General features: G+C 42.1%; 100 protein-coding genes and 1 pseudogene (2 of these 101 cut by a window edge). 45 read left to right on the top strand and 56 right to left on the bottom strand.

What is annotated here, in order from left to right:
• Positions 1-496 carry the 3' end of a glycerol-3-phosphate 1-O-acyltransferase PlsB gene (gene plsB, locus CRO21_RS00765; RefSeq protein ID WP_097077455.1) on the top strand. Its footprint begins 2,090 nt before the window's first position, so only the last 496 of its 2,586 coding nucleotides appear in the window; the start codon falls outside the window, past its left edge; its stop codon occupies positions 494-496.
• A gap of 88 nt (positions 497-584) precedes the next feature.
• Here plsB and CRO21_RS00760 read toward each other — a convergent pair whose 3' ends face one another.
• Both CRO21_RS00760 and CRO21_RS00755 read right to left on the bottom strand, forming a co-directional pair.
• Positions 585-1,571, bottom strand: a complete 987-nt coding sequence (locus CRO21_RS00760) for a putative solute-binding protein (RefSeq protein ID WP_097077454.1) — start codon at positions 1,569-1,571, stop codon at positions 585-587.
• Between the two features lie 81 nt (positions 1,572-1,652).
• A complete protein-coding gene (locus tag CRO21_RS00755; RefSeq protein ID WP_097077453.1) occupies positions 1,653-2,597 on the bottom strand; it encodes a putative solute-binding protein in 945 nt (314 codons plus the stop codon).
• A gap of 336 nt (positions 2,598-2,933) precedes the next feature.
• On the opposite strand from CRO21_RS00755, the gene recG reads away from it, so the two are divergent.
• Both recG and CRO21_RS00745 read left to right on the top strand, forming a co-directional pair.
• Positions 2,934-4,982: an ATP-dependent DNA helicase RecG gene (recG, locus tag CRO21_RS00750; RefSeq protein ID WP_097077452.1), complete on the top strand. Its 2,049-nt coding sequence runs from the start codon at positions 2,934-2,936 to the stop codon at positions 4,980-4,982.
• Positions 4,975-5,592, top strand: coding sequence for a ComF family protein (locus CRO21_RS00745; protein WP_141398104.1), 618 nt, complete (start codon positions 4,975-4,977; stop codon positions 5,590-5,592). The genes recG and CRO21_RS00745 overlap by 8 nt, the downstream gene beginning before the upstream one ends.
• Here the strand turns inward: CRO21_RS00745 and CRO21_RS00740 are convergent.
• The gene (locus tag CRO21_RS00740) at positions 5,559-5,984 is read right to left on the bottom strand and encodes an NUDIX hydrolase (RefSeq protein WP_097077450.1); all 426 of its coding nucleotides are present in this window, start codon (positions 5,982-5,984) and stop codon (positions 5,559-5,561) included. The two genes, CRO21_RS00745 and CRO21_RS00740, sit on opposite strands and share 34 nt — an antisense overlap.
• The gene (locus tag CRO21_RS00735; protein ID WP_097077449.1) at positions 5,971-6,552 is read right to left on the bottom strand and encodes an LOG family protein; all 582 of its coding nucleotides are present in this window, start codon (positions 6,550-6,552) and stop codon (positions 5,971-5,973) included. Before CRO21_RS00735 ends, CRO21_RS00740 begins: the two co-directional genes overlap by 14 nt.
• A gap of 262 nt (positions 6,553-6,814) precedes the next feature.
• Here CRO21_RS00735 and CRO21_RS00730 point away from each other — a divergent pair, with 262 nt between their 5' ends.
• The gene (locus tag CRO21_RS00730) at positions 6,815-7,831 is read left to right on the top strand and encodes a CorA family divalent cation transporter (protein ID WP_097077448.1); all 1,017 of its coding nucleotides are present in this window, start codon (positions 6,815-6,817) and stop codon (positions 7,829-7,831) included.
• Positions 7,832-7,882: 51 nt separating this feature from the next.
• On the opposite strand, the gene CRO21_RS00725 is transcribed toward CRO21_RS00730, so the two are convergent.
• The 3 genes from CRO21_RS00725 to CRO21_RS00715 are packed head-to-tail and all read right to left on the bottom strand — an operon-like array spanning position 7,883 to position 9,627.
• Entirely contained in the window at positions 7,883-8,698 is an 816-nt protein-coding gene (locus tag CRO21_RS00725) for a putative RNA methyltransferase (RefSeq protein WP_097077447.1), read from the bottom strand.
• Positions 8,699-9,043 (bottom strand): DUF7709 family protein, encoded by a 345-nt coding sequence (locus tag CRO21_RS00720; protein ID WP_097077446.1) that lies wholly within the window; start codon positions 9,041-9,043, stop codon positions 8,699-8,701.
• Positions 9,044-9,045: 2 nt separating this feature from the next.
• Positions 9,046-9,627: a TetR/AcrR family transcriptional regulator gene (locus CRO21_RS00715; RefSeq protein ID WP_097077445.1), complete on the bottom strand. Its 582-nt coding sequence runs from the start codon at positions 9,625-9,627 to the stop codon at positions 9,046-9,048.
• 87 nt (positions 9,628-9,714) lie between these two features.
• Here CRO21_RS00715 and CRO21_RS00710 point away from each other — a divergent pair, with 87 nt between their 5' ends.
• Together CRO21_RS00710 and CRO21_RS00700 are read left to right on the top strand one after the other, a co-directional pair.
• The gene (locus tag CRO21_RS00710) at positions 9,715-10,242 is read left to right on the top strand and encodes an HPP family protein (protein ID WP_097078092.1); all 528 of its coding nucleotides are present in this window, start codon (positions 9,715-9,717) and stop codon (positions 10,240-10,242) included.
• 342 nt (positions 10,243-10,584) lie between these two features.
• The gene (locus CRO21_RS00700; protein WP_097077443.1) at positions 10,585-10,920 is read left to right on the top strand and encodes a hypothetical protein; all 336 of its coding nucleotides are present in this window, start codon (positions 10,585-10,587) and stop codon (positions 10,918-10,920) included.
• Positions 10,921-11,459: 539 nt separating this feature from the next.
• Here CRO21_RS00700 and mraY read toward each other — a convergent pair.
• The 7 genes from mraY to CRO21_RS00665 form a co-directional block, all read right to left on the bottom strand.
• A complete protein-coding gene (gene mraY, locus CRO21_RS00695; protein WP_097077442.1) occupies positions 11,460-12,578 on the bottom strand; it encodes a phospho-N-acetylmuramoyl-pentapeptide-transferase in 1,119 nt (372 codons plus the stop codon).
• A complete protein-coding gene (locus tag CRO21_RS00690) occupies positions 12,579-14,048 on the bottom strand; it encodes a UDP-N-acetylmuramoyl-tripeptide--D-alanyl-D-alanine ligase (protein ID WP_097077441.1) in 1,470 nt (489 codons plus the stop codon).
• An 8-nt stretch (positions 14,049-14,056) separates the two neighbouring features.
• Entirely contained in the window at positions 14,057-15,562 is a 1,506-nt protein-coding gene (locus CRO21_RS00685) for a UDP-N-acetylmuramoyl-L-alanyl-D-glutamate--2,6-diaminopimelate ligase (RefSeq protein WP_097077440.1), read from the bottom strand.
• Between the two features lie 7 nt (positions 15,563-15,569).
• Positions 15,570-17,390: a penicillin-binding protein PBP3 gene (gene ftsI, locus CRO21_RS00680; RefSeq protein ID WP_097077439.1), complete on the bottom strand. Its 1,821-nt coding sequence runs from the start codon at positions 17,388-17,390 to the stop codon at positions 15,570-15,572.
• A 24-nt stretch (positions 17,391-17,414) separates the two neighbouring features.
• Complete coding sequence (gene ftsL, locus CRO21_RS00675; RefSeq protein ID WP_097078091.1) at positions 17,415-17,720, bottom strand: cell division protein FtsL; 306 nt, start codon at positions 17,718-17,720, stop codon at positions 17,415-17,417.
• A gap of 6 nt (positions 17,721-17,726) precedes the next feature.
• Entirely contained in the window at positions 17,727-18,638 is a 912-nt protein-coding gene (gene rsmH, locus CRO21_RS00670; RefSeq protein ID WP_097077438.1) for a 16S rRNA (cytosine(1402)-N(4))-methyltransferase RsmH, read from the bottom strand.
• 132 nt (positions 18,639-18,770) lie between these two features.
• Positions 18,771-19,694, bottom strand: coding sequence for a LysR family transcriptional regulator (locus CRO21_RS00665; RefSeq protein ID WP_097077437.1), 924 nt, complete (start codon positions 19,692-19,694; stop codon positions 18,771-18,773).
• A gap of 154 nt (positions 19,695-19,848) precedes the next feature.
• Between CRO21_RS00665 and dkgB the strand changes: the two genes are divergently transcribed.
• Together dkgB and CRO21_RS00655 are read left to right on the top strand one after the other, a co-directional pair.
• A complete protein-coding gene (dkgB, locus tag CRO21_RS00660; RefSeq protein ID WP_097077436.1) occupies positions 19,849-20,652 on the top strand; it encodes a 2,5-didehydrogluconate reductase DkgB in 804 nt (267 codons plus the stop codon).
• A 10-nt stretch (positions 20,653-20,662) separates the two neighbouring features.
• Positions 20,663-21,823 (top strand): MFS transporter, encoded by a 1,161-nt coding sequence (locus CRO21_RS00655; protein WP_097077435.1) that lies wholly within the window; start codon positions 20,663-20,665, stop codon positions 21,821-21,823.
• 45 nt (positions 21,824-21,868) lie between these two features.
• On the opposite strand, the gene CRO21_RS00650 is transcribed toward CRO21_RS00655, so the two are convergent.
• Positions 21,869-22,774 (bottom strand): polysaccharide deacetylase family protein, encoded by a 906-nt coding sequence (locus tag CRO21_RS00650; protein ID WP_097077434.1) that lies wholly within the window; start codon positions 22,772-22,774, stop codon positions 21,869-21,871.
• A gap of 262 nt (positions 22,775-23,036) precedes the next feature.
• Between CRO21_RS00650 and CRO21_RS17860 the strand changes: the two genes are divergently transcribed.
• Together CRO21_RS17860 and CRO21_RS00640 are read left to right on the top strand one after the other, a co-directional pair.
• Positions 23,037-23,243, top strand: a complete 207-nt coding sequence (locus CRO21_RS17860) for a type II toxin-antitoxin system HicA family toxin (RefSeq protein WP_213064395.1) — start codon at positions 23,037-23,039, stop codon at positions 23,241-23,243.
• Between the two features lie 10 nt (positions 23,244-23,253).
• On the top strand, positions 23,254-23,601 hold the full coding sequence (locus CRO21_RS00640; RefSeq protein WP_097077433.1) for a type II toxin-antitoxin system HicB family antitoxin: 348 nt from the start codon (positions 23,254-23,256) through the stop codon (positions 23,599-23,601).
• Positions 23,602-23,668: 67 nt separating this feature from the next.
• On the opposite strand, the gene ettA is transcribed toward CRO21_RS00640, so the two are convergent.
• The gene (gene ettA / locus CRO21_RS00635; RefSeq protein ID WP_097077432.1) at positions 23,669-25,330 is read right to left on the bottom strand and encodes an energy-dependent translational throttle protein EttA; all 1,662 of its coding nucleotides are present in this window, start codon (positions 25,328-25,330) and stop codon (positions 23,669-23,671) included.
• Positions 25,331-25,610: 280 nt separating this feature from the next.
• Here ettA and CRO21_RS00630 point away from each other — a divergent pair, with 280 nt between their 5' ends.
• A complete protein-coding gene (locus CRO21_RS00630) occupies positions 25,611-26,690 on the top strand; it encodes an amidohydrolase family protein (RefSeq protein WP_228150328.1) in 1,080 nt (359 codons plus the stop codon).
• Between the two features lie 260 nt (positions 26,691-26,950).
• Positions 26,951-27,838 (top strand): SDR family NAD(P)-dependent oxidoreductase, encoded by an 888-nt coding sequence (locus CRO21_RS00625; protein ID WP_097077431.1) that lies wholly within the window; start codon positions 26,951-26,953, stop codon positions 27,836-27,838.
• 132 nt (positions 27,839-27,970) lie between these two features.
• On the opposite strand, the gene CRO21_RS00620 is transcribed toward CRO21_RS00625, so the two are convergent.
• Positions 27,971-29,692, bottom strand: a complete 1,722-nt coding sequence (locus CRO21_RS00620) for a cation acetate symporter (protein WP_097077430.1) — start codon at positions 29,690-29,692, stop codon at positions 27,971-27,973.
• Positions 29,693-30,028: a DUF485 domain-containing protein gene (locus tag CRO21_RS00615; protein ID WP_097077429.1), complete on the bottom strand. Its 336-nt coding sequence runs from the start codon at positions 30,026-30,028 to the stop codon at positions 29,693-29,695.
• 255 nt (positions 30,029-30,283) lie between these two features.
• Between CRO21_RS00615 and CRO21_RS00610 the strand changes: the two genes are divergently transcribed.
• Complete coding sequence (locus tag CRO21_RS00610; RefSeq protein ID WP_097077428.1) at positions 30,284-33,769, top strand: PAS domain-containing hybrid sensor histidine kinase/response regulator; 3,486 nt, start codon at positions 30,284-30,286, stop codon at positions 33,767-33,769.
• 262 nt (positions 33,770-34,031) lie between these two features.
• Positions 34,032-34,793, top strand: a complete 762-nt coding sequence (locus CRO21_RS00605) for a hypothetical protein (RefSeq protein WP_097077427.1) — start codon at positions 34,032-34,034, stop codon at positions 34,791-34,793.
• Between the two features lie 408 nt (positions 34,794-35,201).
• Here CRO21_RS00605 and CRO21_RS00600 read toward each other — a convergent pair whose 3' ends face one another.
• The 3 genes from CRO21_RS00600 to CRO21_RS00590 all read right to left on the bottom strand — a co-directional run bounded on the left by CRO21_RS00600 (position 35,202) and on the right by CRO21_RS00590 (position 37,381).
• The gene (locus CRO21_RS00600) at positions 35,202-35,714 is read right to left on the bottom strand and encodes a DinB family protein (protein ID WP_097077426.1); all 513 of its coding nucleotides are present in this window, start codon (positions 35,712-35,714) and stop codon (positions 35,202-35,204) included.
• A 179-nt stretch (positions 35,715-35,893) separates the two neighbouring features.
• On the bottom strand, positions 35,894-36,541 hold the full coding sequence (locus CRO21_RS00595) for a response regulator transcription factor (RefSeq protein ID WP_097077425.1): 648 nt from the start codon (positions 36,539-36,541) through the stop codon (positions 35,894-35,896).
• A 198-nt stretch (positions 36,542-36,739) separates the two neighbouring features.
• A complete protein-coding gene (locus tag CRO21_RS00590) occupies positions 36,740-37,381 on the bottom strand; it encodes a cation transporter (protein ID WP_097077424.1) in 642 nt (213 codons plus the stop codon).
• A 73-nt stretch (positions 37,382-37,454) separates the two neighbouring features.
• Here CRO21_RS00590 and CRO21_RS00585 point away from each other — a divergent pair, with 73 nt between their 5' ends.
• Positions 37,455-37,853, top strand: coding sequence for a MerR family transcriptional regulator (locus CRO21_RS00585; RefSeq protein ID WP_097077423.1), 399 nt, complete (start codon positions 37,455-37,457; stop codon positions 37,851-37,853).
• A 116-nt stretch (positions 37,854-37,969) separates the two neighbouring features.
• Here CRO21_RS00585 and CRO21_RS00580 read toward each other — a convergent pair whose 3' ends face one another.
• Genes CRO21_RS00580 through CRO21_RS00570 form a run of 3 tightly spaced genes read right to left on the bottom strand, consistent with a single transcriptional unit; the run spans position 37,970 to position 40,350 of the window.
• Complete coding sequence (locus tag CRO21_RS00580) at positions 37,970-38,224, bottom strand: DUF6587 family protein (protein WP_097077422.1); 255 nt, start codon at positions 38,222-38,224, stop codon at positions 37,970-37,972.
• Between the two features lie 22 nt (positions 38,225-38,246).
• Positions 38,247-40,091: a ferrous iron transport protein B gene (feoB, locus tag CRO21_RS00575; RefSeq protein WP_097077421.1), complete on the bottom strand. Its 1,845-nt coding sequence runs from the start codon at positions 40,089-40,091 to the stop codon at positions 38,247-38,249.
• A 10-nt stretch (positions 40,092-40,101) separates the two neighbouring features.
• Positions 40,102-40,350, bottom strand: coding sequence for a FeoA family protein (locus tag CRO21_RS00570; RefSeq protein ID WP_097077420.1), 249 nt, complete (start codon positions 40,348-40,350; stop codon positions 40,102-40,104).
• A 170-nt stretch (positions 40,351-40,520) separates the two neighbouring features.
• Here CRO21_RS00570 and xerD point away from each other — a divergent pair, with 170 nt between their 5' ends.
• Entirely contained in the window at positions 40,521-41,441 is a 921-nt protein-coding gene (gene xerD, locus CRO21_RS00565) for a site-specific tyrosine recombinase XerD (protein ID WP_097077419.1), read from the top strand.
• Between the two features lie 545 nt (positions 41,442-41,986).
• Here xerD and CRO21_RS00560 read toward each other — a convergent pair.
• The 5 genes from CRO21_RS00560 to CRO21_RS17495 form a co-directional block, all read right to left on the bottom strand.
• The gene (locus CRO21_RS00560) at positions 41,987-42,478 is read right to left on the bottom strand and encodes a hypothetical protein (RefSeq protein ID WP_228150327.1); all 492 of its coding nucleotides are present in this window, start codon (positions 42,476-42,478) and stop codon (positions 41,987-41,989) included.
• A complete protein-coding gene (locus tag CRO21_RS00555) occupies positions 42,475-44,340 on the bottom strand; it encodes an RHS repeat-associated core domain-containing protein (protein WP_097077418.1) in 1,866 nt (621 codons plus the stop codon). The genes CRO21_RS00560 and CRO21_RS00555 overlap by 4 nt, the downstream gene beginning before the upstream one ends.
• A 222-nt stretch (positions 44,341-44,562) precedes the next feature.
• A complete protein-coding gene (locus tag CRO21_RS00550; RefSeq protein ID WP_141398103.1) occupies positions 44,563-45,609 on the bottom strand; it encodes an RHS repeat domain-containing protein in 1,047 nt (348 codons plus the stop codon).
• A gap of 34 nt (positions 45,610-45,643) precedes the next feature.
• On the bottom strand, positions 45,644-47,056 hold the full coding sequence (locus CRO21_RS00545) for a hypothetical protein (RefSeq protein WP_097077416.1): 1,413 nt from the start codon (positions 47,054-47,056) through the stop codon (positions 45,644-45,646).
• 47 nt (positions 47,057-47,103) lie between these two features.
• Positions 47,104-47,271, bottom strand: coding sequence for a hypothetical protein (locus CRO21_RS17495; protein WP_171293952.1), 168 nt, complete (start codon positions 47,269-47,271; stop codon positions 47,104-47,106).
• A 246-nt stretch (positions 47,272-47,517) separates the two neighbouring features.
• Here CRO21_RS17495 and CRO21_RS00540 point away from each other — a divergent pair, with 246 nt between their 5' ends.
• The 3 genes from CRO21_RS00540 to thrC all read left to right on the top strand — a co-directional run bounded on the left by CRO21_RS00540 (position 47,518) and on the right by thrC (position 50,938).
• A complete protein-coding gene (locus CRO21_RS00540; protein ID WP_097077415.1) occupies positions 47,518-48,336 on the top strand; it encodes a DsbC family protein in 819 nt (272 codons plus the stop codon).
• An 88-nt stretch (positions 48,337-48,424) separates the two neighbouring features.
• Positions 48,425-49,726, top strand: a complete 1,302-nt coding sequence (locus CRO21_RS00535) for a homoserine dehydrogenase (RefSeq protein WP_097077414.1) — start codon at positions 48,425-48,427, stop codon at positions 49,724-49,726.
• Between the two features lie 63 nt (positions 49,727-49,789).
• Positions 49,790-50,938: a threonine synthase gene (thrC, locus tag CRO21_RS00530; RefSeq protein ID WP_097077413.1), complete on the top strand. Its 1,149-nt coding sequence runs from the start codon at positions 49,790-49,792 to the stop codon at positions 50,936-50,938.
• Positions 50,939-51,082: 144 nt separating this feature from the next.
• Here the strand turns inward: thrC and hisA are convergent, their stop codons facing one another.
• The 4 genes from hisA to CRO21_RS00510 form a co-directional block, all read right to left on the bottom strand.
• Positions 51,083-51,814, bottom strand: a complete 732-nt coding sequence (gene hisA, locus CRO21_RS00525) for a 1-(5-phosphoribosyl)-5-[(5-phosphoribosylamino)methylideneamino]imidazole-4-carboxamide isomerase (protein WP_097077412.1) — start codon at positions 51,812-51,814, stop codon at positions 51,083-51,085.
• A 411-nt stretch (positions 51,815-52,225) separates the two neighbouring features.
• Entirely contained in the window at positions 52,226-53,998 is a 1,773-nt protein-coding gene (gene recD, locus CRO21_RS00520) for an exodeoxyribonuclease V subunit alpha (protein ID WP_228150326.1), read from the bottom strand.
• Positions 53,999-54,052: 54 nt separating this feature from the next.
• Entirely contained in the window at positions 54,053-57,940 is a 3,888-nt protein-coding gene (locus tag CRO21_RS00515; protein WP_097077410.1) for a UvrD-helicase domain-containing protein, read from the bottom strand.
• A 3-nt stretch (positions 57,941-57,943) separates the two neighbouring features.
• Positions 57,944-61,555: an exodeoxyribonuclease V subunit gamma gene (locus CRO21_RS00510; protein ID WP_097077409.1), complete on the bottom strand. Its 3,612-nt coding sequence runs from the start codon at positions 61,553-61,555 to the stop codon at positions 57,944-57,946.
• 313 nt (positions 61,556-61,868) lie between these two features.
• Here CRO21_RS00510 and CRO21_RS00505 point away from each other — a divergent pair, with 313 nt between their 5' ends.
• Entirely contained in the window at positions 61,869-62,378 is a 510-nt protein-coding gene (locus CRO21_RS00505) for a hypothetical protein (RefSeq protein WP_097077408.1), read from the top strand.
• A 35-nt stretch (positions 62,379-62,413) separates the two neighbouring features.
• Here the strand turns inward: CRO21_RS00505 and pap are convergent, their stop codons facing one another.
• The gene (gene pap, locus CRO21_RS00500) at positions 62,414-63,844 is read right to left on the bottom strand and encodes a polyphosphate:AMP phosphotransferase (protein WP_097077407.1); all 1,431 of its coding nucleotides are present in this window, start codon (positions 63,842-63,844) and stop codon (positions 62,414-62,416) included.
• A gap of 352 nt (positions 63,845-64,196) precedes the next feature.
• On the opposite strand from pap, the gene CRO21_RS00495 reads away from it, so the two are divergent.
• From CRO21_RS00495 to CRO21_RS00470, 6 genes are all read left to right on the top strand, one after another.
• A complete protein-coding gene (locus CRO21_RS00495; protein WP_097077406.1) occupies positions 64,197-64,904 on the top strand; it encodes an FFLEELY motif protein in 708 nt (235 codons plus the stop codon).
• A 161-nt stretch (positions 64,905-65,065) separates the two neighbouring features.
• Positions 65,066-66,019, top strand: a complete 954-nt coding sequence (gene ubiE, locus CRO21_RS00490; RefSeq protein WP_097077405.1) for a bifunctional demethylmenaquinone methyltransferase/2-methoxy-6-polyprenyl-1,4-benzoquinol methylase UbiE — start codon at positions 65,066-65,068, stop codon at positions 66,017-66,019.
• A gap of 38 nt (positions 66,020-66,057) precedes the next feature.
• Positions 66,058-66,729: a ubiquinone biosynthesis accessory factor UbiJ gene (locus tag CRO21_RS00485; RefSeq protein ID WP_097077404.1), complete on the top strand. Its 672-nt coding sequence runs from the start codon at positions 66,058-66,060 to the stop codon at positions 66,727-66,729.
• A gap of 24 nt (positions 66,730-66,753) precedes the next feature.
• Positions 66,754-68,373 carry an ABC1 kinase family protein gene (locus tag CRO21_RS00480; RefSeq protein WP_097077403.1) on the top strand — a complete coding sequence of 540 codons (1,620 nt, stop codon included), beginning with the start codon at positions 66,754-66,756 and terminating at the stop codon, positions 68,371-68,373.
• A gap of 36 nt (positions 68,374-68,409) precedes the next feature.
• A complete protein-coding gene (locus CRO21_RS00475) occupies positions 68,410-69,663 on the top strand; it encodes an FAD-dependent oxidoreductase (RefSeq protein WP_097077402.1) in 1,254 nt (417 codons plus the stop codon).
• Positions 69,664-69,815: 152 nt separating this feature from the next.
• The gene (locus CRO21_RS00470) at positions 69,816-70,904 is read left to right on the top strand and encodes a hypothetical protein (protein ID WP_097077401.1); all 1,089 of its coding nucleotides are present in this window, start codon (positions 69,816-69,818) and stop codon (positions 70,902-70,904) included.
• A 94-nt stretch (positions 70,905-70,998) separates the two neighbouring features.
• Here CRO21_RS00470 and CRO21_RS00465 read toward each other — a convergent pair whose 3' ends face one another.
• Positions 70,999-72,246, bottom strand: a complete 1,248-nt coding sequence (locus tag CRO21_RS00465) for a D-amino acid dehydrogenase (RefSeq protein ID WP_097077400.1) — start codon at positions 72,244-72,246, stop codon at positions 70,999-71,001.
• Between the two features lie 135 nt (positions 72,247-72,381).
• Between CRO21_RS00465 and CRO21_RS00460 the strand changes: the two genes are divergently transcribed.
• The 5 genes from CRO21_RS00460 to dld all read left to right on the top strand — a co-directional run bounded on the left by CRO21_RS00460 (position 72,382) and on the right by dld (position 78,406).
• The gene (locus CRO21_RS00460; RefSeq protein ID WP_097077399.1) at positions 72,382-72,849 is read left to right on the top strand and encodes an Lrp/AsnC ligand binding domain-containing protein; all 468 of its coding nucleotides are present in this window, start codon (positions 72,382-72,384) and stop codon (positions 72,847-72,849) included.
• Positions 72,850-73,092: 243 nt separating this feature from the next.
• On the top strand, positions 73,093-74,760 hold the full coding sequence (lldP, locus tag CRO21_RS00455) for an L-lactate permease (RefSeq protein WP_171293951.1): 1,668 nt from the start codon (positions 73,093-73,095) through the stop codon (positions 74,758-74,760).
• A gap of 29 nt (positions 74,761-74,789) precedes the next feature.
• The gene (gene lldR / locus CRO21_RS00450) at positions 74,790-75,533 is read left to right on the top strand and encodes a transcriptional regulator LldR (protein WP_097078088.1); all 744 of its coding nucleotides are present in this window, start codon (positions 74,790-74,792) and stop codon (positions 75,531-75,533) included.
• Between the two features lie 6 nt (positions 75,534-75,539).
• Positions 75,540-76,694 (top strand): FMN-dependent L-lactate dehydrogenase LldD, encoded by a 1,155-nt coding sequence (gene lldD, locus CRO21_RS00445; protein WP_097077397.1) that lies wholly within the window; start codon positions 75,540-75,542, stop codon positions 76,692-76,694.
• 14 nt (positions 76,695-76,708) lie between these two features.
• A complete protein-coding gene (gene dld, locus CRO21_RS00440; protein ID WP_097077396.1) occupies positions 76,709-78,406 on the top strand; it encodes a D-lactate dehydrogenase in 1,698 nt (565 codons plus the stop codon).
• 94 nt (positions 78,407-78,500) lie between these two features.
• Here dld and CRO21_RS00435 read toward each other — a convergent pair whose 3' ends face one another.
• On the bottom strand, positions 78,501-79,103 hold the full coding sequence (locus CRO21_RS00435) for a LysE/ArgO family amino acid transporter (protein ID WP_097077395.1): 603 nt from the start codon (positions 79,101-79,103) through the stop codon (positions 78,501-78,503).
• A gap of 109 nt (positions 79,104-79,212) precedes the next feature.
• Between CRO21_RS00435 and CRO21_RS00430 the strand changes: the two genes are divergently transcribed.
• From CRO21_RS00430 to CRO21_RS00415, 4 genes are all read left to right on the top strand, one after another.
• Complete coding sequence (locus tag CRO21_RS00430) at positions 79,213-80,115, top strand: LysR family transcriptional regulator ArgP (RefSeq protein WP_097077394.1); 903 nt, start codon at positions 79,213-79,215, stop codon at positions 80,113-80,115.
• A gap of 146 nt (positions 80,116-80,261) precedes the next feature.
• Complete coding sequence (gene hisIE, locus CRO21_RS00425; protein ID WP_097077393.1) at positions 80,262-81,041, top strand: bifunctional phosphoribosyl-AMP cyclohydrolase/phosphoribosyl-ATP diphosphatase HisIE; 780 nt, start codon at positions 80,262-80,264, stop codon at positions 81,039-81,041.
• A 55-nt stretch (positions 81,042-81,096) separates the two neighbouring features.
• Positions 81,097-82,572, top strand: a complete 1,476-nt coding sequence (locus tag CRO21_RS00420) for a UvrD-helicase domain-containing protein (RefSeq protein WP_087619560.1) — start codon at positions 81,097-81,099, stop codon at positions 82,570-82,572.
• A gap of 27 nt (positions 82,573-82,599) precedes the next feature.
• Positions 82,600-83,970 (top strand): AAA family ATPase, encoded by a 1,371-nt coding sequence (locus tag CRO21_RS00415; protein WP_097077392.1) that lies wholly within the window; start codon positions 82,600-82,602, stop codon positions 83,968-83,970.
• 6 nt (positions 83,971-83,976) lie between these two features.
• Here the strand turns inward: CRO21_RS00415 and CRO21_RS00410 are convergent, their stop codons facing one another.
• The 4 genes from CRO21_RS00410 to mdtD all read right to left on the bottom strand — a co-directional run bounded on the left by CRO21_RS00410 (position 83,977) and on the right by mdtD (position 87,967).
• The gene (locus tag CRO21_RS00410) at positions 83,977-84,528 is read right to left on the bottom strand and encodes a cytochrome b (protein WP_097077391.1); all 552 of its coding nucleotides are present in this window, start codon (positions 84,526-84,528) and stop codon (positions 83,977-83,979) included.
• 137 nt (positions 84,529-84,665) lie between these two features.
• On the bottom strand, positions 84,666-85,727 hold the full coding sequence (gene dinB, locus CRO21_RS00405) for a DNA polymerase IV (protein ID WP_097077390.1): 1,062 nt from the start codon (positions 85,725-85,727) through the stop codon (positions 84,666-84,668).
• Positions 85,728-85,755: 28 nt separating this feature from the next.
• Positions 85,756-86,526, bottom strand: a complete 771-nt coding sequence (locus CRO21_RS00400; RefSeq protein WP_097077389.1) for a glycoside hydrolase family 25 protein — start codon at positions 86,524-86,526, stop codon at positions 85,756-85,758.
• A 25-nt stretch (positions 86,527-86,551) separates the two neighbouring features.
• Positions 86,552-87,967 (bottom strand): multidrug transporter subunit MdtD, encoded by a 1,416-nt coding sequence (gene mdtD, locus CRO21_RS00395; protein WP_097077388.1) that lies wholly within the window; start codon positions 87,965-87,967, stop codon positions 86,552-86,554.
• Between the two features lie 227 nt (positions 87,968-88,194).
• On the opposite strand from mdtD, the gene CRO21_RS00390 reads away from it, so the two are divergent.
• Complete coding sequence (locus CRO21_RS00390) at positions 88,195-89,985, top strand: choice-of-anchor I family protein (protein WP_097077387.1); 1,791 nt, start codon at positions 88,195-88,197, stop codon at positions 89,983-89,985.
• A 105-nt stretch (positions 89,986-90,090) separates the two neighbouring features.
• On the opposite strand, the gene CRO21_RS00385 is transcribed toward CRO21_RS00390, so the two are convergent.
• The gene (locus tag CRO21_RS00385) at positions 90,091-90,702 is read right to left on the bottom strand and encodes an LOG family protein (protein WP_097077386.1); all 612 of its coding nucleotides are present in this window, start codon (positions 90,700-90,702) and stop codon (positions 90,091-90,093) included.
• A 349-nt stretch (positions 90,703-91,051) separates the two neighbouring features.
• Between CRO21_RS00385 and CRO21_RS00380 the strand changes: the two genes are divergently transcribed.
• The gene (locus tag CRO21_RS00380; protein WP_097077385.1) at positions 91,052-92,632 is read left to right on the top strand and encodes a TerC family protein; all 1,581 of its coding nucleotides are present in this window, start codon (positions 91,052-91,054) and stop codon (positions 92,630-92,632) included.
• A gap of 88 nt (positions 92,633-92,720) precedes the next feature.
• Here CRO21_RS00380 and def (CRO21_RS00375) read toward each other — a convergent pair whose 3' ends face one another.
• The 4 genes from def (CRO21_RS00375) to def (CRO21_RS00365) form a co-directional block, all read right to left on the bottom strand.
• The gene (gene def, locus CRO21_RS00375; RefSeq protein ID WP_097077384.1) at positions 92,721-93,248 is read right to left on the bottom strand and encodes a peptide deformylase; all 528 of its coding nucleotides are present in this window, start codon (positions 93,246-93,248) and stop codon (positions 92,721-92,723) included.
• 121 nt (positions 93,249-93,369) lie between these two features.
• The gene (gene def, locus CRO21_RS00370) at positions 93,370-93,903 is read right to left on the bottom strand and encodes a peptide deformylase (RefSeq protein WP_097077383.1); all 534 of its coding nucleotides are present in this window, start codon (positions 93,901-93,903) and stop codon (positions 93,370-93,372) included.
• Positions 93,904-94,022: 119 nt separating this feature from the next.
• Complete coding sequence (locus CRO21_RS17775) at positions 94,023-94,148, bottom strand: hypothetical protein (RefSeq protein ID WP_265734851.1); 126 nt, start codon at positions 94,146-94,148, stop codon at positions 94,023-94,025.
• Positions 94,149-94,269: 121 nt separating this feature from the next.
• Positions 94,270-94,800 (bottom strand): peptide deformylase, encoded by a 531-nt coding sequence (def, locus tag CRO21_RS00365; protein WP_097077382.1) that lies wholly within the window; start codon positions 94,798-94,800, stop codon positions 94,270-94,272.
• 132 nt (positions 94,801-94,932) lie between these two features.
• Here def (CRO21_RS00365) and CRO21_RS00360 point away from each other — a divergent pair, with 132 nt between their 5' ends.
• The 3 genes from CRO21_RS00360 to CRO21_RS00350 are packed head-to-tail and all read left to right on the top strand — an operon-like array spanning position 94,933 to position 97,877.
• Entirely contained in the window at positions 94,933-96,084 is a 1,152-nt protein-coding gene (locus CRO21_RS00360; protein WP_378234913.1) for a LysM peptidoglycan-binding domain-containing protein, read from the top strand.
• A gap of 18 nt (positions 96,085-96,102) precedes the next feature.
• Positions 96,103-97,263 carry a DNA-processing protein DprA gene (gene dprA, locus CRO21_RS00355; RefSeq protein WP_097077380.1) on the top strand — a complete coding sequence of 387 codons (1,161 nt, stop codon included), beginning with the start codon at positions 96,103-96,105 and terminating at the stop codon, positions 97,261-97,263.
• Between the two features lie 44 nt (positions 97,264-97,307).
• Positions 97,308-97,877 (top strand): L-threonylcarbamoyladenylate synthase, encoded by a 570-nt coding sequence (locus tag CRO21_RS00350; RefSeq protein WP_097077379.1) that lies wholly within the window; start codon positions 97,308-97,310, stop codon positions 97,875-97,877.
• A gap of 2 nt (positions 97,878-97,879) precedes the next feature.
• On the opposite strand, the gene CRO21_RS00345 is transcribed toward CRO21_RS00350, so the two are convergent.
• Positions 97,880-98,494: a TetR/AcrR family transcriptional regulator gene (locus tag CRO21_RS00345; protein WP_097077378.1), complete on the bottom strand. Its 615-nt coding sequence runs from the start codon at positions 98,492-98,494 to the stop codon at positions 97,880-97,882.
• Between the two features lie 119 nt (positions 98,495-98,613).
• Between CRO21_RS00345 and CRO21_RS00340 the strand changes: the two are divergent.
• Positions 98,614-99,885, top strand: a pseudogene (locus CRO21_RS00340) (MFS transporter); the annotation flags it as partial.
• Positions 99,886-100,012: 127 nt separating this feature from the next.
• Here the strand turns inward: CRO21_RS00340 and CRO21_RS00335 are convergent.
• A complete protein-coding gene (locus tag CRO21_RS00335) occupies positions 100,013-100,903 on the bottom strand; it encodes a DMT family transporter (protein ID WP_097077376.1) in 891 nt (296 codons plus the stop codon).
• Positions 100,904-100,998: 95 nt separating this feature from the next.
• Here CRO21_RS00335 and CRO21_RS00330 point away from each other — a divergent pair, with 95 nt between their 5' ends.
• From CRO21_RS00330 to CRO21_RS00320, 3 genes are all read left to right on the top strand, one after another.
• Positions 100,999-101,808 carry an AraC family transcriptional regulator gene (locus tag CRO21_RS00330; protein WP_141398102.1) on the top strand — a complete coding sequence of 270 codons (810 nt, stop codon included), beginning with the start codon at positions 100,999-101,001 and terminating at the stop codon, positions 101,806-101,808.
• Between the two features lie 138 nt (positions 101,809-101,946).
• Positions 101,947-102,528 (top strand): hypothetical protein, encoded by a 582-nt coding sequence (locus tag CRO21_RS00325; RefSeq protein WP_097077374.1) that lies wholly within the window; start codon positions 101,947-101,949, stop codon positions 102,526-102,528.
• An 85-nt stretch (positions 102,529-102,613) separates the two neighbouring features.
• The gene (locus CRO21_RS00320; RefSeq protein WP_097077373.1) at positions 102,614-103,156 is read left to right on the top strand and encodes a glutathione peroxidase; all 543 of its coding nucleotides are present in this window, start codon (positions 102,614-102,616) and stop codon (positions 103,154-103,156) included.
• 76 nt (positions 103,157-103,232) lie between these two features.
• Here CRO21_RS00320 and CRO21_RS00315 read toward each other — a convergent pair whose 3' ends face one another.
• From CRO21_RS00315 to CRO21_RS00290, 6 genes are all read right to left on the bottom strand, one after another.
• Positions 103,233-104,078: a Cof-type HAD-IIB family hydrolase gene (locus CRO21_RS00315; protein WP_097077372.1), complete on the bottom strand. Its 846-nt coding sequence runs from the start codon at positions 104,076-104,078 to the stop codon at positions 103,233-103,235.
• A gap of 171 nt (positions 104,079-104,249) precedes the next feature.
• Positions 104,250-104,783, bottom strand: coding sequence for a lipocalin family protein (locus tag CRO21_RS00310; protein WP_378234924.1), 534 nt, complete (start codon positions 104,781-104,783; stop codon positions 104,250-104,252).
• A gap of 161 nt (positions 104,784-104,944) precedes the next feature.
• Positions 104,945-106,408 carry a sulfatase-like hydrolase/transferase gene (locus tag CRO21_RS00305; RefSeq protein ID WP_097077370.1) on the bottom strand — a complete coding sequence of 488 codons (1,464 nt, stop codon included), beginning with the start codon at positions 106,406-106,408 and terminating at the stop codon, positions 104,945-104,947.
• Between the two features lie 77 nt (positions 106,409-106,485).
• The gene (locus CRO21_RS00300; RefSeq protein WP_097077369.1) at positions 106,486-107,949 is read right to left on the bottom strand and encodes a sulfatase-like hydrolase/transferase; all 1,464 of its coding nucleotides are present in this window, start codon (positions 107,947-107,949) and stop codon (positions 106,486-106,488) included.
• A 91-nt stretch (positions 107,950-108,040) separates the two neighbouring features.
• Positions 108,041-110,344: a TonB-dependent receptor gene (locus tag CRO21_RS00295; protein ID WP_097077368.1), complete on the bottom strand. Its 2,304-nt coding sequence runs from the start codon at positions 110,342-110,344 to the stop codon at positions 108,041-108,043.
• A gap of 52 nt (positions 110,345-110,396) precedes the next feature.
• Positions 110,397-111,467, bottom strand: a complete 1,071-nt coding sequence (locus CRO21_RS00290; RefSeq protein WP_097077367.1) for an ABC transporter substrate-binding protein — start codon at positions 111,465-111,467, stop codon at positions 110,397-110,399.
• Positions 111,468-111,844: 377 nt separating this feature from the next.
• On the opposite strand from CRO21_RS00290, the gene CRO21_RS00285 reads away from it, so the two are divergent.
• Positions 111,845-112,636: a Crp/Fnr family transcriptional regulator gene (locus CRO21_RS00285; protein WP_097077366.1), complete on the top strand. Its 792-nt coding sequence runs from the start codon at positions 111,845-111,847 to the stop codon at positions 112,634-112,636.
• A 22-nt stretch (positions 112,637-112,658) separates the two neighbouring features.
• Here the strand turns inward: CRO21_RS00285 and CRO21_RS00280 are convergent, their stop codons facing one another.
• The 3 genes from CRO21_RS00280 to urtD all read right to left on the bottom strand — a co-directional run.
• Positions 112,659-113,810 carry an MFS transporter gene (locus CRO21_RS00280; protein ID WP_097077365.1) on the bottom strand — a complete coding sequence of 384 codons (1,152 nt, stop codon included), beginning with the start codon at positions 113,808-113,810 and terminating at the stop codon, positions 112,659-112,661.
• Between the two features lie 227 nt (positions 113,811-114,037).
• A complete protein-coding gene (urtE, locus tag CRO21_RS00275; RefSeq protein WP_087619584.1) occupies positions 114,038-114,736 on the bottom strand; it encodes an urea ABC transporter ATP-binding subunit UrtE in 699 nt (232 codons plus the stop codon).
• 10 nt (positions 114,737-114,746) lie between these two features.
• Positions 114,747-115,343: the 3' portion of an urea ABC transporter ATP-binding protein UrtD gene (urtD, locus tag CRO21_RS00270; RefSeq protein WP_228150325.1), read on the bottom strand. It continues 285 nt past the right edge of the window; the window shows 597 of its 882 coding nt (coding positions 286-882); the start codon falls outside the window, past its right edge; its stop codon occupies positions 114,747-114,749.

The raw sequence follows: 115,343 nt of genomic DNA, 5'->3' as shown, positions 1-115,343 counted from the left end.
GGCGAAACTCATTCTCGATGATGGCCATAATACCTTATATAGTCCAACCCCAAATAGCGAGCAACACAAACAACTGCTTGTGCTGGCCACACCCGTCAAACAAAGTCTTGAACGTTATTTTATGACGCTGGCATTAATTAACCAGCGTGGTAGTGGCAAAATTTCCGCCAGACAGGTCGAAGAATTAAGTCATTTATTGGGTCAACGTTTATCTGTACTTTATGAATTCAATTCACCTGAATTTTTTGATAAATCATTGTTCCAGAGCTTCCTCAAGGTACTGACCCAACAAGGCATTATCTGTACCAATCAGGAAGGTATGATCGAATTTGATGATCGTTTAAGTAATATCGCACAGGATGCACATCTGATTCTCGATGAGGACACCTTGCATATGCTGGAACACATTACCACATTTAATGATGACGAACTGAAGCAGGCACTTGACGCCCTTGCCCGGCAGAAATCGTCGCGCTTACGTAAAAAAGCCAAATAAGCATAAATTAAAAGCGGCAGTTAAAAAGCTTGCCGCTTTTTTAATGGTGATTTGCCATTTCAGCAATAAAATTTATCCTTGTTTAACATCATTTTTTACATTCAATAAATGCCGGATCCTGTGCACAACGCAAATGTCGGATCAAGACAATCATTGCTGGGTCATAGGTTTTATTGTCAACAAATTCTTTACGCATTTGTGATAGCAATAAATCATAACCCGAGCGATCAATCTCTGGAATTTCATAGAGCATGCGTTTGGGTACAGTATTGTCCCAGCGCAGTACGGTTTTCATATACTGTGTCGATTTTTCTGAAAACCATTGTCTACTTTTTTGTGCAAAATTTTCCGGATAATCATCTTGGGCAAGAATAAAATTCATCGACATAAACGCCAACGGATAATTGGCAATCCCACCAGCTGAACCCAGTACTTTTTCAACTTCAAATGGCTGATACACCACAAGCGGAGCCGGCACAATATCAAACTCACCTGCACGGAACTTTGATGCCGCATTATCAAAGGTCATGACAACAGGCTTCATTCCGACCTTTTGTGCCATCCGGCGTTGTGACGGATCAGATGCCAATATCCCCAGACGTTTGCCATTAAGTTTTTGCAGGGAATCAATACTGCGGTCTTTGCTAATAAAATATGCCAGACCAAATGGCATATAGCCTACCACCTCATACGCCTTATTTTTAAGTTTTGCTGCCAGTTTTGGACTTCCCAAAGCAGCAAGCACTTTCTGGGCAATGCTATAATTGGGTATTGCACCAATGGCCCCGACAGTGCCCATAAAGTTATTATATTTTTTAGTGGCGAAATTATCCGCCACCAACCCTCGACATTTTTTTTGCTCAAAATCGGACTGGGCTGCTTCAAGCTTGAGATAGACTTTTGGTCGAATCTCGACACCCCATTGTTTGGCTACCAGTGCATAATCTTTTGCTACTGCCATAGTATCGCCATTGGCCCCCATAATGTCATAAACGCATAAATCAATTGGCACAGCATATGCCGAGACACTCACCGTTGCCATCCAGCCGATGAGGATAGATTGATATCCTTTCATTCTTGTTACTCCCTATCTGTCTTTGTTTTTATGACACACCCTGTGTCAGCTTGCCTAAACTTAAAAATCTAAATAATTGATTTATTTTAATTTACATTCAAAATACTGTGGATTAACACGACAGTTAATTCTAAGTACCATACTGATCAATGCAGGATCATACACTCGAGTCTTAATAAATTCTTTTCGCAGTTGTGCCAGCAAACGTTGATAAGCACTACGATCTGCGGCAGGAATATCGTACCAGTACTTATTGGGTAATGTTCTTTCCCATTGCACAACATTTTGCATCATACGAGGGGTCCGTGCCTTAAACCAATCCCGACTTTTTTGTCCATAACCAGTTGGGAAAGCGTGTTGTCGAATTAAAAAATTTAAAGAGATAAAGGAAACCGGAAAATTGATGACACCACCCCGATGTCCCAAAGCCTGATTCAATTGTAAAGGCTGATAGGCATAGATGGGTGCAGCCAGAATATCAATTTCATCATTGATAAACTTCTGCCCTGCATTATCAAATGTAATCACCACAGGCTGTGCACCCACTCGTTTTGCCATACGTTGCTGTGAAAGATCGTATTTCAAAACACTCAAACGCCGTCCAGCAAGCTGAGTAATCGAGTTTAAGCGATTGTCCCTCACCATAAAATAAGCATTACCCAGTGGCATCCAGCCCACCACCTCATGGCCATTTTTAATCATGGAACCGGCAATGCTAGGACTGGCCAACGCCATAAATACACTTTTAGCCACCTGATTGTCAGGAATTAATCCCACTGCACCGATTGAACCGGTAAAATTATTCAATGATTTGGTAATAAAGGTTGATGCAACCAGACCATCACATTTTTTATTGTTATAATCCTGCACGGCCTGCTCTTCGTTTTGATAGACCTTGGTATTAATCGACATATTCCACGATTTTGCTGCAATAACATAGTCTTTCATCAATTGCATGATATCCCCACGATTCCCGGCAATATCATAGACACACCATGTCACTTCCTTTGCGTAAACACGCTGCATTGTTGCTATCATGATCAGCATTGCACAAAGCAGCCACTTTCGCTTCCTCATTGATCTTCCCTTTAAATTTAATATAATTCCGAGTCCCATCAACTTATGACTGTTATGGCGAAATACCGAATTCCCTTAAACAAAATACAGTAAATCTATGATCCGTTTTACGTCCGTATACTATTTAAACAATGATACCCTTAAAACTTGCAGCAACAATTGGCTTTTCCTACAGCATTTAATGTGACAATATTCAATACGCCTTGAAATCAATTGTGTATTATAGTAATAGATAAAATTTGCCTGAACTGTATCGATCTAAAACTGCATGGAATTGAAACGTTTATGAATATTCCGATTCGCCAAATCTCTGGCGTAAGCGAAGCAGCCGCACAACAATTAGAAAAATTAAATTTACTGACATCGCATGACTTACTTTTTCATTTGCCTCGTGACTATGAAGATCGCAGCACTATTATCAATATCCAGCAAGCGCATGTCGGACGCACTGTGTTATTACAGGGAGAAGTCAAATCAGTCGATTTTCCGGCAGGAAAACGCAAATCCATGGCAGTGCTATTACAGGATGGTACAGGCAAGATTACCTTACGGTTTTATCATTTCTATAAGGCATTGATAGAGCAACTCGCCATGGGTCAAATGGTCCGAGTCTTTGGAGAGGTACGTCTGGGATCGCGTGGACTGGAAATTTACCATCCTGAAATCCAGAACGTCAATGATCAGGTGCCGCAACCCAAGCAGCAACTCACTGCCATCTACCCCACTACCGACGGCTTAAAACAGCAAAAATTACGACAAATTATTGATTATTGCCTAAAACATTATGCCAATAATTTACCAGAACTCATCCCCGAAGGCTTGGCAAAAAAATATGATTTAAAACTGGCACTTGACTATATTCATCACCCTCCAGTCAACAGCAATGTACAACAATTGCGTGAAGCCCGCCATCCCGCCCAGCAACGTTTAATTTTTGAGGAACTGGTTACACATCAGCTTAGTCTATTACAACGACGGCATTTTATGCAGCAGATCCATGCTGCCAAAATACACCCCAGTAAAGCCATCTTAAAACAATTTCTGGCACAGTTAAGTTTTCAACCCACTGCCGCCCAAAGTCGGGTGACACAGGAAATTCTGACCGATTTACAAAAAGATAAACCCATGCTGCGTCTGGTACAGGGCGATGTCGGTGCCGGAAAAACCGCGGTTGCTGCCATGGCAGCGACACATGTATTGGAAGAAGGCTGGCAAGTGGCTATTATGGCACCTACCGAAATTCTGGCAGAACAGCATTTTATCAATTTTGCCAAATGGTTTGTGCCATTGGGGTTTGATGTGGTGTTTCTGGCCTCAAAACTTAAAACTCGAGAAAAAAATAAAGCGCTGGCACAGATCAATGACGGTACAGCGCAAATCGTGGTTGGAACACATGCCCTGTTTCAAGAACAGGTACAATTTCAAAAGCTCGGCTTGGTAATTATTGATGAGCAACACCGCTTTGGTGTGGATCAACGACTGGCTTTACGCGATAAAGGCAATCTGGGTCTGACACCACATCAACTGGTGATGACTGCCACACCAATTCCCCGCACGCTTGCCATGAGTGCGTATGGTGATCTGGATACTTCAATCATTGATGAATTGCCCCCTGGTCGAACACCGATTCAAACCGTTGCCATGCCAATTGATAAACGAGAACAAGTGTTACAACGTATTTATCAAAACTGCGTGGAAGGCAAACAGGCTTACTGGGTCTGTACACTGGTGGAACAATCGGAAAGTCTGGATGCACAGGCAGCCGCAGTGATTTTTAATGAAATGACAGAAAAATTTCCCGATTTAAAAATTGGCTTGGCGCATGGCAAACTGAAACCTGAAGAAAAACAAGCCGTCATGCAGCAGTTTAAAAACAATGAATTACAACTGTTAATTGCCACAACAGTGATCGAAGTCGGTGTAGATGTTCCCAATGCCTCAATTATGGTGATTGAAAATGCCGAGCGGCTGGGATTATCACAATTGCACCAATTGCGGGGACGGGTTGGTCGGGGTTCACAGCAAAGTTTCTGTGTATTGCTGTATAAATCACCGCTTTCACAAAACGGACAGGCGCGTCTGGATATTTTAAGACAAAGTAATGATGGTTTTGAAATTGCCGAACGTGATCTGGAGTTGCGGGGTCCGGGTGATATTCTCGGCACCAAGCAAACCGGTAACCTGAATTTTAAAGTTGCCGATCTGCAACGCGATGAATATTTATTGCTCAAAGCACATCAGATTGCTTCCGATATGATTCAGCAAACACCGGATAAAGCCGAAGCATTAATTCAACGCTGGTTACCGGAAGCACCACGTTATGCATTTGTCTAGCTTAAATTTTCTCGACTGGAACAAGCATGTACCATGTTGTTTATGCGGTGAATCGCGTGCAATACAGCATAGCGTATGTCAGCAGTGCTGGGACAGTTTGCCGTGGCAGAAACAGCACATCCGTCGGCATGACATCGAATGTTTTGTCAGTTGCCACTATGACTTTCCAATCAACCGTATCATTCATCAATTCAAACAACAGGGAAAATTTGAATTTATTGAACTTTTAACTGCATGTTATTTAGAACAGCCAAAACCCCGGATTCAGGCGATTGTACCGATGCCGATTGCCACCGAAAAACTCATCCAGCGTGGTTTTCATCCTAGCTATTTGCTGGCAAAAGCCTTATCGCAGCACTGGCAAATTCCGATCTGGCAACCTGTATCACGTCATGATGGTCATGCGCAGCGGGGCTTATCCCGTGCAGATCGCCTGAGCAATCTGCTTGATCAATTTTATCTGAATACCAAGCATTGCCGTTACAAACATGTATTAATGCTGGATGATGTGATTACCACCGGCGCCAGTCTGGCTGCATTACAACAACAACTTGAACAATTGGGCTGTAGCCAGATTCAGTCAATGTGCTTATGTGATGCAGCGCACTGAGCTTGCCACCATGGAATAATCAGTTCTCTGGTTAAAGGTGCCAATAGATAGTCATCTTTTTGTGCTATATCCAGCCATAACATTTCTGCCAGCTCTGCCTGAATTTGCGGTTCACCTTTGATCGTGACCCAAAAAGTATGGCTCACCAGTTGATGATCTGGCTCATTGGCCGCCTGCGTATGATAGGTCTGGATAAAGCGCAGTTGCGCAACCTCACACCCGATTTCTTCCTGAATTTCCCGCTTCAAGGCTTGCTCTGCTGCTTCATCTACTTCCAGTTTGCCACCAACCTGCATAAAAGCACGGGTATTCTTTTTCCGCACCAGCAATAATTGCCCCTGCTGATTGGCAATAATGGCGGAAGCGACAGTAATTGTATTAAGGTTCGACATTGCTATTTTGCCATTTTGCTTCAGGTGGCTGATAGTTGGCAAAAGCATTTAATATGTTTTCGATATCATCAGATTGCGTTAACATTTCGGCGTAGCGTGTCTTGGTAAACTGTTTGTCTACCATATGCTGAATCATCTGTAATAATGGATCGTAATAGCCATTGGTATTCAAAAAGGCACAAGGTTTTTGATGAATCCCTAATTGCGCCCAAGTCCATTGTTCAAAAATTTCTTCCAGTGTACCTGCACCGCCTGCCAATGCCACAAAACCATCAGACAACTCGGCCATTTTTTGTTTGCGCTCATGCATGTTATTAACAACATAGAGTTCGTCAATACCAGTATGTGCAATTTCCCGATCAACCAGATGCTTAGGCATCACACCCAGCACTTTACCACCATGCGCCAGTACACTATCGGCAACTGCACCCATGAGCCCGACTTTACCACCGCCATACACCAGCGTCAGACCTTTTTTTGCCAAAACTTCGCCTACGGATTGCGCAACTTGAATATAAATAGGATCATTACCTGCGGACGAACCACAAAAAATACAAATTGATTGCATATAATTTTAAACCTAGCATTCATCGATTGGTCATATCGCCATAGTATAAACCTAGGGCCGACTAGCCATTGTTAAATTGGTGCAGGAGTAGGACAAATTTTCATCAAATGAAGTATGGCCTTCATCAGATCATCAATTTTGCTGAATAAACAGCGTCAACTTTTTACGAAAAATATTTTTTAGCTAGTGATTTTTACCCTAGAGCTTGACTACAATAGGCAGGTTTATTTTTCCCATTGATCATCGCGCAAGGAAGACTGATATGTTAGAAGCCTTTTATGCCACTGAGCGCGGTAGTTTGGAAGACGTCACCATTAATGGTGGCTTCGATTTACATCAAGATTTGGCCTGGATCGATCTGATTGCGCCGACGCAGGAAGAGCAACAGTGGATTCTGGATGCCTATAAACAAAATCTTCCGACACTCAAATCATTAGAAGACATTTCCTCATCAGCGCGTTTTTATCGTGATGATGATGGCATTTTGCACATCAGCACCTACTTCCTCACCAAAAATAAAAATTTTCAGGTCGATGGGGAATTGGAAGATCTGGAAAATACGCTGGCGGCAACAGTCCATACCGTTGCTTTTTTGCTGGATAAAACCCGGCTGATTACCCTACGGGGAGAGAAACTGGTGGCTTTCCGGGCGTTTCGTGCCCGTGCTCGACGCAATGATTATGATATGGATTATAAAGATCCTGTCTGGATCTTACTGGGATTATTGGAAGCCAAACTGGATGAGCTGTCAGACATTCTCGAAGATACCCATAAATATCTGGAAGAATATTCGGCCGAAGTATTAAATAACCATCACCGAGAACAGATTCTTGATCTCGATGACATGATTACCCGACTTGCCCATCAGGAAGATATGCTGGGAAAAGCACAACTGTGTTTGACCGACCTACGCCGTGTGTTGACCTTTCTTTCTCGCCCCCGGGCGTTAGGCAGTCATATCTATGATGCCGATATTCGCGAGATGAACGAAGATGTGCGTTCATTGCTGGAACACAATACCTTTCTATTCCAGAAATTAAAATTCTTGCTCGACATCACCACAGGTTTTGCCAATACCGAAATGAATGAAACCTTTAAACGTTTCTCGATTTTACCAAGCATGCTGGCACCACCCATGCTGGTGGCAGGTGTTTATGGTATGAATACTGATATCCTGCCTTTTGCACAAGGCCCGATGAGTTTTGTCATGGTCTTTGGTATTGTATTATTCTTCCTGACTGCACCAATCATTATCTTTAAATGGAAAAAGTGGATTTAACTAATCCACTTTTAGCCAGTTACATTTTTGTGTCTTAGATTTTGCTATTTGTTATTGTACTTTGCCAAACAAATACAGACAAAACTGCGCCTGAATTTTAAATTGATCCCGAGCTTCCAGTACTGCCCGCTTATCTGCCTTGGCTTTCCATGCATAGGGTGTCATGGCAATTAAATCTTTGAGCTGTTGCTGATTCAAGCTTAAATCATCGGTAATAAGATGCTGTTCAATAAGCTCAAACTCTGGCTGTAACTGACTGATAAATTTTTCCGGTTCATGCACCTTAACCTGATCAAATAAGGCTTCACGCATGGCATATAAGTGCAGCGATGCAGGTGTAGCAACCAGCAAATAGCCCTTTGACTTCAATACACGCAACATTTCAACTTTTGGCAATGGGCTAAAAAAACTGCTACACAACTGTAACGACTGATCCTGTACTGGAAGTATCGCACCTGTACCGACCACCCAAACCACCTGCTTCTGCGTATCTTGTTTTGCCGCAATCTGTACCGCAGATTTGGCAATATCCACCGCAATTAAATCTGGAATCACCTCGGCCATTGCCTGTGTGTAATAGCCTTCACCACAGCCAATATCAATAGCCGACTGGATATTCAACTGCTGTAGTACTGCAACAATTTCTTGCTGTAAGCTTTGATAAAAGCCGGCGGTTAAAAAACGTCGACGGGCAGTTACCGCCTCGGGTGTATCTCCAGGTGATTTACTGTGTTTATGCTGGACTACATGCAAATTGACATAGCCCTGTTTGGCCTGATCATAACTATGACGATTACTACATCGCCATGTCTTATCCTGAAGTGTCAGGCTTTCCCGGCACACAGGACACATTAAATTCAGCGTCATTCAGGCTTTCTCGTGTAAATTTTTTAAATAAGCTTTGGCTTGCACACCCACAAAGGTCCGCCCGGCATTCTCACCCTGAATCCATTCGTCCACATCAAATAAATCAAATAAGCCAATTTTTACCAATGTCGGTACGGCAACTTTTAATTCTTGTTCTACTGCACTGCGTTGAGCTGCGTCATGTTCATAACGATTGTAAAGTGCAATATTATGCAACATGGTTGCCACCGTTCCGGTTTGAACACGGCTACCATCTTTTAACGTCACTTGGGGTAAAACTTCCCCATCTTCAACCACTTTATGATTAATTTGTGATAATTGATCTGATCCGGAAATTTTAGACATGTCTACACGCTTCCTGTTTTTGAAATTTCAAATATTTGATTAAACATTTGTCTGGTCTGCTGCGCGATCTGCTCATTATAGCCATCGACCAGAAAACGACTGATTAATCCTTCTAATAGGGTATAAAGCAAATCCGCAAGGTCTATTATGCCAGATTGCGGATTGCAATAGTGGCGAATCAGTTGATATAGCCATTGTTTATGCATCCTTGAAATTGCAATGATTTCGGTTTGTTCTACATTGGCTTCGGCCACTGCACGTACAAATAGACATCCCTTAAACGTATCGGTCTGGAACCAGTTCAGATGCCAGTCGAAAATTTTATTTAAAGCATCTAATCCTTCTGCCTGTCCAATATAATCCGTTAACGCTTGCCTAAAACGTTGATCTCTGCCTTGCAACACCGACTGTACCAACTGATTTTTATTTTTAAAATAGGTATACATGGTGGTTTTTGAACAGCCCGATTCATCCCGTATTAAATCCACGCCTACCGCAGTAAAACTCTGTTGATTAAATAAGCTTTCCGCTGTGCTTAAGATTTTATCTGCCGACTTTGACGCTTTGGATACATTAGACCCCATAAATTTCCTTTATAAAAAATAGTACAGATCTGTACTATTTAAAATAATAACGCTATGATCATCAAAAATCAATCCGAATACACCATCATGGCTTTTTACCTACAACATAAAAAACGGCTGGCGTCATTTTTCCAGCAATCTGAGATTTTACGTAGTTTAATCGGTGGGACAGCCAGTATTTTTGCATTACTCTGGTTAACTCAATTCAGCCAGCACGTCTGGATTATGGCACCTTTCGGTGCAAGTTGTGTCATCCTCTATGCTGTTTCTCAATCGCCTTTGGCACAGCCTAGAAATGTCATTCTAGGGCATTTTATCTCGGCATTGATTGGTTTACTGTTCCTAAAATTCTTTTCCACATCCATGCTCAGTATCGCCTTTGCTGTGGGTTGTGCCATTGCCGCCATGCAACTATTAAAATGCGTTCACCCGCCTGCTGGTGCAAATCCATTGGTCATTTTACTGACCGCCAATACTGTACAGTACGACTGGAGTTTCTTATTATTTCCAACTTTATCGGGCGCCCTACTTCTGGTGCTGATTGCATGTCTTGTCAATAATATCGGTAGTCAACAGAAATATCCGGTACAAGGATTTGCATGGTTTAAAAAATAAGTGAATTTAATAACTTATTTTAAATGCATTCAATAATATTCTTCTCTCATCATTTAAACTCTACCACACAAATAAATAATTTAATTTTTATATAAAAATTAAGAACTTATCATATTTTAGTGCTGATCCTATGTCCAAAATACTGTCTAGGATCACCTTTTTAAGAGATTTCAAACAATTATCAATAATTCTAAATTCCGCACCTCTCATTTCTAACGTCAGTTTTGGTTTATCTACTTTAGAAATATTTGAGTCATTTGAACTGCTACAACCTATAAGAAAATATGTTAAAATAATAAGCATAAAAAATTTTCATTTTTAATGTTCCACTTAGGTTTTTTTATGCAAAAATTATTAATTGCAATAAGTTGTATCATATTATCGTCTCTGGCTTTCGCTGATCAGCAAATTCCAAGAAGTGTATCAGGTGATAAGGGAAAATATTATTTGATTAAACAAACTAAATCTGGAGATATTGTTTCCACTCTACATAAAAGAGTAGGAGTAGATAGTATTGGTTATACCTCATTACAAATAAATTGTAAAACTGGTCAAATGAAAGAAATTGGTTATAGCGAAGTATCCCCTCAAGCCATTAAACCAAATCCAACAAAATGGTTTGACTTAGTAAGAGGATCAAGTAAATATGACTTGTATAAATTCGTGTGTAAAAATTGAGGTTACTTTAAATACTTAAGCTATCAATACCTATACTACTTATTAGTTTATTAACGGCTTGTGCAAATGCTCCGGTTAGTAATGATCTAGCGAAAACTGTACCTCAAGATAGAATTATAGATAAGTCATATACACTTCCTGATACACAAAAAATTGATGTAATTATTAAAAGAGATGGTGGACATGTAGGATCGGCGTGTACTACACAAGTTTTAATTGATAAACATGAGATTGTTAGATTAAAACGAGCTGAAAAAATTAGTATTCTTTTAACACCAGAGCAACATATTATCAGTGCTCAAAATCTAGGAATGTGTGGTGGTGGATTAGTAGAAACACAAATTGATTTATCATCAAAGAAACCACTAACTTTACGTATTGGATCAGACGGTAATGGAACACTACGAATTCAACCAACAGTATTTTAATTAATCTTATAAGTTATTTACTGTGATTAATGTTCTCATTTCAAATAACCTTTCAAACATAAAAACCTGCAATTTCTATAACAAAATTGCAGGTTAATATAGATTGCAAGCTTAACGTAATTTTAAAGTCATCAAGCCCACGACCACCAGAATGATGGTAATAATCCAGAAGCGGATCACCACCTGGGTTTCTTTCCAGCCCTGTTTTTCATAATGATGATGTAAAGGGGCCATTAAAAATACCCGTTTTTGCCGCATCCGTAACGAGCCAATTTGCAAGAATACAGAGATTGCTTCCATCACAAAGACACCGCCCATGATGGCAAAGACAATTTCCTGACGTACCATTACCGCAATCGTTCCCAGCATTGCACCAAGTGCCAATGCCCCAACATCACCCATAAAAATTTGTGCAGGATGTGCGTTATACCAAAGGAATGCTAGACCTGCACCAATCATGGCTGCACAAATCACCACCAGTTCAGAGGCATAACGAATATAAGGAATGTGCAAATAATTGGCAAAACGTACATCACCAGCCAAATAAGCAAATACGCCCAAACCCGCGGACACCAGAACAATTGGCATAATTGCCAGACCATCCAAACCATCGGTTAAGTTGACTGCATTGGACGCACCATTGATCACCAGATAGGTAAATGCAATAAATGCCAGACCAAACGGAATCACAGACAGTGGAATACTGATATTTTTAAAGAACGGGATCAGCAAATCCAGCATATTGGCTGTCACTACGGGATTGCCCTGCTGCATTGCTATCAGATATAAACCAATCCCTGCACCTAATGAACCAACTGAAGTCCAGAAGAATTTCTTGCGGGCAGGTAAACCAGCATTGTCTTTATAACGGATTTTAATCCAGTCATCCGCCCAGCCTACTGCACCGAAGATCACCATGACACCCAGCACGATCCAGACATAAGGATTGCGTAAATCTGCCCAAAGCAAGGTACTAATACCAATCGAAAGCAGGATTAACACCCCACCCATGGTCGGTGTTCCCATTTTTGCAGCATGATTTTCCGGCGCAAAGCTACTTACAGCTTGTCCGTATTTAAGCGCACGCAGCTTACGAATCATGACCGGACCCAAAAACAGTCCAATCCCCAAAGCAGTTAAAACGCTTAATAAAGAGCGTAAGGTGAGATAACGAACAACCTGAAAGGAACTATGGTAACCTGCCAGTTGCTCAAACAGCCATAACAGCATTTAAAATTTCTCCATCAATGCCACCAATAGATCTTCCATATGGGTATAACGTGACCCTTTAAACAGAAAGCTCATTGGCTGTGGTTGATGCTTATTAACAATCGTCAACAGGGCTGTCAAAGCATCATGTTGATTGCGATAAGCTGAACAATGCGCAGCTTTTGCGCCATCGACAACAGTTGCAGCGTATTCGCCAACTGCGACAATATAATCCAGTGATTTTTCTGCCAATGCCTGTCCTAAAGCAAAATGTTCGGCTTGGGCGTCTTCACCCAATTCACCAATATCACCGATCACCATGACCTTGATACCATTTTGCTGGGCAAGGACATCAGCAGCCGCACGCATGGAATTCGGATTGGCATTATACGTATCATCAATCAATAAGTATTGTTGATGTTGAATAAAATTCAGACGTCCTTTTGCACCTTTGGCTTGTGCCAGTCCTGCTACAATATCTTCCAGACTCACTTGCATGGCCAGTGCAAAAGCTGCTGCCGCTTCGGCATTGTGCACATTATGTTCACCAGCAAAAGGTAATTCGATGTGGACTTTACCCTGTGGCGTAATTAAATCAAAACTTGAAGACTGCGCATGAAGCTGGATATTGTCGGCATAAATATCGCCACCTTTGCCAAAGCTGAGTTGACTATAACCTTGTGCTGCTTGACGGATCGGTTGAACAAAATCATCTGCGGCCGGAATAATCGCAATTCCACCGGTTTTAATGTGTGGGTAAATTTCCGACTTTGCCTTACAAATGCCTTGTCGTCCACCAAATTCACCCAAATGCGCAGTACCAATATTAATAATACCAGCCACATCAGGCTGTACCAGATTCGAAGTATAGTCAATTTCCCGCTGATGACTGGCACCCAATTCCATCACTGCATAACGATGCTCATCAGGACGTAACTCCAGCAACATCATCGGTACACCCAGATCATTATTCAGATTACCGCGTGTGACCAGCGTAGCGCCCAAACGGGAAAAAATACTACCCAGCATTTCCTTGGTGGTGGTTTTACCACTACTACCGGTTAAGGCAACCACGTTTAAATGCTGACATTGCTGGCGGCGATAGGCACCCAGATGTCCCAATGCCAGACGGGTATCGGCAACAATTAACTGTGGAATAGATAAACCTGTGATTTCACGCTGTACAATCACACAGGTTGCACCCTGTTCGGCCACTTGTTGCACAAAGTCATGTGCATCAAAGCGTTCACCTTTTAACGCTAGAAAAGCATCACCTGCTTTTGCCTGACGAGAATCGGTGAGAATACGTTGAATCGAGAATCCTCCGAAATCTCCCCTAGCCCCTCTTTGAAAAAGAGGGGAACTCCTCCCTTTATTAAAGGGAGGTTGGGAGGGATTTAATGGAAAAAGCCACTGCCCTTGAGTTGCCTGTTGTAGCTGATCGCTAGACCACGGCACTAGAGGCGCAGTGCTAGTTGTAGAGGTATGCATAAACGTTCCTATTGCGCAGGATAAGCCGATAGCGATAAATGATGTGGTGTATCAATGGCAGACTGCACTTCAACCACATCATCAAACCAGTGTCGAACACCATCAATTTCCTGATAATTCTCGTGCCCTTTGCCTGCAATCACCACAATATCACCGGGCTGTGCATGTTTTATGGCAAACTTGATTGCCTCACGTCGATCATGAATTTCCTCGACCTGATGACCATTAAAATTAATCCCGGCTTTCATATCCGTAAAAATTTGTACAGGATCTTCACTGCGTGGATTATCTGTGGTCAAAATTACTTTATCCGCATGATTCAGAGCAGCTTGAGTCATTTCCGGACGTTTGCCGCGATCACGATCTCCACCACAACCAAATACCGCCCATAATTGGCCTTCAACATGATGTTGTAAGCTGCTCAATACTTGCTCCAATGCATCCGGCGTATGTGCATAATCAACAATAAATAAACGTCCCTGATCGCTGATGGTTTGCATACGGCCCGGAGCACCTTTAAGCTGTGGAATCAGGGCAATAATATCAGCCAAGGCAAAACCCAGTTTTTCCACACAAATGATCGCAGCCAATATATTTTCCACATTAAAATGGCCTAACAGTGGACTCGCAACCTGATATTGACCGGAAGGACTATCCAACACGAAAGTTGCACCGGATAGACTAAATTCTAATGCTGAAACACGATAATCTGAGCGTGCTTCAGACAAGGCATACAACCAGATATCTGGCTGGGCTGGATTGTTTTTTGCGTGTTCCATCATTAAAGCAGCATGATGATCATCATGATTGATCACCACATGTTTTAAGCTTGGAAAATCAAATAACCTGGCTTTAGCTTTGGCATAGTTTTCTAACGTTTTATGATAATCCAGATGATCACGGCTTAAATTGGTAAATGCAGCAACCTCAATCGGCGTACCGGCCAAACGGCCTTGTTCAATGCCATGTGAGCTGGCTTCCAGTGACAAAAACTTTGCCCCTTGCCGACTAAAATCATAATACATTTGCTGAAAATGCAAGGCGTCCAGTGTAGTATGACTAGATGCCTGCAAATTGGGTAAAATGCCATTACCGGTCGTTCCCATCACTGCGGTTGCTTGGCCGAGTAACGTTAATAATTCTGCAATTAGTCGTGAAACTGTGGTTTTGCCATTTGTCCCCGTCACAGCGACAGTACGCGCCAGTGTTTGCGGCTGCTCAGCCTGAAGAAATGCCTGTTGCAAGCCACCCAAAATTTGTCGCAGATTGGCAACAAATAAAATACTGTCATGCTCTTCAACCACAATTTCGGTTAATACCCCAATCGCCCCCTGTTGCAGGGCTTGCTGAATATAATGCTGCGTTGCAGTTACATCATTATTTAGACCCTGCAATGCAATAAAAATATTGCCTGCCTGCACTTTGCGACTATCCAGACAAAAGCCAGTAAAGGATTGCATTGCCCAGTCAGGAAGCTGCTCATCATGTCGGAAAATCTCAGATAATGTGGTCATGATGTGTTTAACTTCCTTTTGGTGTTTCCAATGGTCGATCAAGCGGTACATTCAGCAAGCGTAAAGATTCCTGCATGATTTTGGCAAAAACTGGTGCAGCCACCAAACCACCATAGTATTTACCTTGTGGATTCTCGACCACCACAATCATGGCAATACGCGGATTACTGATTGGTGCAACTCCGGCAAACAAGGCACGATATTCATTTTGAGAATAGCCTTTGCGGTCGGCACGTAATTTATGTGCTGTACCGGTTTTCCCGCCCACACGATAACCGGGAATAACCGCTTGTCGTGCCGTACCGCCAGGCTGAGTCACCGCTTCCAGCATATGCAATACAGTATCGGCAATTTCCGGCGCAACCACCTGTTCGCCTTTGGGTTGTTCAGAGACTTTATATAAGGTTAAAGGAACTTCTACACCATGATTGGCAACCATCGCATAAGCCTGTGCCAGTTGTAATACTGTGGCATTTAAACCATAACCATAGGACATGGTCGCCACTTCGGATACATTCCATTTACTGGGTGGCAAGATTAAACCTGCACTTTCACCCGGGAAACCCACCGCCGAGCGTTTACCAAAACCAATTTTCTTGTAGAAGGTCGGTAAAGTGGAATAAGGTAACGATAAAGCAATTTTTGAAGCCCCCACGTTGGAGGATTTAATTAATACCCCGCCCATGGTCAATGCACCATAATTATGGGTATCACGAATGGTATGATTACCGATCCGCATTGAACCGGGGCTGGTATTAATAATCGACGTCGGCTGGAATTTGCCACTTTCCAGTCCCATCAACACGGTAAATGGCTTCATGGTGGAACCGGGTTCAAACGAGTCAACAGCGCCACGATTCCGCATCGCATCCTGATTACTTAGCCCCTTTGGATCATTGGGGTTATACGATGGCCAGCTACTCATGGCCAGAATTTCACCGGTTTTGACATCGACTGCAATCGCAGTGGCAGAACGCGCATTATTGGCAACACCTGCCGCGGTCAATTCACGATACATAATGTATTGCAAGCGTGAGTCAATACTCAGGGTGATATTCTCGCCACCATTGCCCTGGGTAATCACTTCTTCAACCTTTAAGCGATTACCTTTACGATCCCGAAGTACCCGCTGCTCACCATCGATACCGGCCAGGCGTTTATTCAACTGCATTTCCAGTCCTTCAATCCCCATACCATTACTATTGGTTAAACCAATAATCTGTGCATTTGGCTGGGGCTGCGGATAATAGCGTTTATAATCTTTCTCGGTATAAACACCCTGAAATTTATGCGCCATGATGGCATCGGCCTGTGCAGGCGGCACTTGACGTTTTAAAGGCAGATAACGGGAACGTGCCCGACGTTGCATATCCTGCTGTAATTTGGCTGCATCAATCCCCATCACCTGAGCCAGTTCATTCAGGTCAAAATTTTTCTTGGGTAATGCTCTTTTTAATCTGGCATTCTCCGGATCTTTTTTAATTTCCTCGGAAATTTTTTCAAATTGTGCCTTGGCCTCGAAATAATCTTTAGGATCAATCACGACCGTCATTACTGGCGTACTGATCGCCAATGGCACACCGTGACGATCACTAATCACGCCACGCATTGCCCTGACCACTTCGGTATGTGAAATATTAGCATCGGCTTTTTCTTGCAGGAAATCGCTATCGAGGATCTGTACCCAAAATGCACGGCCAATCAATAAAATAAACGCAGCACATGCAGCAAACCACAATAAGCGAAAACGCCACATATCCTGCGCGAGTGTAGGCTTGGCACTGACAGCATTTTTCCGCTGTTTCGTTTTTTTTGTAGGAGCAACCATTGCTGTGTCTTTCGCCTCACATCATTATTTAGTTGAAATTACGACAGTTTGAGTCGCAGGGGGCGAATACATACGTAATTGTGTCACCGCACGGGAACCGATCTGGGCTGTCGCACCAAAGGTTTGCTGTTCGATCAGCAAACGTCCCCATTCTGCATTCAAATCATCTTTTTCTTTCATTAAATTATTATAGCCACGATAATCATGGCGATAATTAAACACCTGATTTACCACCATAAATGCACTGCCCATGATTGTCACAATGATCAGCAGAATGATCGCCACCTGTTGCAGGATACTTTTTTCAATCAATTTATGGTTTTTAATCATCATATTTTAATCTTCCAAACGCTCTGCGACACGTAACCATGCACTACGGGAACGAGGATTCTGTTTTATTTCCACAGCACTTGGTGCAATCCGTGCAATTTTTTTCAGGGTACGAGTGTCTTTTTGTGCCTGTGGCATACCCCACTCTTGTTCGGGCAGGGTGGATTCCTTTTGAATAAACTGTTTGATTAAACGATCTTCCAACGAATGAAAACTAATCACGGCAAGACGTCCATGGGACTTTAACATGGCAACGGCTTGCGGTAAAAATGTTTCAACATCGTCCAGTTCTTTATTAATGGCAATACGAATGGCCTGAAAAGTTCGGGTCGCAGCATGTTTATGTTTTTCCCATTTGGGATGGGCAACTTTTACAATCTCGGCCAGTTGCGCAGTGGTTTCAATCAAACCCGCCTGCTTAATCGCTCGAGCAATGCGGCGACTATAACGTTCTTCACCATATTTAAAAATAACATTGGCAAGATCAGTTTCATCCATGGCCACTAACCATTGCGCTGCGGTTTGTCCCTGTGAATTGTCCATTCGCATATCCAACGGTCCATCATGCATAAAACTAAAGCCGCGTTCGGCTTGATCCAGTTGCGGAGATGACACACCGAGATCCGCCATAATGCCATCAACAGATACGATCCCCAATTGCTGTAATTGTGCTGCAAGATCGGCAAAGCTGGCATGCACAATCTGAAACCGTGAATCCTCACTGGCAAGTTCAGCCCCTGTGGCCAACGCCTGCGGATCTTTATCAAAAGCAATCACTTTTGCATCTGCGTCCAGACGGGATAATAATTCACGGCTATGTCCACCCCGACCAAAAGTCGCATCGACAAAAATACCGGTTGTTTTTTGTCCCAAAACGGCATCAACAGTTTCATGGAGCAGGACGGAAATATGAGACATGTATAATCAACAATTTAAAGTAAGACGAACCCAAGTTTAAGTCGCTAATTATTCAATGATTAGCAAAAATGACCAAGCGGCTTTTTGTATATAATTTTAAAATTATGCAACTTTGGGATAAATTGTCGGTAATTATACGCTGATTTTAGCGCTTATTGCTTCATTCCCTTGGTATTTTTGCAATTTCTCTGCAAGAAAGGCTATTAATAGACTTACTCGTTTCGGTAAATGTTCCTGTTGATAATACACTGCATGGATATTCTGATCATACAAGGTATTGTATTCTTCCAGCAATGCCACCAGTTTGCCCTGTTTTAAATCTTTTGCCACTAAAAACTGTGACAAACACGTAATACCATTACCCAGTAAAGCCAGTTGCCGCACTGTTTCTCCATTAGAAGCTTTTAATTTAGGCTGGACCGTTAAAAACTGATCATTGATTTTTAATGGCCAAGTATTCAGACTGGGAACTTTACTAAAACCAATCAATTGATGATGTAATAAATCTTGCACTGTTTCTGGATAGCCTGCTCGCGCCAGATATTCCGGGCTTGCCACAATGTATAAGCGACTCCGACACAATAGTTTTGCATGTAGACTGGAATCATTGAGTTGGCCAAAACGAATCGCCACATCTGTTTTTTGTTCAAGTAAATCAATCACCTGATCATTACTATTTAATTCAATTTCAACACATGGATAACGCTGCATAAACTCCTGCATTAATGGCGCAATCACATGTAATACAAACGGTGTGGCCGAATCAACACGAATTAATCCTGAAACTTCATGATCAAAGCGTAATAAAGCATCTTCTGCTTCGCCAAGATCATTGAGAATTTTGCGGGCTTTATCCAGAAATAATTGCCCTTCCTGCGTCAGTTTTAATTTACGTGTGGTACGTTCCAGCAAAGTCACAGCCAATTTGGATTCCAGACGCTGTAAAGCCCGGCTTAGTCCCGATGTGGTTTGGTTCAACTGCTGTGCTGCATGCACAATCGAACCTGCATCAACAATGGTGACAAAGGCAAGTAATTCTTCAATCGAGGATTTCATTTGATCACGTCACTTTATTGTTGATTTTTAGTCAATAATATTTTGCAGATCATCTGGTTTTTTTGCAACAAAAATCCAAGCAAAATACCTATCAAGACAAGACTGCATATGCTATGCAGTCTAATATCAGAGATAAAACCTGAGGTAAAGAAAGATGACTATTCCAAAATTTGGCGTTGGTACATTTCGTTTAAAAGACCAAGTGGTGATTGATTCGGTCAAAACCGCCCTTGAGGTCGGTTATCGTGCCATTGATACTGCACAAATTTATGACAATGAAGCACAGGTGGGTCAGGCCATTGCCGAAAGTGGTATCGCCCGACAGGATTTATTTATTACCACCAAAATCTGGACAGACCATTATTCGCGTGAAAAATTAATCCCAAGTTTAAAAGAAAGTCTGCAAAAGTTAAGAACTGATGCGGTCAATCTAACCCTGATTCACTGGCCCGCACCCAAACAAGGTTTTTCGATTACCGAGATTGTAGAAAATCTTTATGAAGCACAACAACAAGGTTTAACGCAATATATTGGTGTGTCTAATTTTAATATTGCCGAAGTACAGCAAGCGATTGATGCGGTAGGCAAAGAAAATATTATCACCAATCAGATTGAACTTAGCCCGTATCTACAAAATGAAAAAGTGGCAAATTTCTTAAGCAGCCAGAATATTGATGTCACCTCCTATATGACCCTAGCCTATGGCAAAGTTCTAAATGACCCTGTATTACAAGAGATTGCCCAACAGCATCAAGCCAATAGCGCCCAAATTGCTTTGGCGTGGGCATTACAAAAAGGCTATGCGGTGATTCCATCTTCAACCAAACGGGAACATCTAATCAGTAATCTACAGGCACAGGATATCCGCTTAAATGCAGATGAAATGCAACTGATCGCTGCGCTTGAACGCAATGGCCGGGAAGTTGATCCGGAACAACTGGCACCACTCTGGGATTAAGGTTTTTGCGATGAAGCTCAATTTTCCCTTACTTGCACTGGCAATTGGTGCATTTGCCATCGGTACGACCGAATTTTCACCGATGGGTTTTCTCCCACAAATTGCACAAGGCATGGATATTTCCATTCCACAAGCCGGTATGCTCATTACTGCCTATGCGCTGGGTGTGATGATTGGTGCACCGCTGATGACCCTGTGGTTTAGCCGGTTTCCACAGCGTAAGGCCTTGATGTTACTTATGGTACTGTTTACCATTGGTAACTTACTGGCAGCCTTTGCACCCAATTATCTGGGTTTAATGGCGGCACGGATCATTACCAGCTTAAATCATGGTGCTTTTTTTGGGATTGGTTCGGTCGTTGCGGCCAGCCTCGTCCCCAAGGATAAACAGGCCAGTGCGGTGGCGACCATGTTTATGGGTTTAACCATTGCCAATATCGGTGGTGTACCTCTCGCGACATGGTTTGGACAAAATGTGGGTTGGCGTATGTCCTTTGCAGCGATTGCAATTTTAGGTGTACTCACCATCTTATCACTATGGAAAGCCTTACCCCAAGGTCAGGCCGGACATCCGCCCAACGTCAAACAGGAACTCAAAGTCCTGACGCGCGGACCTGTTATTCTGGCATTACTCACAACAGTCATGAGTGCAGGCGCTATGTTTACCCTGTACACCTATATTGCGCCGAGTTTAAAAAACTTTAACAATGCCACCCCCCTATTGATTACCATTATGCTGATTTTAATTGGCATTGGCTTTTCCATCGGTAATCATTTTGGTGGGAAATTTGCCGACCGCTCAATTGACAAGACTTTGATCGGCTTTTTAGTATTGCTGATGTTGATGATGGTACTTTTCCCATTTTTGGCCAAAACAACCATCGGTGCCGCTATTGCGTTGGTCATCTGGGGTGCAGCTGCCTTTGCTGTGGTGCCACCATTACAGATGCGTGTCATGTCTGTTGCCCACGATGCGCCGGGGCTGGCATCTTCCGTCAACATTGGAGCCTTTAATCTGGGTAATGCCATTGGCGCAGCAGCCGGTGCAGCAGTATTGAGTCTGGGCTGGAGTTATGCAGCTGTTTCCTTTGCGGGTGCAATGTTGGCTGGATTGGGTTTAATATTGGTGTTTTTCCAAATGAAGAATATTTCTCAAACACTTACCCAATAATATTGATCATTGCACAAGTTTATCCATAAGCTTGTGCATAACCATTTACTTATCCACAGTCAAACCAAAGCGACGTAAATTTTCCTGTTCATAAGGTGCATCTTCAGCCGGATAACGTAAGCCGTCTAGACCATATACTTTGGCGATCTGCCAGAGAATACTTTCACCGGCGGGCAAAACATTGAGTTGAATTTTATATACTGGATCCCTATAGGCAGCATCACTATCAATAAATTGCCAGCCCTGTTGCCGAAATGCGGTGATCACATCGCCGAGCCATGCAGCGTTAATCGCACGCACATGCAGTAACAATACATGCTTGGGTGAACGTCCCAACGTTTTTTCTGCCAAACCATCATAATAAGCAGCCCGATCTAGCAAATGCGCAATATAAGCCTGTTTTAATTTGCTTAAACTGTCTTGATCATTGGCAATTTGATATTGCATAAACAGCTGATTGTAATACCAGTCACTGGCATCAATACTCACCGCACCCGATTGATAATGATGCTGCGCCAGCCATTGTCTTACGCCATCTCTTTTTTGCTGAGTATTGCCTTCTTTTAAAAAAGGAAAACGATAACGTGACACAAATCCCTGCAACTGCTTAAAGTAACGATCTCCACGTTGCATACTGTCTAAATACGCCGCCAAGCTAACATCATCATGATTTAAATTCTGGTGAAGATCACTATGGTTACCGATTCGATGCCCTTGCTGTCCCCACTCAGCCACTAAAGCCAAGCCCTGCTTATCACCAATTTTACTGAGTGATGGAAATAGAATCACTTTGATCTGGTTTTTATGCAAGGTCGTTAAAATATCATGATTAATCCGTTTGGCCTGTACTTCAATTTTTGGATTTAAACCATCATCAAAACTTAAAGCCAGTTGTTTGGCAGAGGCAAAGCCACTGAATAATAAAAATAGTATTGCTAACCAATGCTGCATGTATATTTCCTAGAGGAAAATTATCGGTATAAGATACCCAAACCAACCCAATACATATCAAAAATATATGATTTCAATAAAATTGGCTGTAAAAAAACAATGATGTTTAACAAATTAAAGAAGAATATTCTCAATAATAGGTATATCATTAAATTTACTTTATCTTAGTACCAAATAATAGTACTATTTATAAAAAGAATTTGTGATCTGATCAATGAAAAAAACAGCATCAAAAAACTTTAGAAGCCATTTTTAAAAACCAATATCTGGGAACATTGCATGGAAAGACATTGAGTCGTTATTTAAGGGCTTAGGTGACGAAATTGAAGAACGTGAAGGATCACGTATTGCTGTTATTTTATTTGGTCAGGTAAAGGTATTTCATCGACCTCATCCACAACCAACCACGGATAAAGGTGCTATAGCATCTATAAGAGCGTGGCTTAGTTTAAATGATGTTACATCATAAGGAGTCAGTAATGATTAACATATTAAAAGTTGATGGCTACTCTGCTGTAGTGAATTATGATCCTGATATTGATATGTTTCGTGGAGAGTTTACCGATCTAAACGGCGGTGCTGATTTCTATGCCACAACGATTGATGATCTAAAAAAAGAAGCAAAAATTTCTTTAGATACATTTTTAACTGTTTGTAAAGAACGAAATATCGAACCAATAAAAACCTATTCTGGTCGTTTTAATACACGCATTCCATCTGAATTACATAAAAAACTTGTGCTGATTGCTACAGTGCAAGGAAAAAGTATTAATGATTTTGTTAAACAGGCGATTGAAAAAGAAATTATTGAAGCTGAAACAACTTAATTTAATTCATTTTGGAAAACTAAAAATAAGAAAACCAGCCCGAAAGCTGGTTTTTATCAAATGGCAATTAACCACTAATTTTCTTATATTTTGCTCGTTTGGCAACGGCATCATCACCTAGACGAGAAGCGCGATAAGCTTCATATTCTGCATAGTTACCTGTGTAGAATTCTGGCTTTTCATTTTCAAAAGACAAGATATGTGTCGCAATCCGATCAAGGAACCAACGGTCATGCGATACCACCATCACGGTACCCGGGAACACCAAAATGGCATCTTCCAGCGCACGTAGGGTTTCAATATCCAGATCGTTTGATGGCTCATCGAGTAAGATAACGTTTGCGCCCATTTGCAGGATTTTAGCCAATTGTAAACGGTTACGCTCACCACCGGACAACTCACCAACACGTTTTTGCTGATCCTGACCTTTAAAGTTAAAGCGACCAATATATGCACGAGATGCAATTTCATAGTCACCAATTTTCAGGATATCCAAACCACCGGAAACTTCTTCCCAGACAGTTTTGTTGTCATCTAGCGTGTCACGAATCTGACCGACATAAGCCACTTTTACAGAGTCACCTAAAGTCACAGTACCGGTATCAGGTTGTTGTTCGCCTGTCATCATACGGAATAAGGTGGTTTTACCTGCACCATTTGGACCGACAATACCCACAATTGCGGTAGGCGGTACGGTAAAAGTCAGATTTTCATAGAGTAAACGGCCATCAAAGGATTTACTGATTCCTTCGACTTCTACTACTTTATTCCCCAGACGAGGGCCGGGTGGAATATAAATTTCAGAAGTTTCGTTACGTTGCTGGAATTCTTTCGAGTTCAGCTCTTCAAAACGTTCCATACGGGCTTTGTTTTTCTTCTGCTGACCTTTGGCATTGGAACGAACCCATTCCAGTTCTTTTTTCAATGCCTTGGCAAAAGATTCTTCCTGTTTGTTTTCCTGCTCTAAACGGGCATTTTTCTGTTCCAGCCAAGAAGAGTAATTGCCTTGATAAGGAATACCATGTCCACGGTCAAGCTCAAGAATCCACTCTGCCACGTTATCGAGGAAGTAACGGTCATGGGTAATCGCCACAATGGTACCAGAGAAATCTTTCAGGAAGCGTTCCAGCCATGACACCGATTCAGCATCCAGGTGGTTGGTTGGTTCGTCCAGTAACAGCATGTCTGGCTTGGACAGCAACAAACGGCATAGCGCCACACGGCGACGCTCACCACCGGAAAGCAAGTTAACATCCGCATCCCAAGCCGGAAGATTTAATGCACCAGCCGCCTGTTCCATCTGGTTATTCAGGTTATGTGCATCCCAAGCATGAATAATCGATTCCAGTTTTTCCTGCTCTTTGGCCAACGCATCAAAATCGGCATCTTCGGCAGCATATTCTGCAAATACTTCATCCAGACGTGCCAACGCATCCAACGGTTCACGCAAACCATCTTCAACATTGCCACGCACATCTTTATTTGGATCTAATGGTGGTTCTTGTTCTAAATAACCAATTTTAATGCCCGGTTGTGCCCGTGCTTCACCCGAAAAGTCTTTATCGACACCTGCCATAATACGCAGTAAGGTCGATTTACCTGCACCGTTTAAACCCAGTACACCAATTTTTGCACCCGGGAAAAATGATAAAGAAATGTCTTTTAAGATGTTGCGCTTGGGCGGCACCATCTTGGACACTCGGTTCATCGTGTAAATATATTGGGCCACGTAGGACTCCTAAGTTAAATCAGTCAATGCCAAAAAATGGCAACATACAAATGCCGACTATTATACGATGAAATACGGGATAAAATATCAAATTATTGGAATTAAACGCATCTGAATGTTTCTTCTTGATTATGAAAAGCATTCATATCAACAGATTCAGATAAAGCATTTCTTTGGGCAAGACATTTATTCTATGCTGGGCTTGTCCAACGCTCAATTCAGGAAGTTAATTGAAGCGTAAATAAAAACTTAATTCGGTAACAATCAAAGGGATTTCAATGTGATCAATACAAATAAGACAATCGACTTTGCCATTATAGATGCCCATATCCATCAATGGGATCCCTATCATACGCCGCATCCTGCACATACACTGGTTAAAATTTTCGGTGATTATCCCGGTGTCATGGATAAATTGTTGCGTCTGGTCAAACCCCAACCCCTCATTGATACCATCGGCTCAACAGCACATATTCTTGCGCCCTATTTACCGCAGGATTATGCCAAAGATTTGCAACACTATCGGGTGGACAGTGTGGTGCACATTGAAGCCAACTGGCATGACCATAAAGGTACTGGTGTAGTGGGCGAAACCCGCTGGATTAACAGCCTCCCCTTTGCCCAGTACGATATTCAACTGGGTGCCATTGTGGCTGCTGCTGATCCTCGAGATCAGCAGTTCAAAAAAATTCTGGATCTGCATCAACAGGTCAGCCCTGTATTTCGGGGAATCCGTAAAATGGCCTCTTATCATCAGGACAAAGGTATTTATCGCTGGTGTGATCAGGCGAATTTATATCGAGATAAGAAATTTTTAACGGGTTTTGAAGAACTTGCCAAACGGCATCTCAGTTTTGATGCATGGGTATATTCCAGTCAACTGAATGATGTGATTGAGCTGGCAAAACAGTTTCCAGAAACCGCAATCGTGATTGATCATCTGGCCACACCTGCCGGTTTATTCGGTCCGGTTGGAAAAACCACAGGCCAAATCCAACAAGATCGACTGAGTATTTTTGTCCACTGGAAAGAGCATATTGCCCGACTTGCCGAACATCGTAATGTATATGCCAAAATTTCCGGGCTGATGATGCCAGTATTGGGCCATGATTATTATCGTAAAGGACAACATGCCAGTGTAGACAAGATGATTCATCTACTATCACCACTGATCGATCATGCCATTCAAGTGTTTGGTATCGATAGAATTATTTTTGCATCAAACTATCCAATGGATAAACCCAATGCCAAGCTAGTCGATATTATCACGGCCTATCTGGCAATGATTCGTCCTTATGGTGATCAAGCATTACAGGCAATCTTTCGACAAAATGCCAAACGTTTTTATCAGATGGTTTAGTTTTGATGTGATGAATAAACACAACACCACTCAAATCTCAAACGAGAAAATCGAATTTATTGACACGATTTAGCCCCAACACCAACTAGAGTAATTACTCTAATTTTATTATTATTTTCATACACTTATTTATAGACAATAGGATTAAACATCATTTATCCTAAAACATAAAGATTTTTTTATCGTCATGTAAAAATCGGTAATCCCCTATGTCAAATAGTGGAATGGATTATTATTTCAACCAAAAAGGATGGCTTGATATGAATACAAAATTACAAGAACTTTTACCTGTCAAAGTAAAGGGCAAACATATCCTGATCACGGGCGCATCCAGCGGTATTGGGCTAACCACAGCAAAAATGCTGGCAGAATATGGCGCACATGTCATTCTGGTAGCGAGAACACAGGAAAAGTTAGAGGAGGCACAAGCAGAAATTCAAGCCAATGGTGGATTGGCCTCCTTTTTTACCTGTGATTTAAATGACATGGCATCAATTGATCAAGTTTCCAAGGACATTCTGGCAACGTTTGAGCATATTGATATCTTGATCAATAATGCAGGTCGTTCAATCCGACGTTCGGTACATGAGTCAATTGACCGCTTTCATGATTTTGAGCGTACCATGCAGCTTAATTATTTTGGTGCAGTGCGTCTGGTGCTTAATCTATTACCACATATGATTAACCGTAAAAATGGGCAAATCATTAACATCAGCTCGATTGGTGTACTGGCCAATGCCACCCGCTTTTCTGCCTATGTTGCGTCCAAAGCCGCGCTGGATGCCTTTAGTCGCTGTCTTTCTGCCGAAGTGTTAAAACACAAGATTTCGATTACTTCGATTTATATGCCACTGGTGCGCACACCGATGATTGCACCGACTAAAATTTATAAATATGTGCCGACTCTTTCGCCTGAACAGGCAGCAGACTTGATTGCCTATGCCATTATCAAACGTCCGAAAAAAGTTGCCACACATTTGGGACGTCTGGCATCAATCACCTATGCGATTGCGCCTGACGTGAATAATGTGTTGATGTCGATTGGTTATAATCTTTTTCCAAGCTCCTCGGCAGCAAAAGGTGAGTCACAGAAACTTAATCTGTTACAACGTGCTTATGCCCGCTTATTTCCCGGTGAACACTGGTAAATTATCTTGGATAAAGGTCAGGAGATTTAAGCGATTAAAACAGCTTAAATCTCTTTTTTTATCTCTAGGTTTTATGTTGTGTTGTAGCATAAAAAAAGCATCCGAAGATGCTTTTAGAAGAGAATGCTAATCTTAGTGGTCAGATGCACCTGATGCACCAATCCCTGTGATCGAACGTACATATTGTTCGTCGTATTGACTCTTATCGATTTCGCCACGTTTCGACTTATCTGTTACAGAGAACAACCAGCATGCCACAAAGGACAATACCATAGAGAATAATGCAGGATTACTCATATTCAGTGGTGCTTGATCACTGATCCCTAGAGTATCCACCCAAACTGCTTTGGTCAGGAAGATCAGGAATAAAGCACTGAGTAAACCAGTTAAACATCCGATGACGGCACCACGAGTGGTTAGACCACGCCAGAACATTGACAAGACCAGTACTGGGAAGTTTGCAGATGCAGCCACTGCAAATGCCAGACCCACCATGAATGCAACGTTTTGTTTCTCAAATACAATCCCAAGGAACATGGCGAAAATTGCCAGACCCAAAGTTGCAATTTTTGATGTACGTAGCTCTTGTTGCTCGGTTGCTGTACCACGCTTGAATACATTGGCATACAAGTCATGTGATACCGCAGAGGCCCCGGCAAGGGTTAAACCAGCAACCACAGCAAGAATCGTGGCAAAGGTCACCGCAGAGATAAAGCCTAGGAAGATATTACCGCCAATTGCATGCCCCAGATGTACCGCTGCCATGTTGTTACCACCGACCAAAGTCAGGCTGCCATCCAATGCTGTTTTTGCTGCATCGATATAGGCTGGATTTTTTGCAACGAATAGAATTGCACCAAAACCAATGATAAAAGTTAATAGATAGAAGTAACCGATAAAGCCTGTAGCCACAACTACAGATTTACGTGCTTCTTTGGCATCTTTCACGGTAAAGAAACGCATCAGAATATGAGGTAAACCTGCTGTACCAAACATCAATGCAAGACCCAGAGAAATCGCATCAATCGGACTTTTTACCAGACCACCTGGCCCCATGATGCTGCTCGCTTCCTGTACAGTTTTGTCATGAACCTGTGCATAAACATCAATTGATTGGGTAAACATTTCCGCAATGCTAAAGCCGACAGACTTAAGCACCATAAAGGCCATAAATGTGGCACCGGAAAGCAATAAGACTGCCTTGATAATTTGTACCCAAGTGGTTGCCAGCATACCGCCAAACATTACGTAGGCCATCATCAGTAAGCCAACAATCACCACAGCAATGTTATAATCCAGACCAAATAACAATTTGATTAACTGTCCGGCACCGACCATTTGGGCGATCAGATAGAACGCCACCACAACCAGTGAACTGATCGCTGACACTGTACGAACTGGACGCTCTTCCAGACGGAAAGACACCACATCAGAAAAGTTAAATTTACCCAGATTACGCAGACGTTCGGCCACTAAAAATAAAACAATCGGCCAACCGACCATAAAACCAAGGGAATAAAGCAAGCCATCAAAACCTGACATAAATACCATGGCGGAAATACCGAGGAACGATGCTGCTGACATAAAGTCACCGGCAATCGCCAAACCATTCTGGAATCCACTGATTCCGCCACCAGCAGTATAGAAATCTTTGGTTGAATTGGTTTTACCCGCAGCCCATTTGGTAATGAACAAAGTCGCTCCGACGAAAACCACAAACATGGCGATTGCAACCCAGTTGGTCGGTTGTTTTTGGCCAGATTCAATGGCTGGACCTGCCCAAGCTGTACCAGATGCCAGTCCCAATAATGCAGCATACTTTGCGAATTGAAAAAGCTGATTTAGTTTTTTCATTTATTTTGCTCCTGCATTACGCTGAGAAGCAATCACTTTTACTTCTTCGATCGCTTCTTTATTTAAACGATCAAAGGCATTATTACTGATACTTGCATAGATCCAGCACAATACAAATGATGCGACAATCACACCTACACCCAATGGGATACCCCATGTGATGACTCCACTAAAGGAGCTGTGCAAAAATTCCTTGTCATAAGCAACCAATAGAATAAAACCAATGTAAATAAACAGCATGACCGCTGTTAATATCCAACTCAGTTTTCGTTGTTTCTTGACCAATTCTTGGAACTTTGGATTCCTTAAAATTTCCCGAACTTGAGCATCTTCCATTCTCAATTCTCCTAAATTACGCGCGACCAACCATGGTCGTATTCTGGAGGCACTTATATTGCCTTTTTTGGTTGATCTCAAATTAACAATTTGCAAGGCAATGGTAACTTAGACTTTGGTCTTGAAATGCTCTCATCAATAAGTCTTATTTATAGTCAATCCATCCATATTTTACATATAGCCCAGTATGATTCAGCATGATCAACAACTGATGTTGCTGTATGATGTAGCCCTGTAACACTAGGTCGTGATCTGATGAATGCCAGTCTAATCTTGGGCGTACTTGCTACTTATATATTTATATTATTTGCTTGTGCCTTTTTGGGAGAACGTCATGCCAGTCGTTTAAGTCCTAAACGACGCATGATTCTCTTTAGTCTTACATTAGGGGTCTACTGTTCCTCTTGGACCTTCTATGGCGCAACAGGTGCGGCTGTTCGAGATGGTGCGCTTTTTTTACCCATCTATCTCGGCCCCTTATTATTTATCTGGTTTGGTTATGATATCTGGCGACGTCTGGGCCGTGTAAGGCAACACCATGCGGTCTCCTCAATTGCAGATTTCATCTCTGCGCGTTACGGTAAATCAGGCACTTTGGCTGCATTAGTAACTATTCTGGCTGTAATCGCAATTTTACCTTATCTGGCGTTACAACTTCGCGCAATTGCCTTAAGTACCTCCATCATTCTGGAACAAACCAATTATCAATATGCAGCGACCAATAGTGTTTTATTATTAACCGGTGTATTGGCGATATTGGCGATGTTATTCGGTAGTCGGCATATTGCCAATACCGAACAGCATGGCGGTTTAATGCTTGCCGTGGCCTTTGAATCCTTTGTCAAACTATTTGCACTACTGGCAGTAGCAGGCTTCTTTGCTTTTTCATCGACTGAAAACTTACGACAAATTAAAACCGATTTTTTAGATAATATTTATCAAATTCAGCAGATTGGTGTCCCCTCAACATTTTGGACACAAACACTTTTGGCCGGACTCGCCATCATCTGCTTACCACGACAGTTCCACGTTGCGGTAGTTGAGTTACGGGAAGAGTCACACATCAAAGGTGCCAGACGCTGGTTTGGCGGTTATTTAATTTTGACCACCATTGCCATTATTCCACTGGCAAGCTGGGCCCTACATACGCCATTGGATATTCTTCCAGTCGCAGATATTGCAGTCTTGATGCTGCCGATGAGCTATAACAATGAATGGCTGACTTTACTGGCATTTGTCGGTGGTTTCTCTGCATCAACCGGTATGCTACTGGTATCCTCTGTTGCGCTCTCGATCATGCTCAGCAACGACTTGATCATGCCGGCATTATGGCGACTTAATCTGGTATCCAGACACGATGCCCGTCTGCCGCAGCTATTAAAACTGGTTCGTCGGGTCTCTATTTTGGCCGTCATGTTATTGGGCTTCCTGTTCTATCATTTCTTTGCTGATATTAACCAACTGTCGGTTTTTGGTTTATTGGCTTTTAGTGCTGTGGCGCAATTCGCCCCAGCATTAATTGGCGGCTTATATTGGCGTGGCGGAAGTAAACAGGGGGTCTATGTCGGTCTGCTGGTTGGTTTTGGCTTGTGGTCCTATACCTTATTGTTCCCAACAATTTTACGCAGCTTACCCCAACACTATTTACTCTGGGCCTATCATATCCTCGATGAAGGTCCTTTTTATATTAGCTGGTTACGTCCGGAAGCATTATTTGGATTTAACTCTCTGGCAGCCTTGACGCATGGGGTGATCTGGTCACTGGGTGCCAATATCCTGTGTTTCTATGGCTTTTCACGCCGTTATCGTCCCAGTGTTGCCGAACAGATTCAGGCGGAAAGTTTTTTCTTTTACGATACAAAACCCTTGCCCACCCAAAGCTCTTTACATGATGGACATATTCCCAGTGAGCAAATTTCTCGACTAAAAATTGCCGATTTAATTGCCCTATGCGCAAGAATCACCGGAGAAAAAAATACACTAGAGGCCTTTAGCCAGTTTGCCGAAAACAATCTGTTTGTGCTTGATCAGCAACAGTTTGCCAATGGGATGTGGTGGCGGTTTACCGAACAATATCTGGCGGGTGCAATTGGTACAGCTTCTGCCCGTACTTTATTAACCACCGCTTTATTGAATAATGGTCTGGCACTCGGACAGGTGGCCAATATTCTCGATCAGGCCTCACAATGGCAACGCTTCAACCAAAATCTGATCATGACCATGATTGACCATATGACACAAGGCGTCAGTGTGGTCGATGAAAATATGTGTCTGGTGGCATGGAATAATCAGTATTTAAAACTATTTGATTACCCAAAAGATCTGGTCTACGTCGGCTGTCCGATTGCCGACCTGATTCGTTATAATGCCGAACGGGGTGAATGTGGTCCCGGTTCAGTCGAAGAACATGTCAGAAAACGGGTCAACTGGATGCGTAAAGGCAGCTCACATGAGTTTGAACGCTACCGTGCCGACGGTCGCGTCATCCAAATGCGTGGTAATCCGATTGCAGGAGGTGGTTTTGTCACCACATTTGCCGATATTACTGCATTTAGACAAAACGAGGCTTTCCTTGAAGCACGTGTCAGTGAACGCACACAACAGCTTGAAGAAGCCTTGACCGAACAGCAAATCGCACGGCAACAGGCCGATCAAGCCAATATGTCAAAAAGTCGCTTTATTGCTGCGGCCAGCCATGATTTATTACAACCCATGCATGCCGCACGCTTATTTAGTGCAGCCTTAGAACAGAGTACCTTCAATCATGAAGATAAACGAACCCTAGAACAGCTTGATCGCGCCCTGTTCGGTGCAGAAAGTATGCTTTCTGCACTGCTGGATATCGCAAGACTCGAAGGTGGTTCACTTAAACCCAATCGCAAGCCCTACAAACTTCAGGATTTACTCAGCGATTTACATTTACAATTCAGCTCTATTGCCGAACAACGCCAAATCACCTTACATGTACACAATACCAAATACTGGATCGATACCGATCCACAATGGATCCGACGAATCATCCAAAACTTTGTCAGCAATGCCTTACGTTATACTGCTGCCGGACGTGTCATTGTTGGTGTACTGGCTTCTGCCTCAAAACCCAATCACATCCGCATCGGTGTATGGGATACAGGCCCAGGGATCAATAGCGAACAAAAAGAAAAACTGTTTCGTGAATTTGAACGCGGTGGTCACACCTCTCCATGGGGAGAACAAGGGCTAGGGCTAGGGTTGGCAATTGTCGAGCGCATGACGCATCAATTAAATTATCGGGTGCAGGTTGAGTCGGAACTGGGCAAAGGCTCATGCTTTCTGATTGAAGTACCGACTGTCGCTGCGCCTATAGAACAGGTGACGGCTCCACAGCAATTAAAATTGCAGCAAAAATCCTTAAATATTTTGTGCCTAGACAATGATCAGACCATTTTAAATGCAATGCAGCTTTTGTTGAATAAATGGGGGTATCATGCGATTTTAGCAACAGAACCTGAACAAGCACTTGAACTGATTCAACAACATGATATTCATGTCTGGCTGATTGACCAGCATCTCAATCATGATCAATATGGCCTAGATTTTATCCGTCACCATAAAGCTGAACAGATTCCTACTGCCTTAATCACCGCCGATACCAATCCTGAATTACCGGAAATTTTAAAAGAACTCGGCATTGTCTTGCTCAGAAAGCCGTTAAAACCTGCTGCGCTTCGCGCATTTTTATCGAGTATTAAAACCAATTAATACTAAAAGTCAAAAGTCGTTTTATGGTGATTTAAGGGACATCATAAAACGACGTGCAAACACTTTTAATGAAACGCTATGGCAGAATTGCTCATTTATATAAGTGAACAGTTGTACACTTTATTACAAATAGCTAATATTCTGTTTCTATTAAATTTTACAACCCATTTTTGCCGATATTGTACATTAGTCTTATAGGTTTAAAAAATGATCAGCGTATAAGAATAAGAGATATAAGATAGATGCTAAAAGGATCATCGACATGAATATCAGCACCCACCAAAATCTGCATGCGATGCAAAGCCTGCAACGTCAATATGCCGAAAATGCCCTTCTCCCAAATATCGACTGGCAAGCCCTGTTTGAACAGCAAAGCCTGACGCCGGCCCAGATTACTGCACTGGACACCATTTATCAAAGTGCGATTCCACTTGCCCTGACAGTATTCAAACGACTAAATTTTGATGTTTTTTCACCGACTGCCTATCACCCGCAGGGTCTGGGGCTATTTGACCAACTGGCAAAGCAGGAAGATCGTTTCCTGGATATTCTAACTGCTATGTCTGATGATCTGAATCATGAAACACGCCATCAAATCTGGAGTATGTTATTACGAGGTGGTGCAGTTCTTGTATTTAAAACATGGTTGGGTTTGGTAAAAACCGGACGACTCTGTATTGATCTTAGCCAATTTGATGAGCTATCAGATTTATTATGGATCAAAACCAAACCGGAACAACTGGCAAAACAACTCCGTGTCGATGGTGAGGCTGAATACGAACATTTGTTTTTAACCTTTGAAGATCAGGTTTTCCTTGAACGGTTTAACTGTCTGGAAACAGCAGTATTATTTAGCCAATTGGGTGTCTATGATCCGGTATTTTTAAGTTTAAGAGATGAAACCGTAGCAGAATTTTTCCTTGCACAGCAGCTGGTGACCGAGGAACAAATTGAAGAGCTGCAATGTGCCTTAAATCCTTTAAACTGTGCAGATCAAACCAGCAAACAGGATTATCTGGTTTAATCGTTGTTTTAATAATTCATCATTTAAGGGCTTGTTAACACGATATAAATAACCTAACGTCAGTTCGGGATAAAAGTATTTGTTTTGTATAAATAAAATTAATTTCAATAAAAGAATCACGACGGAGTCTTACAAGATTATGCATATTTTAGGATAAACCTTCGGTTCGACCTACTTTTCTTTCGGGAAAAGTAGGCAAAACCATTTGTCCGCTGCGAACTCGGTCAAATACTGCTAAAGAAAAAATTATTTTAAAAACATTATCTTGCAGATAATTTTCTGACCTCGAACAAGCAGCGGATGCTGCTACGAAACCAATTTCTTCTACTCACCTTATCCCGAATTCACGTTAATAATTCATCATTTAAGGGCTTGTTAACACGATGTAAATAACGTACAAGCCTGATTTTAATCCTTATTATTTTTCTCTTCAATCAACATATACACCAGATCCAGTTCCGGACAAGGATAGCCCATCGCCGTCAAAGCAGCAGTTATTTGACCTCGATGATGTGTGCCATGATTAAACACGTGTAATAAAGTTGCTGCATAAGGTAACACCATATCCTGCCCAGATGAGGTTTGATAATGCAGGTTCTGCGCAAGTCGTTGCTCATCCAAATCGTTTAAAAAGCCAAGCCAATGATGGGATTTTTCCAGTAAGGTGCTGGTTAAAATATGACGATCCTGTTCAATAATGGTGTTTAGCGTCAATCTTGCCGAAGTGCCTGTCGCAAATCGTGGAAACCAGAGATAATGCTCACCCACCAACAAATGATTTAAGGTCGCAAAAATACTCTTGAAATATAGGCCGCTGTCTGTAAAGAAATCTTGATCCGAAACGTCTGCTAAAACGTCTTTCAGTCTTTGAGTTGCCCAGATATTGTAATGTGCCAGTAATTCAAAAGTTTTTAAATCCATCACCGCTCTACTCGGTCTATTTATGGCCCATTTAATTAATCAGCTTTGCGCTCGCTCTCCCCATATTATCTGGAGAGCAAACACGTCATCAGCTAAGGTAGCAAATTCAAAACGTCTTAGAGCATGGCAATTAAATTTTTAAAATCAGAATTTTTGGCATGCTTGACTTACATGCTCAATTATATTCGCTGATCTTCAATATTTAGGGCATTGATTGCCAATACTGCTTGCGTACGATTTTGCACCCCTAGCTTTCTAAAAATTGCTGTGACATGCGCCTTGATTGTCGCTTCAGACACATCCAGTTCATAGGCAATCTGTTTGTTCAACAACCCTTCTGCAACCATCATCAGCACTCTGAATTGTTGCGGTGTTAAGGATTGAATCCGTTCTGCCAGTTCAGTTTCATTGGCAGCACGTGGATCATGATAAGATTGCAATAAATTCGGTGGCAACCAGATATCACCTTCCAGCACAGTTTTGATCGCTTCACCAATATGTACAGGTGGCGCCGACTTTGGAATATAGCCCATTGCCCCATGTGCAATCGAACGCTGAATAATATTGGCTTCTTCATGTGCAGAAACCACAATAATCGGAATCACAGGATATTGGGCACGAACATGAACCAGCGCGGAAAACCCTGATGCACCAGGCAAATGTAAATCCAGTAAAACCAAATCTGGTTCTGGGCCTGTTTCCAGTCGCTGATAAAACTCGGCAACTGATGCGGTTTCGCTGATTTGTGCCTGAGGCAGGCTATATCGTACAGCCTGAATCAGGGCATGGCGAAATAGTGGATGATCGTCAACAATTAAAATATTCATAGACGTAGGTATTCCATCCTTGCGAGCGTTCAGTCTATTGGCAGATCAAATTTTAACATAAATTCACAGAGGTATGCCAAAATACAATAAAAACAATTTCATCAAATAGATATCAAAAAATATGATTTTTTTAGGTTTTAGTCATAAAGACTAAAATAATTCACACTGTAGAGATTTCCCCCCGATCCTAAACCATTATTAACAGCACTTGTTTTCAACTGCTTTATCAAGTTTCCTTTCCAGTAAGGCATGTTTGATCACGGTGTATCCGGCACTGATCCCTAATACCGCCATGATCAAGGCAACCAGCAGATCAGGATAAATACTGTTCGTACCAAAGACACCAATTGCGGCAAAAATCAGGGCAATATTGCCGATCGCATCATTACGACTACATAGCCAGACTGATTTCATATTGGCATCACCATCACGAAAAGCATATAAAATTACTGCGCAAATCACGTTGGCGATTAAAGCCAATATCCCAATAAGCCCCATCGTCATTGCTTCTGGAACAATCCCAAGCGTATAGGCATAACACATTTTAATCAGGACAAAAATACCAAAACTGGCCATGGTCACCCCTTTAAGCAAGGCCACAGTGGCACGCCAATACAGGCTCATGCCTAGAACAGCCAATGAAATGGCGTAGTTCATGCTATCACCGGCAAAATCCAGTGCATCAGCCCAAAGCGATGATGAATGCGCATAAATACCACCGATGACCTCAACGATAAACAAACTGAGGTTAATCACCAGTGCAATCCATAAAGCCATTTTAAATTTTGCAGGATACGAGCGGTTTTGCTTGGGGGGTTCAGGTGTACAACAACATGCCATTGCTTAATCCTCTTGATTGCTTTTACAATCATTAGAAACTATGGTCTAACTCTAAGGTCAAGGGGAAAACAATATGTTATTAAAAATTCGTGAGCTGGCAGAAAAAGCACAGGTTTCAGTAGATAGCATTCGGTTTTATGAAAAGAAAAATCTGCTTCAGCCAACTTTCCGTGCCGACAACCAGTATCGTTATTACGATCAAGAAGCATTAAAAAAATTATTATTTATCAAACATTGTCGTGATCTTGGCATCGCCATTCATGAAATCAGCACATTGAATGAATTACTCAAGTATCCACAACAAAATTGCCATGCGGTCAATGTATTAATTGAAAAACATTTGCATGAGGTGAATGAAAAAATTCTGGCTTTACAGCAATTTCAAACCCAACTCCAGCAATTGCGCCAGTCCTGTAATGAAAGTACTACAGTGGAACACTGCCAAATTATCAAGACGCTGGAACACATATAAAAAGTGTCTTTTGAACCAGTATATTGAATCAAATGACTCAGATCTTAAACCTTAAAATAAAAAATGCATTTGCCATCATTACAATTGCAAATGCATCTCAAATAATTGATTGCGGTTTATTTCCACTTCACGGTTTTAATTTCTTGAGAATGTTTACTGGCAGAATCCGATTCATTGCCACAGCCACATCCGCCACCACATCCACTAGACTGTTTGGGTGCGAATCGCTTGGACAAACCATGCCAGCCTTGCTGTTTAAAAAACATTGAAATTGCCAGAAAGGTCTTGTTTGCCGTATTCGGCATCACCTTTTTAAAGACAACAACACTACTCCATAACAGCAAAACAGCAATAATGAGATATTGAATCATTGTCTTCTCCTCTTCCAATTGTTTAAGCAAGGATACGTAACGCAACCTGATAGGTAATAAATGACATCGCATAAGCCAAGCCGAATAAATATACCGTCATGATCGCAACATTCTGCCAAGAACCTGTTTCACGCCGGACTGTTGCCAACGTTGCCAGACAGTGCGGTGCATAAATAAACCATACCAATAAGGATAAACCTGTTGCCAGTGTCCATCCAGAGTCGGGCGAGCTGATTAAGGCAGCCAAACTTTGTGCCTGTGCATCCTCATCACCAGACAGCGCATAGACTGTACCCAGCGCCGCCACCACAACTTCACGGGCAGCCATCGCAGGAATTAAGGCAACACAGACTTGCCAAGGAAAACCGATAGGCGCAAACAAAGGTTGTATCCAGTGTCCAATAATCCCGGCAAAACTGTAATCTATATCCGGCATCGTTGCATTTTCGGGCGGTTGCGGGAAAGTACACAAAAACCAGAGCAAAATAGATAAAGCGAAGATGATGCCACCAACACGCTTCATAAATATTTTACCACGTTCATAGACACCCAGCAGAATACTGCGCCAATCCGGAATACGGTAGCTTGGTAACTCCATCAGCAATGCATGCTCGGACTTGTCTTTGCGGAATAATTTGACGATATAAGAGACGATCAAGGCACTCACAATTCCTGCCATATACAGGCCAAATAACACCAAACCCTGTAAATTTAAAACGCCGCCGATGATCTGCTGAGGAATAAAAGCAGAAATCAATAAAGCGTAAACCGGAAGTCGAGCAGAACATGTCATCAATGGCGCAACAAGAATGGTGGTAAAACGATCCCGAGGATCGCTAATACTCCGCGTCGCCATAATACCGGGAATCGCACAGGCAAAACTGGACAATAACGGAATAAACGCTCGTCCACTTAAGCCCGCCTGATACATCAGTTTATCCAGCAAAAATGCTGCACGTGGTAAATAACCCGATTCTTCCAGTAATAAAATAAAAAAGAATAGAATTAAAATCTGTGGCAGGAACACCACCACACCACCGGCACCAGCGATGATGCCATCGACCACCAAACTTTGCAGTAAGGGTTGTGAGATATATTCACCCACGACTTCACCCAACCAGCCAAAGAAGGTTTCGATCAAATCCATAAATGGTGCAGCCCAGGCAAATACCGCCTGAAACACCACAAACATCATCACAGCCAGTGCAATCAGACCAAATACAGGATGCAAAAAGATCTTATCCAAAAATGAAGTACGCTGGTCTTCGCCCACAACCGAAGTTACGGTCGCATCAAAAATAGTCTGAATATCTTTACTAATATCCTGTTGCGGCACAAAGGTAGATACCGCAAAATCCTTGAGCTCCAAAGATTTCAACAGATTTTGTACACCACCTTGCTTGACTGCCACAGTTTCAACGACAGGCACACCCAAAGCCTGTGATAAAGCCTGCGGATTGATTTGAATACCACGACGACGTGCTTCATCCATCATATTCAGCACAATCAGCATCGGGCGTTTAAGCGCAGCAATCTCTAACAATAAATTTAAATGTAATTTCAGATTGGTGGCATCAACGATATACAAAAAGGCATCTTGATGAGCCTCGCTGCTTATAATCCCTTTACACACATCCCGGGTAATCGCCTCATCCGGACTTGCTGCATTTAAGCTATAGGCACCCGGTAAATCCAGAACACGGACAGGCTGTCCACTGGCCAGATTAAAAAAACCTTCCTTGCGCTCTACGGTTACCCCTGCGTAGTTGGCAACTTTTTGCTTGGTGCCAGTTAAATTATTAAACAGGGAGGTTTTACCACAGTTAGGGTTGCCGACCAATGCAACACGTAATACATCGCTACTCATATCAAGTGTCCTATATGTTTACTTCAATGCGATCAGCTTCATTACGACGTAATGCAAAGCGGGAAAAACCAACTTTGACCAAAATTGGTTCACCGCCAAATAGGCCTCGTGTGAGCACCTCGACTTTTTCACCCGGTACAAAGCCTAAACTCATTAATCGTGTTGCAATACCATCTTCTGAGCCATCTTCCGGACGGTTCAAATGGTAAATCTGATTAATCGTGGCTGGCTGCTTAGTTTTTAATTCAGTTAAACGCACAGTATTCGCCCTAGCTATAGTTCAATCATTTAATCATGCTACATTATAACGTCAAATGAGAATATTTACTAATGTAGTTGATTTTCATTTTATAAAAGAAATTTGACCGTTTAACTTCAATATGCACATGGATTTTGCTATTTTATCTTTTTTAATAGATTAGTCAGCCGATGTTACAGGCAAAAAAACTCAGACAGCCAACACCTGTCACCATCCCACAGGACAAACCCTATTTACAGGGATTTCGTGACTATTTGATCAGCCATAGCAGCAGTATCCATACCCGAAATGCTTATTTATCAGATTTAATTCAATGTTCGGACTTGCATCAGACTGCTTTACCGGAATGGCAATCTGAAGAGGTCAAAAGCGTTTTGCTGGCACTCACGGCACAAGCCAAAAGTCCACGTTCGATTGCACGCTATATGTCTGCACTACGCCAGTTTTTTAAATTTTTAAGAGAAACCGGATTACGGCAGGATGATCCACTGGCCGAACATAAGACCCCAAGACAGGGCCGCAGCCTCCCCAAAGACCTGTCAAAACAAGAGGTTGAAGCCTTAATTAATGCACCGAATACCAGCACTGCCTTAGGATTACGTGATCGCGCAATGCTAGAAGTCTTATATGCCTGTGGCCTACGTGTTAGTGAGTTAATTGGCTTACAAACCCAGATGCTGAATCTGGAACAGGGTTTTGTCCGCATCAAGGGCAAAGGCAATAAGGAACGTCTGGTCCCTCTGGGTGAAATCGCCATAGAATGGTTAAAAGAATATCTGCATTCTGCCCGTCCGACTTTATATAAGAACACCACGGATGCGTTATTTCTGACTCAGCATGGCGGTATCATGACACGGCAAAATTTCTGGTATGCGATCAAACGCTATGCCCTAATCGCCAATATTCAGCATGAGCTATCGCCACATGTCTTGCGTCACGCCTTTGCCACCCATTTACTCAATCACGGCGCAGACCTGCGTGTCGTACAAATGCTGCTTGGCCATGCTGATTTATCTACCACCCAGATTTATACCCATGTCGCGCAAGCGCGTATGCAGCAGATTCATCAGCAATTTCATCCACGTGGCTAACCGACTTCAAATCACAGATTTAGAACCGTGTATTTACCCGTGGGTCTGTTGACACTTCGTCTATGTTTGCAACATGAGCTGTATACGGCGCAAGGTTTTTTAGGCAATACAAGGCATGAATAGTGAAATTTAGTCATTCTAAATGAACTATTCATAACGACGTAGTGTCAAAAAACGGCCCTGTCCCCTGCTGCGCCTTGCGCTGCGAGCAAAGCAATGCTTTGCTCTTGCTCTTGCTCTTGCTCCGGGTTGTGGATGTTGGAAAATTATTTAACCATGCTTGATTCATACTATCATTCAGTTGAAATGCATAATTTTCTATTGATTCCAACGCCAACCCACTCGGATCAACATTCATCACAGGGTTATTCCCTGCATCTTGCTCTTCGCTTAAAACAATGTTTTAAGCTCGTTCAGTATTCAATCCACCTTCCAATCCCACTACGTCTTGCACTTCGTTTAAAGCAATGCTTTAAACTCGTTCAGGATCAGATTCCATTTAACGTTCCAACAAGGAACTGTAATACAATCATCTTTTAATAAACTCAATCAAACTCTATTCCTTTACTATCCAAATATTGAAGCCCCAATTCAATTTCTTCTGTAAAGAACTCTTCTAAATCAACTAATTCATCTTTCATAAAAACCATTAAAAACCAAACCCAATCTGAATCATCTAAATCTATTGCCTTTTTTAAAACCCTATTGAATGATGCCTTCAATAGTTTTATATCCATCTCAGCCAAATAACCATATAATATTCTTGAACCATACCAATTTAAATCCATAAACCACTCTAAGAAATAATCTAAATTTTCTATTAATATACTTTTAGGTAGATAAGGCAAGATTCTAGCTATATTTTCCCATTGCATAGATGGAACTGGATCTATTAAATCCATAAAGTTCAACTTTCCATCTCGTATCAATCTTTTAATAATAAATGCCAAATCAATTATATCAAGAATATGTAAATCACTCTTTACAAGTTCCTTCTTTAATTTATTGATTTCATCAGACTCTAACAAGATTTTCATGGTTGTTCACCTGCTGCTCTTTTTAAGCTAATACTTTTTAATAAAAGTGTATATGGATGAGGCGATTTTTCAGCATTCCCACGAGTTGCTATCCATCCCTTCATTGTTGCTTGATTTACTGGAAAAACAGATACATGCCTAGGATTATCAACCACAGCCTTTAAAATACCTGTAGAATTTACAGTTGATAACGTAGTAAATGTATAATTTTGAGATGGAGGAGCTAAAGAGTAAGAAAGACCACCAACATCTACTTCTCTTGGTGTCAAGTTCATATTAGTTCCTGAGCCACTTCTAAATATAAATCGATCTTCAGGATAATTTTTATTTAGCTCTATTTTAATACCAGATGAAGTTACATAATCTTTTACTGAAAAATTTTTATAAGTTTCATATCCAGCTATCCCTATTGTAGTTACGCCCATTATTATCTCTCCAAATGGAGATGGCTCAACTACTGCTGCTCCCCAGCCTAAAGCTGTTCTGGAAGCAGTTCTTTCAAAAATATTACTTAATTGATTATTAAAAGCAGGTGTCAAATCAAAACTATACAACCCACTCGGATCAACATTCATTACAGGATTATTTCCTGCATAGGCATATGGATTCAATCCACCTTCCAATCCAATCGGATCAGCTTCCATATAACGTCCTAGTTCAGGATTATAGTAGCGATTATGATTATAAAACTGCCCTGTCGCTGCATCATAATACTGTCCCGGAAAGCGCAGGTTAAACGTCACTGTGCCAACAGGATTGCCCAAGCCAAATGCTGTCGAATCCCAACTCCATGCAACTGCATGACTTACACTGTCGATTAACCGTCTTGGCGTGTTCTGGGCATCTGTCACAATATAGTAGATTTTGGTATTTGTGCCACTGCCATATATCGCTGCAACAGGTATGTCCCCTAACCATACATATTCTACCTGTACACCATTCTTGTTATATTCACCTATCAAATGGCTATCTTCATCATAGATATATTGTGTCATGGTCGATACAGCTCCATTAACAACATAGCCCCTATAACTACGCTCATTTTTATGGTTATAGTTCATATCATAGTAATTATTGGTATTTAAACGGTCTACTTTACGTCGTCCTCCATTATCATAAGCGGGTAAATATGTTCCATAGTTCAACTCGGCATTTGCGGTATGGCTTATGCTTTGTGCTACATTATTTTTACTAAAACTTGCCAGTTTATTGCCGGAATATGCATAACTCGCATTTGCAGCTGGCTGTAGATGCTGTCCTGTTGCACTCAGACTAATACGATTACCATTTTTATCATAACCATAACTTATACTATAAGTTGCTACGCCATTGGTATGTCGGCTTTCACTCTTGAGTCGATTCGCAGCATCATAAACATAATTATCAATTGTTCCTGTATTGCGGTTAATTGTCGTAACTCGCCCATCTGCATCATAACGATGAGTTAAAACATAATTGGTTGTTTCAGCCTGATTATAATTCAAAATCGCATCAATTGTTCCTATATTATTATAATTATAGGACCGAATATAACGTGCACCACCCGATGCTCCCCACCACCAGGCTGTAATACGGTTTGCACCGTCATGAGTGATATTACGAATCAAGGCACTACCATTTAAGTTGATACTGCTTAACATTCCTGTTGCGGTATAGCTGTAAGTAATATTACGCCCCGATGGCAAGGTCATTGAACTTGGCTTACCTCCCATACTATAACCATAACTTACATTCAGGGTTTGACCACTTTTAGCTGCATATCGGTTAAATAACTGATTAACCGTACTTTTTTGAGAAATCCTATCATAAACATCATAGCTATATACAGTATCGACATCATAGCCTGTTAGACCAGTACTCACCTTATCCAATCGTCCATAACGGCTCTGGTCATATAGATAATTATCGTTAATCTGGTATTCATTCGCTGTTGTGCCACTGCTCGCTGTACAAGCAAATGCCCGATAACGCCCAATCTCATCCAGATTGTTATAATTACATTTTCTGATACCATGTACATGCTGAGTGAGCTGGTCAGCTTCGTTATAACTATACGTTTTAGTCCCGTAGTCGCTATTAATCTCCTATGTCAGTGTACGACCATTACGATAATTAAATGGATTGGTTCCTGCATTTAACGCATCTTTTGCCAGAATTATATTATCCTGTGGGTCGTACGCTTTGGTATCTATATTTCCGGCACCGTCCGTATGGCTTATCAGACGGTTAAAGCCATCATAACTCCATTTCTCAACGATACCTGTAGCACTGGTGGTCTGAATCACATTGCCATTATTATCATAGCCATAGATTATATATACCTTGTTGCTCTCCCTCCCTTGCTGAACCTTAGCCACTCGACCATTGGCATCAAGATATTGATAACTTTCTGCATCAAGAAAATTCGCAGCAGAAATATGCTTCTCACTTGCAACGATCCCAATAGGAAAATATGTTTTTTTAATACGATTACCATTGGCTAACGTAGTCTGAATTAAACGCCCGATGTTATCGTAGGCAAAAACTGTAACCTCTCCATCCGGACTGGTTTCACTTATTTTCTGTTTCAACGTATTATAAGCATACGCTGTAGTTTGTCCTGTAATTGTCCCTGTAATACCCCCTACACCTGTAGTCTGGTTTTTTACCATGCCATCCGTATTGTAGACAAACTGTTCTACCAGTCCATTTGGATAAACAATACGTTCAGGCTGCCCAAACTGGTTATATTCCCCATATGTAGTACTTCGGATTGCTGTTCCAACATATTGCGACTGCAACTGTAGATGCCCATTGGGATAATAAACATAGCTTACTTTGTCTACATCACCAGTTCGTGGACCATCAACACTCGTAATTAAGCCTGTACTACTATAAGTATAGTCCGTTGTTTTGCTCGTACTGCCAGTTTGGGAGGAGGTTTGGGTTTGTTTGATGATCTGACCATTTCCATTCACAATATTGGTAATCGTGAGATAAGATGCCACCACTTTGGTTGGAACAAGATACGGATTCACCGTACCAGTAGACAAATTACCATAAGTATAATTAATCTGCCTGCTAGGTAGGTTTGGATGAGTATATGTCACGTTAGTTAGACGGGCAGAGGTATCAAGGGTCTGTGTAATCACTAGACCATTCACCAGCTCTACGCTTTTTATATAATCATACCAGCTTTGTATAGCGAATTTTTTGGGGATATCCCCCCCCAATAGTTAATGCAGGGAAAGAACCACCTGTAATGCTAATTTCGCTTTCGCCATCATCGTAATAAGTTGTGCCATCAATAGATGTTTTATATACGGGCTTGGGGGTAATCCGATAATATACCGTTCCTGTGGACATGCCATCAGGTCGGATATTCACATCGACTGTACGGTTATTATCGTCATAATTTACTGTGTAATCACTCGCATAACTAGCATCCACAGGAGAACGTACTTGTAAAGTAACTCTTGCCGTACCATAAGTTTTAGTATTGGAGTCATAGTTGAGATAATTTTGCGAAACCAGCCATTCTCTCTGGGTAATATTGGCAGCATTCTTAATTGAACTCAATATTGCTGCATTACTATTCGAAACAGTTATCCCTTTAGATTTAAGATAACCATCGATACCCCATTGTTTAATCGGCTTATACGTAAAAGTCGTCTTACCATATGCATCCGAAGTTACAGTAACCGGATAAAAAATTGAACCTGATTGACCATTTGCGTCCTGACTATTATAACTTTCATAGCTTAAAGATGCAGTCTGTTTAACACTAGAACCCGCCATCGTAAGTTCAACCCCTGTCACCAGTCGCTTATCTGCAATCGTCTGGTTTGGAGTATTATAGTTTCTTAAAAAACTTAGCTTGTTGTTATGCTCTTCCATTACACTTAGCATATTTAAGTTATTGTCGTAGCTAAAATTTAGTTTTTTACCCAGTGGCTGGTTCACTTGTGCAATACGATAGTATTTTGTACCAGACTGTGTCACCGAATAATTTGTTGTGGTATAAATCGTCCCTCGATAGTTAATCGTGATTCCACCACCTGTATTTTCACTAAACTGATAACCATGCGTTGTACACGACCAGACGATATTTGCTGCTGTAGCATACACTAGATTTCCCAAAACATCGGAAGAAAATGCACGTTGTACACCACCCGAGCAAACCGAACGACCAGTATTACGCAACCAGACTTCCTGTCTGGAACCCGGTAATCGAATCGCATAATAACCAATGGTTGCACTACCGTTATAACTATAAAAACGGATACTATTGTGGTAATTATCCGTCCACCCACCTGTCGTTAGAAACTGGTCAAAATAATCATTCGAGGCAGATAGACTATTACGCACCGACCCAACATAGGATATTATATAAGGCAATTTCCCAGACCTAATAACAGGTTGACTATGTGTAATCTGACCACCAATAAGGCTAATACCGGGAATATGCTCCTGTGTTTTTAAAGCACTACTTATCGCATACGCCTGAGAAACAGCATCGCCATTTGGTGTAGTTGCTGCCTGTACTAAAGAAAAACTACATGCTAATAAAGCGACAGCAAATGTTATTATTTTTTGCATACATTATCTTCCATGTGTTATATGTACTTAAAACGAAAAACCCTAAATTATTGCTCTGATGAATTGCGACTATCTGTAACTGGCACTTCCTGTGGAGAATTTTTTAAGTCTGCGGCAACATCAATTGTGGGACCTGCATGCCCTTCCTCTTTCTGTTGCTCTCCACAACCCGGCAAACACCAGATTGTAATAAGTAGAAAAATTATTTTTTTCATTATTCACTCCAGAATCGAAATCATTTTTAGTTGCAAATATTTTTTATTTAATCAATATTTATTTGATCCTTTTTTAAAATAATCTTTTATTACAAAATAATCCATATCTTTACTCACCATCCATCGGTTTTTCCATATTTAACTGCCAAACAACTTAAATACCATTTGCCAACTAGGCAGTAAGTTTGCTTTTTGCTATGCTTGGGCATCGATTATTTTTCATTTTTCATATAAAAAAGGCGTTCTATGCAATTTTCCAAACTTGCAATGAGTACACTCATGATTGCCAGTGCATTCAGTTTTGCAGCCTGTTCAAAACAAGATGCAAATCAAAAGTCCTCAGATGAAGCCATTACTGCAACAACATCTGCCACAGGCGAAGCCTCAACATTACCCGAAAATAATGCACATCAACGCCTGATGCAAACCTTACAGGCAAACTTTGATAAAGCAGGCTTAAAGGCCAAAATTTTGAATATTCGTAATACCGAAATTGCCAACATGTATTGGGTAACACTAGACGGCTTTCCAGCGATACTGGCAACAGCCGACGGTAAATATATTTTTCAGGGTGATGTGATTCGTCTGGGTGACAAACAAATCCATCATGTCAGTGAAGATTTGCAGGCAGCCGACAATAAAGCCAAATTTGCGGCACTCGATCCTAAAGATCTGATTATTTATCAGGCTCAAGGTAAAGCCCAACATATTATTTATGTCTTTACCGATTCAAGCTGCCCCTATTGCCATAAATTCCACGAGAATTTGCCCGAACTCAATAAAAAAGGGATAGAGGTTCGTTATATTGCATGGCCACGTGGCGAACAATACTTCCCAACCATGCAAAATATCTGGTGTAGTGAAGACCGTAAAGCAGCCTTTGATCAATCAATCAATGGAATTCCGGTACAAGCTATTCAATGTGACAATCCAGTTCTGGCCCAATATCAACTGGGTATGAATATTGGTGTAAATGGTACACCTGCTGTTTATAATGCAGATGGCAAATATCTGGGTGGCTATATTGAGCCGTCCGATCTAATTAAACGTTTAAATGAGAAATAATTTGCATAAAAGCGATTTTCGCCCTAGAGTCGGCATCGCTTTTTAGCTATTATCTAAACGATATTTTGATAAGATGATGGAGTTTGACGTGAAACCAGTTCGTCTGGCTATACTCGGTTTAGGGACCGTTGGTGGTGGAGTTCTTAAACTACTACAAGAAAATGCTGCTGAAATTAAACGCCGTACAGGTAGAGAAATCCAAATCACCCATGTTGGCATCCGTCGTCCTCATCCAGAACTCAATTTAGACGGCATCGCGCAAAGTGCCGACCTTTTAGATATTGTTCGCCAACCCGATGTTGATATTGTGGTTGAAGTCATGGGCGGTATTCACCCTGCCAATGAAGTCATTCTAGAAGCCATTAAACATGGCAAACAAGTCGTCACTGCCAATAAAGCATTACTGGCTGAGCACGGTAACGAATTATTCAAGGCAGCCGATGATCATGCGGTTCAAATTGCCTATGAAGCTGCGGTTGCCGGCGGTATTCCCATTATCAAGGTGATCCGTGAAGGTCTGGCAGCCAACCATATCGAATGGCTTGCCGGTATCATCAACGGTACGGGTAACTTTATCCTAACCGAAATGCGGGAAAAAGGCCGTACATTTGAAGACGTGTTAAAAGAAGCACAAGAATTGGGCTATGCCGAAGCCGATCCTACTTTTGATGTGGAAGGCATTGATGCAGCCCATAAGTTGACACTGCTTGCCTCTATCGCATTTGGTATTCCGTTACAGTTTGATAAAGTCTATACCGAAGGCATCAGTAAAATTACCGCACAGGATGTCAAATACGCCGAAGAACTCGGTTTTCGTATCAAGCATCTGGGCATTGCACGTCGTGCACCCCAAGGGATCGAATTGCGAGTGCATCCAACATTGATTCCACAAGAACAATTACTGGCCAATGTCAATGGCGTTAAAAATGCCGTACTGGTACAAGCCAATGCGGTTGGTCCAACTTTGTACTATGGTGCAGGCGCAGGCGCAGGTCCGACGGCTTCAGCAGTCGTGGCAGATGTTATTGATATCGTACGTGATATTTCTTATACCGAAGATGGTGCAGGGACGATTCCACAATTGGCGTTTGAAGCACTCTCCGATGTCGCGATTTTAAATCGTGAAGAAATGACAACGGGTTATTACCTGCGTGTTGATGTAGAAGACCAGACCGGCGTACTTGCCGACATCACCACCATTTTAAGTCGTGAAGGCATTAGTATTGATGCCATCATGCAGCAACCCCGTTTAAAAGATTTAATTCCTATCGTGATTCTGACTGATCCTATCGTCGAATCAAAAATGGAAACCGCTTTAACTAAAATTCAGGCTTTACCTGCCACACGTGGCGAAATTGTGCGAATTCGTTTAGAATCACTGGAAAGTTAATTTGTACACCAAGTCGAGGGCAATGCCCTCACTTAACTCACATAAATTGATCGGAACATCATCATGTCGAATGCCAATCGTTATACTGGTCTAGTTGATCGCTATCGTGATCGTTTACCTGTATCTGCTACTACTCGTGCTATTTCTCTCGGTGAAGGTAATACACCGCTGATCAAACTTGAGAATATACCTCGCATTATTGGCAAAGACGTTGAAATCTATGTGAAATACGAAGGTTTAAATCCGACAGGTTCATTTAAAGACCGTGGCATGACCATGGCTGTAACCAAGGCGGTTGAAGAAGGTTCCAAAGCCATTATCTGTGCCTCTACCGGTAATACATCTGCGGCTGCGGCTGCCTATGCTGCCCGTGCCGGTATCAAGGCATTTGTACTGATTCCGGAAGGCAAAATTGCCATGGGTAAAATGGCGCAAGCGTTGATGTACGGTGCTATCACCATGCAAATCCGTGGGAATTTTGATGATGGTATGCGCTTGGTCAAAGAAGTGGCTGATGAAGCACCTGTCACCATCGTGAACTCAATCAACCCATACCGCTTGCAAGGTCAAAAAACCGCAGCATTTGAAATTGTTGAAGCTTTGGGTAAAGCACCGGATTATCACTGTCTGCCTGTTGGTAATGCAGGCAATATTACTGCACATTGGATGGGTTATTCAGAACAAGCTGTTGATCCTAGCCTATATGCAAGCAACCGTGCAGTTTACCAGCCAGAAACCCACGCGTTCTCTGGCGCAGAAGCAACCGCTGCTCGTCCAAAAATGCTGGGTTATCAGGCAGCGGGCGCAGCACCTTTCTTGCGTGGTGCTCCGGTAGAAAATCCTGAAACTGTTGCGACCGCAATTCGTATTGGTAATCCACAAAGCTGGAATCATGCGCATGCCGTGATGAAAGAATCTGGCGGTTGGTTTGATGAACTACAAGATCAGGAAATTCTGGAAGCACAACGTCTATTATCCATGTATGAAGGCGTATTCGTTGAACCAGCATCTGCGGCGTCACTTGGTGGTGCAATCCGTGATGTGAAAAACGGTAAAATTCCTGAAGGTTCTGTAATTGTGTGTACAGTCACTGGTAATGGCTTAAAAGATCCAGATACTGCCATCAAACAATGTTCTGATGCAGTGATGTTGACCATTGATGCGACGATGAATGATGTTAAAACATCTATTTTGTCGAATATGGATGACTAATTTTTAGATTATTGATTTGATCTGAGTCAGCAAAATCCTCCAATATTTTGGAGGATTTTTTTGTATATTAAAAAAGCAGGGATAGAATGCCCTACTTTTCTTTAATGTCTGCTTTCTACAATATATGTTCAAGCAGATTAATCATTAAAATTGTTCTTCATCCAGCAATAGCTGTGCTTCACGAAGGTTTAAGCTGCCTTCATAAATCGCACGTCCGGTAATTGCACCCAGAATCCCTTTATGGCCTTTTAAATGGCGTACATCATCAAGGTTGGTTACACCACCTGATGCAATCACAGGTAAACCACAATATTCAGCCAAATATACGGTCTGTTCAACATTGACACCCTGCATCATGCCATCACGGGCAATATCGGTATAGACAATACTTGAGACACCTGCATCGGCAAAACGTTTGGCCAGATCAACTGCTTTAACATCGGTAACATTGGCCCAACCATCAGTCGCAACTAGTCCATCTTTGGCATCAATACCCACGATGATATGCCCGGCAAATTGCTTGCATGCCTGTTCAACAAATTCAGGTTCTTGCACTGCCTTTGTCCCGATAATCACAAAAGACACACCTGCATCCAAATAGTGTTCAATGGTTTCCAGTGAACGAATGCCGCCACCAATTTGTATTGGTAATTCTGGTTGTGCTTTGGCAATTGCTTCCACTACTGGCTTGTGAATCGGCGTTCCTGCAAAAGCACCATTGAGATCAACCAAATGCAGACGACGTGCACCTTCGTTCACCCAATGCTGTGCTGTAGCCACAGGATCATCAGAAAAGACCGTATCATCTTCCATACGACCCTGTTTTAGGCGTACACATTTTCCATCTTTTAAATCTATGGCAGGAATGATCAACATGCCATTGCTCCTCAAATACAAGACTTTATCTATTGCCTGATATCTTAACAAACTATTGAGATTTCTCTAAATACTTATGAAGGTAAAACTGATGTAAAAGCATCGCACTATTGTATTTTGAAGTATAGTTGTGGTTATTTTTACATAAATAAAAGCCTTATCATCTCTCCCAAAATGATAAGGCTTAAAATTACTGCAATCTCGACTGAGATATTTTCCTTACGTCACTGTAAGTCCGCATGATCTCTCGATCAATATATATTATTGCGGGTTACTCGATCTTCCTGATCAAGCTTTATGTGACTATATTGACAGAACTCACAAGATTCGACTATTGGTGAATTTCCTGAATCTATGTAAGCCAAAACGTACAACATAATTTTTTAGCTTTTCAAATATCTAGCGAATGGCTCATGGCAACTGTTCAAGCCGTTGAATCTGCTGTACCAGACCACTTTTACGTTGGGTCTTATGTTGCAGACTTTGCTTTAATGCCAATGGCGAACTATAAATACTCAGCATTTTTTTGGCTCGGGTAATTGCGGTATAGAGCAATTCCTTACTTAACAGTTCTTGGGCCCGGTCATCAAGGACTACCGCAGTATGACGAAATTCCGAACCTTGTGATTTGTGAATGGTCAATGCAAAAGCAGTCTGGATGGATTGCGGCAAACGTGCTGCAGCCACTTCTTTTTGCAGACTCGGAAAATAAACTGTGTATTGCTCTGGTTGGTTGTCATCAAAAATACAGATACCGACATCACCATTGGATAGGCCCAGTTGATAATCATTATAGACCATCATCACCGGACGACCATAAAACCATTCGCCTTCATGTACAATGTTTAATTTTTCTCGAACATATAATGTCATGGCCTGATTCACTGCGTCCAAACCCAAATCAAAATAACGCATCACCACTAAAATCCTATAGCGATCAAATGCCTCACTCAGTTGTTGCTTATTGATATATCCCTGCTGATAGTGTTTTAGCGCAGCAATATAATCATCATACCCCCGTGCAAGAACAGCATATAAGGCTTTAATCTCATTCTTGGTCGGTTCACTGCTTAAGGGATAATATCCCACCCAATCCTTTGCCAGTCCTTGTTCTACTTCATCTTCGGCCAGTACAATATTAAAATCCTGATCTGCTGTGATCTGTTGTGGCTGAATGTATTGCAACCAATCCTGATCAGTGAGTTTTTCACCAGTTACCTGCTCTGCATTGATGAATCGGGCAAAACGGCCAATATTGGCATCATCGGAAAAACGCCGACTATGAACCAATCTCACCTGATAAGGTTGCAATGCGTTAACCCGATGTAAATCTGCCAAAACATAACCGACATCTACCGAGCTTAACTGGTTGGCATCACCCAGTAAAATCAAGCGCGTAGGCGCATGAACCGCATCGAACAAAGCTTTTGCCAGACTCAAATCCAGCATTGAAGCCTCATCAACCACCACCACATCATACGGCAAAGGATTATTGCGGTTAAAACGTGGCACTTGCCGATTACCCATTCCCAGCAAACGATGTAAAGTCTGGGTTTGTTGCCGGGCAAAATCGGCATGATATAGTCCAGCATCAATCAGCTTTGGATCAGAAAAAGCCGATTGCAATGCCTCTTGCATACGCTGTGCAGCTTTTCCGGTCGGTGCAGCCATGGCAATGCGCATTTCTGGATAGATTTTTTTCAATACCGCAACAATACGGGTCAAAATATAGGTTTTCCCTGTTCCCGGTCCACCGGTAATCATGGCAAAAGCACTGTTTACCCCAACTGCCAATGCCTGTTGCTGATACGGATCTTCAAATAAGGTGCGAAATGCACTTAAATCGACTGGTTCGACCTGCTGATTCAACATGGCAACAACACGCTGTGCCAGATGATGTTCCAAAGCCCAATAACGCTGCAAATATAAATAGGGTGCATCCCAAATCAAGGGTTTATAGGCAAATTCTTCTCCTTGGACTACATGGCATAATTCGCCCAGTTGTGAAGGTAATGTAGCAAACTCCAGACAGCTATCCCCCTGCTCCAGACTTTGACACAATTCACTGATAATATTTTGTATTTCCTGCTTTTTTTCGCCATGATAAAATGGTGACTGGGTTAAAAATTCAGCCCATTTTTCAAACCATGTTTGAGTTTCGCTAGTTTTCAACAGATTTTCCACAGTGTTATCCTCAAACTTATTCACATGGTTATTCACAGAGTTATCCATATGGTTTTACACAGAGTTATCCACAGGCTGATATTGTTCAGTTGTTCCCAGTAAGGTATCCAAATCCAGAATTAACTGTAAATCCGGTTGCCATGACTTTACCCCATAACATTTTTCAACATCATGTTTTAATGGATTAAATTCCATTTTCATAGACTGTTTACCCGTCATACCGCGTAGATATAAATAATTGGCAGCGCCCAAATGTTGCTCTGGTTGATAAGCAGCCAGATTATTTTTTAAATAACGATGCAAAGCCACTAAATAAAGGCTCGCCTGTAACCAGTAACTTGCCATCGACATACTGTATTCAATGTTTTCAACAGTATAATCAGCCAGCGAGTCACCGAGATAATTACTTTTATAATCGGCGATCTGATAACGCTGACCATCAAAAAATACCAAATCAATCGCACCATTCAAATAACGGGCCGTATTGGCCGATTCAAACTCAGGCATGGCAATGCCATAGTCCAGAAACAAGGCATGAATCGCCTGACTATTAAAACGCTTGTCAGACAAGGCCAGATAAAATGGAAATTCAGATAAACGTTGTGTAGCATCCAGATCTTTCAGGCAAAATTGTGAATCAGATAAAATAGGCGTTGCCACAATCTGTTGTAACCATGTTTTAATCAGCGCAATCAAACTGGAACGAATTGCAGTCAAATCCTGTTCCCCAGCAGGATATTGCTGTTGATAGCTTTCGATCAAAACCGGCCATAGACTATAATGATTGAGCTGTTTATAAATTTCCTTATCCCACAAGGTTTGATCCTGAAAATCAATCACTTCAAAGATTTCATGCAAACAGTTCCCGGCAAGGGTACCGCGTGGAAAATGAATACGAATCCAGTCTAAAGAAGATTGTTGCTCAGTTAAAATATCATGCTCAGCATCCTGTAAATCGACCACATGAGAATATTCAGAAAACGTCAAAGCAATACTTTCATCTTCGGCAGCACCATTATGCTGTTCAAATGCGGCCAGTGCATCAATGGCTTGTTGCTGTTTTAAATGTGCCGCAAGATAACTAAAACTGGTTCTGCTTTTCGGATAAAATTGCTGGCTTGGATAAGGGATCGCATACAATCGGGCAGGTGTTTCCAACTGATGCTGATAATGCAGCTGTGGACTGACCGCATCTTCAAGCATTAGCGCCTGATGTGCAAATGGCTCGGCCTTGGCATTCAACCAGAATGCTGCACCACCGGCAAACTTGGCAGCTGTTTTCTGATGCTGTAAGACTGCATAAATCCGGTAACTGGCACGGGTAAAGGCCACATACCACAGCCGCCTATTTTCCCCCAACAGCTTATCCTGATGCGCTTGCAAAGCTGCCGGATTATCTTCTATTTGACTGGAAGAAATGGCAATCACCCGATTGGGCTGTGCCAGATTTTTGTTCTGGTTTTGCTCGGCTGCTCCGTTTGTGTTTTGTTCCTGATAAAAAGCCAAGCCATCGTTTTTAAACTTGACTTCCTTATTGGCATGCATCAGAAATACAATTTTAAATTCCAGTCCCTTGGATTTATGGATAGTCATTAACTGTACGCCGGACTCGCTGGAAAGCTTACGTTCCAGTTCCCATTCACGCTGTGCAGGTGACCCCAGTTGTAAGGCATACCATTGAATCAGGTGTTGCAGACTTGCATAATGACGACTGTGCTGACTTAGCACCTCAACCAAATGTCGGGTATTGACGATATGACGTTCGCTATCGACACCAGAGTTTTTCGCCAGATTCTGCCAGATACGATATTGCGCTGCCAGCCATTCCCATGCAATTAAAAAACCTTTTTGCAACCATGTCTGACGGGCAAAACGAAAATGTTGCACATGCGTATTGATTAATTCCGCATCGGTTTCAAACTGGCAAAAGTCCGTCAGTGTCAGACCAATTGCAGGCGTGAGCAAGGCCCGCTTTAAAATTGCGTCCTGTTCGGGCAGCATCATCGCTTGTAATAAGGCACCCATATCCTGCGCTGCCTGACTCGCAAATACACTGTTTTGGGTGGTGCGGTTGACCCGAATATGTAAGGCTTCGAGTTGCCGCTGGATCTGATCCAACTCAAAATTACTTGCAGCCAGTACCGCAATATCTTCGGCAGTGATGATATGTTTTAGATTGTCTGAATCATTCTGATATTTCTGCGCTACCGACTTCTCGATATACAATTGTCCTTGCTGCGCCTGTGCCAATAAATAACGAATTTTATCTGCAACCATATAGGCTTCATTCGGGTTTTGCTCAGCATTCAATTCTATCCAGCGTAATGGCTGAGTATCTTTTTGACCATTCTCGATCAATGGTGCATCATCAGTTAAACCATTGCTGGCCGCATAATATTCAATGTCCTCACCAAACTGAATCTGCCGTTGAAACAGCGCATCCACTGCTTGCACCAAACTTGGTATGGAACGAAAATTATCTCGCAACCGATAAAAACAGCCCTGTTTGCCGGCGATATCATTAAAGGCATTGATATAAGTGAGAATGTCACCGCCACGAAAGCCATAAATCGCCTGTTTGGGATCACCTACTGCGATAAAGCAACTTTGGGATAAATGCTGGTGATCACGCCAGATCGCATGCAGCATATTATCCTGTTCCTGATTGGTATCCTGAAACTCATCCACCAGAATAATCGGATAACGCTGCCGAATGGCCTGCGCCAAACGTTGTCCTCTTTCATCACTCAAAGCGTCACTTAAAGTAGAAATCTGCTGGTTAAATGTGGTTTCACCCGCTTGCAATAACACTTGCGGTAAACGGGATTTCACTTCAACACACAAATAATAACGCAGATATTGATCCAGTGTTTGCAGCTGCGTACGAGTACAATCCAGTATGCTGGCACATTGACATAACAGTTGAATCAACGGATGCTGATAAAATGCCTGCATCGCTGCGGATTGCGGATTTTTCACGCCATAGGCATTGGCAATTTTCAATAATCGCTCAAATGCATCGAGTGCATTTTTATCAAACAAAACCGAACGATTGCTCAATCGCAATTCATGTTGCAAAGCTGGCAAGGTTTCGCTAAACAGTTTTTGTAAAACACCCTTACGCCAGTTGCTGCCATTCCATTCCTTGATATATTGACCATCTGCCTGATAATAATCTGCCAATTCTTCAATCGCAGTAAAATCACAATCCTTAAATTGTGCCAGCAGTTGTTCAAATTGCGCCAAATCAATTTGCGGGCAATCGATGGGCTGAAGTTTTGCCCGACTAAAATTCAGGGTCTTTTGAACTGTGACAATATAACTATCCATCGAAGCCAGTGACTGACTCAGCAGCAAAAGATCAACCAAACTCTGTGGTTGCTGCTGTAGCCATGCCCGTAACACATCATGCACAATCTGATAAGGATATTGCTGTTCGTCTTCACTGATTTGTCGTGGCATGATTTCGCCACTTTCAAAGGAAAATTCACGTAATAATTTTTGGGTAAAACTATCAATCGTACCGACAAAAAGTTCATCCAGACTATCAATCACCAGTTTCAGGCGATTGACCAAATAATCAAAATTTTGTCGATCATCTTCTGCATGCTGAAATCGGGTAAATAACAATTGTGCCAATGGATCTTTCAATGTTGCAAGCTGTTGTGAATAGTCCACAGGTGAAAGTTGTTGCCACTGTAATGCCAGATGATAAATATCGGTCAAACGATGCCGGATTCTGGATTTCAACTCCGCCGCCGCCGCACGGGTAAAAGTAGTGGCAACAACCTGCCGCGGCATATATTTTTCGGTGAGAATCCGTACCATTAAACTGGACAAGGTCCATGTCTTGCCTGTGCCGGCGGAGGCCTCAATTAAATGCAGCCCTTCAAGTTTTAAATGCTGTAACGGTTGATCCTGATAATTGACCTGTGCCTTCATCCGTTATGCCTCAACCACTTCAATAAACTCACTTAAGGGACGATAGAGCCGTGCCGCATATTGCTCGGTAAATTGATTGAGTAATGCTCTGGCATCCTGATCAATCAGCAATAATGCCCAATCTGCCTGCCAGCAACAGCCTTTATCCTGATATTGATCAAACCCACCACTTTGATAAAATTTCTGTCCGAGCCAGCGTTGTTCCAATTTTTTATAATTTTCGATATAGCTTCTGTCCTGATCATCAAATGCCCATTTCGGCCGATCTATAAATAAATTTGCAAACAGTACTGGCGGTAAAATAAATGGTTTTTGCTGTGCCAGTGTCCAGACTTCGAGCCAATCATTTAAGTAATGTTGGGCATCCATTTGCGTTAAGCCCTGAATGATCAAGGACACATTTTGATAAAGTGCAATGCGTTGTAAATTTTCACTGGCATCAGAACTTGCCCGCCACAACAAATATTCTAGCCAGATTTTTAAAGGCCGTTCATCACGACATTTTGATGCCGACAAACTAACCCAGCGAATCGACTGATCATCTTCTGGTAGATACAGGCGAAATTGTATCTGTGCATTAAAATGCCATTGTCGCTGAGTAAGGGTGGTAATTTGTCCACCATAATATGCCAGACGTTCTGCAACCAGTTGATATTCACCCACTGCCATTTGCCATGTGGCATGCTGCATTTTGCCAATTGGCAACTGATCCTGTAGCAATGCTATATCAAACTGGGCGATATCATCTGAAACCACTGGATCGTCTGCCGATATAGTGCCGGAAAGCTGGTTACATGACTGCTGCAAATAATCCCGTACCTGATATTTCTGCAAGCCATTTAATTGCAAAGGTTCCACATTATCCAGTGCCGATAATCCCGCAATATTCTGTATTCCGACATGATTCAGGAAATGTTTGGCCGGAAAGCTTAAATCGGCAATCCATTGCTGGGCATTAATAATCAACAGGTCTTCTGATTGCTGCGGATAGGGCTGATTCAACCAGTTAAACACATCTTGCTGCGGCTGCGTGATTTGCTGTGCCACATAAAACCATTGATTTTGATAACGTTGGTACTGCTCGGAAGCAAAGCCTTTCGGATCGAAAGGCTGTAACGGATGAATATGAAACAATGGTTTTAATTGACTAGCGATTTCAATCCCATCAATCACCAACTTTTCCGGTTGTTGTGCAACGGGTGCAACGATCATGGCAAGATGTGCAATTAGCTCCTGTACGATGCTGGATGGATCACGCACTTCATGATCATTGACATCAAAGCCGTTATAAAACATCCAGAAACTTTCTTTTGCCTGTAGTAATGCATCCAAAAATGCACCCTGATCATCTTCTAAGCGTGAGCGATCACCCAATTCTGCACGTAATAATTCCATCAAATCAAAAGGAATATGATTATCCCGATTGGGAAAAGTACCTGTATCCAGATTCAGACAGACAATCAAACGATAAGGCAAAGGACGCAATTGCCCCATTTGTGCAAAAGTGATTTGTCCGGTCGGTTCGGTCTGTGCCACCTGATGTGCGATGCTATTATCAATTTCATCGAGTAAATATTGCAATGGCAATTGCACATTTTCCGCATGGGTTACCTCGATAATACGCTTAAGTTTCTGGATAGCTTGCTGAACTTGCTCAATCCCTGTGACTTGGGAAAATTGCTGTATTTCCTGTTCCAATATCGCCAGACCCTGCATAAGGGTTTGCTGTTCTGCAAGTGCTTGTGGTAATAGCCAATCCCGTCGCTGATCCAGATCCTGATAAATCTTCATCAAGGTACTGATCAGTTCAAAATCGCTAGGTCGCACCTCGGTCAAACTCAGCACATCGGCAAAAATCGCATGTTCGGGCATGGCAATCGCCAAGGTCAAACGATCCAGTGCATAACGAAAACTAAAACGATAATCCTGATCCTCAGGGCTTAAGCTTTGTTGTAAATGTTTGGCATCAAAGCCGCGCTTAAAGCCTGCAAGCGTCAACAATTCACTGATTCGCTGAATATATTCAAAGTTCAGCTGATACATCACCTGAATCGGCAACAGGCTCAACCAGTCCATCAACTGATCCAGACTAAAACGCTGCTGTAGTAATTTGATTCGCAAGGTCAACGCCTGCCATAGTTGCACTGCATCTAGTAATGGCACACCGGCAATCTTGATCGGCAAATTCACATGACCTGTTGCATGGCCTTGTAATGCGTGACTGGGCAACAAATGATTCTGTAATAAATAGTTTTGTGCAAACACAGTCCGTATCAGTGGTTCAACGTCCTGCAAATTTGGCACCAGCACCAGAATATCTGCGGCCTGTCGTTTGCCTTCGCTCTCGTCATTTAGCCAGCAAATGAGTTGATCTTTTAATACTTCAAGTTGACGCAACGTAGAGTGGCACACATGCAACTGTAGCGATTGATCCTGCTCTGACAATGCATAACTTGCGGGGGTCGGTTCACGTAAATGCAGAATATCCGACTGAATTTTTTCCAGTATATTTTGTGCTGCAAAATCCGGAAAAAAATCCTGCCATTGTCCTTCCTCACCACCTGCCAACTGACTCAATAAAGCACTAATGTCCCGCGCCTGTTTACCTAAACGTGTCAGTAAAGGATGACGACTTTCATAATACACTGCCGCCTCAGGATATTTCAGCGCATATTTGGCTTTCCATTTGGGATCGACACTGTCTGCCCAATATTCCTGTGAAGGCGTATAGTGAAAAATCTGTACCGAAATGTATTGCGCCAGTTGACGTAAAAAAAACAGTTGTGATGGCGGCAACTCCAACAAGGTAAACAAATAAATCTGCTTGGGTAATCGATTGATATACAGCGCAGCGTCATCACCACTTAATGCCGTCCAAAAATCTGTATCAATCTGTTGCATGGCGGCAAAATCTTCTGCAAATTCATTTTTCCAAATAAAGCGTTGCCACGCCTCCAAAGATTGTGCCTGTGCAATGGCATGTTCGACCACATGTGGCTGGCTCTGTTGTACCTCTTTTTCGGGTTGTCGAATCCATTTTTCGACATTGAGCGCTTCATCATTGCCCCAGAAACTCAACCAGTTTTGCCGACAATGGCACGGTGGTTTACAACCATTTAAACACTGCCCGCGATAGATAATATAGTTGGCAAATAAACGTGAGGTCTGGTCTGAAATCCAGTACAACATTTGCTGTTGCTTGATCCCTCTTTGTACCGGATCTGCAATAAAATCACTGTGCTGTGCAATACGCTGAAAAATAGGCAACAAAGCATGCTGTGCAGTCAAGGGCTGAGATAAATATTTGGCTAAAAATAAGAAAATCCGCCATTTCATATTTAGCATCTGTGGTGCTTTGGCAATTGCATCACCACCTAATACTTGCTGATACATCTCCCACTGAAATGTCCGCAATCCCATAAAATGAATATTGGCGCTAATACTGTTTCTTTCGGCTATTTTCTGTTGTAACCATTGCCCCGTGCCATGCTCCGGTACAATAAAATATTTTGCTTTAAACAGTTCGGCTGCACTTTTTTGTTTGGGTGAAGATACATGTAATACAGCTTCAAGCAAAATTTCCAGGTTTTGACTCTGAATGACATCAATGCTCATGCGGATCCTGTATCCTTCGTCTATTTTATGCAATTTTGTAAATCCTAGCGCAAAGCCTGTCAAATAACCAGATGGATTGGGCCACATTACGACATATTATGTCGTAAACAATTGGTTTATCCGTCGATGTAATACACAATTTACTGATAAAGTATCACCAAACAACAATGTTCAGATACGTATGTTCTCTATACATTTTTTTAAAATTATGGCACTGTTTAAGGCAGTTCAATGCACTTATACAATGCGATAAAATATTGAAACATACTTGGCTTAAGAAAAATTTTTTGAGGAAATTTGAGGAAAATCAGCAATGAAATTAAAACAAGTGCCAAATCGGATCGATCCCCATATTAATCTGGAACAAGCTCGTCTGGACAGTCTGGAACTCATTAAGAAACGGGCTTTTATTTCGGCAGGCGCAGCCGTCGTACCTGTACCTTTTTTTGATCTGGTGGTGGACTTGGGTGTACTGACCACGCTATTGCCAGAGATTAATGCAAAGTTTGGTCTTACCCCTGAGCAAATGAGTGTCTATGATCCAGCCACCAAAAAAGTGCATTGGAATGAACTACGCAAACGCGGCTTTGAATTATCAAGTTTTGTGGTCGCACGTACCGCAGTGAAACAATCCATCAATGGTCTTATTGGAAAATTTGTCACCAAACAAGTGACCAAATTCATTCCACTGGGCGGTTCTCTCGTGGCCGGAACACTGGGCTATATCATCATGAAAAAAATTGCCGAAACCCATGTCGAGGATTGCTATGAAACTGCTAAGCGTTTATTGGCACAGCAAAATAATCAGGTGGTAAACGCCTGATTTTTCCGTGAAGCAATTTGCTGGATAGATAAATATTATGGCGTCGCTTTAAGCTGCGCTATAATATGCTTTAATACAGCAATCCGCGCAGTATGCTTATCATTGCTTGCCACGATATGCCATGGTGCCGATTCGGTGCTGCTATGCTCAAACATATCCGCAGCTGCCTGAAGATATAAATCCCATTTTCCCCGGTTACGCCAGTCGTCATCGGTAATCTTAAAACGTTTATGTGGGGTATTTTCCCTTGCCTTAAAGCGCTGTGCCTGTTCATCTTTATCAATTGCAAGCCAGAACTTGATCACCACCGTATTATTTTCGATCAAGTCCTGCTCAAAACGATTAATTTCCGCATAGGCTCGTTTCCATTCATAAGGTTTGGCAAAGCCTTCCAGTCGTTCTACCAGCACTCGTCCATACCATGAACGGTCAAAGATGGCGATACCACCGTTTTTTGGTAATTTTGTCCAGAAGCGCCATAAATAAGGACGGCGTAATTCATATTTTTCTGGCGCAGCAATGGTATAGATGTCATATTCGCGAGGATCAAGTCTTTTGATAATCCGTTTAATTGCCCCACCTTTACCGGCAGCATCCATACCTTCAAATAAGATCACCACATTTCTACGCTCTTTACGTAGTGCCTGTGCCACTTGTTTGCTTAAATCTTTCAGTTCTGCCTTATATTCTGCTTGTGCTAAGCCGTCTTGTTCAAAACTCAGCAATTGATGGGGAATTTTAGATTTTTTCCAGCGTCCGGTAATCGGCTTGGGTGTAATTTCGGATAATGGCTGTTTTAACGCAGTTAAAATATGACGGGCAAAATTCTGGTCGCGTGCAGTTTCATGTTCACCATCAATCACAATCCAGTCGTCCGTGATGTATTGCCGTATGCGCTGTAAGGTATCGTATTGTTTGCGGCTACGCCAATCCAGCCCATGTAGTTGCTGCCATTTCTGCACCGTAGGATCGAGCTTATCCAGACGTTTTTGTAAGACCTTCCACGACAAATCAAACCAGACTTTAACGACATGGACATGATTGGCCTGCAAATCCTGTTCAAATGCCCGCATGTCTTCGACATAATGTTTAAATTGTTCCACGCTAATCGGTTCGGACACGTGCATTGCAGTAGCCAGTAAATCACTGTACCAATTCCCGAACAACAAGGTCAGTTGCCCCTGAGCAGGCACAAAACCGGCATACGGCTGCCAGAACGGCTGTTCCCGAGTCAGTGGATGTGGCACATCGGCCTTCACAATGAGATAGCGGGGATCGACCCATTCCCTTAATTGCTGCACAGCCTCACCTTTTCCCGCCAACTCAATGCCGCTAACCAGAACCAATACGCTTTTACCCTGCGTGCTGCCCCGACCTGCCTTGAGCTGATATTGTGCTTCAATCAGATCAAAAGACAGTTGATTTTCATCCTGTTGTTCTACAGCGTCATGTGATTTTTGTGACATTTTTAAATGTGCTCGGTTTAATTTAGCGGGAAATGACTTGAATTTATTCAAATACATTGGTCAATTGGGTCTACTTAGTAAACATCATAGGACATCTATTTTCGCATTACAGCATACTGATACTTTTTTACACAATTTCAGGACGATCTGGCAAGCCTATTTTTATAAATTATGGACTGCTTGTCACAATGTCTGATCTATATTTTAAAATTTCGCACAACAACAGCAGTGTATGAATCAAATGGTCAATGTCAATGCATATACCTTTCACGTATATTAGCCGAGAATGATAAAATCACCTTACCGACTACCAATCAGGGGCTTTCGGTAAGAGATCAATATTGGGAATCACATGTCAAAATTTGAATTTCTGCAACAGCAACTCGATTTGTATGACAATCTTGAAAGTCATCGCAACCCTATTTTAGCCCAGCGTTTACATGATGTTCAGCTTTGGCAAAAACAGCGCATGCAAAACACCCATGCCGCATTTTTTAAACAACCTGAACATCAGTTGATGGCCGCCTATTTTCTCAATCGTTTGTATGGCGCAGAAGACTTTAATCAGCTTGCCTTCCAGATTCGTCGTCTGGTCAATCATGTGCATATTGTGGAAAAAGTGATTCCGGCATCGGCCTTAAAAACCGGTGATGCCGGAGTTGAACTGGCGCGATTATCGATTCAACTGGATGAGGATATTGCCAAACATCTTCTGGCACATTATGCGGAGAATTATCCACTCAATGACGACATCATGCGCCAGGCATATCTGGAGTGTGATCAGGCCAATGCGCGCTATCATCAAATGGAATTACTAGAATTGCTCGGGGAAAAACTTGACCTGTATGTACGTTCTCGCATGGTCAAAACTGCATTTAAATTATCAAAAAAATTAGCTTATCATTATAAAGTTGATCCAATTTACGACTTTATTGATGAAGGCTTTAAGGCCATGCAACCACTCGATTCTGCACAAAAATTTGTCGGTATATTTACCAGCAAAGAAAGACAAATTATTGCGGCAGTACATGCAGGTCATCCACAACCATTTGCGCTATAAATTTGATTAGATTGTGTTGTGTGTTTGCTTTAATCAATGCCTTAACATCATACAAACACACAGCATAAATGCACTAAATTTTGCCAGATAGCCATGTGGTTTGGCCTTGAATATGTTATCTTTGCCAAAGTTGAGAAAATTATTCGTCTTAGGAGTGCGACATGTCTAACGACAATCAAAACATAGAAAATCAAACGACATCAAACCCAAACAGCACTGCTTTGCCAGAGAAAAAGCCAAGTCCATTTTTAACCGAACAATTACCACAAGGCACTGCACAGGGTCAACAACAAACACTGGCGCAAAATAGTACAGCATCAAATCAGAATATTCCCCATTATAATCTTCCGCGTGGTGCCAATACCGGCAATGTCGGAGAAACCACACATTTTGGCTTTAAAACCATTAATACCGAAGAAAAAGCGCAAAAAGTTGCCGAAGTTTTCCATTCTGTTGCCAGTAAATACGACTTGATGAATGACCTGATGTCACTGGGTATTCACCGTTTATGGAAACGCTACGCCATTCATCTATCCGGTGTACGTCGTGGCCAGCAAGTGCTGGATATTGCCGGAGGGACCGGTGATCTGGCCAAGGTTTTTAGTCGTGAAGTTGGCGAAACCGGTCATGTGATTTTATCAGACATCAACGAATCCATGCTCAATGTTGGTCGTGATCGTCTGCTTGATGCAGGCTGCACCAATGTCGATTTTGTACTGGCCAATGCCGAAACCTTAGAACCTTTTGCCGACAATAGCTTTGACCTTGTCACCATCAGTTTTGGCCTGCGTAATGTCACCGATAAAGATGCTGCGTTACAGTCCATGTTCCGTGTGTTGAAACCGGGTGGCCGTTTGCTGATTCTGGAATTTTCAAAACCGGTATTTGAACCCTTCTCAAAACTGTATGACCTGTATTCCTTCACTGCACTACCATTAATGGGTAAAATCATTGCCAATGATTCGGAAAGCTATCGTTATCTGGCAGAGTCGATTCGTATGCATCCCGATCAACGTACATTAAAAAGCATGATGGAAAATGCAGGCTTTAAAAACTGCGATTACCACAATCTGACAGGTGGTATTGTCGCCGTGCATCGTGGTTTTAAACTTTAACTTTAGCTACATCAATCTTTTTAACATCGAGGCCGATTATGTGGTCAATTTTAGCCTTGGGTGCTGCCGAAGCCATCATCAATCGCATCATTGATCTCGATGCGATTACCCGTCTTAAACTCAATGCCTTACAAGGACAATGTTTACGCGTTGTTATTGATACACCGCGTTTAAGTGTCGATGTCTATTTTGATCAGGACAAACTACGCTTTGAACCTACGGCACTTGGGCAGGCAGAGCAACCCAGCATTTTTGAACAACGTCCGTTCGATCCGCAGCAAACTGTGCACGAAGCGACCGCCACGTTACAGGTTAAAAATCTGGTGGAACTATTCAAGCTGCTGAATAGCAAAGATGATGCGCTGGGGAATATTCCCTTACAGGGCGATTATCATCTGCTTTTTGCGCTAAAAGAAATCATGGCACAAGTCGATCCTGATCTGGCTGCACATTTAAGCCCGTGGATCGGCCCGACACTGGCACATGAAATTGGCAAATTTCAATCTCTTCCAAAACATCTGGTGAAAACGGCCAAAAGTGCCGAATTTATGTTTAGCGATAGTTTAAAAGAAGATTCCGGTTTATTTGCCAGCCGCTGGCAAATGACTGATCTGCAACAACAGACACGTCAGCTCAATCAGCAAATAGACCGTATTGAGGCCAGAATCCAACAGATTTCACAGCAGTTTGATGCATCACACAACATTTAAATCATCGTTTCAGGATTGAAGTTTATGGTTCCGCACCTTTCCAGACTTTTGCAATTATGGCGTATCGCAGCACATTACCGTTTGGACATATTAGTCCCTGCCAACGAATTGCCAAATAAAGCAAGGCCGATCCTAAAACTCATTCGTGCCCATCCTGCCGCCTGGTCCTCCAAGGAAAAAAGAAATCCGCTTAAGCTCAAAGAAGCCCTAGAAGATATGGGGCCTTTAGCGATTAAACTGGGGCAATTGCTGTCAACACGCCGGGATTTAATTCCACCTGAAATTTTAAGCCAATTGACATTATTACAGGATCGGGTCAAACCATTTGATGTTGATGTGGCAAAAACTCGGATTAGTGAAGCATTAAAAGCAGATATTGATACTTTATTTGCTCGCTTTGACGATAAACCATTGGCGGCCGCCTCCATTGCACAGGTGCATACCGCAGCACTGCATGATGGTCGGGAAGTGGTGGTAAAAGTCACCCGCCCGCATATTCGTGAACAGATTATTCAGGATTTTGAAATTCTGGCATGGCTGGGTCAATCACTGGAACAACGTCTTGAAGCCGCACGAGCCTTACATTTATCAGAAATTATTCAGGATTATCGCAGGATTATTCTGAATGAGCTGGATTTGACCATTGAGGCCGATAATACCCGACGTATGCGGCATTATTTTACCGGCTCTAGCATGATGTATGTGCCAGAAGTGTATATGGACAGCAAAGATGTGATGGTTGCAGAGCGCATCACCGGTGTACCGATTTCGGATACCGAAACCTTTGATCGTCTGGGTATGGATCGTGCCGATCTGGCCGAAAAAGGCTTGATTATTTTCTTTACGCAGGTATTTCGCGATAATTTCTTTCATGCCGATATGCACCCAGGCAATGTCTTTGTCGAAACCATTAATCCGCAGAGTCCACGTTATATCGCACTGGACTGCGCCATTATGGGAGAACTGTCTAAGCAGGATCAGATGACAGTGGCGCGAATGTTACTGGCGGTGATGAACAGCGATTTTATGCAGCTGATTCAGATTGTGCATCAGGCAGGTTGGATTCCACCCGATACTGACAAAGATGCACTGGCCCGTGAAATGCGCCGTACTGTTGGCCCGATGGTATCAAAGCCAATGGATCAACTGGATTTTGCCGGCATTCTACTGCAAATTATGGACATTGCCCGTCGTTTCCGTCTGGAAATTCCACCACAATTGATGCTCTTACTCAAAACGCTGGTGCATGTTGAAGGACTGGGTACCGATCTTTATCCGCACTTAGACATTTGGAAACTGGCCAAACCGATTCTCACCGAATGGGTTAAACAGCAAATGAACCCTGTCAAAAATGTCAAAGAACTGGGACAACAGATTCCGGATCTATTACTTGGCGCACAGGATTTACCCAGTATGCTGATTGATAGTCTGAATGGTCTAAAAAATCAAACCACATGGCAAGACCGACAGTTAAGGGAAATACAGAATTTACGTCTGCAAGTTGCGCAGCAACAACGCCTTAACTGGATTTTTGGCAGTTTCTTGCTGATCCTTCTTAGTATTGCCATCATTAGCCCGTGGTTTGTCTCCATCATATTGATCATTTTAAGTGTATTGCTTAGTGTTTGGCGCATATCCAAATAGTCTACGGATAAATTTAATCTGTAGGCATGGATACAAATGAAAGCCTTACGTTTTGCCATTATCGGTGCGGGTACAGCAGGTCTGGCACTGGCCAGAATGCTGGCACAGCAAGATATCGCTGTCACGATTTTTGAAAAAGCCAAAACGCTAGATCCTATAGGTGCCGGACTATTACTGCAACCTTCAGGTTTGGCAGTATTTGAACATTTGGGTGTTCTGGATCAGGCAATCAAATTCGGCGCCAAAGTCACAGGGCTGGAAGGACAATTGCCATCGGGACAGTTGATTGTTGATAGCCACTATACACAGGCCAATGCCAAATACTTCGGTATTGGTATCCATCGGGCGACGCTCTGCCATATTCTGCAAACCGCATTGACACCGAGCAATCAAGTGCAATGGTGTATGCAGCATGATGTCATCAATATTCGACACACAGCCAATGAAGTGATCTTGACAGGTAAACATCAACAGCTTCCATTTGAGGCAGCGTTTGATGCGGTGATTATTGCCAATGGTGCGCGCAGTACCCTACGTCCATCACAATGGGTCAAACTGGACCGACCCTATCCGTGGGGTGCGGCATGGAGTATTGTGCCAGAGTGCCCAAGCTTGAATCGAGAAATCCTACATCAGTTTTATGATCGTGCCAATATTATGATGGGCGTTTTGCCTACCGGCAGTATTCCTCAAGCCAATGCACAACGACTGTCCAGTGTGTTCTGGAGTTTGCCAACTACCCAGTTAAACCATTTTCTACAACAACCCAAATCGGTCTGGCTTGCCCAAATCCAGGACCGTTGGCCCATCGTGGCAGAGTGGTTGCAGCAGCTATCTGCTGATTCTACCCAACCTATGCAGTGGTTATCGGCACATTATCGTGATGTCGTAATGTCGCAATATGGTGAAGGCAGAATGGGTGTCATTGGTGATGCGGCCCATGCCATGAGTCCACAACTAGGGCAAGGTGCAAATATGGCATTGCTTGATGCTTGGGCACTCAGTCAAGCCTTAAAACTGGCGACACATTATCGTCAAATTGAGTGGTCCCTGCTATGGCAGCATTACCACCAGCTGCGCCGCTCTTCCATTTTTATGTATCAATCACTTAGTCGCCTACTCACGCCCCTGTATCAGTCAGAATTATGGTGGGCTGGTGGTTTACGCAATTTAATGTTTAGCTGGATGTATCATGTGCCCTATTTACGCAAGGAGATGGCAATCACCATTTCAGGTTTAAAAACCAATCTGTTACAGCAAATAGACTATGCTGAAATTGCCAAAAAATAAGCAAAATGATATGCGGATAAACAATAAGTTATCCACAGTCTTGTATTTAATTTAAGCAGTTTAAGCTTTTATCAAAAGATGACAATAGCGCTTGTCGATTTTGATTCTGCGTCCTAAAATAAGGCATTACAAATTTTTTAGTTTGTCTCCCCATGCGCTATATTCTCCATAAAAAACCTGCCGCCTTAACGATTCGTGCAGGACATCTGGCCCAACAATTAATCCGACAGGAAGGTTTACAGGCACAACAGGTTGATATTATTCCCGGTGCAGCAGGCGGACCCAAAGGTATTGGCTTGCAAGGTCTCGATCATGCTATTTTTGGAGAATTTTTACCGCAAGCACCACGCCGACGTGCGGTGATCGGTTCATCTATTGGAAGCTGGCGTTTTTCCAGTATCTTGGCATGGGGTGTTAAGGAAGGAACGCAACGTCTTGCCGATTTATATACCCATTTGGAATTTTATAAAGGCATGAAATATCCTGAAGTCAGTCAGGTCTGTGAAGATATGCTCTCACAACTGATTGGTGGCAAAGAACAAGAGATTGTTCAACATCCGGATTATCATCTGACCGTGCTGGCGGTTAAATCACAGCATATTTTTAATAGTGACAAACGGCTTCCCTTGATTGCTTCGGCGGCGGGAATTATTGCCACCAATGTCATTGCACGTCGTTATAGTGGCCTGTTTATGCAGCGTGTAGTAGCACAGCCCAAAGATGATTTACACCTTGTTCTCAATGGTAAAAAAGATTTTAAAACCATTTATCAGGATTTAACCCCCCATAATCTACACGGCTGGCTGATTGCATCGGGATCTATTCCAGGGGTGATGGCAGGTGTGCGTCATATTCCCGATGCACCTGAGGGTTGCTATCGTGATGGCGGTTTAATTGATTACCATCTGGACTTACCTTATCCAAGCAAAGGGATTGTGTTATATCCACATTTTTGTGACAGCATCACCCCAAGTTGGTTTGATAAAGGCTTATTCTGGCGCAAAGCCAATCCACACTATCAGGCACGAACTTTGCTGATGTCTCCGTCCCGAGCATATCTGGATGCATTACCGTTAAAGCGTTTGCCGGATCGTAAAGATTTTGTCGAGTTAATGAATGATCCGCAAAAACGCATCAAAATCTGGAATCAATGTGTGGCAGAAAGCCAGCGATTGGGCGATGATTTTTTGGAACGACTGGAAAAACAGGATTTCGAGCAGTATTTACAACCGCTCAAATAATCGCATCAATATCATCTTAGCGATCACTGAAATACAGGATTTAAGCCATATGATTTAAATCGGATTGAGCTTAAACCCTGTATCAGATCATGACTCAGGCATAGCGTTGGATCGATAAACCTTCGGTACTAATATCAGGTTTCAGTCCAAGGACGATATCACTGATCAATTTTCCGGAACCGCATGCCATGGTCCAGCCCAAGGTACCATGTCCGGTATTTAGGAACAGATTTTTATAGCGGGTTTCACCAATAATCGGGGTACTATCCGGTGTCATCGGACGTAAACCTGTCCAGAACGATGCCTGCTTTAAATCTCCGCCCGGAAATAAATCCTGTGTCACCATTTCCAGCGTAGCGCGACGTTGTGGATCCAATGCCAGATTATAACCACTGAGTTCTGCCATACCACCAACACGGATACGTTGATCAAAACGGGTAATGGCAATTTTATAGCTTTCGTCCAGTACAGTCGATTGCGGCGCAAAATTTGGATCAATAATCGGAATGGTCAGTGAATAGCCTTTGACCGGATACACGGGTAGATTCAGATCCAGCGGTTTTAAGAAATCACGTGAATAACTGCCAAATGCCAGGACATAACAATCTGCCGTCAAAACTTCACCATTGACCAATACGCCTTTGATTTCATTGCCTTCAACCAGCAATCTTTCAACATTTTGATTAAATTTAAAGGTTACGCCTTTGTCCTCGGCAATTTTGGCCAGCGCATGACTAAATAAAAAACAATCGCCTGTTTCATCATTCGGTAGATGTAGACCACCCACCAATTTTTCTGTGGCAGCCAATGCCGGTTCAACTTTGGCGAGATCAGGTTTGTGCAGTAATTCATACTCCACGCCACATTCTTTTAAGACTTCAATATCTTTTTGCACAGCTTCAAGTTGTGCTTCTTTACGGAAAACCTGCAACGTCCCTTTGGAGCGATGTTCATATTGAATATTGGTGCGTTTACGCAATTCCCGCAAACAATCCCGACTATATTCGGCGACACGGGTCATGCGTTCCTTATTCACAGCATAGCTATGCACATTGCAGTTCTTGAGCATTTGCGCCATAAACTGCAATTGCCACAAACTACCATCAAGTTTAATCGCCAGTGGGGCATGTTGCTGAAACATCCATTTGATGGCTTTAAAAGGAATACCCGGCGCAGCCCAAGGCGTTGAATAGCCCGGTGAGATTTGTCCTGCATTGGCAAAACTGGTTTCCTGTGCAGGATTGGCTTCACGATCCAGTACAGTGACCGTCGCACCTTGCTCGGCCAGATAATAGGCACTTGTGACACCAATTACACCACTTCCCAAAACAATCACCCGCATCGCCATGCTCCCACTTAAAGCCTTCGTTATTTTGCTAGTATATTTACTCTTAGGCAGTTTATTTTGCTATTTTCATCGCTATAATTCAGGTAAATCTAGTTTTTTATCTGGTAAAAAATCAAAAAGGAAAAAATTATGCGCGCGCTGGATCGAACAGATCGAATGATTCTGGATATCTTGCAACAAGAAGGACGTATTGCCATCAGCGAACTGGCTGCCCGTGTTAATCTTTCTACCACCCCCTGTTCGGAACGGGTCAAACGGCTGGAACGGGAAGGCATTATCATGGGGTATTATGCCCGTCTTAATCCCAACCAAGTTGACCGGAGTCTATTGGTGTTTATGGAAATTAAATTATCGGCAAAATCCGGTGATGTATTTGATCAGGTGGCGCAGGATTTAAGCCAAATTCCCGAAGTATTGGAATGCCATCTGATTTCCGGTGAATTTGACTATCTGGTTAAAGCCCGCCTAAAAGAAATGAGTGCTTATCGACGGCTATTGGGGAAAGTATTAAAAAATCTGCCCGCTTCTGCTTCCTCCCGCAGTCATATCGTGATGGAAGAGGTAAAGGAAACCTTATATCTGGATATCAGCCAATAATATCGTCAAACAATAACAGCAGCACGTCATGAAAACACTATAAACGACTTACATATCATCCAAAAGTATACCCTTAAATTACCCAAATTGGTCTGACCAATAATGTATTTTTATTGCACGTTATTGATTTAATATTTATCATCTCAAGCCTAAATTGGCTTTTTTAAATAAAATTGGTCTGACCAATTAATCTCGAATGGTAAATTTTGCTTAATTGATAAACACTTCAAGCATTTCAAGGAGATGAAAATGCTTCAACAATGGCAACAGGTTTATGACCCTGCTGGAAATATCTGGTTTTCAAGCTTAATCGCACTTATTCCTATCATTTTCTTTTTCTTAGCATTGGCTGTTTTTCGCTTAAAAGGAAGTGTCGCAGGAACAATTACCGTGATTCTGGCATTGCTGGTTTCATTATTCGCTTACGACATGCCGACCAGCATGGCTTTTGCATCGGTAATTTATGGTTTCTTTTACGGGCTTTGGCCAATTTCCTGGATTATCATTGGGGCGGTATTTCTGTATAAGATTTCCGTCAAAACCGGGCAATTTGACATCATTCGCGCCTCTATTTTATCCATCACCGAAGATCAGCGTTTACAAATGCTGCTGGTTGGTTTTGCTTTTGGTACCTTTTTGGAAGGTGCCGCAGGTTTTGGTGCGCCCGTGGCCATTACCGCTGCATTACTGGTCGGATTAGGCTTCAAACCCTTATATGCCGCTGGTTTGTGTTTGATTGTGAATACTGCACCGGTTGCCTTTGGTGCCATGGGGATTCCGATTATTGTTGCCGGTCAGGTTTCCGGTGTAGACACCATGGAAATCAGTCAAATGGTGGGTCGTCAATTACCCTTTATGGTGCCGATTGTCTTGATCTGGATTATGGCGATTATGGATGGCTGGCGTGGGGTAAAAGAAACCTGGCCTGCAATTTTGGTCGGTGGTGGTTCTTTTGCAATTGCCCAATATTTGACATCAAACTTTGTCGGGCCAGAGTTGCCAGATATTACCGCTGCAATTGCGTCTTTGGTTAGCTTAACCGTCTTAATGAAGTTTTGGCAGCCCAAACATATTTTCCGTTTTGACACAGAAAATAGTGTAGATGCAAAAATTGCTGCACAAATGCAAACCAAATATAGCGCAAAACAAATCATCAAAGCATGGTCGCCATTTGCGATTTTAACCGCCATGGTGACTTTATGGAGTATTGCTCCGTTTAAAAAACTATTTGCCAAAGATGGTGCGTTAAGCGACTGGGTCATTTCAATCAAGGTGCCATACCTACATCAATTGATTGAAAAAATGCCGCCTGTTGTGGCCGAAGCAACCGATTACGATGCCATTTATAAATTTGACTGGTTTTCGGCAACCGGTACCGCAATTATGATTGCGGCGATTATTTCAATTATTTACCTAAAAATGCGTCCCAAAGATGCTGTTGTTACTTTTGCCGAAACAGTCAATGAATTAAAAACCCCAATTTATTCTATCGGCATGGTACTGGCCTTTGCATTTATTGCCAATTATTCCGGTATGTCGGCAACACTCGCTTTGGCACTGGCACATACCGGACAAGCGTTTACCTTTTTCTCACCATTCCTTGGCTGGCTGGGTGTATTCCTTACCGGTTCAGATACCTCGGCAAATGCCCTGTTTGGCGCATTACAGGCGACTACAGCGCAGCAAATTGGTGTACCGGAAGTATTACTGGTGGCAGCGAACACCTCAGGTGGTGTTACCGGTAAAATGATTTCTCCACAATCCATTGCGATCGCCTGTGCTGCCGTCGGACTGGTGGGCAAGGAATCAGATCTGTTCCGATTTACGGTGAAACACAGCATCATCTTTACCGTGTTTATCGGAATTATAATTACCTTGCAAGCCTACGTATTCCCATGGATGATTCCATAAATCATCGTAAAAAAGGGATTGGGGGCATAATGAAAGTTGCAGATCAGGTGGTTAAAAAGCTTAAAGCGCTGATTGAACAGCTGAATTTACAGGTTGGAGATCGACTGCCTTCTGAACGGCAATTATGCCAGCAGCTGGGTGTTTCCCGTGCCTCATTACGGGAAGCGCTGCAAAAAATGAATAGTATGGGATTGCTTGCCAGCCGGATCGGAGATGGCACCTATATTCAGAAATTACCGGAAAACTGGTCAGATCAATTAATTGTGCGTCCGTTAAGCCATCTCATCGACGAAGATCCACTTTATCGTTTTGATGTGCAGGAAGCACGTCTGGTGCTTGAAGGTGGCACCGCATGGTATGCAGCACAGCGCTCAACTGCCGAAGATCGCAAGCGCATTCATTATTATTACGACCGGATTGCCCATTATCAACAAATTGGTGATGCAGATCAGGCTGCACATGCCGATGCAAACTTCCATCTGGCGATTGCCGAAGCCTCGCATAATGTGGTGCTCATCCAGATTATGCATGGTCTGTTTGACCTGCTGCAATATAACGTGGTTCTTGGCCGTAAGAAGGTTTATAGCGAAGACTATGGTTTTGAAAAGCTTCATTTACAACATTTTGAAGTGATGGATGCCATTGATCACAAAGATGCAGAGCGTGCGCAGCTGGCCGTATGTGACCATATCAAATTTGTGGTGCAACAGGTGCGAAGCATAGACGAAGCCGAAGCCCGTTTAGAACGCGCCTCTCGATTTAAAAAAGGTTAATACACTATGATTATTTCTTCTTCTAATGACTATCGTGAAGCGGCCAGACGTCGCCTGCCGCCGTTCTTATTCCACTATATTGATGGTGGCGCATATGCAGAATATACCCTACAACGTAATGTAGAAGACTTATCAAAAATTGCTTTACGACAACGTGTCCTCAACGACATGTCCGAATTAAGTCTGGACACAGAAATTTTCAATGAAAAGTTGTCCATGCCTGTCGCCCTGTCACCTGTTGGTCTAACCGGCATGTATGCACGTCGTGGTGAGGTTCAGGCCGCTGTTGCAGCGGATAAAAAAGGTATTCCTTTTACACTTTCCACGGTATCGGTCTGTCCAATTGAAGAAGTCACCCCGGCAATTCAACGTCCGATGTGGTTCCAGCTGTATGTACTACGTGACCGCGGCTTTATGAAAAATGCGCTGGAACGTGCCAAGGCAGCCGGTTGCACAACGCTGGTATTTACCGTAGATATGCCGGTACCTGGCGCACGTTATCGTGATGCCCATTCCGGCATGAGTGGTCAGAATGCAGCCATGCGACGCTATCTGCAATCGTTTACTCATCCACACTGGGCATGGAATGTCGGCCTATTGGGACGTCCACACGATTTGGGTAATATCTCCAAATATCTGGGTAAACCGACAGGTTTGGAAGATTATATCGGCTGGTTGGGCAGTAACTTTGATCCCTCAATTTCATGGAAAGATCTGGAATGGATTCGTGAATTTTGGGATGGCCCAATGGTGATTAAAGGGATTCTCGATCCAGAAGATGCCAAAGATGCCGTACGCTTTGGTGCAGATGGCATCGTCGTATCCAACCATGGTGGTCGTCAGCTTGATGGTGTGCTATCGACCACGCGTGCCCTGCCCGCCATTGCCGATGCAGTCAAAGGTGACATTAAAATTCTGGCAGATTCCGGCATTCGTAATGGTCTGGATATCGTGCGCATGATTGCGCTGGGTGCCGACTTATGTATGCTCGGGCGTGCTTTTGTCTATGCACTGGGTGCGGCAGGCGGACAAGGGGTCTCTCATCTATTGGATTTAATTGATAAAGAAATGCGTGTCGCCATGACCTTAACCGGTGCCAAAACCATTCAGGACATTAAACCGGAATGTCTGGTCAGTCTCGATAAACGCATCGAAATATAAAAGGAAGATTCACCATGCAGCAAAAACTTTCGACCAGCGAACTGTTAGGTCAGTTGAAAACCGCTATCGGTGCAGCACACGTTTTGACAGATGATGTCGATACCCGTCTATATCGGCAAGGGCGACGCTTTGGTGAGGGTAAAGTTTTTGCTGTCGTGGCACCCGGCAATTTACTGGAACAATGGCAGGTATTACAACTTGCAGTTTGCGCAGATTGCATCGTGATTATGCAGGCTGCCAATACCGGATTAACCGGTGGTTCTACACCGTATGGTGAAGATTATGATCGCCCTGTAATCATCATCAGTACCCGCCGTCTGGCCGGTGTACAAGTGATTAATGACGGTAAACAGGTGATTTGCCTACCCGGTGCAACACTCGATACGCTGGAACGGCAGTTATTACCTTATGATCGAGAACCGCATTCTGTGATTGGTTCTTCCTGTATCGGTGCTTCAGTCCTTGGTGGGGTATGTAATAACTCTGGTGGCGCATTGGTACGTCGTGGCCCGGCCTATACCGAACTGGCCTTGTATGCCCAAGTCAATGCACAAGGTGAATTGAAATTAATCAATCATCTTGGTGTAGATCTGGGATCAACACCGGAAGAAATCCTTAAAAATTTACAACAACAAAATTATCAAAGCCAAGATATCCACGATGATCAAACACGACATGCTTCCGATCACCGCTATGCACATGATGTCTGTCAGGTAGATGAGGCCACACCAGCACGTTTTAATGCCGATCCAAGCCGACTGTTTGAGGCTTCAGGTTCAGCCGGAAAGGTTTGTGTATTTGCAGTACGTCTGGATACCTTTGAAAAAATCAAAAGTCAGGTGTTTTATATTGGTTCGAATAGTATTGATGATTTAACCGAAATTCGTCGTTACCTACTGACAGATTTAGCCCGACTGCCCATTGCCGGGGAATATATCCACCGGGTTGCCTATGACATCGGGGCAAAATATGGCAAAGATACCTTTTTGTTTATCGAAAAATTCGGCACAGCCAGAGTCCCTAAAGCCTTTGCATTAAAGGATAAGGTCGATGGTTATTTAGAAAAATTTGGCATACGCCATTTAACTGATAAAGTCCTGCAAATGGTCACGGCAGTATTACCGAATCATTTACCCGAGCGCATGAATCAATTCCGGGATTTATATGAACATCATCTGATTTTACGGATCGAAGATCAGGACGTAGCACAGGTCAAAGACTTTTTATCCGAATATTTTGCACAACATGCACAAGGTCATTTTTTTCTCTGTAATGCGGATGAAGGACGCAAGGCTTTTTTACACCGTTTTGCAGTCGCAGGTGCCGCAATACGTTATCGAGATACCCATCAAGATGAAGTCGAAGATATCGTGGCACTGGATATTGCCTTACGTCGCAATGACCGAGAATGGCTGGAAACTTTACCGCAAGAGATGGATCAACAAATTCTCCATAAACTCTATTATGGTCATTTCCTCTGCCATGTATTCCATCAGGATTATATTGTGAAAAAAGGCGTCGATCCTTTAAAGATGGAACATCAGATGTGGGCATTGCTGGATCAGCGTGGTGCAGAATATCCGGCAGAACATAACGTCGGACATTTATACGTTGCCAAGCCGGCCTTAAAACAACATTATCAGTATCTTGATCCGACCAATCGCTTTAATGTCGGCATTGGTCATACTTCCAAATTAAAATACTGGAAATAACCGATACAATATGTGGGATTACGTTACCAAGGTATCAGTCATCCCATTGCGCTAAATGTTTGAGTGCAAACATATCATCACAATGCGTTGTTTATCAGGTTTTTACAAGCAAAGACAAAGCAATGCCCCACATCACCAGTCCAATGAGTAGATCCAGTATTTGCCATGCGCGTGGTTGCCGAAATAAAGGCAACAACAGTCTTGCACCAAAGCCCAGACTAAAAAAGAAAATCCACGAGGCCATCATCGCACCTAATGCGAATAAATAGCTGTCATCTTGATATTTGATCGATACAGCACCAATTAAAAACAAGGTATCTAAATAAACATGAGGATTCAGCCAAGTGAAGGCCAAACTCATTGCAATCATCTGATAAACATTATGGTGTTCGGTTGCACTGGCTTGCAGGCCATCATTATGTTGAATGGCCCGATAAAAATGTTTGCCGCCATACGCAAATAAAAAAACCGCACCCAGATACTTGGCAATCACCACAATCATCGGATAATGCTGAATAATTTTGGCGAAACCGGTAACGCCCAAAAAGATTAAGATAGAATCCGATAATGCACAAATCAAACAAATGATGAAAACATATTGTTTTTTTAAACCCTGTTTTAGGACAAAAGCATTTTGTGCCCCAATGGCCAAAATCAAAGAAAATCCAATACTCAACCCAGCAATAAAATTTGTCATCGCGATCTTAATTTTATCAATTTCAATGGGAATGTATTGTCTTGGTACTTGCAACAATAAGCAGTAAACTTAAAAATATTTATGGGATACTAAATTTTTTTAGGACAATATGTTTGATAAAAAGCAGTGCAATGCCTTTCTCGCAGTGATTAAAACAGGCAGTTTTGAAAGTGCGGCCAAAGAATTGTTTTTAACAGCTGCTGCGGTTTCATTACGAGTACAGGCACTGGAAAAATCTTTGGGGACATTATTAATCAACCGCACACGTCCCTGTACCGCCACACAGGCAGGTCTTGAAGTGGTGCAATATTTACAACATGCAAAATTAAGAGAACAAAAACTTTTACATGATTTAAAAGCAAAAACGAATAAGAACTTTTTTAAAGTACGGATTGGCTCAAATGAAGATTCCCTCGCAACCTGGTTATTGCCGGCTATTACGGAGACACTTATTCAGCAACAGCTGATTGCAGAAATTCATGTTGATGATCAATCCCGAACTTATGCACTGTTAGAAACGGGTTTAGTCCATGGTTGCATCTCCATGCAAGCACGACCCATGCATGGTTGTGAAGCTATTTTCCTTGGAAATATACGTTACAAAATGGTGGCCACCCCCAATTTTGTGCAAAAATGGTTTACACATGGCATCACCCGTGAAGCTTTTCGTCTCGCCCCTGCCATAATTTTTAATGATAAAGATCATCTGCATTTTGATGTAATGCAAAATCGGTTTGGTTTAGTACAAAATAGTTACCCTTACTCGAGCATTCCTGCGTCGGAAAGTTTTGTTACGGCAATACGGCTAGGTCTGGGCTATGGGATGGTACCAGAATTACAATTGAACGAATTAGCACCACAATCACTGATTGAGCTTTATGAGCCTTGCGCAGTAGATGTTGCGCTGTATTGGCACCACTGGCAACAACAATCCTTACCCTTACAGAAACTTACGCAACATCTAGTGGCAAATGCAAGACATTATCTTGCGTATCCAAAGCTTAAAGATTAATGCATAAAGGGGAATAAAAATGCATCATGGATACAATACGTTTTAAAAGGGATCAACGCAGTACATCATTTTATTTTCCCATGCCGACGCAGGAATGCTTATAATAGATGTCCCGTGTTCTTTTTTACCTGATGGAAGTCCTACACATGTCAAACTGGTTAGATGAAGTTAAATTCGATGCAAATGGTTTAATTCCGGCAATTGCACAACATCATCAAACTGGTCGTGTATTGATGGTCGCCTGGATGAATCGTGAGGCCTTACAACTGACCGCAGAAAAGAATCAGGCCGTATATTACTCACGTTCCCGTCAAAAACTCTGGCATAAGGGTGAAGAATCAGGACATTTCCAGACCGTACATGAAATTCGTTTGGATTGTGATGGTGACGTAATTATCCTACAAGTTGAACAACATGGCGGCATTGCCTGCCATACGGGACGGGAATCCTGTTTCTATCGCAAACTGACCCCACATGGCTGGGAAATCGTGGATGCACAACTTAAAGATCCCGATGCGATTTATGGCGAAAAAGCACACACTGAACATCGCCATACTGCATTAATGAATGCATCTACAGCAAAATCAGAACAGGTTGATGTGCTGACCCATCTAGGCCAATTGATGCAGCAACGCAAAGCTGCCGATGCCGATCACTCCTATGTTGCCAGCCTATACAAAAAAGGCATCAATAAAATTCTGGAAAAAATTGGCGAAGAAAGCACTGAAACTATTCTTGCTGCCAAGGATTATGCAACACTTGCCAGTGAAGAAAATAAAAATGATGTGATTTATGAAACAGCCGATATCTGGTTTCATAGCATTATTATGCTGGGCTATTTCGATCTTGATCCGCAATTGGTACTGGACGAACTGGCACGTCGTCAGGGTTTATCTGGTCTACAAGAAAAAGCGAGCCGTACATGATTGTTTGTACCCAATCTGGTGATTTTTCACTATCCCAGCATAAGAGAACGTGTTAATGCATGCAACCAAAGAACAAGCCATAGCGATTGATACTGCCCGCTTAGGTCATTCTTTTAAAATTGTTGCGTATGCAGGTACAGGTAAAACCACCACATTACAAATGATCAGTCAGGCTATGCCGCAGCGGCGTGGTTTGTATCTGGCATTTAACAAAGCCATCGCTAACCATGCACAACAACGCTTCAATCAGGGTGTGGACTGCCGTACCTTCCACTCACTGGCGTATCGCAGTGTGCCACGCAATATTACCGACAAATTGCGTTTACCACGATTAAGCCCCAGCTATCTCGCCAACGAGTATCAGCTACAACCGATCACGCTGCGCCGCATGATGGGAAGCCGCTATGAAAAATATCTGTTAATGCCAAACCGTCTAGCGAGTCTGGTGTCCAATGGCGTGAGTCAGTTTTGTGCGACCAATGCACAATACCCTGCCCCACGCCATATTCCGGTACCCGACTGGTTACATCCCGATGATGCCGACGAACTACAAAAAGCCCTTTATCCTTCACTGGAACGCCGCTGGCTAGATTCTATCAATCCGAACCATCAGGCCGGGATTGGGCATGATATTTATTTAAAACTCTGGGCATTGTCCGAACCGAATATTCCAAGCGATTATATTCTGTTTGATGAAGCACAGGATGCCGACCCTTTGATGCTGGGAATATTACTCAAACAACGTAATGCACAAGTGATCTATGTCGGTGATGCGCATCAGCAAATCTATGCCTGGCGGGGTGCCGTCAATGCCATGCAGCAACTGCCTTTGCCGGAAAGCCGTTTAACCACATCGTTTCGTTTTGGTGAAGAGATTGCCGATGTCGCCAATTATCTGTTATATGCCTTGAAAGAAACCGTACCTTTACATGGCTATAGCGAGATTCAATCCAAAGTGGTGAATAAACCGCATACCAAAATGCGTGATGCAATTTTATGCCGTACCAATGCCCGAGCCATGGAATTATTACTCAGCGGTTTGTTGCAAGGCGATAAAGTCAGTCTACAAGCTGATCATCCACGCCTTACCCGCTTTATTGATGCTGCTACAGCACTGAAACAAGGCAAGCGCGTTACCGATGTGCCAGAACTGGCATGGTTTAACTCCTGGCATGATGTGCATGAATACTGTGAAACCAATGATGGCAGTGATATTAAACCGCTAGTCAAACTGGTCGATGATCATGGCACTGCACCATTAAAGCAAGCACTGGAAAAAATCACCCCGATTGCACAGGCAGACTATGTCATTTCCACCGCACATAAAGCCAAGGGACTGGAATGGAACCGGGTCCATCTTGAAGATGATTATCAATTTAAACTCAATCAGTTAGATCACAAAATTAATCCGGAAGAGCTACGTTTGCTCTATGTTGCCTGTACTCGTGCTAAACTAAGCCTAAATATTCATCACATTTATGATTTAGTGCAGCAACTTAAGCGTAATTATCAACCTAAAAAATCCGCTTAACCGCCCCATTTGATACTGGATAGCATTATGCGACTACAACATATTCAATTTAAAAATATTAATCAATTTAAAAATTTGTCGATTGATTTAAGTGACAGTACATCATCAGCGATGACTGTAATTCTGGGTGAGCAAGATAGTGGCAAGACCTCGATTCTTAAAAATATTTTCCATATCCTAAGCTGGTTTTCAGGCCGATATAAGGATTTACGCACAGCTGGCATCGTGATTGCTGATAACGATATGTATGACGATAGCCTATACGCATCGATTCAGGTTGAAGTGAGTTATCCCAAGGAATTAGGCACATTGCTTGAAGATGCTGGTGCCCAGCCTGATATAGATGGGCTATGCCAATGGCAATTGATCAAAACCAAAAGTACAGCACTGGGTATTGGCTTGAGTCGTCCAGAGACCGCCCAACTGGAAAAGTTGGTCACACGCTACCAAAAACAATCAATACAGGATCCCTTATTTTCGATACCCTGTATTGCCTATTATCCGGTGGAACGCTTTGTACATGAAGCCAATATTCAAAATAAAAATGCTGCCACCAATTTAGGTTCACTGCACCATGCCTACGATCTAACCAGTCTAAGTTTTACCATGTTTAGTAAATTCTTCGACTGGTATCGTGAGGTTTACGATTTGGAAAATGCGCAAACTGCGCAATTGCTCAAACAATATCTTGATCCTGATCAGCGGTTTCAGGGATATGATCAGATGAATGAACTGTTTGCTGGTCTGGAACAAGCTTATCGTCTGAGTCCACAACGCTGTCTAAACAGCTTAAATAGCGCCATTCATATGGTATTGCCGGAAATGGGCGAGTTATTTATCGAATTCCAACCACGTTTACGCTTGATGATCAATTTTAACGGGCAAAAAATTCCTTTTATGCAACTTTCCCAATCCTACCGGATCTGGGTAGCACTGGTCGGTGATCTGGTACGCCGTGCCTGTTTGCTCAATCCACAAAGTTTGTATCCATGTATGGAAACAGATGGCATTGTCCTGATTGATGAAGTAGATGCCTTACTTGATCAAGCACATCGGCATAGCATTCTAACCCGTTTACAACGTGCTTTTCCTAGAATGCAATTCATTGTGTCTGCGCTTAATAGTGACATTGTGGAACAAAACAATGAGGTTGCTTGCTATCAATTGCTGGATCAACAACTGTTTAAACTGGATTTTGCCGAACATCAGCAAAAACTTCAGTCCATCTATCAAGGTCTTGAAATTGAAACACAAATTGAAAGCCTGCCACAAGAAACCACACATAGCGAAACCGGCCCTGCATTATCATCGCTGGAAGATATTATTAGCCTTGCAGAACAACTGAATGAAAATGAACGTGCCCAACTTTTAGAGCACGTGAAAAAAATAACGCCTTAATCAAACTTATTTTTGTCGGGTCATACTTTGCAGTATATTGTCCTTATCAATCCAGTAATGTTTCAGGGCTGCTGCAATATGACCTACCACCAGTAGTCCTGCAAACCAAGATAAATAAATATGTACTGGTTTTACGATGGCCATAATGTCAGGATTTTTATCGATAAGTTGTGGAATATTGAACAAATATAATACCGGAGCTGGATGTCCGGCACTCCAGCTATACAGACAACCGGAAATTGGCAATGCAATCAGCATTAAATACAAAAATAAGTGGCCAAGATGTGCCAGACCTTTCATCATTGGTGACATCGTGTCAGGTAATTTGGGTGCAGGATGGGTATAACGCCAAAAAATTCGAATCACCACCAGAAAAATAATCGTTGTGGCAATATTCTTATGTAGGCTGATCACATCCCCTTTAAAGCTACCATCGACATCATAGCTGAGGAAATTACCGCTGTAAAAACCAATCAGCCATACCGTAATAAAGATGATTGCCATGACCCAATGCAGTACTTGAGCGGTACGAGTATAATAATGTTGAGGTGTTGTCATCATGCGATTCCTTGCTGGTCTGATTCTGGCTAAGATATGCTGGTTATAGTATAAGCAAGTTAAGGAAGATATATCATCCTATCTATGCAACGCTGTGATGTAAAATCAATAAAAAATACATGATCATCAGCGAAATATCATAAAAACGACAATTGGAAATTTTCCATTTGATCTTCCAGACTAAAAACCCCCATACCCGCCAGTCGGAATTTTAAATCTTTATGCTGCGCAAATTCTTGCAGCAATTGCGTTACCGCATGGATCAGCTGTTCAACATTCTCAAATGCATGGGAAAAGGTACGACTGTGTTGCAGCGTTTTAAAATCTGTGGTTTTTAATTTGACCTGCACCCCACGAGCAATCATTTTTTTACGTTGTAATTGTTGCCAAACCTTATCAATCAAAGGTTGCCAGACATGATCCAGCTCAATTAAAAAATAATCCTGCTCAAAGGTAATTTCTTTGGAAATCTGCTGCCGTTCACGCTCTGCCTGTACCGGTCGATCATCAACACCCTGTGCATAAAGATACAAACGCCGGCCGAATTTACCAAAATGATGAACCAGCACTTGCTCTTCAATCGACTGAATATCGCCGATGGTTTGCCAGTTGAATGCGATTAATTTTTGTAAAGTGACTTTCCCCACGCCCGGGATTTTCTCCAGCGCTAAAGTCTGTATAAAGCGTTGCACCTGTGAGGGTTTGATTACACATAAACCATCGGGTTTATTCCAGTCCGAAGCAATTTTGGCCAGAAACTTATTCGGTGCTACGCCAGCAGAAGCTGTCAATCCGGTTTCTTTGACAATATCAGCCCGAATGTGCTGTGCTACCTCGGTGGCGGAAGCCAATCCGGTTAAATTCTCGGTTACGTCAAGAAAAGCCTCATCCAGAGAAATCGGTTCGATCAGTGCGGTATAACGCTGGAAAATTTGCTGTAATTGCGATGAAACCGTTCGATATTTATTAAAATCTGGTGGAATACAAATGACTTGTGGACACAACTGCTTTGCCTTTGCCACCGACATCGCCGAGCGTAAACCAAATTGCCGTGCTTCATATGTTGCTGTTGTTACCACAGAACGGGGACGGTCACTGGCAACAATCATGGGTAAACCACGCAATTCCGGACGATCACGCAATTCGACTGATGCATAAAATGCATCCATATCAATATGAATAATTTTGCGTTGTATCATGATCGCTTTACCACAGCTTTAGCCAAAATTATGGTGTATTGTTCTTTGGTTTGATTAACAATTGAAAATCATGAGCATCACCTCGAAAAACATTCAAATCAACCTCGGTATTGATCCCTGTAATTTTGCCAGTGTGCGAATATTGCCAAAACATCCAAGGTCGTTGATCAATCCGGGGCGGCACATTTTTAAGGTCTTGTAGCCATAATGTATAGCCTTCAAACTTGTCTTCAATATAGGTTTTATAATAATTCGGTGTGGTATAAAAAATCGGCCTCTTACCATAATGCTGTTCAAGGGTTTGCGCCATGGTTCGGATACGCTGCTGTAATTGCTCTGCATTGACCTCAGGACACGTCCACTGAAACTCCAGATCCATGACCGGCGGTAAGCTATCGACTTTTTTCGGCACAGCCTGAATATAATTTTTTGCCTGCTCTTCACCGCTTTTACAATTTCTAAAAAAATGATAGGCACCCACAGCTAAACCCTGCTGTCTGGCATTTAACCAGTTATCCTGAAACTTGGGATCTTGATAGTCTCCCCCTTCTGTCGCCTTGATAAAAACAAACTGATATTTTTTCGCATCAATTTTTTGCCATTGAATTTCGCCTTGATGGCGGGAAATGTCAAATCCCTGTATGGCATAATCATTAAAATTTTGTGGATTGACATAATTCTGTGAAAAAAACAATGCACCACCCAGACCTAAACTCAACAAAGCCACTGCCATGACACTTACCACAACTTTTTGTGAAACACGTCTGTTTATTCTACGCTTGGTGGTTTTGCTTTTCATGAACTAAACCGTTATTTATTGAACATCATTGCGATACAGACTGTTGTGATAATTGAAGCTTTTTAAGCCGACGAAACACCAGACTTGCCAATACCGTAATTGCACCCAACACAATGTAAGTATGCTGGAAAGACCAGAGCAGCGGGAGATGTGCGCCAATTTTTTCAAAATAATGTAATAGCACACCCACCAAAGCGACTCCCATACTCATACACATATTGATCACCATGGAAAGCAAACTATTACCATTGGCCGATTGTTCCTGACTTAGATCCTTAAGTGTTAAGGTATTCATGGCCGTAAACTGCATGGAATTGACACAGCCGAACAGGAAAAAATGTATTGCCTGCGTATAGATATTGGGATGTAAATCAAGGACAGCAAAACTCATAATACCTAAACCCACCAGCAAAGTATTGATCATCAATACCCGATAATAACCATATTTCTGAATAGTGCGCGTGGTAAAGCGTTTAATGACAATTGAACCAAACACCAGCGGCATCATCATCAACCCTGCCTGAAATGGACTAAAATCCAATGCCAGTTGTAGGCTTAAAGGCAAAATAAATGGAATACTGGCACTACCCAATCGAGTAAAAATATTCCCTAAAATCCCAATTTTAAACCGAATATCCTGAAACAAGCTCGGACGAAAAATAGCACGTGAATCCCGTTTGGCATGCCACATATACAACAAACTGGCAAAGACACCCAAGGCGAGTATAGAAAAAACCAGTGTCAAACTCCATGTGCCCTGAGAAAATCCCTCCAGTCCCATGGTTAAAGCCACCATCATTATGACCAATAACACAAAACCGAAATAATCAAATCTGGGTAAATTTTGCAATTTCATATTCGGCATATGGGTACAGGTAAAAATCATACCCAATAGCCCAATCGGCAGATTAATCAGAAAAATCCAGTGCCAGCTGGCATACTCCACCATAAAACCACCGAGCATCGGACCTAACATCGGGCCAATCAAACCGGGAATGGCAATAAATGCCATGGCAGCCAGAAATTGGGTACGTGGTAAAATCCTTAATAATGCCAGACGACCGACCGGCAACAAAAACGCACCACCAATGCCCTGAAAAATTCGTGCGATAATCAATTGTTGATAATTCTGCGATAAAGCACATGCCAATGACGCCAACGTAAACATGGCAATGGCAAACAAATAGACATTACGAAGGCCAAAGCGATCCGCCAGCCAGCCACTGACCGGAATCAGAGCTGCGACTGTTAACACATATGCAATCACCACATTATGCATTTGCAAAGGATCGACATGCAGACTCAGCGCTATCCGCGGCAAAGCAGTATTGACGATGGTAGCATCCAGTGCCTGCATAAAAAAACCTAGCGCGGCAAGCCACAGTAGAACACGAAATTCAGGAGCAACTTTTGCTTCATATACGCTTGGTCTTGGTTTCATTTTTCTCTAAATAAGCTATGGTCTATTGACATTGGGATGATGGATCGAACAAGTTCAACATAACAAATTTTTTACAGTCTGAACTACATACTCCGCCCTAGTCTAACCCGACTTATTACACTTGATCTATCAGTATTCTGTTGTCATGTTCTTGTCATCAAATCGTCATGCGGTTTAAATCTTGATAGCCTACGCTATGCAGTCATTTGGGGCCTTTGGAAGATGGAATGAATTTCAGTAAAAAAGTTTTGGCGATCAGTCTGGCAAGCATCATCGGACTTACAGCATGTAATGATCATACAAAAGATGAAACTGTTGTAGAAACGCCAGAAGTCACACCAAATAGCATTGAACTTTCATTACTTGGGCGATATGAAAGCGGTATATTTGCCGAAAGCGCTGCCGAAATTACTGCATTTGATCCAGAAAGCAAACGTATCTTTACTGTCAATGCGAAAAAAGGTCTGGTCGATGTCCTAGATGGCAGCGACTTAAGTCAACCTAAGCATATTGGCGAACTCTCGGCACAAAGCATTTTGGCAGATACCGAAGTGAATAGTGTGGCAGTGCATAATGGTATTGTAGCACTGGCCGTACAGGCACCGAAAAAAACAGATGCAGGATTTGTTGCATTTTTTAACGCCAAGGATTTAAGTTATATCAGCCATGTGACTGTCGGTGCATTACCCGATATGGTGACCTTTAGCCCGGATGGCAAACATGTGCTGGTTGCCAATGAGGGAGAACCTGAAGCCGGCTATCAAATTGATCCAGAAGGTTCAATTGCTGTGATTGATGTCAGTACTATCAACAAACCCGTTGTTCGCATAGCCGACTTTAGCGCATTTAATGATAAAAAGGCTCAACTGATTGCAGAAGGTGTCCGAATCTATGGTCCAAATGCCACTGTGGCACAGGATCTGGAACCTGAATATATTACCATTTCGGCTGATAGCAAAACGGCTTGGGCAACATTGCAGGAAAATAATGCGCTTGCACAAATCGACATTGCTACGGCAACTGTGACCCATATCTATCCGCTTGGATTTAAACATCATGGTCTAGCAGGTAATGGACTAGATGTCAGTGATAAAGATGACAAAATCAATATCAACACATGGCAAGACCTATATGGCGTGTATCAGCCTGACTCAATTGCAAACTATCAGGTCGATGGAGAAACCTATCTGGTGACAGCCAATGAAGGTGATGCCCGTGAATGGATCAGTGATGAAAAAGCCTATTATGCCGGTGATGAAAGCAAAGGTTTTATGGAAGAGTTTCGTGTCAAACATCTTGTCCATGACAAAGGTTTTGCCCGACGACTCGGAGATGACCTGCCTGCCCAACTTGGTCAGCTTGCCAAGGGTGGCAGACTGAATCCGGCCATATTTGCCTATTGTGGCGCAAGCGCAACTTCAAGCGGCGATTGTAGCAAGGATGAAAATCTGGGACGCTTAAACATCATTTGGAATATGGGCTATCAAACCAACAGTGATGGTTCAGCCAAACTGGATCAGGATGGTTATCTGGTGTATGACAAGTTATTTAGTTTTGGTACACGATCTTTTAGCATCTGGAGTAGTTCTGGCCAGTTAGTCTGGGATTCGGCTGACCAACTGGAACAGCAGATCGCCAAAGATTTGCCTGATTATTTTAATAGCAATCATGAAGAAGTGGCATTTGATGATCGCAGTGATAATAAAGGACCCGAACCTGAAGGTCTGACGCTGGGTACGATCGGTCAAAAGACTTTTGCGTTTGTCGGACTGGAACGTGTTGGCGGCATCATGGTTTATGATATTAGTCAGCCCAAAGCACCTATCTTTGTACAGTATATTAATACCCGCGATTTTTCTATTACCGATCCGAGTAAAGATCTAAGCAAGGCAGGTGATCTGGGTCCTGAAGGATTAACTTTCATTGCTGCAAAAAATTCACCGACTGGTACACCTATTTTATTGGTGGGCAATGAAGTCAGTGGTACCACAGCAATCTATCGCATCAACCTAAAATAAAAAAAGCCTGCCGATCTATCATTACTGATCTATCGGCAGGCCCTGCGCATTTGTACGCTTGAATACACCATAATGTCTACGTGGATTTTTTACATCACATATCGTTTAGACGACAAATTCTGCCGGCGAACCCAAATTACTCAATATTTCCAGAATTTGCTGCTGCTGATTGCAAACCAGAAGTTTGGCACGATGCTGCATCGGTAAGAAGCCTTCTTGTACGGCATGATCCAGCTGGGCAATCAGTGGTGCATAAAAGCCATTGACGTTATACAAAATCATCGGTTTTTGATGCTGATTCAACTGCCCCCAGGTGGCAATTTCCAAAATTTCTTCAAACGTACCCAAACCACCCGGCAAGGCGATAAAGGCACTGGCACGATCTGCCATCATAGCTTTACGGGTATGCATGGTATCGACAATGTGCAATTCGGTCAGTTTATTGTTGGCGATTTCGTAATCCAGCATAAACTGTGGAATCACCCCCACGACTTCTCCACCATATTCCAATACTGTATCGGCAACCTGTCCCATCAGGCCAATACTTGCGCCACCATATACTGCACCAAAGCCGTTTTCTGCCAATGTTCTTGCCAATGCAATCGCTGTTTCTTTATATATCGGATTATTGCCGGAACGTGAACCACAATATAGGGCGACTAATGGTTGTGTGGTTACGATATCTTGATCTAACATAGAATTCATATCAATTAACATATCTTTCTCTAATCTAACGTTATATACAGTCTTTCTTTCTTAGTATAAGCAAGTTATATGACAATATCTGCAAAGTGATTACAAAAATATTCATAAACTGTATAAATTCCCCGTTTAAATAATAAACATCATTTTTTGTGATTTTTTAAAATTTTTTAATGAATTTGTCCGAATTCTTGCATATACTCAAAACATGTTTCACTACATTTCTTATCTATATGAGTAGTCGATGTTGTCACTTTACTGATGACCTTTTTATTTTTTCACAATCAATTAAAACTTTTTCATTTTTTTTCAACTTATTCAGTCACGCCACGTATTCCGTATCCGGCAAAGGGAGTAATCATTCATGATGTTTGAGTGGATGTCCGATCCTTCTGCATGGGTTGGTTTATTGACATTAGTGGTGTTAGAAATTGTCTTAGGCATTGATAACCTTGTCTTCATTGCCATTTTGGCAGAAAAACTCCCTCCGGAACAACGCAATAAAGCACGTATCATCGGTCTAAGCCTAGCCTTGGTCATGCGTTTAATCTTGCTGGCCTCTATTTCCTGGGTGATGACACTAAAGGAAAATTTATTTGAAATCTTTGATTATGGTTTTTCCGGTCGAGATCTGATTTTGATTTTCGGGGGGGTCTTCCTGTTATTTAAAGCCACCATGGAAATCCATGAGCGCATTGAAGGTAAAGCAGATCTTAAGGAAGAACGGGTTGAACACGCTGCATTTTGGGCAGTGATTGCACAAATTGTGGTACTTGATGCGATTTTCTCCTTAGATAGTGTGATTACCGCTGTGGGTATGGTACCGCATCTTGAAGTCATGATGATTGCTGTGATCATTGCAGTCGGCGTGATGCTGCTGGCGTCACGTCCGTTGATGGCCTTTGTCAATAAACATCCGACCGTGGTGATTCTCTGTCTGGCGTTCCTGTTTATGATCGGATTGTCGCTGGTGCTGGAAGGTTTTGGGATTCATATTCCAAAAGGCTACATTTATGCTGCGATCGGCTTCTCAGTTCTGATTGAAGCCATTAACCAAGCCACACGTCGTAGTCGCGAAAAAATGATTACCACCACAGATCTGCGCTCTCGCACGGCTTCTGCGGTGATTCGTTTGCTCGGTGGCCGAACAATTGACAAGAATGAACAGGATCAATTGTCCGAAACAGCAGACATTTTAGCGACTCAATCCTCCGCCAATGAAGTCTTTTCTGATGAAGAAAAAGGCATGATCCATGGCGTATTAACACTGGCTGAACGTCCAGTCAAATCCATTATGACGCCACGTCCAGATTTGGAATGGCTGGATCTGACCGAATCAGGCAACATCAAGGAAAAATTGCTGGCAATCAGTCATTCCCGTGTGCTTATTGCACGGGGTAGTCTGGATAATCTAGAAGGCGTTGCATTAACCCATAAAGTGCTCAATCATTATCTGGAAACCGGTGAAATTGACATTGAGAATAGCCTGCGTCAACCGCTAGTGGTTCATGAAAACATCAAGGTTCTAACCCTGATGGAACAATTACGCCATGCACCCATGCAGATCGCCATTGTGCTCAATGAATACGGCTCTATTGAAGGTATTGCGACACCGATTGACATTCTGGAAGCAATTGCAGGTGAATTTCCTGACGATGAAGATATTGAAACCCCAGAAGTGGAAATGTTGAAAGATGGTTCATGGATGCTGGAAGGTTCCAGTGATATCCGTCATGTTTCATTGTTGGTCGGTAAAGATCTGGTCAATGATAATGAAGAATATTCTACCCTATCAGGCTATTTACTCTGGCACTTGGGTCGTGTGCCGCATGATGGTGAACAGGTTGAGGCAGATGGATTTACATTTGACATCCTAACCATGGATGGTCATAAAATCGACAAGGTCAGAATCACTACATTATTGCCGAACAAAAACGACGATTAACCAAACAAAACAGCCAGCATGAATTCATACTGGCTGTTTTGATCTTTTTATTTTATTGCGAAAATCAAAGCATAAAAATCTAGCTCATTTAACGCTGCACTTTCTCTTTTTCACGCTGTCGCACGACTTTTTCTACTTTTTCTCGCGCTCTTTGTCGTTTTAGTGGCGATAAATAATCCACAAATAACTTACCTTTTAAGTGATCCAGCTCGTGTTGAATACAAACGGCAAGAAATCCATCGGCATCAATTTCAATTTTTTCACCTGCCAAATTTAATGCTTCAATTTTTACTCGGGTTGAACGCTCAACTTTATCATATATCTGAGGTACCGATAAACAGCCTTCTTCCTGCAACTGTCTGTCCTGCGTCAGAGGAGTCACTTGCGGATTAATGAAGACCATGGGCTGATCTCTGGTTTCTGAAAAATCCATCACAATCAATTGAACATGTCGATCAACCTGTGTTGCTGCAAGCCCTACACCGCCGAGTATCGCATACATGGTTTCAAACATATCTGCCGCAAGTTGACGAATTGCATCATTGACTTGCGCTACCGGCTTGGCAACAGTACGCAAGCGTGGATCGGGAAAACTTAGAACAGGTAACACAGCCATACAACTCTCGTATCCTCTCAGTGGTCAAGTAGAGCAATGCTCAATTGTATTTCTCAACCAGTAAAATATGTCATTTTTCATATTATAGCGCAATGATCAGAATCATGAAAACTTAGCTCATTTAACGCTTCACCGTGACTTTTTCTTTCTGACGCTGACGTACCAGTTTTTCCACTTTTTCACGTGCTCTTTGACGTTTTAGTGGTGATAAATAATCCACAAATAACTTACCATTTAAATGATCCATTTCATGTTGAATGCAGACTGCCAACAAGCCATCAGCCTCGATTTCGATTTTTTTACCCTCAAGGTTCAATGCCTCGATTTTTACACGTGACGAACGTGCAACCTTGCCATAAATCTCGGGTACACAAAAGCAGCATTCTTCATTGACTTGGGTTTGTGTGCTCAAAGGAGTCACTTTGGGATTAATAAAGACCTGTGGTTGATCTTTAGTTTTGGAAAAATCCATCACGATGAGTTGAATATGCCGATTTACCAAGGTGGCTGATAAACCTGTGTTACCGGGTATGGCATACATGGTTTCCAACATATCTGCTGCAAGCTGACGAATCTCATCATTGACCTGCTCAACTGGTTTAGCAATGGTCCGTAAGCGTGGGTCAGGAAAATTTAAAAGGGGTAGAAGTGCCAAAAGTCTATCTCACTACGAATCATGGCATGGGCAAATACAGTCCATGCTATTTATTAGCTGGAAGAAACCCTTACCATACACCCGAAAGACACATGATAGAAGAAAATCAACATTCTTCTTTAGCGTTGTATCGCAACTTTTCTTAGCACTGCCATACCACTTTTTGCGAGTTTTTTCCTGCACTTTGGCGTTTCAGTGGCAATCAATTCAATACGGCGATCAACCTGCGTTACAGTGAACCCCATCTAGTTTAGCGTACAGTTATCTGCTGCAAGCTGACGTACCTCGTCAGTCACAGGTAAAAACCGGCTTGGTGATGGCGCACGGGCATGGATTGGAAAAACTCAACATAGGAAACAAAGCTATTTAACGCTTCACCGTGACTTTTTCTTTCTGACGCTGACGTACCAATTTTTCCACTTTTTCACGTGCTCTTTGACGTTTTAGTGGTGATAAATAATCTACAAATAACTTACCGTTTAAATGATCCATTTCATGTTGAATGCAGACTGCCAACAAGCCATCAGCCTCGATTTCGATTTTTTTACCCTCAAGGTTCAATGCCTCGATTTTTACACGTGACGGACGCTCAACTTTATCGTATATTTGTGGTACCGATAAACAGCCTTCTTCATAAGGTTGCGTTTCATCCGTCAACGCAGTAATTTTGGGGTTAATAAAGACCATGGGCTGATCTTTGTTTTCGGACAAATCCATGACGATAAGTTGGATATGCTGGTCAACCTGACTGGCTGCCAGACCAATACCGGGTGCAGCATACATGGTCTCAAACATATCTGCCGCAAGCTGACGAATTTCATCATTGACGTGTTCTACAGGCTTGGCAATGGTACGCAAGCGTGGATCGGGAAAACTTAAAATAGGTAGAAGTGCCATATGGTCCTCTCATGATGCCATTGGTCAAGCGGAAACCTACAATCAATTGTATTTCTTAACCAGGGGGCGTTTGTAGCGGCGACTATACGCATAGTATAGCCGAATCACAAACACAGTATTAGGCTTATGATAATGACAAAAGCGTTGCAACACCAAGCAATAACCGCTAAAAAAACATTCAAACAGCATGCCATGACATTTACAATGTGTATCGGCTTAGGGCTTGGCATTGCAGTTAACGTTCAGGCAAAAAATATTAATCCACCCTCCTTGCGTGCAGATGCACCCAATGTCTATGTGGTCAAAAAAGGCGATACGCTTTGGGATATCTCCGGCCGTTTTTTACAAAGACCTTGGCGTTGGCCGGAAATCTGGGCAAGTAACAAACATGTCAAAAATCCGCACTGGATTTATCCGGGGGATCGTTTATTACTATGTACACTCGATGGCCGCCCGTTAATTGGCAAGGATGAAGGCGATGGCTGCGAAGGTGTCATTCGACGTGCAGGCGGTCAGGCGGGTATAAATTTATCTCCGCAAATACGGGTAGAATCATTAAATAATGCCATTCCCGTGATTCCTCTCGATGAAATTCGCAATTGGCTGGAGCGCAGTATTATTGTTTCACCAGCAAATATTGCCAATGTGCCTTATGTGCTGGGTATGACTGAAAACCGTGTCATTGCTGCTGCGGGAGATCGTATCTATGTTCGTGGCAATGGTATACAGGTCGGCCAGCGTTATGCGGTTTATCGTGTGGGTGAACCTTACAAATTGCGTAATGCCCAAGCCAAAGAATATGTCGCAGGCATTGAACTTAATCAGGTCGCTTCGGGTCTGGCTACGCAACAACAAGGTGATGTTTCAACGTTTGAACTCACCAAAACCTTTAATGCTGAAGTGCGTAAAAGTGACTTAATTTTACCTGAATATGATGCCATGTTACCGACCTTATTCTACCCTGTGCCTGCCAGTCAGGTCCGTGAAGGTGGTCAGGTGATTCGTGTGCTCGGTTCGATTGGTACAGCAGCAAAACATAGTGTGATTGCCATTGATCGTGGCAACCTCGATGGTGCGGAAACAGGACAAGTATTTGCCCTTGACCAGCGTGGCGAAATCACCACCGATCCCAAAACCAAGGAACAAATTCAATTACCCTCTCAACGCATTGGCCACGCTCTAGTGTTTAAAACCTTTGATCATATCAGCTATGCCTATATCACAGACAGTAGTTTACCGATCAAACTGGGTGCATTACTGGCTGTGCCTTTGTCTGATGAATAAAGTATTGGAATAGTCTATATGCAGATATCACAAGTCGAACGCGAGCAACTCACACTTTGGTATCTGCTACATCATTCTTTTACTGCTTATAACAGACTCATACAATATTTTGGCGATGCCCATACGGCTATTCAGCCCAACGCAGTTGACATATGGCGGCAATTAAAACTACATGCCAATCACATCGAACGTTTACAACATTTCCATACAGCACCATCTGACTTAGACCGCATCTTGCAGCAAGTCGAGCAATATACCGATCATATTTTATTTAAAGGACAGGCCCATTACCCTGCCCAATTAGCACCTCATGATGACAGTCCACCAATTTTGTTTGTTCAAGGCAATGCGGATGTCTTGCATCAACCACAAATTGCCATGGTCGGCAGCCGTAGTCCTAGCCCACATGGTGCACAAATCGCCTATGATTTTGCGCATTTTTTTGCAGAAAAAAATTATGTGGTCAGCAGTGGCTTGGCACTGGGTATTGATGCAGCCTGCCATCATGGCGCAATCCAGAAAGGTCAAAGTATTGCGGTGATCGGTACTGGACTGGATCAATGTTATCCAGCCGCACATCAATCACTATGGCAAAGCATCATTGCGCAGGGTGGCGCCATTATTTCTGAATTTTTACCGAATACGCCACCGGCAAAACCAAATTTTCCACGCCGTAACCGGATTATCAGTGGTCTGAGTTTGGGTACTGTCGTGGTTGAAGCGGGTCTGGAAAGCGGTTCCCTGATTACAGCAAAAAAAGCCGCCGATCAAGGCAAGCAAGTGTTCGCCATTCCGGGGCATATTTACAGCCAATATCATCAGGGATGCCATCAATTGATTCGTGATGGTGCAACGCTGGTCGATCACCCGCTACAGGTGATCGAAGACCTGAATATGTTTGGTCACCTCCCTTCCATTGTTCCCCCTTCTGGTGCAGCTTCATCGGCAAAACCAGTACTGAAAAAATCAAATGATCAAAGCACTGCACCACAGACTGAAAATGTCGAAATTCCTGAACATTTAAATGTGCTATACCAACAATTGGACTGGATTGGTATTAGCATTGATGAACTTGCAATACGATTAAATCAGAATATCATTGACCTCAATGTGGCACTGGTCGAGCTAGAACTACTTGGCTTATGCAAACAACATGGTGGTCGTTATCTGCGCTGCTAAATGACTTTGAGCATAAATTCTGGATAATGAGTTTTGGATAACATATGAATACGCTAAGCCTTGAACAGGCAGTTGAGCGATTACAGCAAGGGGAGATTGTGGCCTATCCCACCGAAGCGGTCTGGGGCTTGGGCTGTGACCCACAACAACAACAGGCTTTTGAAAAAATTCTGATGCTTAAACAACGCCCGATTGAAAAAGGCGTGATTCTACTCAGTGAAAGTATTGAACGGATTGAACCCTTACTCTCTCTACTTGACGCAGACATACGCCAGCAAATTATTGCCTCATGGCAACATACCGGCACACAGCAACGTGCTACCACTTGGTTATTGCCGATTAGCGCAGCAATTCCAGCATGGATTTATGGTACGCATGATCGTGTCGCCATTCGGGTCACCCAGCATGCTTTATGTCGGCAATTATGTGCAGCATTTGATGGCATGATTGTATCCACCAGTGCCAATCCTGCGGGTTTAGCCCCGGCAAAAACTGCGCAACAGGTCGCAGATTATTTTCCCTCAGATTTGGCCATTTTGCCCGGCGAGTTAGGCACAAGCCCACAGCCCAGTAAGATTCTCGATGCAGTAACCGGACAAGTGATTCGGGCATGAGCTTAGGCAGATTGCAAAAACAATTCCCAATGACTGATGGCTTGATCAACCACTGCCTGTAACTGCCCGCTCCCGGCCCCATCTCTTGCTTGTAAGGTCAGTCCTTGTAAAATTGTGCAATAAAAATCTGTCATTAAGTGAATGGGTGCATGGGGTGGTAAATCGCCTTCCTCAACACCGCGTTGCAAACGTACCAGCATATGCTCTTTGGTTTTAAGCCGATAGCCCAATACCGTATTTTGTATGTCCTGATTTTCTACCGGACAATTCATTGCTGCGGTAATCAACATACAGCCTTTGGGCTTATGTTCAACATTAAAGCGCTTTATATTTTCATGCAGATAAATTTCGATGGCAATTTTTGCGGTTTTGGCCTGCTGAAAAATAATCGTAAATGAACAGGCTTCATGACTTAGATAATATTCTAGACAACGATAAAATAACTGGGTCTTGTCCCCAAACGTACAATATAAACTCGGTGCAGTAATACCGAGCGCCTTGGTCAAATCACTCATTGAGGTCGCTTGATAACCATATTGCCAAAACAGTAACATGGCTTGTTCAAGTGCTTTTTGCTCATCAAAACACTTTGGCCGACCACGTTTGGCTTTTGTCATTTTTCACCTATATGAATATCTTAGCAACATGATGAATGATCATTCGATATATTTTTATATCGATCACTATAAAATTAATTGACAACATTAGCATAACATAATATTTTTATAACGTTCATTATAAAAATATTATGAATCATCTTTATCAGTTTATTTACAGGTGTATTATGTCCCCGCCAAGTTCTATTTGTTCTGATAAAAATCAATCCATAGCGTCTATTGCGCATCAAGGTAGCTGGCTTGCAATTTTATCTGTGGCGTTAAGTGCATTTGCACTCGTCACTGGAGAATTTCTCGCTGTGGGTGTACTCAATGAGATTGCCCATGATTTCCAGATTTCTATTGGCACCGCCGGTTGGACAGTGACCATCACCGCCATTACCGGGATGTTCTCCGCGTTATTAATTCCTCTGTCTGCAAAATCACTGGATCGACGCTATTTATTATTAATCCTCATGCTGATCATGGTGGTTGCCAATCTACTTACCGCACTTGCGTCTAATTTTACTCTGGTTTTATTAGGACGCTTTCTGCTCGGCATCTCTATTGGTGGCTTTTGGGCAACCGCTGTTGCATTAAGTGGTCGGGTCGCCCCTGCCCATTTACCGATCGCCAAAGCAACCGCCTTAGTGGCATCCGGTGTTACTTTAGCCAGTGTTCTCGGCGTACCAATTGGTACTTGGTTATCGCATTATTCCAGCTGGCGTACTGCATTTATGATCATCACAGTGATGGGTATTATACTTTTCTTTATGCAATTACGTTATTTACCGCAGTTAAAACCTTCTTCTGCCTTACAATTAAAAGAACTACCTGTATTAATTCGTCATCCCATTGCACGTAAGGGCTGGATTATTTTTATCTTTATTGGGTTGGCACATTTTGCTGCCTATAGTTATTTTGCACCATTTTTTAAATTTCAACTCGGTTATGCTGATGGTTTTATCAGTAGTTTATTATTGATTTTTGGCGTTTCAGGGATTTTAGGCAATGCCTTTGCAGGCTATATGGGGCAAATCAATATCCGTTACACTTTTGCTTTCGCAGGCATTGCATTTGCCATGAGCTTTCTCTGCTTACCTTTATTTGCAATACATACCACAGCTGCCATCATATTGACTGCACTATGGGGATTTGCCTGGGGGATCATTCCAACAGCTGTAAATATCTGGATGTTTGTCCATGCGCCGGAAGCAGTCGAAAAAGGAATGCCGATGATCACGTTCACCTTCCTGATCTTGATTGCTCTAGGCTCGGGATTAGGTGGAGTGATCGTAGACTATTTTAATAGTAATGTGCTGCTGTTTGGCGTATTACCGCTTGCCTTATTTTCGATTTTACTGATTTTCACCTTAGCAAGAGGTATCAATAATCCCATCATCAAATCATAAATAACGTCAGTTCAGGATAAAAATTCTTGTTTTGTATAAATAAAATTAATCTCAATGAAAGAATTATGACGGAGTCTTACAAAATTTGGGTCTGTATCGATATACACACCCAAAATCCGTTTCCCGATTACTTTTTTTGCGCCAATAAAATCCCCGCCAAGACCATCGCCCCGCCGATACTATGATAAATTGTCCATTGTTCATGCAGAAAAATATAGGCGATGATCGCAGTAAAAATGGGGATAAAATTCATAAAAATACTGGTACGGTTTGAACCCAGATTTTGTACCGCCATCATCCATAAATAAGCGGCAAAAATAGACGAAAAAATTCCGGCATAGAATACCGATGGTGCATTGGCAGCATTCAGTTGATCCAGACCAAAGTACATAATCAAGGGGATATGAAACAATACTGCAAAGATAACTTGAATGTAGAGCATGATGAATAAGGGTAATTTTAATTGCCAACGTTGCAAGAAAATCCCATAAAATGCATATAATCCCACAGCAAGTACCATTAACAAATCGCCAAAAATATGTTGCCCATGTAAAAGGGTGGCGAAATTGCCCTGCGTAACCAAATAAATCAAACCAAAAATTGACAAGATCACGCCAAAAATAGCAAAACGATTGGGATAAATTTTTAAGATAAAGATACTAAAAAAAATCGAAAAGACCGGGATAAAAGCATTAATAATCCCCATATTGGTCGCAGTAGTGTAGTGCGCCGCCGTATAAGCAAGCCCCTGATAGCACACCATTCCCAAAAAGCCCAGCACAGCCAGTTGCCAAAGATGCGGACGAATATCCTGCCAGCGTCTGATGACTTTAAGCAACATAAATGGGGTCAATACCAGCCATGCGATCACCCAGCGGTAAAAACTAATGCTGATGGGTTCAATTAAATCCACAGCATAACGTGTCACCACAATATTAATGGCCCAGATCAATACCGCCGTTAATGGCAACAGATAGATCCACCGCTGTGTGGTGGTACTGATTGACGCTGTATTCATTCACTTTACCCAATATTTTTTAGCCTACCTATTGTCGATGATGTCTTAAATAAATAATATACTGATAATCAGACAAAACCATTGAAGATACGACATTGAGTAACACTTCATCAACTCAGCACTCACTGCTTGGCACACTAGACAGTTCCAGTTTAGACATGTCGCATCTACATCTGGATGCCTATCAATATCAGGCAAAGGAGGAAGTCTATCCACATAGTAATTTATGGGGTGATTTTAATTTCTCACTGGACGGGATTCTGGAGTTCAATATTGATCAACACGTCTATTTATCACCGCCTAGTTTTGGCTTATGGATTCCACCACACACCCCACATCAAGCCATTTCAAGGTACGACCAAGAAACCCGCTTTATCTGTTTTAGAATTTCCCCTGCGCTCTCCCAACACTTGGCAGCAACACCCAGCATCATCCAGATTTCACCACTAATTAACTTTATCACCCAGCATTTACTAGAACAACGTGCACAACAAACACCGTTACAGCAATGGCATAAACTTTTGGTCTTGTTTGATGAATTGTCTATAGCCCCAAGCCATGATCACTATTTGCCACTTAGTAATGATCTGTCCTTAAAGAAAATTACCGATTTTTTATTGCAGCCACAACACCATGCACTAAAATTGCATAGCATTTGCACACATTTTGCCATCAGTGAACGACATTTATTACGCTTGTTTCAACAACATTTTGCGATGTCGATTTCAGAATGGCGTAATCGTGCCAAACTGATTTATGCGATTGATCAACTAAAACTCAATGCGTCGATTAAAAAAATTGCACTAGAGCTGAACTACCATCATCCTTCGGCATTTATTGAATTTTTTAAACGCTATACCGGTATGACGCCAGAACAATTTCGTCTGAATCAATTAAGGTTTTAACCACGATCTTTTCATTTTTATAATAAAATTTTGCACAAGAGTATTCGATTTATCTATTCATCTTCCGTTATAGTAGCCTACACGATAGATGCTGTATTCATTCATGGCGTCATTCAATACATTATCTGGATAAATTTTATGAAAAAATTAACACTTGTTGCACTGATCGGTACTATGGCTATTGTTACGGCTTGTTCAAAACCTGTGACCGAAGTAAAAGATGGGGAAAGTAAAGCACCTGCAACCACACAACAAACTGCGCAACTTAGCAGCAATAATAAAGCCGACATTAAAGCCGATGTTGATACCATTCAGACGTTTGGACTCGCACAGGAACAAGCTGCATCATCCTTGCAACAACGTATGGATCAAGCCATGCAAAAACAGGATAAAGAAGAACTCAAAAAATTGTTTACCGAATTTAAAGGTTTTGTCGAAAAAAGTAATGCCGACTTGAAAAAGTTAAGTTTAAAAAGCACTGAAGGCAATCAACTGCGTGAAAAAATGATTGAAAATAGTCATGTCGGTCTGGAAATGAGTGAAACCATTCTCACCAGCGATATGGAAAAAATTGATCCTGCACAATTCCAGCCTTTACAGGAAAAAGCCATGAAAGCCCAACAAGAACTGATGGAAATCAGTCAGGACATTCATAACAAAATCTCTGATCAACCGGCAGCATCACAGCAGCTTCCAGCACCTCAGCAACCCGCTCAATAATTCCCTAGATCCCATTTACAATGGTTTAACATGTATTTTTTACAATCATGCTATGTTAAACCAAACTTCTGTTTAGGATAAATTCATGAGTAGCATTAGCGATATTCCTTTAAATAAAATTGATGGCAGTGAAACCACATTGGCCGACTATCAAGGCAAAGTTTTACTGGTGGTCAATGTGGCCTCAAAATGTGGTTTAACCCCACAATATGAAGGGCTGGAAAAACTTTATAAAGAGAAAAAAACGCAAGGACTGGAAATTTTAGCGTTTCCTGCCAATAATTTTCTGGCGCAAGAACCGGGAACAAATGAAGAAATTCAGCAGTTCTGTTCTTTGACCTATGATGTCAGCTTCCCTTTATTCGCCAAAATTTCTGTCGCAGGTGAAGATAAACATCCACTCTATCAAGCGTTGATCACAGCGCAGCCGGAACGTATTGGCGAAGGCCCATGGAAAAAGGATCTGATTGAATACGGTTTAACGCCGAATGAACCACCAGAAGTATTATGGAATTTTGAAAAATTCCTCATCAATAAACAAGGCGAAGTGGTCGCACGCTTTGCACCTGATATTACTGCCGAAGATTCACGTCTTATTGCAGCCATTGATGCAGAACTGGCAAAATAAAACTGTAAAATAAGTTGATCTCGGACAAAGGTGTATGTGCACCTTTGTCATGTTTTTATTATGCAATAATATTTAGCTAAAAATTGACAGCATTTAGACTCGGTTGAAAGGGATATTCTCCTGCCAGTAGTAAATCAATGACGTCTAGTACACCTTCTTGTTGATTACTTTTTGCAGTAAATCGTGCCGCCTGTTTTAATTCTGGAACCGCATTATCCATGGCAAAGCTAAAGCCTGCTTTTTGAATCATTTCCAGATCATTATAATTATCACCAATGGCTAAAATGTCTTGATCAGCAATCTGCCATTTTTGCTGTAATAAGCTCAAGCCATGCGCTTTATGTTGCGCGGGAATAATCAAATCAATAAAGCCAAAACCACTGGAAACCAGTTTAACCGATTGGTTTTGGATAAAATCTTTGGCTTTCAAATCTTCAAGCAATAGATTCTCATCGCATTGTGCAATGTTGAGCGTGACCTTACAAATCTGATCATCGATGTGCATTAAATCATTGCTAATCTTTAATTTTTTAAAATATTTATTCAGTTTTTGATAGGCCTGCTGTGGCACAGTCACACTACTGTATGCGCTCTTTTTGCCACAAACAATCAATGCCTGCTGATAATTTTCAATTAAACTGGCGATTATCTCTGCCACCAGATCGGGAGAAAAATGGGCAAATCCGACTTCTTCTGTTCCATCCACCACATATGCACCGTTTTCGGCAACATAAGCAATGTCATTTTGAATTTCAAGGAAATAATTTTGTAAGGTATAGAGTTGATTACCACTTGCGGCAACAAAGCGAATACCTTGTTGTTTCAACTGTTTATATTGATTTAAAAATCTGGTTTTATTGTATTGTTTATTGTCATTTAAAAAAGTACCGTCCATATCAACGGCGATGAGTTTTATTGGCATTCGCACCTCTTTGTTATATGTTGTCATTATAGCCTAGATCAAGATCATGACAGTTTGATGAACGCTGCATGATCAATCACATACAGCTCTATTTAGAAATCCTGATCATTCTAACCCATCGTCAGCGTCTAGGCAAAAGCACTTCACATCACACTGTAGCGTGTATATACGTCAAGGTGATGATGGTGTGACTGATTGCTTGGTCCAGATCAATTTTGAGACATCAAAGCCTTGATCTCGTGCTGTCTGTAAATAAGTATCGATGGTTGCCTGATCAAGTGTTGGGCTACGCGATAATAACCATAAATATTTACGTGATGGGCCACCTACTAAAGCCACCTGATAATGTGGATCAAGGCGTAAAATCCAGTAATCCCCTTTGGTAAATGGCAACCAGCGCAAAGCACTAGGCAAGAAGCTTACTTTTAATTTATTTTTGGCAGGATTTTGTGGATATGCAACACCATGTGCAGCCTCCACTTCACCTTTTTTATTGATACATTGATTCAGCACCTGAACAGTATTGTCAGGATTTAACTGATAATTTGCTGTGACATTACTGGCACAATGCCGCTGAAAAAACATCGGTAAGCGGGCGATCTCATACCATTGTCCGGCATAACGCTCGATATCCACTTCAGAAGTGACCATCGGTGTAGGTTTGGCATAAAGTTGCCCATGTACTAAAGACAAGGTTGTCACCATGCCCAGACCAATCAATAGATATGCAGTTTTCATTGTTCAGTTTTTCTCTTACATTTATTTTTAGTGTAAGAGGCTTTGCAAACTGTTGTGTATCATTCCTGTCAGTGATGCGATAAGAATTGAATCCAAAGAGATAAAATCTTGCCGCATAAAAAATACAATCATGGTGTAGGCAAATTCACTTTAGGCCAATGTACTCTTGGTGTAGGTGGAATCTCATCTTCTGTTTCCAGCAACCACTGCAACAGTTGATCTCTTAACGCATGGATAATCTCAATATATTTGGTATCCTCGATCAAATTGATGCTTTCATGTGGATCACTGTGACGATCATATAATTCATGCTGTTCATATAAACGCCAGACATAAGTCCAGTTACGAGTACGGATACAGGCAACCTTCCCCACCAATTTTGGATCCATGTGCTGGACCTTACCTTTTAAATCATAAGGAAATGGTGGATCTTCCAGAATATCCTTCTCATTGGCATTAAAACCGCCTTCACTAAATACCGCCTCTCGATGCGGCAGTTCAGGTGCAGTTAAAAGATTTTTAAAACTTCGACCATAATGCCGATGCTGACTTTTGATTCCTGCCAACTCCAATAAGGTCGGGAAGACATCAAGTAATTCAATCAATGCATCAGACGTTTTACCCTGTTGAATATCTTTGCCGGAAATAATGAGTGGTGTACGGGTAAGACATTCATGTACACCACTCGGCCATTTTTCCACCACACCATAATCACCGAGATATTCACCATGATCCGAGAATAAAACAAAATAGGTGTTTTCATCCAACTGATGATCCTGAATGGCCTGCCTGATTTTGCCGACATTGTCATCGAATCTGGACACCATGCCATAATAAACCGCTTTGATTTCCTGCCAGTCCGCATCGCTATATTGATCCCAACCATGCGTCTGGCGCAATGCTTGCAGATATTTGGGCTGGTAACCCTGTCCTTGACGGGGTAATGCCATGGCATCGCGGCCATACATGGAAAACCACGGTTCTTCAACATCAAAAGGAGGATGTGGATCAAACAGAGGAATATACAGTACCCAAGGTTTATCTTTGGGTTTACTGACCCATTGCTGTACAGTTTCAACACAGGCCGTATCAATATTTAAATCGTTATCTTCTTTTCGTCCATGATAAAAAGCACGGGACAAACGGTGTCTATCGATGGCTTGTCTTACCTCTTCTGGATCGGTCTTAAACACTTTTCCTTGCGAAAAACTTTTTAAATTGTGGCGATCAGAATGGGAAAAACCATGGTAAGTGACTGATTGCTCGGCAGCATATTCTTCAAAAGTATGTCCTCGTTCACCAATATGGATCACATCATAGCCATGCTGTTTAAAATCTTTCAAAAAATTGGGCTGGTTTGGTTGAATTAGATTGACCAATGTACGATTGCCATGCACATGAGGATAATAGCCCGAGATAAAAGATACCCGTGATGGCGAACAAACACTATGCTGGGTAAAAGCTTGGGAAAATGCAATCCCCTGTTGGGCTAAGGCATCGATATGGGGTGTTTTCACCACAGCATTTCCAAACGCTGGCAATGCATCTGCTCTTAATTGATCGGCCACAATAATGACAAAGTTAGGTTTCATCTTTGTTCCAAAAAAATAGGTTCAATTAGATTTTTTAAATAGCAAATCCACGGTAAACACAGGATTTCACAATGCTTTTAAGGTCGCTCTAAATCTACTGCTACAAATCGTGTTTCCGATAATTTTGGTATTTCATCTGCGCTGTAGACCAGCCAATGCAGCAATTGTTGTTGTAATTGCTGAATAATCGGTGCATTTTCCGATTGATCAATCAAATTGATGGTTTCATGTGGATCATTATGCCGATCATATAATTCATGCTGTTCATATAAACGCCAGACATAAGTCCAGTCACGAGTACGAATACAGGCAACCTTCCCCACGAATTGTGGATCCATATGCTGAACCTTACCTTTTAAATCATAAGGAAAGGGGGGATCTTCCAAAACATCCTTTTCATTGGCATTAAAACCGCCTTCACTAAATACCGCTTCTCGATGTGACAGTTCTGGAGAAGAAAGAAGTGCTTTAAAACTTTGACCATAATGCCGATGCTGACTTTGTATCCCGGCCAACTCCAGTAAGGTCGGGAAGACATCAAGCAATTCAATCAATGCATCAGACGTTTTGCCCTGTTGAATGTCTTTGCCGGAAATAATGAGGGGTGTACGGGTCAAACATTCATGTACACCACTTGGCCATTTTTCGACTACACCATAATCACCGAGATATTCACCATGATCCGAGAACACAACAAAATAGGTGTTATCATCTAATTGATGATCCTGAATAGCCTGTCTAATTTTGCCGACATTGTCATCGAATCTGGACACCATGCCATAATAAACCGCTTTGATTTCCTGCCAGTCTGCATCACTATATTGATCCCAGCCATGGGTTTTCCGTAATGCCTCCAAATACTTGGGCTGGTAACCCTGTCCTTGACGGGGTAATGCCATGGCATCGCGGTCATACATGGAAAACCACGGTTCTTCAACTTCAAAAGGAGGGTGTGGATCAACTAAAGGAATGTATAGTACCCAAGGTTTATCTTTAGGCTTACTAACCCATTGCTGCACGGTTTCAACACAGGCCGCATCAAAAGTTAAATCATCATCGTTTTTTTGCCCATGATAAAAAGCACGAATTAACGGATTTTGATCAATATAATGCTGTAAATCCTGCGCTTGAATTTTTTGCTTTTTCTTTGCAAAAAAACTGCTTAGATCTTCTAGTTCTGGGTCGGAAAAGCCATGATAGCTCACCGATTCCTCGGTCGCATGTTCAGCAAAGGTATCGCCTCTTCCACCGATATGTACCACATCATAACCATGCTGTTTAAAGTCTTTGAGAAAATTTTCTTGATTCGGTTGAATCAGATTATTTAAAGTACGATTACCATGCACATGCGGATAATGCCCCGTGATAAAAGAGACACGTGATGGTGAACAAACACTATGCTGAGTAAAAACTTCGGAAAATGCAATTCCTTGCTGGGCTAAGGCATCAAGGTGTGGTGTTTTCACCACAGGATTTCCAAATACAGGCAATGCATCAACACGTAATTGATCGGCCACAATAATGACAAAATTAGGTTTCATGCTTATTCCACAAGAGATAAGTTATTATTTGATCGGATCTATCACTTGCCATCCAAAGTACGCAAGCGATAGATCATGCCGTGATGTATGCTTAAAAATCTTTACGGAAGGACAAGCCGAAATAACGCTCATCATCTCTTGGGACGGTACGATATAAACCATAGCCCCCTGTTGCCAGTCTGGCGTTGTAGGACTTATCCAATACGTTGCGGACTAAAAATGCTACCCGCCAATCAGATGCTGTATCGGCCAGAGCAATACTGGCATTCCAGATACCATAAGACGGCTGTATGGTTTGTTCATTTTGTCCAATATCAAACTGGATTTTGCTTTGCCATGCATACTGTGAAGACAGTTCAATACGCCGATTATTGGCAATTGGAAAAGATTGATTTATCTGCGCATTTAATTTCCAGTCTGGAGAGTTTGGCAGCGGTTTACCATTAACATCCGGGCAGGCCGAATCGGCTGGTGGGCATTTAAAATTATCAATCCGGGCATGAATATTGGCAGCAGCCAGATTCAAGCGTAGATTTTCATTGACCTGATAACTACTATCCAGTTCAAGCCCTTTGGTTGACACTTCTCCGGCATTGATCAACCGGGTACTAATCCCGCCACCACTATCCACGACACGAAAATTGGCCTGAAAATTTTCATACTCGGTATAAAATGCAGCCAGATTTAAACGTAAACGATTATTCAACCATTGTGATTTAAATCCCAACTCAAATGAATTGGAGGTTTCTGGATCAATCACGGGCGTATCAATATTTCTCATATTAAAGTACACGTTATAGGCTGGCCCTTTATAGCCACGTGAATAAGTAAAATAGCTATTAATATCCGAAGAAATATCGAATTGTACGCCTGCACGCCCAGATACGCCGGTTTCTGATGTAGAACCGGAATTGGCAACCGCATTACGAATAGAATTACGGGATTCCAGTGTCGATGGAATCGTGGAATTTCTGTTGTGATAAAAAGACAGCTCGTCCCGCGTTAAACGTAATCCGGTAATCAGACGTAATCTATCACTCAAATTCCATGTCCCTTCACCAAAAATGGCATAGTTTCGGCTTTCTGTACCAAAATATGCAACGGCATAATCATCGTCATAGGCTTGTATACTGCTATCATACCAGTGCGCATAACGCTGGGTTTTTTCATCATTATCATTTTTGGAGAAATAGACACCTGCCACATAATTGACAAAGCCATCTTCCAGACTGGCAATACGCAATTCCTGTGAAAGCTGTTTGGAATCCACTTCACCACGATCATGAAGTAATGCAAATTGTGTTGTCGCTTCTGGTAGATAATTATAATAAGGCTGTTGCACATTCTTCCACTGTCTTAAAGCCGTAATCGAAGAGATTTGATGCCGATCCAGAAACCAGTCTGCTGTAAAAGAAATCCCCTGATTGGTATCATCAACTGTTTCCTGTGGGCTATTTACTTTACGATTCTCCTGACCCGCAACAACGGGGGCAATGGCTTGTAAATAGTCGGCGTTGGAGCTATTGACCAAACTTCCCAGCGATGCAGTACTGTCTTTATGAACATAATCCACAGACAAACCAAGTGTTAAATTATCACTCGGATTATATTCAAATTTACTGCGAATACCTTGGGTACGATAGCCATTGACATCTTGCTGGGTATGATAGTTATATACATTGCCATCATAGTTACTGAGTAATGCACTAACATTGGCTTTTAGCACACCCGGAATTAATGCACCTGAGGCACCCAATTTAATACGCTGTTCATGGTCATCGGTAAAATAAACATCAACATAACCAGAAGGCTTTTCCGTCGGATTTTTGGTGACAATATTGACCACACCAGCAGTAGAGTTTTTACCAAACAAGGTACCCTGTGGTCCACGAAGCACTTCCACTCGTTCTATATCCAATAAATCCAGTGTCGCCTGTCCTGGCCGACTCAATACCACGCCATCAATCACAGTAGATACAGAAGGTTCTACCCCGGGAGAGGTCGAGATGGTACCAATCCCACGAATAAATAACGAAGAATCCTTATTGGTAGAGGTCGCGTTAAAATTGACCGAAGGGACTTCCTTGACAATCGCCTCCAGAGAATTTTGCTGTTTCTCGTCCAACTCTTTACCATTGACGATCGATACAGCAACAGGGACTTTCTGCAAGGATTGTTCACGCCGAGTTGCAGTGACCACCACTGTATCCAGTTGAATCACATCTTGCTGGCTTTGCGTGTTTATTTTTTTATCAACTTCCTTACTGATCTGTTCCTGTGCATAACCCTGTTGTACACAAAACAAAATACTACTGGTTAACAAACTATATTTCAGCCCAAATCGAATATAAGGCTTAGCAAATTTTAATGATGACAGTGTATTAGATAATATCATTGGAGCTCCTCAATCTTAATTTTTACAATTTATTTGCATAATGTAATCAATATCATTTCTGAATACGGGGCTGATATTGAGAAGTCGGCTGCCAATAATCTTTCAGTTTCAATTCATTTAAAGCATGATTTAAAAATCTTTGATTGACCCAAGCATTAACATCAACATTTTGACGAATTAAGTTTTGTTGTTTGGCTAGCTTAATTTTACTTTGTAATTGATTTAAATAATAAGGATCAAATAATGGTGAATAGGCAAATTTTAGATTTGTTCCATGTAAAGCTTGTGCATAAATGGAAGCTGGATAAGACGCCTGCGTAAAGAACAAAGCAATTTGAGGTATTCTATTTTGTTCCTGAGATAACCAATGAACCCCTCGAACAATTTGATTCACAACTTGCTGCGTTTCTGCTGGATGCGTTTCGATAAAAGCTCGACGTCCTATAAATCCACCTTGGCTAGAACCTGCGCCATTCAGCTGATTACTATTTACCGGTAATTTAACAATGCCTTTATCACGTAAAGCAAAAAATCGTGCAGGTCCCCATGACGCATCAATTTTTTTGGCCACTAATGCCGCATTAACCGCATTAAAATCCAGATTGACAATGCGAATATCCTTGATGCTTAAACCATGACTATTTAATGCACTAATAAAACCCAACTCATCTGCTGTACCACGGAGCAGACCAACACGTTTACCCTTCAGTTCGGATAAGTTTTTGATATTTAGATCTGAACGTACAGCCAGATAATTGGTACCACCACGACCGGCGGCAATCAATAACTGTGTATCAAGTCCACCTGCTTTACCAATAATTAAAGGAAAATCACCTAAAAAAGCAAAATCGACTTGATTATTTGCCAGAGCTTCATTAATTGCCGGACCAGCACCTTTAAAAAACAACCATTCTACTTTGATATTTTTTTTGGCAAATTCTTTCTCTAACCATTGATTGACATAAAGCACATCAACTACACCACCACCTGCACTCTTAGTACCAGCACTGACATCCGGCGTCCCAATACGGATCACCTTGGGTGCTTGGGCAAAAAGTGTCTGTGAACACATAAGCAACAGCAATACCATCACAGATGAATAGAATCGGATTATATTTTTCATTACCTTATCCCCATGAATATTTTGCAACCATCTCATATCCTCATAATAAACAAGCAAGAGGATACTGATGATGCCATGGCGGCCAATTTAAACGATATATAAAGAACTAATCTGTAGCATTTACCCCAGATGTTTTAGTATTTCATGATTTAGATAGTGATAAAAAATATATGCCTAAATTAGACAGTTTTGTCAGCTAAAAACTGTTATTTATTACTGTATCATCGGGCACAATGATTTCTTTTTCTGATATAAGTTAAGTCATTTTTATGCATTATAAACCCACATATTTCCGTTAGAATTTTTAAGCAACATACGATATTATCAACTGATCTCATGCTATTAAGTCCTTAATACATGCGTAAGGATAGCTATATATGAATACTTTTAATTATCCATCTTCGCAGGATATCGGTATTTCTCCTGAAAAAATTGCTCAGAGCCAGACTGTAAAACAAGCTAGCCATAAAATAACAACTGATTATTATCAACTTGCGATTGAGCAACTCAGCGAATTTAAATTCTTTCAATTGTGCAGCGAAGAAGAAAAACAAAAAATTCATCAACATTTAAAAATTTTGCATTATCCAACAGGACACTATATTTATACAGCCAATCAAACCTGTCATGAAGTCACTGTCATTCTAAAAGGTATCATTAGGACAGCGTGGACAACGCCGGAAGGTAAACATCATATTTATAAATTCCTACCTACCGGATTATTAACCAATATTGTACCCGTCGTGACACATCAGTACTTTGGGCATGATCATATCAGCCACGAACCAACTGTCGTTGCTACTATACCTGGAGACATTCTTTTAAACATTTTAGAAAAAAATCCCAAAGTTCTCTATGTTATTTTTCAGCTCATTTGTCATCGCTCCCATTTACACTACTTTGATTCTTATTATCAATCGACCCAACCCTTACAAATACGTCTGGCTCGGGAATTAATTTATTTAGTCGAATTCTTTTCGTTACAACTCGATTCAAACATTAAAATTCAGATCAAACTGAGTCAGGAAAATTTTGCCGAGTTGCTCAATACATCAAGAAAGAATATTAATAAAGAACTTTCTATTCTGGCACAACAAGGAATCGTTAAAGTTCGATATCATCAGATTCATGTCCTTGATCTAGAAAAGTTAAAAGACTTGATCAAATAAATACTTTTTGAATCTATCCATTCTATTCCGCCTTTTGAATGGTTTTAGGTAATCCCATGACCCAGAATAATCCAATCAAACTGGATAGACCTGCCAGCATAAAAATGATTTCACCAGACAATATGTCCCAATATCGTCCAGCCAAAACACTACCACATGCCACGCCGAGTCCCCACATGGTGCCATATAACGCCTGCCCTCGACCTTGCTGTCTGGCACTAAAATTCTGAAAAATAATCCGCATGGCAATCAAATGAAATAGACCAAAACTAAAGGCATGAATACATTGTGCCAAAAATTGCAAGACAAAAAATTGTGGAAATAATCCGACCATAAACCAGCGTACCGCAGTCAGTAAAAGGCACAGGATAATCAGACTACGCCAGGAAAATCGCTGAAAAAAGTAATTGGCAATGGCAAACATTATAATTTCGGCCAGTACGCCAGTTGACCATAAAAAACCAATTTCTGCGGTGTTATAGCCTGCCTGTTGCAGATAGTTACTATAAAAACTATAAAAAGGCGCATGGGAAAATAATAGAATAAACTCGATAATTAGAAAACTTGCCACCACGGGCCGTTTTAAAATCGGTAATATTGGCTCTAATTGCTGCTGTGCAGAGGGCGCATTTTCTGGTTCAGCAATACTAAATGACCAGATAAAAGCAAAGATCGCGATGACCAGCAATAAAATAGGCAACATGCTGATCGACACATGTTGCAAAATCAACCCAATGATAAACACACCGGCAATAAAACCAATCGATCCCCATTTACGCACTTTGCCATAAAGCTGCTGTCTTTTCTCACCGAGCCAGAATAAAGTAACGCCTTCAAATTGCGCCAGAATCGCATTTTGAAAAAAGCTAAAAATCAGCATAATGATGGCAATGGTCTGAAAATTTTTAGAGATAAAAAAAATGGTCAACCATACTCCGGCTTCGACAAACGTTGCCAGCCGAATCCATACCATACGCTTGCCGGTACGATCTGCCAGCCAGCCCCATACAAATGGCGCCACAAAGCGTGTTAGAATAGCAATGGTACTCAGTAAGCCAATTTCAAAATGGCTGAAATTCTCATGTTCTAGATACAGACTCCAGTACGGTAAAAACGTACCCACAATTGCATAATAGCAAAAATAAAAGCCAGCCAATTTAAATGCAATGGGCATGTTACTTACTCAGTCACGAATCTTGAGGCGTATCATATGCCGAACCAATCCTAAAATCTGTGTTTTTTTCCTCAGATGAGCAGCCTGTCGATATTTTATTATTAGGTATTCTGACGAGCCCTTATGATGAGTCATATTTCAACATCATGGCATGCTAGATTGCACACCACAATGCTGTCATGACCACAAAAATACTGCCTCAACGTGAGAAAAGGCAAAATCAACGCTTAAATGGCCACCATTTCCTTAATGCCTTTCTCTGGCATTTCACTGCCAATCCCTTGTGCAATCACTTGACCACGTGCCATCACGGTATAATTATCCGCCAGCTCTTCGGCAAAATCATAAAACTGTTCAACCAGTACAATTGCCATATCGCCCTGATCTGCCAGTTTACGAATCACTCGTCCGATATCCTTGATAATTGAAGGCTGAATCCCTTCGGTTGGCTCATCCAAAATCAATACTCGGGGTTCTGATGCCAGTGCGCGGGCAATCGCCAATTGTTGTTGTTGCCCACCTGAAAGATCACCACCACGGCGATGTTTCATTTCTTCCAGTACCGGAAAAATTTCATACAGATGCTCCGGTACTTTACGGGTTTTCGCCCCGGAAAATTTTGCCATGCCAATCAAAATATTTTCTTCAACAGTCAAGGTCGAAAAAATATCCCGCCCTTGCGGTACATAGCCTAAGCCCGCACGCACCCGCTGTTCTGGTGACATTTTGGAAATGTCTTTGCCATCTAGCAAAATTTGTCCCGATTTAATTGGCAAAATTCCCATCAGGCATTTTAATAATGTCGTTTTACCCACACCATTGCGTCCCAATATGACCGAACATTCGCCAACAGGTGCATCCAACGAGACATCACGCAGAATATGACTACCACCATAATATTGGTTAATTTCACGTATTTCTAACATGCTGCTCTCCTTAACGCCCCAGATATTTTTCAATCACATCTTCATTGGCCTGTACTTCAGCCAATGTGCCCTCAGCAAGGATTGCACCTTGCGCCAGAACGGTGACTTTTTCACTGATGGTATCAATAAAGCTCATGTCGTGTTCCACCACCACAAGTGTATGGTTTTTCTTTAATTCCAGACAAAGTTCTGCGGTACGTTCAGTTTCGGCATCCGTCATGCCTGCCACGGGTTCGTCCAGCAAAATCAGTTTTGGACGTTGCATTAACAGCATGCCGATTTCCAGCCATTGCTTCTGGCCATGCGACAATAACCCTGCCTGCTTACCGACAAATTCCTGTAAACGAATCTGAACTAAGGTTTCCTCCAATGCCAGTTGCGCATCGGGATCAAGTTTGGAAAACAGGCTTTTTGCTACACGCTTATCTCGAGGCGCAGCCAGTAATAGATTTTCCATCACGGTAAAATTTTCAAATACCGTGGGTTTCTGGAATTTACGTCCAATCCCCGCCTCGGCAATTTGTTCGGTGGTCATTTTGGCAAGATTGTAATTTTGTCCAAAAAATGCCGAACCTTCGGTGGGACGGGTTTTACCGGTAATCACATC

The sequence above is a fragment of the Acinetobacter puyangensis genome (assembly GCF_900096995.1).
Lineage (GTDB): Bacteria > Pseudomonadota > Gammaproteobacteria > Pseudomonadales > Moraxellaceae > Acinetobacter > Acinetobacter puyangensis.
The sequence above is the reverse complement of the archived record's forward strand: the minus strand, read 5'-3'. Positions and strand labels throughout refer to the sequence as shown.

Bases quoted from the DNA above. Each gene is read 5' to 3' on its own strand.
- CRO21_RS00760 (WP_097077454.1), bottom strand. From the start codon at position 1,571: ATGAAAGGATATCAATCTATCCTCATCGGCTGGATGGCAACGGTGAGT.
- CRO21_RS00755 (WP_097077453.1), bottom strand. From the start codon at position 2,597: ATGCAGCGTGTTTACGCAAAGGAAGTGACATGGTGTGTCTATGATATT.
- recG (WP_097077452.1), top strand. From the start codon at position 2,934: ATGAATATTCCGATTCGCCAAATCTCTGGCGTAAGCGAAGCAGCCGCA.
- CRO21_RS00740 (WP_097077450.1), bottom strand. From the start codon at position 5,984: ATGTCGAACCTTAATACAATTACTGTCGCTTCCGCCATTATTGCCAAT.
- CRO21_RS00735 (WP_097077449.1), bottom strand. From the start codon at position 6,552: ATGCAATCAATTTGTATTTTTTGTGGTTCGTCCGCAGGTAATGATCCT.
- CRO21_RS00730 (WP_097077448.1), top strand. From the start codon at position 6,815: ATGTTAGAAGCCTTTTATGCCACTGAGCGCGGTAGTTTGGAAGACGTC.
- CRO21_RS00725 (WP_097077447.1), bottom strand. From the start codon at position 8,698: ATGACGCTGAATTTAATGTGTCCTGTGTGCCGGGAAAGCCTGACACTT.
- CRO21_RS00720 (WP_097077446.1), bottom strand. From the start codon at position 9,043: ATGTCTAAAATTTCCGGATCAGATCAATTATCACAAATTAATCATAAA.
- CRO21_RS00715 (WP_097077445.1), bottom strand. From the start codon at position 9,627: ATGGGGTCTAATGTATCCAAAGCGTCAAAGTCGGCAGATAAAATCTTA.
- CRO21_RS00710 (WP_097078092.1), top strand. From the start codon at position 9,715: ATGGCTTTTTACCTACAACATAAAAAACGGCTGGCGTCATTTTTCCAG.
- CRO21_RS00700 (WP_097077443.1), top strand. From the start codon at position 10,585: ATGCAAAAATTATTAATTGCAATAAGTTGTATCATATTATCGTCTCTG.
- mraY (WP_097077442.1), bottom strand. From the start codon at position 12,578: ATGCTGTTATGGCTGTTTGAGCAACTGGCAGGTTACCATAGTTCCTTT.
- CRO21_RS00690 (WP_097077441.1), bottom strand. From the start codon at position 14,048: ATGCATACCTCTACAACTAGCACTGCGCCTCTAGTGCCGTGGTCTAGC.
- CRO21_RS00685 (WP_097077440.1), bottom strand. From the start codon at position 15,562: ATGACCACATTATCTGAGATTTTCCGACATGATGAGCAGCTTCCTGAC.
- ftsI (WP_097077439.1), bottom strand. From the start codon at position 17,390: ATGGTTGCTCCTACAAAAAAAACGAAACAGCGGAAAAATGCTGTCAGT.
- ftsL (WP_097078091.1), bottom strand. From the start codon at position 17,720: ATGATTAAAAACCATAAATTGATTGAAAAAAGTATCCTGCAACAGGTG.
- rsmH (WP_097077438.1), bottom strand. From the start codon at position 18,638: ATGTCTCATATTTCCGTCCTGCTCCATGAAACTGTTGATGCCGTTTTG.
- CRO21_RS00665 (WP_097077437.1), bottom strand. From the start codon at position 19,694: ATGAAATCCTCGATTGAAGAATTACTTGCCTTTGTCACCATTGTTGAT.
- dkgB (WP_097077436.1), top strand. From the start codon at position 19,849: ATGACTATTCCAAAATTTGGCGTTGGTACATTTCGTTTAAAAGACCAA.
- CRO21_RS00655 (WP_097077435.1), top strand. From the start codon at position 20,663: ATGAAGCTCAATTTTCCCTTACTTGCACTGGCAATTGGTGCATTTGCC.
- CRO21_RS00650 (WP_097077434.1), bottom strand. From the start codon at position 22,774: ATGCAGCATTGGTTAGCAATACTATTTTTATTATTCAGTGGCTTTGCC.
- CRO21_RS00640 (WP_097077433.1), top strand. From the start codon at position 23,254: ATGATTAACATATTAAAAGTTGATGGCTACTCTGCTGTAGTGAATTAT.
- CRO21_RS00625 (WP_097077431.1), top strand. From the start codon at position 26,951: ATGAATACAAAATTACAAGAACTTTTACCTGTCAAAGTAAAGGGCAAA.
- CRO21_RS00620 (WP_097077430.1), bottom strand. From the start codon at position 29,692: ATGAAAAAACTAAATCAGCTTTTTCAATTCGCAAAGTATGCTGCATTA.
- CRO21_RS00615 (WP_097077429.1), bottom strand. From the start codon at position 30,028: ATGGAAGATGCTCAAGTTCGGGAAATTTTAAGGAATCCAAAGTTCCAA.
- CRO21_RS00610 (WP_097077428.1), top strand. From the start codon at position 30,284: ATGAATGCCAGTCTAATCTTGGGCGTACTTGCTACTTATATATTTATA.
- CRO21_RS00605 (WP_097077427.1), top strand. From the start codon at position 34,032: ATGAATATCAGCACCCACCAAAATCTGCATGCGATGCAAAGCCTGCAA.
- CRO21_RS00600 (WP_097077426.1), bottom strand. From the start codon at position 35,714: ATGGATTTAAAAACTTTTGAATTACTGGCACATTACAATATCTGGGCA.
- CRO21_RS00595 (WP_097077425.1), bottom strand. From the start codon at position 36,541: ATGAATATTTTAATTGTTGACGATCATCCACTATTTCGCCATGCCCTG.
- CRO21_RS00590 (WP_097077424.1), bottom strand. From the start codon at position 37,381: ATGGCATGTTGTTGTACACCTGAACCCCCCAAGCAAAACCGCTCGTAT.
- CRO21_RS00585 (WP_097077423.1), top strand. From the start codon at position 37,455: ATGTTATTAAAAATTCGTGAGCTGGCAGAAAAAGCACAGGTTTCAGTA.
- CRO21_RS00580 (WP_097077422.1), bottom strand. From the start codon at position 38,224: ATGATTCAATATCTCATTATTGCTGTTTTGCTGTTATGGAGTAGTGTT.
- feoB (WP_097077421.1), bottom strand. From the start codon at position 40,091: ATGAGTAGCGATGTATTACGTGTTGCATTGGTCGGCAACCCTAACTGT.
- xerD (WP_097077419.1), top strand. From the start codon at position 40,521: ATGTTACAGGCAAAAAAACTCAGACAGCCAACACCTGTCACCATCCCA.
- CRO21_RS00560 (WP_228150327.1), bottom strand. From the start codon at position 42,478: ATGAAAATCTTGTTAGAGTCTGATGAAATCAATAAATTAAAGAAGGAA.
- CRO21_RS00545 (WP_097077416.1), bottom strand. From the start codon at position 47,056: ATGCAAAAAATAATAACATTTGCTGTCGCTTTATTAGCATGTAGTTTT.
- CRO21_RS17495 (WP_171293952.1), bottom strand. From the start codon at position 47,271: ATGAAAAAAATAATTTTTCTACTTATTACAATCTGGTGTTTGCCGGGT.
- CRO21_RS00540 (WP_097077415.1), top strand. From the start codon at position 47,518: ATGCAATTTTCCAAACTTGCAATGAGTACACTCATGATTGCCAGTGCA.
- thrC (WP_097077413.1), top strand. From the start codon at position 49,790: ATGTCGAATGCCAATCGTTATACTGGTCTAGTTGATCGCTATCGTGAT.
- hisA (WP_097077412.1), bottom strand. From the start codon at position 51,814: ATGTTGATCATTCCTGCCATAGATTTAAAAGATGGAAAATGTGTACGC.
- CRO21_RS00515 (WP_097077410.1), bottom strand. From the start codon at position 57,940: ATGAAGGCACAGGTCAATTATCAGGATCAACCGTTACAGCATTTAAAA.
- CRO21_RS00510 (WP_097077409.1), bottom strand. From the start codon at position 61,555: ATGAGCATTGATGTCATTCAGAGTCAAAACCTGGAAATTTTGCTTGAA.
- CRO21_RS00505 (WP_097077408.1), top strand. From the start codon at position 61,869: ATGAAATTAAAACAAGTGCCAAATCGGATCGATCCCCATATTAATCTG.
- pap (WP_097077407.1), bottom strand. From the start codon at position 63,844: ATGTCACAAAAATCACATGACGCTGTAGAACAACAGGATGAAAATCAA.
- CRO21_RS00495 (WP_097077406.1), top strand. From the start codon at position 64,197: ATGTCAAAATTTGAATTTCTGCAACAGCAACTCGATTTGTATGACAAT.
- ubiE (WP_097077405.1), top strand. From the start codon at position 65,066: ATGTCTAACGACAATCAAAACATAGAAAATCAAACGACATCAAACCCA.
- CRO21_RS00485 (WP_097077404.1), top strand. From the start codon at position 66,058: ATGTGGTCAATTTTAGCCTTGGGTGCTGCCGAAGCCATCATCAATCGC.
- CRO21_RS00480 (WP_097077403.1), top strand. From the start codon at position 66,754: ATGGTTCCGCACCTTTCCAGACTTTTGCAATTATGGCGTATCGCAGCA.
- CRO21_RS00475 (WP_097077402.1), top strand. From the start codon at position 68,410: ATGAAAGCCTTACGTTTTGCCATTATCGGTGCGGGTACAGCAGGTCTG.
- CRO21_RS00470 (WP_097077401.1), top strand. From the start codon at position 69,816: ATGCGCTATATTCTCCATAAAAAACCTGCCGCCTTAACGATTCGTGCA.
- CRO21_RS00465 (WP_097077400.1), bottom strand. From the start codon at position 72,246: ATGCGGGTGATTGTTTTGGGAAGTGGTGTAATTGGTGTCACAAGTGCC.
- CRO21_RS00460 (WP_097077399.1), top strand. From the start codon at position 72,382: ATGCGCGCGCTGGATCGAACAGATCGAATGATTCTGGATATCTTGCAA.
- lldP (WP_171293951.1), top strand. From the start codon at position 73,093: ATGAAAATGCTTCAACAATGGCAACAGGTTTATGACCCTGCTGGAAAT.
- lldR (WP_097078088.1), top strand. From the start codon at position 74,790: ATGAAAGTTGCAGATCAGGTGGTTAAAAAGCTTAAAGCGCTGATTGAA.
- lldD (WP_097077397.1), top strand. From the start codon at position 75,540: ATGATTATTTCTTCTTCTAATGACTATCGTGAAGCGGCCAGACGTCGC.
- dld (WP_097077396.1), top strand. From the start codon at position 76,709: ATGCAGCAAAAACTTTCGACCAGCGAACTGTTAGGTCAGTTGAAAACC.
- CRO21_RS00435 (WP_097077395.1), bottom strand. From the start codon at position 79,103: ATGACAAATTTTATTGCTGGGTTGAGTATTGGATTTTCTTTGATTTTG.
- CRO21_RS00430 (WP_097077394.1), top strand. From the start codon at position 79,213: ATGTTTGATAAAAAGCAGTGCAATGCCTTTCTCGCAGTGATTAAAACA.
- hisIE (WP_097077393.1), top strand. From the start codon at position 80,262: ATGTCAAACTGGTTAGATGAAGTTAAATTCGATGCAAATGGTTTAATT.
- CRO21_RS00420 (WP_087619560.1), top strand. From the start codon at position 81,097: ATGCATGCAACCAAAGAACAAGCCATAGCGATTGATACTGCCCGCTTA.
- CRO21_RS00415 (WP_097077392.1), top strand. From the start codon at position 82,600: ATGCGACTACAACATATTCAATTTAAAAATATTAATCAATTTAAAAAT.
- CRO21_RS00410 (WP_097077391.1), bottom strand. From the start codon at position 84,528: ATGACAACACCTCAACATTATTATACTCGTACCGCTCAAGTACTGCAT.
- dinB (WP_097077390.1), bottom strand. From the start codon at position 85,727: ATGATACAACGCAAAATTATTCATATTGATATGGATGCATTTTATGCA.
- CRO21_RS00400 (WP_097077389.1), bottom strand. From the start codon at position 86,526: ATGAAAAGCAAAACCACCAAGCGTAGAATAAACAGACGTGTTTCACAA.
- mdtD (WP_097077388.1), bottom strand. From the start codon at position 87,967: ATGAAACCAAGACCAAGCGTATATGAAGCAAAAGTTGCTCCTGAATTT.
- CRO21_RS00390 (WP_097077387.1), top strand. From the start codon at position 88,195: ATGAATTTCAGTAAAAAAGTTTTGGCGATCAGTCTGGCAAGCATCATC.
- CRO21_RS00385 (WP_097077386.1), bottom strand. From the start codon at position 90,702: ATGTTAATTGATATGAATTCTATGTTAGATCAAGATATCGTAACCACA.
- CRO21_RS00380 (WP_097077385.1), top strand. From the start codon at position 91,052: ATGATGTTTGAGTGGATGTCCGATCCTTCTGCATGGGTTGGTTTATTG.
- def (WP_097077384.1), bottom strand. From the start codon at position 93,248: ATGGCTGTGTTACCTGTTCTAAGTTTTCCCGATCCACGCTTGCGTACT.
- CRO21_RS17775 (WP_265734851.1), bottom strand. From the start codon at position 94,148: ATGGGGTTCACTGTAACGCAGGTTGATCGCCGTATTGAATTGATTGCC.
- def (WP_097077382.1), bottom strand. From the start codon at position 94,800: ATGGCACTTCTACCTATTTTAAGTTTTCCCGATCCACGCTTGCGTACC.
- CRO21_RS00360 (WP_378234913.1), top strand. From the start codon at position 94,933: ATGACAAAAGCGTTGCAACACCAAGCAATAACCGCTAAAAAAACATTC.
- dprA (WP_097077380.1), top strand. From the start codon at position 96,103: ATGCAGATATCACAAGTCGAACGCGAGCAACTCACACTTTGGTATCTG.
- CRO21_RS00350 (WP_097077379.1), top strand. From the start codon at position 97,308: ATGAATACGCTAAGCCTTGAACAGGCAGTTGAGCGATTACAGCAAGGG.
- CRO21_RS00345 (WP_097077378.1), bottom strand. From the start codon at position 98,494: ATGACAAAAGCCAAACGTGGTCGGCCAAAGTGTTTTGATGAGCAAAAA.
- CRO21_RS00335 (WP_097077376.1), bottom strand. From the start codon at position 100,903: ATGAATACAGCGTCAATCAGTACCACCACACAGCGGTGGATCTATCTG.
- CRO21_RS00325 (WP_097077374.1), top strand. From the start codon at position 101,947: ATGAAAAAATTAACACTTGTTGCACTGATCGGTACTATGGCTATTGTT.
- CRO21_RS00320 (WP_097077373.1), top strand. From the start codon at position 102,614: ATGAGTAGCATTAGCGATATTCCTTTAAATAAAATTGATGGCAGTGAA.
- CRO21_RS00315 (WP_097077372.1), bottom strand. From the start codon at position 104,078: ATGCCAATAAAACTCATCGCCGTTGATATGGACGGTACTTTTTTAAAT.
- CRO21_RS00310 (WP_378234924.1), bottom strand. From the start codon at position 104,783: ATGGTGACAACCTTGTCTTTAGTACATGGGCAACTTTATGCCAAACCT.
- CRO21_RS00305 (WP_097077370.1), bottom strand. From the start codon at position 106,408: ATGAAACCTAACTTTGTCATTATTGTGGCCGATCAATTAAGAGCAGAT.
- CRO21_RS00300 (WP_097077369.1), bottom strand. From the start codon at position 107,949: ATGAAACCTAATTTTGTCATTATTGTGGCCGATCAATTACGTGTTGAT.
- CRO21_RS00295 (WP_097077368.1), bottom strand. From the start codon at position 110,344: ATGATATTATCTAATACACTGTCATCATTAAAATTTGCTAAGCCTTAT.
- CRO21_RS00290 (WP_097077367.1), bottom strand. From the start codon at position 111,467: ATGAAAAATATAATCCGATTCTATTCATCTGTGATGGTATTGCTGTTG.
- CRO21_RS00285 (WP_097077366.1), top strand. From the start codon at position 111,845: ATGAATACTTTTAATTATCCATCTTCGCAGGATATCGGTATTTCTCCT.
- CRO21_RS00280 (WP_097077365.1), bottom strand. From the start codon at position 113,810: ATGCCCATTGCATTTAAATTGGCTGGCTTTTATTTTTGCTATTATGCA.
- urtE (WP_087619584.1), bottom strand. From the start codon at position 114,736: ATGTTAGAAATACGTGAAATTAACCAATATTATGGTGGTAGTCATATT.